Source organism: Pseudarthrobacter sp. MOO13 (genome assembly GCF_058267655.1).
The window spans coordinates 1,186,327-1,300,530 of sequence record NZ_CM177848.1; the positions used below are offsets into that span (position 1 = coordinate 1,186,327).

Below are 114,204 nucleotides of genomic sequence, written 5' to 3' on the forward strand. Positions count from 1 at the left end.
CGAACATCTGCAGGAATTTGTTTCAGAGCGCCTGGGCGGCTTCGGACCCTACGAAGACGCGATCTCAGCCGAGCATCCGTTCATCAACCACGGCCTCCTTACTCCGGTCCTGAACATCGGCCTGCTGGATCCGCGCGAAGTCCTGGACGCTGCCTTGGACGGCGCCGGCGACGCCACATCACTGGCCTCGCTTGAAGGTTTCGTGCGGCAGGTGATCGGCTGGCGCGAATACATGCGGGCCACCTACCGGGTGCGGGGCCGCCGGATGCGAACAGCCAACCTGCTCAACCACCGGAACCGGCCCGGTGCGGGCTGGTGGGATGCCAGGACAGGGCTGGCACCCGTGGACCTGGTCATATCGCGCGTGCTGGCCACCGGTTATGCCCACCACATCGAACGGCTGATGGTGCTGGGCAACGCAATGTCCCTGCTGCGGATCCACCCTGACGATGTCTATGCGTGGTTCATGGAGATGTTCATCGACGCCTACGACTGGGTGATGGTGCCCAACGTCTACGCCATGAGCCAGTTCGCCGCGGGGGCCGACATCACCACCAAACCCTACGTCTCGGGCAGCAACTACCTGCGGAAGATGTCGGACCTGCCGGCGGGGGAGTGGATGGCTGACTGGGACGGGTTGTACTGGTCGTTCATCGATGACCACCGTCCGGTCTTCGAACGGAATCCGCGATCGCGGATGGTCGTGTCCTTGTGGGACCGGATGGATCCGGCGGTCAAGGACAACCACCGGGCCCGTGCCCACGCCTTGCTGGATGACCCCGGCCGTGACCGGCTGGTCCGGAAGCCCCCGTTTACGGGAGAGGGGGACAGGATTCGATGACTGGGCAGTGGCACCGCGTATCCTGATTTCACCGGGCGTGTTCGTGGCGGCCCGTTGCCCTCCGGAGAGGGAAAAACACAAAGGAGGCGGCATGCCGGCCAGGCAGCTGATGCAACTGCTCACTGCTGCGGTGGCGGCCGCCCTGATTCTGTCCGGTTGCTCCGGCGGGGGTGCCCCTTCGGTGGTGGTGGGGGAGGCCAAGCGCGGCGGCAGCGTGACCGTCGCGGAAGTAAACGCCTTCTCCTCCTTCAACCCGTACAGCGCAAACGGCAACACCGACATCAACACGAAGATCGGCGCCATTACGCACTCCGGCTTCTTCTTCCTCGATGACAGCTCCAAGGTGGTCCGCAACGACAAGTTCGGGCACTACGAAAAGGTGTCGGACCAGCCCCTCAAGGTGAAATACACGGTCAACGAGGGAGTCAAGTGGTCCGACGGTGCTCCGGTAGGCGCCGCCGACCTGCTCCTGAGCTGGGCTGCCGGATCCGGCTACTTCGACGACGTCGACCCCGGCACCGGGAAAGGCACCAAATACTTCGCAACAGCCTCCAACGCCACCGGCCTGGCAGGGACGGTCTTTCCGGAACTCGGCTCGGACGGCAGATCCATCACCCTCGAGTACGCCGCACCGTACGCCGACTGGGAAGTGGCATTCGACGTCGGGCTCCCGGCCCATGTGGTCGCGGCCAAGAGCGGGCTAACCGACGAAGGAGACCTGGTCGACCTCCTGAAGGACACGCCGCGCGGCAATCCTGAGAAGCCTGTAACCATCGCGGCCCTCAAGAAGGTCAGCGACTTCTGGAACACCGGTTTCGACACGAAGAAAATCCCGGATGATCCGGCGTTGTACCTTTCCAACGGCCCCTACATCGTCCGGGACATCGTCCCGGAGGTTTCCATGAAACTGGTTCGGAACCGGGACTACACGTGGGGCCAGGAACCCTGGCTTGACGAGATCAACGTTCGATTCACCGGTGCCGTGCCTGCCGCCGTCGACGCCCTGCGCAACGGGCAGGCGGACATCATCTCGCCACAGCCATCCGCTGCCACCGATGCGCTGCTCACGGGCCTGTCCGGGCAGGGCATCACTGTGCAACGCTACAAGCAGGCCGGTTACGACCATCTCGACCTGAACTTCGCCGGCCCCTTCAAGGACAAGGACGTCCGCGAGGCCTTCCTCAAAACTGTTCCCCGGCAGGACATCGTGGATGCCGTGCTGGGCGGCCAGGCAGTGGACAACAAACCGCTGGATTCACAGGTCTTCCTGCCCGATCAGCCCAAATACGCGGACACCGTAAAGAAAAACGGCTCCTCGGATTACGCCGAGGTGGACATCGACGCCGCCAAGGGCCTCCTGAGGGGCGCCACGCCCACCGTGCGCATCCTCTACAACCGGGACAACCCCAACCGCGCCAAGGCCTTCGCACTGATCCGGGGTTCGGCCGAACGGGCGGGCTTCCGGGTGGAAGACGGCGGCCAGGCAAGCGCCGACTGGGCAGCATCGCTCAGCCGCGGCGGCTATGACGCGGCGTTGTCCGGATGGATCGGCACGGAAGCGGGAGTCAGCCGGGTACCGCAGATCTTCCGCACCGGAGGCGGCAGCAACTTCACGGGCTATTCCGACGCCGATGCGGACAAGGTGATGGCGCAACTGGCCGTCACCACCGACCTTGGCAAACAGGACGAACTCCTTGCCGACATCGACAGGCACGTCTGGGAGGACGCCTACGGCCTGCCGCTCTACCAGACCCTGGGCACCACTGCGTTCAACTCCCGGGTGGCCGGCGTGAAAACCAGCCCCGGTCCCGTGGGTGTCTGGTGGAACGTCTGGGACTGGCGGCTGGCGTAGGCCGGGAGCGCCCTTCGCTGCGAACGGAGGCGCCTAAACGTGAACGATCACGGCCCCGATTCGCCGTCTGGCGTACCGACGAGTAGCATGTGACGTGCGTAACTGCCCACCACTCGCGGGGTATTTGACTGCTCCGGTCACGGTTTGGCAACGGAGTACCAGTATCCGGACTTCGTGCGGTTAGGCTAACCCGTATATGTAGGTTTCGTCACAGCACTCAGCTGTGTCCAGCCTGCGGGGAAGCACAAGATTTCCCCAATATCTCTCTCCCACAACTCATAGGAGGCGGAATGCGTTTTACGCGCACTTCCAAAGCACTGGGCATCGTGGCAATCGCCGCGCTTGCCCTGACCGGGTGCGGCGGCGGCGGCAGCACTGGCGGGTCCAGCACTGCTGCCGGCGATCCGAACAAGGTCATCACCGCGTACAGCAATGAGCCACAAAACCCGTTGCTGCCGGCGAACACCAATGAGGTCTACGGCGGCCGCGTCGTAAACCTGCTTTTCGAAGGCCTTCGCAGCTACGACGCCAACGGCAAGGCCGTAAACGCACTGGCCGATTCCATTGAGTCGTCCGACGCGCAGAACTGGACCATCAAGGTCAAGCAGGGCGCGAAGTTCACCAACGGGGAAGCCATCACGGCCAAGACCTTCGTTGACTCCTGGAACTTCGCCGCGAACTCCAAGAACCTGCAGAACAACGGCTTCTTCTTCGAGTCCATCGCCGGCTACGAAGACGTCTCGGCCGTGAACTCGGTGAAGGGTGCCGACGGCAAGACCACCACCACCCCGGCTCCCAAGGCCGACACGATGTCCGGACTGCAGGCAACCGATGATTCCACCATCACGGTCAAGCTCGCCCAGCCTGAGGCCGACTGGTCCCTGCGCCTTGGCTACTCCGCCTTCTACCCGCTTCCTTCCGCCGCTCTGGCTGACCCCAAGACCTTCGGTGAAAACCCGGTAGGCAACGGTCCCTACAAGTTCGAAAAGCAGGGTTCCTGGGTCCACGACCAGTCCATCACCCTGGTGAAGAACGCCGACTACAAGGGCACCCGCGAAGCCAAGAACGGCGGCGTGACCTTCAAGTTCTACACCGATCCGGGCCCCGCATACACGGACCTGCAGTCGGACAACCTGGACATCACTGACGTCCTGCCCTCCAACGCGCTGAAGACCTACGTCAACGACTTCCCGGACCGCAACGCCACCAAGGCTGTTGCCACCGACTCCACCCTGAACATCCCGGGTTACAACCCGAACTTCCAGGGTGAAGCCGGCAAGCTGCGCCGCCAGGCTCTGTCCTACGCCATCAACCGCGAGGAAATCGCCAAGGTTGTCTTCAACGGCACCCGCACCCCGGCCAAGGCCTTCGCTCCGCCGGTCATCGATGGCTTCAAGGAAGGCCTCAAGGGCAGCGAAGTCCTGAAGTTCGATCCCGCCAAGGCCAAGGACCTGTGGGCCCAGGCCGACAAGATCCAGCCGTACGACGCTTCCAAGCCGCTCCAGATTGCCTCCAACACCGACGGTGGCAACAAGGAATGGATCGACGCTGTTGCCAACGGCTTCAAGAACAACCTCGGCATCCAGGCTGAAATCCAGCCGTTCGCGAAGTTCGCAGAGGTCCTCAACCTGCGCAAGTCCCAGCAGCTGCCGGGCCTGACCCGCGCAGGCTGGCAGGGTGACTACCCGTCGCTCTACAACTTCCTGGGACCGGTATGGGCCACGGGCGCTTCCTCCAACTACGAGAAGTACTCCAACCCGGAGTTCGACAAGCTGCTGAAGGAAGGCCTGGCAGCCAAGAGCACGGACGAGGCCAACGCCAAGTTCAACCAGGCCCAGGAGGTCCTGTTCCAGGACCTGCCCGGCCTGCCGCTCTGGGACCAGGCACGCCCGATCGTGTGGAGCAACAACATTGTGAAGGCCGAGACCGGCTGGAACGGTGAAATCCTCTACTACGGCATTACCGCCAAGTAGGCCCAGATCTAACTTGCCGAAGGCTGATGGGGGTTCCGGTTACGTCCGGGCCCCCATTGGCTTGCAAGCGGCAGGAAGGCATTCATGAACGCGTTTTCCCCCCTACCGGAAGGCAGGTGATCCTGTGATCCGGTTTATCCTGCGCCGACTCCTGCAGGTGATCCCTGTGTTCCTCGGCACGACCCTCCTGGTGTACTACATGGTGTTCGCCCTGCCCGGCGACCCCATCGCCGCACTCTTCGGCGACCGCCAGCCCCCGCAGGCAGTCATTGATACCCTGCGCAGCCAGTACAACCTGGACCAGCCCTTCTGGGTCCAGTACGGTTTGTTCCTCAAGAACCTCTTCACCTTCAACCTGGGCAACGACTTCACCGGCCAGCCCATCGCGGCCAGCCTTGCCCGGGTCTTCCCCGTGACGGCCATGCTGGCCGTCGAGGCGTTGGCAATCCAGGCAATCTTTGGCGTCGCTTTCGGCGTATTCGCGGGCCTGCGCCGCGGCGGCTGGTTCGACTCCACGGTCCTGGTAGCTTCGCTGGTGGTTATCGCCGTTCCCACGTTTGTGCTGGGCTTCGTCTTCCAGCTCGTCTTTGGCGTGCAGCTCGGCTGGGCGAAACCCACTGTGGGCGCCAACGCCGACTGGGTCACCCTGCTGCTGCCGGCCGTGGTCCTGGGGCTCGTCTCCTTTGCCTACGTCCTCCGGCTGACGCGTGCGTCCGTGAGCGAAAACATGAACGCCGACTACGTGCGGACCGCCACCGCCAAGGGGCTCTCGCGCCCCCGGGTGGTCCTGGCGCACATCCTGCGCAACTCGCTCATTCCGGTGGTGACCTACCTCGGTGCCAACCTTGGCGGCCTGATGGGCGGTGCCATCGTGACCGAGGGCATCTTCAACGTTCCCGGCGTAGGCAACAAGCTCTACCAGGCAGTCCTCCGTAGCGAAGGCCCCACCATCGTCTCCATCGTCAGCGTGCTGGTGCTGGTGTTCGTGGTGGCCAACCTGCTTGTCGATCTCCTGTACGCCTGGCTTGACCCGAGGATCCGCTATGACCAGTAAAAATGACCACTTTGTGGCCCCCATCGACGAGACCCCGCTGCAGGCAACGGATGCCGTCAAGACTGACCAGGCCCCGCTCAGCCTGTGGGCAGACGCCTGGCGCAAGCTCCGCCGTCGTCCGCTGTTCATCATCTCGGCATTGTTGATCCTTGCCTTGGTCGTGATTGCGCTGTTCCCCGGCCTGTTCACCTCCACGCCCCCCAACGACGGCTGCGAACTTGGCAACTCCGAAGGCGGCCCCACCGCGGGGCACCCGTTCGGCTTCACCTTCCAGGGCTGCGACGTCTACTCCAGGGTCATCCACGGCACGCAAGCCTCGCTTTCCGTGGGCCTGCTCTCGGTCCTTTGCGTCCTGGTCATCGGCGTGACCCTCGGCGCCCTCGCCGGCTACTACGGTGGCTGGATCGACGCCGTGCTGGCACGCCTGGGCGACATCTTCTTCGCCCTGCCGCTGGTCCTGGGTGCGCTGGTCATCACGCAGCTTCCCTTGTTCCGCGAGAACAAGAGCGTGTGGACCGTAGTGTTCGTCATATCGCTGCTCGCGTGGCCGCAGATGGCCCGTATTACCCGCGGCGCGGTGATTGAGGTACGCAACGCGGACTTCGTTACGGCGGCACGGGCGTTGGGTGTTTCCAAGTTCGGGGCACTGATCCGCCACGTCCTGCCGAACGCCCTTGCACCGATCATCGTCCTTGCAACGCTTGAACTTGGCGTGTTCATCGTGGCGGAAGCCACCTTGTCCTTCCTGGGCATCGGCCTGCCGCAGAGCATCATGTCCTGGGGCAACGACATTGCCGGTGCGCAGGCATCGATCAGGACCCGGCCGGAAATCATGCTGTACCCGGCCGCGGCGCTGTCCATCACGGTGCTGAGCTTCATCATGCTGGGTGACGCCGTGCGCGACGCCCTCGACCCGAAGAGCCGTCAGCGATGAGAGATAAAGAGATGACAACTCCAGACGTCCGCATTGACGAGGCCGGCACCACCGGGATCAGGCCGCTGCTCGAAATCCGCGACCTCGCCATCACCTTCAAAACCGGTGGCGGCGAAGTCAAGGCAGTACGGGACGCACACCTGACCATCATGCCCGGCGAAACCGTGGCCATCGTGGGGGAGTCCGGCTCCGGCAAGTCCACCACTGCGTTGGCGGCCATTGGCCTCCTGCCCAACAATGGCAAGGTATCCGGCGGCCAGATCCTGCTCGACGGCGAGGACATTGCACACGCCAGCGAGCAGCGCATGATCGAACTGCGCGGCAACACCATCGGCATGGTCCCGCAGGACCCCATGTCCAACCTGAACCCGGTCTGGAAGATCGGCTACCAGGTCCGGGAAACACTGCGCGCGAACGGACGGCCCAGCGGGCCGGACGACATCGCCAAGGTGCTTTCCCAGGCAGGGCTGCCGGACGCCAAGCGCCGGGCCAACCAGTACCCGCACGAGTTCTCCGGCGGCATGCGCCAGCGAGCCCTGATCGCCATCGGCCTGTCCTGCCAGCCGCGGCTGCTGATTGCCGATGAGCCGACGTCGGCCCTTGACGTGACGGTCCAGCGGCAGATCCTGGACCACCTGGAAACCATGACCAACGAACTGGGCACCTCCGTCCTGTTGATCACCCACGACCTCGGCCTGGCAGCCGAGCGCGCGGACAAGGTCGTCGTGATGTACCAGGGCCGCGTCGTTGAAGCCGGACCGTCGCTGGAACTGCTCCGCAACCCGCAGCACCCGTACACCAAGCGGCTTGTGGAGTCGGCCCCGTCCCTCGCCAGCCGCCGTATCCAGGTGGCGAAGGAACAGGGCGTGGAGACGACCGACCTGCTGGCGCCTGCTGCCGAAACGGCGAAGTCCGATACCTTCCTGCAGATCCAGGACCTGCGGAAGGTGTACAAGCTCCGCCAGGGGCTGGGCAAGGCTGCGGATTTCGCGGCCGTCGACGGCGTGAGCTTCGATGTGCGGCGCGGAACCACGACGGCGATCGTGGGGGAGTCGGGGTCCGGCAAGTCCACGGTGGCCAAGATGGTGCTCCAGCTTGAGAAGCCGACGGAGGGCCGGATCCTGTTCGACGGCGTCGACACCTCGGCGCTGAAACCGGCCGAACTGTTCAAGTTCCGCAGGCGGGTCCAGCCGATCTTCCAGGACCCGTACGGCTCGCTCGATCCGATGTACAACATCTACCGCACGATCGAAGAACCGTTGCGGGTCCATAAGATCGGGGACCAGGCAAGCCGGGAAAAGAAAGTCCGGACCCTGCTGGACCAGGTGGCGCTGCCCCAGTCCGCCATGCAGCGGTACCCGAACGAGCTCTCCGGCGGGCAGCGGCAACGTGTTGCCATCGCCCGCGCCCTGGCGCTCGATCCGGAGGTGATCATCTGTGATGAGGCCGTCTCCGCCCTGGACGTCCTGGTGCAGGCGCAGGTCCTGAACCTGCTCGCCGACCTCCAGGCCAACCTTGGGCTGACCTACCTGTTCATCACCCACGACCTCGCCGTGGTGCGGCAGATCGCCGACCACGTGTGCGTGATGGAAAAGGGCCGGCTGGTGGAAACCGGTTCGACGGACGATGTCTTCGAGTCGCCCCAGCAGGACTACACCAAGGCGCTGCTCAACGCCATTCCCGGTGCGAAGCTGATGCTGCCTCCTGAGGTGGCGTAGGGCGCAGCCCAAACAAGTGGAGCCGGGACGGTGGGTCCCGGCTTCACCTGTTTAGCCTTAGTCCTGCAGCCCGCTGGTGCCGCCGGGGACTGCCGCCAGCGAACCCTGGTCGGCGGCCGACGTCCGATCCAGTTTCAACTCCCTGAGCCGTCGCTCAAGGATCCCGCCCAGGGCCACGCGGCCGGCGGCGTTCATGTGGACGGAATCAGCCAGGTCCTTGGCGAGTCCGTAGCGGGTCAGCCAGTCCCCGGCTGAAACAAAAGGCAGGCCGTGGGCGGCGGCCACGGACCCCACCAGGGCGTCCACTTCGCTGCGGCGACCGCCGCCGTTGTCCGCGCCGCGTGCCAAGGTGCCGATCATTGCCATCCGAGTGCCCGGGTAGCGGGTTTTGAGATCGGCGATCAGCCGCTCGGCGTTGCGGACAATCTGGGTGTTGCTCGCGCCGCTGGCCGCGTCATTGCCGCCACCTTCGATGACGATCAGCGCCGGGGTGCCTGAAGGGAGCAACCAGTCCCCGCGCTCCAGGGCGTCAACGTAGTTGCCGGTGGCACCGTTTGCCGCGACGTAACCCGTGCCGCCCCGGCCGCAAAAATACACGTCGTACCCGGCAGCGGCGAGGCCCAGGCGCGGCCAGCCGTCCAGGGGTTCAGACTGGGAATCCCCGATCAGCAGGACAGTCCTGCTGATGTCCGGTAGCACTGCCTCAAGCCGTCCGTTCCCGGTATTGAGCAGCCGGGACGTGGCTGCAACGTTCGTCTTCATGGCGGCGGCGGGGGCCTGTCCACCGGAGGCTGCGGCCCGCGAGAGGGAGCTGACCCCGTCGCCGGCAGGCGCCCCGCACCCGGCCAGCCCCAGGACCGCTGAGGCCGCCAGGAGGCCGGACGCCACCATAGTGGCGGCGCGGGCGGCGCCGCTGGGCGTGGTGGCCGTCGCACGGGGCATCGTGGTCTCCGACTTGCTCTGAAGGTGGGCTCTGCGTCACAGCAATCATGCCACGCTCCCGGAAGTGCCAGTGAATTTCGTCACACTTTGCCGGGCCAGCCCTGCCAGGATGCACCCTGCGGGCACGTGGTCCCGCCGGATTTTAGGCCAACAAATGGCTCACCGGCTAGAATAGATGCAGGCGCCCTGTGCCAAGGGCCTTGTCCGTCGTGCGTTCCAGTTGGAAATGTCGCGATACAACAGCTGACTCCACTGAATCGAGCAATTACGCATGTCTGAAACCACCACCAACACCGCGGTGGCCACTGCATCCCGCAGTGACCTCCGCAATGTCGCGATTGTGGCCCACGTTGACCACGGCAAGACCACCCTGGTCGACGCCATGCTCAAGCAGACCAACTCCTTTGCCGAGCACAACCACCTCGAAGACCGTGTGATGGACTCCGGTGACCTGGAGCGTGAAAAGGGCATCACCATCCTGGCCAAGAACACCACGGTGGCTTACAACGGTCCGTCCTCCAACGGCGAGACCATCACCATCAATGTCATCGACACCCCGGGCCACGCCGACTTCGGTGGCGAGGTGGAGCGCGGCCTGTCCATGGTCGACGGCGTCGTGCTGCTCGTGGACGCTTCCGAAGGTCCGCTGCCGCAGACCCGCTTCGTGCTCCGCAAGGCACTCGCCGCGCACCTGCCGGTCATCCTGCTGGTCAACAAGACCGACCGCCCTGACGCGCGCATCGAAGAGGTCGTCCACGAGTCCATGGACCTGCTCCTGGGCCTCGCCTCCGACCTCGCGGACGAAGTGCCGGACCTGGACCTGGACAAGATCCTCGAAGTGCCGGTCGTCTACGCCGCAGCCAAGGTTGGCCGCGCCTCCCTCGAGCAGCCCGCCGACGGCACCGCTCCGGAGAACGAGGACCTGGAGCCGCTCTTCAAGACCATCATCGAGCACATCCCGGCCCCCACCTACAACCCGGAGGGTGTGCTGCAGGCGCACGTCACCAACCTCGACGCCTCCCCGTTCCTGGGCCGCCTCGCACTGCTGCGCATCTACAACGGCACCCTGCGCAAGGGCCAGACCGTTGCCTGGGCGCGCGCCAACGGTGAGCTCAAGAACGTCAAAATCACCGAACTGCTGGCCACCAAGGCGCTGGAGCGCGTGCCGGCCGAATCCGCCGGCCCCGGCGAAATTGTGGCCGTCGCCGGTATCGAGGAGATCACCATTGGTGAGACCCTGACGGACGCCGAGAACCCGCAGCCGCTGCCGCTGATCACGGTGGATGATCCCGCGATCTCCATGACGATCGGTATCAACACCTCGCCGCTGGCCGGCAAGGTCAAGGGTGCCAAGGTCACTGCCCGCCAGGTCAAGGACCGCCTGGATAAGGAACTGATCGGTAACGTCTCCATCAAGGTGCTCCCCACCGAGCGTCCCGACGCCTGGGAAGTCCAGGGCCGTGGCGAGCTGGCGCTGGCCATCCTGGTGGAGCAGATGCGCCGCGAAGGCTTCGAGCTGACCGTCGGCAAGCCGCAGGTTGTGACCAAGCTGGTGGACGGCAAGATCCACGAGCCGATGGAGCACATGACCATCGACGTTCCCGAGGAATACCTGGGTGCCGTGACGCAGCTCATGGCCGCCCGCAAGGGCCGGATGACCAACATGGCCAACCACGGCACCGGCTGGTGCCGCATGGAGTTCATCGTCCCGGCCCGTGGCCTGATCGGTTTCCGTACCCGGTTCCTGACCGACACCCGCGGTGCAGGCATCGCCGCTTCCATCTCCGAGGGCTACGAGCCTTGGGCCGGTCCCATCGAGTACCGTACCAACGGTTCGATGGTTGCCGACCGTGCCGGTGTTGTGACCCCGTTCGCCATGATCAACCTGCAGGAACGCGGCTCCTTCTTCGTCAAGCCCACCTCCGAGGTGTACGAGGGCATGATCGTTGGCGAGAACTCCCGCGCCGATGACATGGACGTCAACATCACCAAGGAAAAGAAGCTCACCAACATGCGTGCCGCTTCCTCCGACACCTTTGAGAACCTGACGCCGCCGCGCGACCTGACCCTCGAAGAGTCGCTTGAATTCGCTCGCGAGGACGAGTGCGTCGAGGTGACCCCGGAGGCCATCCGCATCCGCAAGGTCATCCTGGACACCAACGAGCGTGCCAAGGCCAACCGCGCCCGCGCCAAGGCATAACAACGCCTGAGCACCAAGAATGCCACCGGTACTGCACCGGTGGCATTCTGCTTTAACATCCGTTCCGCTTTAATGTCCGTGCTGCGCAGCGACCCCGAGCCTGTGATGCGAGGGGTGGCGCGGGGGCGGCCGTCACCGTGCGGGGCGCCGCCGGGGAGCGGGCGGAACCTCCTTGGCCGCCACCACGCGTTCCAGGGGGATAACGACGTCGGCCCGGCGGGTGCGGATGGTGCAGGAACCGGCGTCGCATGCCAGTAAGTGGCCCAGGGCGTCGGTCAGGCCGCCGTCGATGCGGTAACGGACCACGACGCGGGTACCCGGGGCCGCAGCGGTCAGGAACCGGGCGGGCGCGGCAGCAGGCAGACTCACCAGTTCATACTAGGGTGCCGGCTAGGTTCGCGGGAACGTGCTGGGAGATAATAGGCTCAGATGTCAAGAGTCCGGCCGTGCTGCCGGATGCAAGAACCGGCGGGTCGCCGGAACCCAACGTGGAGAGGCCAGGGACGTGACGTACGTAATCGCGCAGCCGTGTGTGGATGTTAAGGACAAGGCATGCATCGAAGAATGCCCCGTGGACTGCATCTATGAGGGCGAGCGTTCGCTGTACATCCATCCGGACGAGTGCGTCGACTGTGGCGCCTGCGAACCGGTCTGCCCGGTGGAAGCCATCTACTACGAGGATGACACTCCGGATGAGTGGGCCGACTATTACAAGGCGAACGTCGAGTTCTTCGATGACCTCGGGTCTCCGGGCGGCGCGGCCAAGATCGGCAACACGGGCAAGGACCACCCGATGATCGCCGCCCTGCCGCCGCAGAACCAAGACCACTGACCCGGACGAGCGCCGTGACAGCAGCAGTGAATTCGTTTGGCCTGGCCCTGCCCGACTACCCCTGGGAGGCTATGGCACCTTATCTGGCCAAGGCGTCCAGGCACCCCGGCGGGGCTGTCAACCTGTCGATCGGCACGCCGGTGGATCCCACCCCGGCATTGGTTCAGGACGCCTTGAAGGCTGCCGCCGATGCCCCCGGCTATCCCACCGTGCACGGCACGCCGGCGCTCCGGGACGCCATTGCCGGCTGGTTCGAACGCCGGCGCGGAGTGTCCGGCCTGGATCCCCGCAACATCATGCCCACCGTGGGTTCGAAAGAACTCGTTGCCTGGCTTCCGCTGCTGCTGGGCCTCAAGCCGGGCGACGTCGTCGTCCGTCCCAAGGTGGCGTACCCCACCTACGATATCGGCGCAACCCTTGCCGGCGTCACCTCGGTGGCGACGGATAACCTGGACGAACTCGACGACGCCACGCGCGCCCGGGTACGCCTGATCTGGGTCAATTCGCCCGGCAACCCCACCGGCAGCGTGCGGGATGCCGAGTCGCTGAGGGCGCTGGTGGTCCAGGCCCGGGAACTGGGTGCCGTGGTGGCCTCGGACGAATGCTACGCGGAGCTCGGCTGGGGGGACTGGGACGTCCAGCGCGGCGGCCGTCGCGTTCCGAGCATCCTTGATCCACGCGTGGCGGGCGGCTCGCACCAGGGCCTGCTGGCGGTCTACTCGCTGAGCAAGCAGTCCAACCTGGCCGGCTACCGGGCGGCCTTCGTGGCCGGTGACCCGGACCTGATGCCCAACCTGGTCAACAGCCGCAAGCATGCGGGCATGATCGTTCCGTACCCGGTCCAGGAGGCCATGCGGGTGGCGCTGGGCGACGACGTGCACGTTGAGGCGCAGAAGGACCTCTACCGGGGCCGGCGTGAGCGGCTGGTGCCCGCGCTGCAGGCGTTCGGCCTCGAGATCAAGGAATCCGACGCCGGACTGTACCTTTGGTCCACTGCCGGGGAGGACACCTGGGACACGGTGGACCGCCTCGCGGACCGGGGCATCGTGGTGGGACCCGGCGTCTTCTACGGTGATGCCGGCAATGGTTTTGTCCGGGTTGCCCTGACCGGCACGGACGAACGCATTGACGCAGCGGTGGCCAGGCTGTCAGGAGCAGGTTCCTAGGAGCACGTAATATTCGTGTGACTCGTCCCACATCCGGGGCATTTTAGGCTGTCTCGGCGGGCTGCGGATTAGTGACACCCGCCAAGGAGCGGTAGTTTTTAAGTGACTATCAATGGTGGCTTTCTACAAGAAGGCAGCCCGGGTGTTGGAACCTGTCTTCTCAGGATCAGTGCGCGGCTCACCTGATGTTGGATCAAGCTTTCGACAGAGGCCCAGACGCCTCATGAAGGGGACTCCATGACTGAGACCAACAATGCTGCGACCCTGCTCCATGCAGGTGGCGAGCTGAAGCTCCCGCGCATCCAGGTTGTTGAAGGGAACGAGGGTTACGACGTCTCCAAGCTGCTGAAGCAGACCGGCGCCGTGACGTTTGACCCCGGCTTCATGAACACCGCAGCAACCACCTCGGCAATCACCTACATCGATGGCGATGCGGGCATCCTGCGCTACCGCGGATACCCCATCGAGCAGCTGGCGCAGCACTCCAGCTTCCTTGAGGTGTCCTACCTGCTGATCTACGGCAACCTGCCGACGCCCACCGAGCTGGATGAGTTCGACCAGAAGATCCGGCGCCACACCCTGCTGCACGAGGAGCTCAAGGGCTTCTTCGGCGGCTTCCCGCGTGACGCGCACCCCATGCCGGTGCTTTCTTCCGCAGTATCCGCGCTGTCCACGTTCTACCAGGACTCGCTGGACCCGTTCAACGCCGAGCAGGTGGAGGTTTCCACCATCCGCCTGATGGCCAAGCTGCCGGTCATCGCCGCTTACGCGCACAAGAAGTCCATCGGCCAGCCGATGCTGTACCCGGACAACTCCATGAACCTCGTGGAGAACTTCCTGCGCCTCAGCTTCGGCCTGCCGGCAGAGCAGTACGAGCTGGACCCGGTCATCGTCAAGGCGCTGGACCTGCTCCTGATCCTGCACGCGGACCACGAGCAGAACTGCTCCACCTCCACGGTGCGCCTGGTGGGCTCATCCAACGCAAACCTTTTCGCCTCGGTTTCGGCAGGCATCAACGCCCTCTTCGGCCCCGCCCACGGTGGCGCCAACGAGGCCGTCCTGAAGATGCTCCGCCAGATCCAGGCCGAGGGCCTCAAGCCCGAGGACTACATGGAGAAGGTCAAGAACAAGGAAGACGGCGTCCGCCTGATGGGCTTCGGGCACCGGGTCTACAAGAACTACGATCCGCGCGCCAAGATCGTCAAGGCCACGGCCCACGAGATCCTCACCAAGCTCGGCGGCAACGACGAGCTGCTGGAGATCGCACTCCGCCTGGAGGAGAAGGCTCTCAACGACGACTACTTCATCCAGCGCAAGCTCTACCCGAACGTGGACTTCTACACCGGCCTGATCTACAAGGCCATGGGCTTCCCCGAGAAGATGTTCACGGTCCTCTTCGCGATCGGCCGCCTGCCCGGCTGGATCGCGCAGTGGCGTGAAATGATCAGCGACCCCAACACCAAGATCGGCCGCCCGCGCCAGCTGTACATCGGCGAGCCGGAGCGGGACTACCCGGCACGCTGAAACCGGCCATAACGACGGCGGCCGCCCACCTTTCCAAGGTGGGCGGCCGCTTCGCGTTGTGCCACATTCAAGGGGACTAGGAGGCGTAGCCCTGGGGGTTGTTCTTCTGCCACCGCCAGTGGTCCTCGCACATCTGGTCCACCGTCTTGGTGGTGGACCAGCTCAGATCCGCCAGCGCGGACGTGGCGTCGGCCCAGAACGCCGGCAGGTCTCCTGCGCGGCGGCCGGTGATCTCGTAGGGGATGGGCTTGCCGACGGCCTTTTCGAAGGACCGCAGGACCTCCAGGACGGAGGACCCCTTGCCGGAGCCCAGGTTCCAGCGGAAGACTCCGGTGCGGGCGGCAATGTGGTTCAGCGCAGCCACGTGTCCTTCGGCCAGGTCGACAACGTGGATGTAGTCCCGCAGGCAGGTTCCATCCGGGGTGTCGTAGTCGCCACCGAACACCATGAGTTTTTCGCGCCGGCCCACGGCCACTTGGGCTATGAACGGAACCAGGTTGTTGGGAATGCCCTGGGGGTCTTCGCCGATCCTGCCGGAGGGGTGCGCGCCCACCGGGTTGAAGTAGCGCAGGAGTGCTATGTGCCACCGGGTGTCCGCTGCGCCAAGGTCCGAGAGGATGTCCTCGATCTGCTCCTTGGTACGCCCGTAGGGGTTGTTGGCACCGATCTCCATCTTTTCCACGTACGGAATGGGGTTGTGCTCACCGTAGACGGTGGCGGAGGAGCTGAACACGATGGAGCGGACGTCGTGCCGGTCCATGACGCGGATCAGGTTCAGCGTGCCCACCAGGTTGTTGTAGTAGTAGTTCAGCGGCTCCCGGACCGACTCACCGACGGCCTTGAGGCCGGCGAAGTGGATCACGGCGTCGATGGCGGCGCCCGCAAACACCTTTTCGACGGCAGCTTCGTCCACCAGGTCGACGTGGTGGAACTCGGCGGCCTTGCCGCTGAGCTCGGCAACCCGCCGCAGCGACTCTTCGCTCGAGTTGACCAGGTTGTCGATGACAACGACCTCGTGGCCGGCTTCCTGCAGGGAAAGAACAGTGTGGGAACCGATGTAGCCGGTCCCACCTGTAACCAAGATTCTCATGCCCCAACGCTATCCCACGGCAGGTGCCGGCCGCCCCTGCTTTCCGGATGGCGGGCGCGATGTGACACCCGGAAAGAAGCACAAGTGTGCTAATAAGGAGGGTGCCCAAAATTGTTGATGCAGATGCCAGGCGGCAGGACGTGGTCCAGGCGGTTCTCCGGATAATCGCCGTTGACGGGCTGGAGCGCGCCTCGCTGCGTGAAGTGGCTGACGAGGCCGGCCTGGCGGTGGGCTCCGTCCGGCACTACTTTGCGGGAAGTGAAGAACTCCTCACTTTCTCGTTCGGCGCGGTGGTGGACCGCATCGTCGGACGGCTCCAGCAACTGCTGCCCGCTGTCGACGGGGCCGTCCCGGGCAGCCCGGAGCACCGCGAGGCCGTTTTAACCCTGCTGGGCGGATTGCTGCCGCTGGACCAGGAGAGCGCGGTGGAGGCCTGCGCCTGGCTGGCCTTCAAGAACGCAGCGCGGATCAGGCCGTTCCTTGCAGGCGTGGCGGACCGCAGCCACCGGGAGGTCGCCGCCGTCGTCGGGACGGTGGTTGCCGCGCTGCTGCCGGACGAACCGCAGGACAACCTGGTACTGGAGGCGGAGCGGTTGTTGGCCACCCTGGACGGCCTGTGCATGCACGCGTTGCTGCAGCCGGGTTGGATGACTGCGCAAATGTGCCGCGATGTCCTTGACCGGCACCTGGACAGCCTTGCCCGATGACCGGTACCCGGAGCATGTCCGGCACTACCGCGGATGGCCTGCGGGAATAGACTGAAAGCCGGTACGCCGGACAGCCTCATGATGTCCGGCGGAAGGCGGCCAGGGAAGGACTTTGAATGCACCACGCAAGCGGTTCAGGATGGCAAATCACCACGGACACGTCCGGACCGATGATGATTGCGCTCTACGTCCGGGATGCGGCGGCCCTCAACGGCGTGGGCCGTCCCGTGCTGTCCCACGCGGCTCCCAAGATCAGGTCCGCCGACCACACCCACCTGACCGCGGAGGTTGGTGGACTCAGCGCACTGAAGACCGAATGGGAGGCCTGGTGGGACCAACTGCTCAAGGCGCACCCGCAGACGGTGCCCGAACTCTCTCCACCGGATTTTGAGGCGTTCGGCAACTCCCCGGCCCTGCAGCGTGTCCTGCAGGCGCACTTCGGCTCAGCCCTCACCTGGGCCAGGGAACGCAGGAGCGAGTATGCCGAACTGGAGGGGGAACGGGTCGCCAGCGGCACCGACCAACTGCTTGCGGAGATGGTGGATGACAGGCTGATGGAAATCGGGCGCGATTCGCGGGACTTCCGGCTGACCATCATCGAACTGCCGCTGGACGAGCAGCGGGCGTGGTACCTGGAACCGGACAAGATCATCATGAGCCAGGAACTGATGGGCCAGCCGGAGCTGTTCCGCAGCTACGTCCAGCCGGTGCTGGAAATCCTGGTCTGACCCCGCAGGCTCAACTGCCGCCGTCGCCCTGCCGCAGCGTGATGCGCACCTGCCCGGCTGCCGTGGTGGAATCCTGCCAGTCGCCTCCTGAACGCTGCCACGTCCGCCCGGCAACATCAACGCGGGTCACCGCCAGGTCCTTGGCGTTGGCCACTGCCCACTGGGCAATGGACCACGCCATCTCCCCGTCGGCTTCCACTACCAGGGTGGCGCCGTCTGCCTGGGAATCCACGCCACCGTATGCCTGCTCCAGTTCGCCAGCCACCGCGGCCGCATCCCCTGTGGCGGTGGCCGAGCGCAGCGTGCACTTGACCCCCTCCGGTGTCTGGCCGGTCAGGCCGGAGGCAAACGCCCGGCCCATGTCCTCGTGCTGGGCGTAAGCGCCGGGATGGGCCGAGCGCTGAACCCGCTGGGCGGCATCGGTGATGTCGAGCGCCTCGTACCCTGGAATCTTCACCAAAGCGTCGTAGAAAGCGTTGACGGCGTAGTACGGGTCCATGATCTGCGCTTCGCTGCCCCAACCCTGGGAGGGCCGCTGCTGGAAGAGCCCCCGCGAATCCGGACCGGCTTGGTCCCCGTGCCCGATGTTGCGCAGCTTCGACTCCTGCATGGCGGTGGCGAGTGCGATGGTGGCAGCGCGGGCCGGCAATCCACGCCGCACCGCCACGGCGGTGATGAGGGCGGCGTTGGCCGCCTGGTCCGGTGCCAGCTCCCCGCTGCGGTTGCCCGCAGAGGCAGTGCAGCGTTCCGAAACGAGGGTTTCGGAACGCTGCACGAAGTACACAGCGGTATAAATGCCGCCCGCTGCCAGCGCGAGGGCCAGCAGGAGGACCGCCAGGCGGCGCAGGCCGCGTCTTCGTCCCACCGGCGGATCAGTTGGCGTGCAGGGCGTCGTTCAACTCGACGGTCTGGCCGGCGCGGGGGAGCGCCTCGACGGCGCCGGTGGTGGAGTTGCGGCGGAACAGCAGGTTGGGCACGCCCGAGAGTTCAGCAGCCTTGACGATCTTGGTGGTGTCTTCGCCGACCTCGTCCTTGGGACCGGGGATGCGCACCCGGGTGCCGGCCGTGACGTAGAGGCCGGCTTCGACAACGGAGTCATCGCCGATGCTGATACCCACGCCGGAGTTGGCACCGAGCAGCACACGCTCACCGATAGTGATCTTTTCCTTGCCGCCTCCGGACAAGGTACCCATGATGGATGCGCCGCCGCCGACATCGCTGCCGTCACCGGTCACGACGCCGGCCGAAATGCGGCCTTCCACCATGGAGGTCCCCAGGGTTCCGGCGTTGAAATTGACGAAGCCCTCGTGCATGACGGTGGTGCCGGCGGCCAGGTGCGCGCCAAGGCGGACCCTGTCGGCGTCGGCAATCCGCACGCCGGTGGGCACCACGTAGTCCACCATCCTCGGGAACTTGTCGATGCCGTAGACGGTGACGGCGCCGCGCCGGCGGAGCCTGGCGCGGGTCAGTTCGAAGCCTTCGACGGCGGCGGGCCCGAAGTTGGTCCACACGACGTTGGGGAGCTTGCCGAAGATGCCGTCGAGGTTGATGGTGTTGGGCTTGACCAGACGGTGCGAGAGGAGGTGCAGGCGCAGGTAGGCGTCGGCGGTGTCCGCGGGGGCTTCATCGAGGTTGATCTGGACGAACACGACCTTCTGCTCGGTACCGCGGTCCTCGTCAGCGCCGTTCTCGGCAATGCGGGTCAGGGTTTCGTCGGCGTGCTCCACCGAGCGGAGGTTCTCGGCGGCGACACCAAGCGCCGGTGCCGGGAACCAGACGTCCAGGACGCTTGCATCGCCGGTGGCGATGGTGGCGACGCCAAAGCCGTGGGCGGAACGGTCATCGGTGTCAGGGGTGAGGGTTTCGGGCACGGCAGAGGAAGCGGTCTCAGTCATGTGCTCCAGTCTATCGAGGGGCGGGCAGCCCGTTCGAACTAGACTGGCTTCGTGACTGCTGAAACCGCCTCTGACTCGTCCCTGTCCATCCTTGACCTGCGCCAGGACGTGGCGTTGCTGACTGCCGCGGTGATGGACATCAACAGCGTGTCGGGCAATGAGAAGCAGCTCGCGGACGCCGTGGAAGCCGCTTTGCGGGGGATTCCCCAGCTGACCGTGGTCCGGGACGGGGACGCCATCGTTGCCCGCACGGAACTGGGCCGCAGCGAACGCGTCATCCTCGCCGGACACCTGGACACGGTCCCGCTGCCCCTGACGGAAGGTTCCAGGGGGACGGTCCCGTCCAGCTGGGACTCCGGCGTTCCTGGCGAAGGCATCCTCTACGGCCGCGGAGCCACGGACATGAAAGGCGGCGTGGCGGTCCAGCTGGCGCTGGCAGCAGGAATGTTCGACGGCGGCGCCCAGCCCGGACGCGACGTCACCTTCGTCTTCTATGACCACGAGGAAGTGGAGGCGGTCAAGAGCGGACTGGGACGTTTGGTCCGCAACCACGGCCACCTCCTGCAGGGGGACTTCGCCATCCTGCTGGAACCCACGGACGGCACGGTGGAAGGCGGCTGCAACGGAACCAGCCGGTTCGAGGCCAGCACTTCCGGTGAAGCCGCCCATTCCGCACGCGCCTGGATGGGCAGCAACGCCATCCACGCCGCGGCCCCCATCCTGGCGCGCCTGGCCGCCTATGAACCACGTACCGTCACCGTTGACGGCCTGGATTACCGCGAAAGCCTTAACGCGGTGAAGATCAACGGCGGTACGGCCGGCAACGTCATCCCCGACCGCTGCGTGGTGGAGATCAACTACCGGTTCGCCCCGGACAAGACCCCGGACCAGGCGGAAGCCCACGTCCGTGAGCTGCTTGCCGGCTTCGACGTGGTCCGCACCGATGCCGCGGCCGGCGCCCGCCCCGGCCTGCAGCACCCTGCTGCCGCCTCTTTCGTTGCCGCCGTGGGAGCCGAGCCCAAGCCCAAGTACGGCTGGACCGACGTCGCCCGTTTCAGTGAGCTGGGCATCCCGGCGGTGAACTTCGGCCCGGGCGACCCGCTGCTGGCGCACAAGGACAACGAACACGTATCCGCCGACGCAATCCGCGCCTGCCTCCGGGCGCTGCAGGATTGGCTCGCCGGATAATACTGTTTGTATTAAAAAGAGCAGGTCCGCAACTCCCGGGAGTTGCGGACCTGCTCTTTGTTCAGGGTGTGCTAAACGGGTCCGGCGTGTCCGACCTGAAGGTCCGCCGTCGTGTTTGCAGTTGCCACGCCGCCAGCTGCCTTCCGGGAGCCGCGGCGTTCGATCCACACCGCAATCCTGGACACGGAGATGTTGATGGCAATGTAGATCGCTGCCGCCACAAAGAAGATCGGGAACAGGTACTGCGTTCCCAGGAAGTCCGCCATGACCTGCACCGCCCGCAGCAGCTCGCCGTAGGCCACGATGTAACCCAGCGAGGTGTCCTTCAGGAGGACCACCATCTGCGCTACAAGGGACGGCATCATGCGCCGGATCGCCTGCGGCAGTTCGATCAGCATCCGGGATTTGAAGCTCGTCAGGCCAATGGCCAGGCCGGCTTCGCGCTGTCCTTTGGGGAGGGACTGGATACCGGCACGGATGATTTCAGCGAACACCGCCGCGTTGTAGAGGACCAGGCCGGCAACGACAGCGATGAATGCGGACGTACCGAATCCGAGGAGGATAAAGAGCATCATCAGGACAACGGGCATACCGCGAAGGAATTCGAGGATGATGCGCATGGGTATCCGGATGACCGCCGCGTCTGAAATCCGCAGGAGGCATAGCAGCAGGCCAAGCGGAAATGCGATGACTGCTGCCAGGGCGGCTGCGGACAGGGTCGAACCAAGGCCGTTGCCGAGAAGCCGCCAAACATCGGCGCGGGTGAAAATCTGCCAGCGGCGGCCCTCGAAGATGCCTTGCTGGGCCAAGGTCATGACCACCCAGGCCAGCAGGCCAAGGATCAGGAGACCGCCGATGATTGAAGCAATGAGTGAAACCCGGCGTGCTTTGGGGCCGGGGACGTCATACAGGACGGAGCTCATCGGGCAATCGCCACCTTTCGTTCCACCGTGTTGGCGAGGATTCCCAGCGGAACGGTGAGGAGCAGATAGAAGAAAGCCGTGCCCAACAGGACTGTGATGACCGCGTCACCGTTGGCGTTGGCCAGTTGCCGGCCATAGCCGAACAGCTCCAGGACAAAGAAGGCGCCGGCAACGGATGAGTTCTTCACCAGCGCGATCAGGATGTTGATCAGCGGCGGGATCACCGTCCGCAGTGCTTGCGGAAGAATGATGAGCGAGAGTACTTGGCTGAACTTCATGCCAATGCTGCGGGCTGCTTCGGCTTGGCCCACGGGCACGCTGTTGACGCCCGACCGGACAGCTTCGGCGATGAACGCGGCCGTGTACGTACTGAGGGCGATAATTGCGGCGACCTCGAACTGCTCAAATTTGACCCCGAGGCGGGGGAGCACGACCGCCGCGAAGAAGAACGCGATGGTCAGCGGTGTGTTGCGGAGTACTTCCACGTAGACGGTGCTGAAACCGCGCAACGCCGCCACCGGGGATACCCGCGCTGCGGCCAGCAACGTTCCGAGGATCAGCGCGAAGATACCCGATACGACGGAAAGGAAAAGAGTGCGGAGAAAACCCTCCCAATACAAGGGCAGGTTTTCAATGATGACGTCCATAAGATCCTTCGGCTGTATGCGTGGACGGAGTGAAGGCGGTGGTGCCGGGGCTGCTTGGCGGCCCCGGCACCTATGGAACGCTGCTCAGTAGCGGTTGATGGCCGGCAGGCTCGGTGCAGTCTTGATGACTGAACCTGCGGTGGCTTCCCAGGCCTTCTTGTAAGAACCGTCCTTCTCGAAGGACTCAAGCTGGTCGTTGATCCAGTTACGGAACTCCGTGTCGCCCTTCTTCAGGCCGATGCCGTAAGGCTCCTTGGTAAAGGTTTCTTCTGATGCAAGCTTGAAAGCGTCCGGCTCCTTGTCAACGAACCCGGCGAGGATCACGTTGTCAGTGGTAACAGCTTCAACCTGCTTGTTGCGCAGCGGCTCCAGGCAGGCGGAGTAGGTAGCGGCAGGCACCAGTTCGGCGCCGTACTTGTCCACGATGGTCGCAGCGGGGGTGGAGCCGGTTACGGAGCAGACCTTCTTGCCCTTGACGTCCTCGGGCTTCTTGATGGAGTCGTTGTCCTTGTTCACCATCAAGGCCTGGCCTGCTTCGTAGTACGGGCCGGCGAAATCAACGACCTGCTTGCGCTTGTCGCTGATGGTGTAAGTCGCGATGACGATGTCCACCTTGCCCTGTTCGATGAAGGGCTCGCGGTTTGCGGAGACAGTTTCGGACCATTCGATCTTGTCAGCGGCGATGCCCAGCTTGGCGGCGATCAGTTTGCCGATTTCAACGTCGAAACCGACGGGCTTGCCATCCAGGCCGACCTGGCCGAACAGCGGCTGATCGAACTTGGTGCCGATCTTGATGGTGCCGGCGGAGGACAGCTTCTCCATGGTGGTACCGGCTGCGAACGACGGCTTCTCGACGGGGCTCGGGTTGCTTGAGCCTCCGGAGTCTCCGCCACCGCAAGCGCTAAGGGACAGGGCGAGGGCGGCTGTAGCCGCCACGACGAAGGACTTTCGTCGGGACATAAATGCCTTCATGACATTCCTTTCATTGATGGCCGTTGGGTTCTCGGCCTGGATGCGAACTGAGTGTGGTTGCTTGGGGATCAGTGCGTGAGGAGCTTCGAGAGGAAGTCCTTGGCACGGTCGCTCTTCGGGTTGTTGAAGAATTCCTCCGGGGTGGCGTCCTCCACGATCTGGCCGTCTGCCATGAAGACCACGCGGTCAGCAGCCTTTCGGGCGAAGCCCATCTCGTGGGTGACCACGATCATGGTCATGCCTTCCTTGGCCAGCTGGACCATGACGTCCAGGACCTCGTTGATCATTTCGGGGTCGAGCGCGGACGTGGGTTCATCGAACAACATGACCTTCGGCTTCATTGCCAAGGCGCGCGCGATGGCGACGCGCTGCTGTTGTCCGCCGGAAAGCTGGGCGGGAAGCTTGGGCGCCTGGTGCCCTACGCCTACCCGTTCCAGGAGTGCCATGGCATCTTTCTCCGCGGCCGTCTTGGAAACGCCTTTGACCTTGATGGGCCCGAGCGTCACGTTTTCAAGGATGGTCTTGTGTGCGAAAAGGTTGAAAGACTGGAAGACCATGCCAACATCGGCGCGGAGCTGGGCCAGTTCCTTGCCTTCCTCGGGCAGGACTTTCCCGTCGATGGTGATGGTTCCACCCTCAATGGTTTCCAGGCGGTTGATGGCGCGGCAGAGGGTGGACTTACCGGAGCCCGAAGGTCCGATGACCACAACAACCTCGCCCTTGCGGACCTGCAGGTTGATGTCCTTCAGAACGTGCAGCTGGCCGTAATGCTTATTAACGGCGTTCAGGGAGACGAGGGCATCGCCGGGCACATGAGTAGTCATAGGAAAGAATCTAGCGAACAACGGTGGGTTATGACGCCAATCACCCCAAGTTCATGCCGATCGTGATTCAAGAGATACCTGGAGTCGGAGGTTAGCCTAGGGGAATGAGTACCAACGCTGATCCGGCCAAGACAACCCAGCCACGCCGCAAAGGGCCCCTTGAACTGCGCCGCAAGCAGGCCGCCGTGGAAATGTCCGACCAGCATCTGCTCGATACCAAAGGCCCCGGCCAGTTCGTCCACACCGACCCCTGGCGGGTCCTGCGGATCCAGAGCGAATTCGTCGAAGGATTCGGTGCGCTGGCGGACATTGGAAAGGCCGTCAGCGTTTTTGGTTCCGCCCGCACCAAGCCCGGCAGCAAGTACTACGAAATGGGCGTCGAGGTGGGGCGCAAGCTCGCCGAGGCCGGGGTGGCGGTTATCACCGGCGGCGGCCCCGGATCCATGGAGGCGGCCAACCGGGGGACGGTGGAAGGCAACGGCGTATCCGTGGGCCTGGGCATTGAGCTGCCCTTCGAGCAGGGCCTGAACCAGTGGGTGGACCTGGGTATCAACTTCCGCTATTTCTTCGCCCGCAAGACCATGTTCGTCAAGTACGCGCAGGGCTTTATCGTGCTGCCGGGCGGCCTGGGCACCCTGGATGAGCTGTTCGAGGCCATGGTCCTGGTCCAGACACGGAAGGTGACGTCGTTCCCGATCGTGCTCCTTGGCGTCGAATTCTGGGGGCCGATGATCGAATGGATCCGGGGCACCCTGGTGGCCGAGGGAATGGTCTCGGAGAAGGACCTGGACCTGATCCAGCTCGTTGACGATCCCGCCGAAGCGGTGGACCGTGTGCTTCACGTTGCCGTGACCCCGTCCATGAATGGTGAGCAGCGGCCGGAGTAGTACAGGGGCCACGGCCTGGCCCGGTTCCGTGCCGTGGGCCGCGGACCGGCGGGATGGATCTGGCACGATGGGACAGTGAGTTTCTTTCTGGTATTCCTCGCCGTGGTCCTGGTGGCGGCGGTCCTGTGGGCCGGCCTGGGCCGGCGCTCCCGCGGTACCGGCGGTGCCGGGCTGCCTGCACTGCTGGGTGCCGGCCTCGAGGACCCGCCCGCAAACCTCCCACCGGTCTTGCTGCCGGCACACGCCGGACCTGAGGACGTGGACCAACTACGGTTCTCGCTCGGGCTGCGCGGCTACCGGATGGACCAGGTGGACCAGGTCCTGGAGGACCTGCGGGACCAACTCGCCGCCAGGAACCGGGAAGTGGCGGAGCTCCGCAGCCGGCTGGCTGCGATGGAAGGCGACGTACCGGAACCGGATTCCGACGCCGGCCCGGCCGCCCCCGCGAACCCGGCACCGGCTGACCCGGGCACCTCCGCGGACGCGGACGAGGCCGCCCGCGGGACCGCCGTGCCGGGGACGGGCGGCCCGTGAGCACGGTGGACCGCCGCAGCCCCCTGGCATCTGCCCACACTGCCGCACTCCGGGCTGCTTCCGCCGTCCGCGGCTGGCCGTGGTGGATCCAAACCACTGTCCTGTATGCCGCCGCCCGCCTGGTCTCGGCGTGCATCTTCATGGCCGCCGCGCTCCACCAGGGCGTCAACCCCTGGTTCCCGCCGAAGCCGGACTACTGGAATTTCATCAACATCTGGGATGCCCGCTGGTACGCCACGGTCATCGCCGATGGCTACCCTTCCGTGCTCCCCACGGACGCCGCCGGAAACGTGCAGGAAAACACGTGGGCCTTCTACCCGCTTTTTCCCGCGCTGGCCGGCGGGCTCAGCCGCCTCACCGGCATGAATTCCGCCGCATCGCTGACCGTGATCGCCATGCTGGCCGGCTGGGGCGCCGCGTTGCTGGCCTACGTCCTGTTCCGGCAGCGGGCGGACCATGGCCAGGCGATGTGGGGCGTCGCGTTCTTCTCGACCTTTCCCGTTTCGGCCGTGCTGCAGGTGCCGTACGCCGAACCATTGTCCCTCCTGCTGCTTGCGTGGGCCCTCCTGCTGGTGCTGCGCCGCCAATACCTGTGGGCCATGCCGGTGGTGTTCGTGCTGTGCCTGTCGCGGCCCGTGGGCGTGCCCTTCGCGGCCATGGTGGGCCTGCTGCTGGTCTGGCGCGCCGTGGACCGTCTCCGGGGCGGCGCCGCGCCGGGAACGGAAGAAGAATCCCACTCGGTGCGGGACCTCGCCGCGCTGACTGGACTCACCGCCGTCGCAGGTGTGTCCGCACTGGTCTGGCCTGCTGCCGCGTGGGCCGCCACGGGTGACCCACAGGCCTACACCAAGACCGAAACTGTGTGGCGGGGGCAGGACCTGGTGCCGTTCAAGCCCTGGTTCGATACCGGCGTCGAACTTTTCGGCCCCGTCCTTGGCCTGCTGGCGCCGTTGGTCTTTGTGGCACTGTTCGGCGTGATGCTGTTCCTTCCCCCGGTAGTGCGGCTCGGTGCCGAACTCCGGCTGTGGTGTGCCTGCTACATGGGCTACCTGCTGATGTTCCTCCACCCGCAGACCAGCACGTTCAGGATGCTGCTGCCCCTGTTTCCGCTGGCCCTGGGCGCTGCCTTCCTTTCCCGGTCCCGGGCTTACCGCGGAACCGTGGTGGCCATGTTCGTGCTGTTGCAGATCGTGTGGATCGTGTGGCTGTGGGCCTGGGCCCAGCTGCCGGGAGGCGGCGATTATCCGCCCTAGCGGGAGGGGCTTCCGTGCAGGTCAGGCCGGGAATGCCCGGCGCACGGAAATGTCCATCGATTAGCTACGTGCGGGTAAATCCGCGATAATAGTAAGTAAGCAAGGACACAAGCATCCAGAAAACGCGCAGCCTCGGCGGGGGGAGCACCACCCCGCCACAGCCGCTTGATCGACATGCGGACCCAGCCCGCCCGGGCTGATCAGTCCTGGAACAAAATGGAGGGGAATTCCTCATGGCGGCTATGAAACCACGTACCGGCGACGGCCCAATGGAAGTCACCAAGGAGGGCCGCAGCCTGATCATGCGCGTCCCGCTCGAAGGCGGCGGGCGCCTCGTGGTCGAGCTGAACGCTGCCGAAGCAGCCAACCTCAAGGAATGCCTGGTGGGCGTTACCGAATAGTCGTGCCGGACAGGGTCCGTGGCCTCGTGCCGCGGACCCTGTCCTGTTTCCGGCCTACTTCTTGACGGCGACCAGCAGGCCGTCGCCGGTGGGGAGCATCGCCGACGCCAGCCGGTCGTCGTCGCGGATGGCCCTTCCCACCTGGCGCAGCACCACCGTAGTGGCCTCGCGGCCGGCCGGGTTGGCCACCTTGTCCTTGTCCAGGGCGTCATTGATAATCAACAGGCCCGACCTCTTGAGGAGCCGGATGGCCTGCTCGACGTAGCCGGGCAGGCCGGGCTTGTCGGCGTCGATGAAGACCAGGTCATACGCGCCGTCAGTGAGGCGCGGCAGGACATCGCCGGCCCGGCCGGAAATGGTGCGCGTGCGGTTGGCCGGACTGCCGGACTCGGTGAACGCCTCGCGGGCCGCGCGCAGGTGTTCGACGTCCACGTCAATGGTGGTCAGGACAGCGTGCGGGCCAAGGCCCCGCAGCAGGCAGACGCCGGAGACACCGGCGCCGGTGCCGATCTCGACGGCGGTCTGCGCCTTCGACGCGGCAGCAAGGACCGTCAGGACCGCGCCGACACCGGGGCTGATGGCACTCACGCCCAATTCAAAGGAACGTTCCCGGGCCCGAAGCATGACCTCATCCTCAGCGGGCAGATCTTCTGCATAGGACCAGCTGCTGGACTTGTCGGCGCTCATGAATTATCGCTTTCTGGGCGTGAAGGGGGAATGTCCCCTTTAGCCTACTGTGTCCGGCCCCGCCGGCCCGGGAAGAGGCTGTTGCGCCGAAGGCTGAAGTTACCCTGCGGTCAGGAAATTCCCAGCCAAGTTTGACATGATTGGAATCCGCTCATCCAAAAGGTGACCGGCGCCGAATCAGAGATGTCAACAGTATCCGGGCGTTAGCATTCCACGAGGGGAGTGGACGATGTCATCTTCAGTTGTGGCACCTGTCCCTGCAGTCAACAATCCCGATGATGAGTGGGTCCGTCCCACCTGGGAAGAAGTGGTCACCAATCACTCCGCGAAGGTCTACCGGCTGGCCTACCGCCTGACCGGGAACAAGTTCGACGCCGAGGACCTCACCCAGGAGGTGTTCGTCCGCGTCTTCCGTTCACTGGAAAACTTCAAGCCGGGCACCCTGGACGGCTGGCTGCACCGCATCACCACCAACCTGTTCCTCGACCAGGCGCGCCGGAAGACGCGCATCCGGTTCGACGCCCTGGCGGAGGACGCCGAGTCCCGGCTGCCCGGCCGCGAACCGGGCCCCGAGCAGAGCTTCGAGCTGAACAACCTGGACCTCGATGTCCAGGCAGCGCTGGAGGAACTCCCGCCGGACTTCCGTGCCGCCGTCGTCCTCTGCGACCTCGAAGGCCTGTCCTATGACGAAGTGGCCGAGGCGCTCGGCGTCAAACTCGGCACCGTCCGTTCCCGTATCCACCGCGGCAGGACCATGCTGCGGGAAAAGCTGGCACACCGTGACCCGCGCCCGCACCAGGGACGCCGCAAGCTCTCCATGCCGCGCATAGCGGGCATCCTCTGATCGGCGCATGAGGTCCCAGTTTCCTTTCGGCGGCAAGCACCAGCGCTCCGGCAGCCACCTCGAGGCGTGCCAGGAGTGTGCCGCCACTGTCCGCCGGGAACGGCAGTACCTTGAGCGCCTCCGCCAAGCGCCGGTCCCGCCCGCCAGCGAGGACCTGACGGCACGGCTTCTGGCGCGCACCCACGAACTTGCGGCGCAGCCTGAAGCACCCGCGGGCCCCACCGGAAGCCGGATGGCCGCCCGGGCCCTGGCGTTCACCGCGGGAGGGACCATGGCCGCGGCCGGCGTGCTCGCCGTGGGGGCGTTCACCGCAGCGGGGGATCCGGTGGCGGGGGAACCGTCAGGAACGGAGGCGGCGTTTTCCCACGTTTCCTCGCAGAGCCCAACGGATGGGCGCCCGCTGGATCCCGCCCAACTGGCCTCGCTGCGTTCTGAAGGCTGGGCCTGCCCGGAACTGCAGGCCATGGGATTCCACCTCGAAGCCGCACGGGCGGTGCTGGTGGAAGGACAACCGGCGGTGGAGCTGCGCCTTACCGACGGTGCCCATCACGCCACGGTCACCGAGCAGCACCCGTCCAAACCGGGTGCCGGGACGTCGCAGGCGTGGTCCTTGACCCCGGCGTCCGCGACCTACCGGACCGCCGGCCTCACCATCACCTACCGCTCGGACCTTCCTGCGGCGCGGGCCGACGACGCCCTTCCGATCCTCAAGAACGTCGCTGATGCCGCCACCGAGGGTGTTGCGGCCTCCGTTCCAGAAGCGTCCGCAGGAAAGTCCGGGGAGCCGCTGGAGTCACGGCTGGAGCGCGGCATCAGCAAGATCGCAGCCCTGTTCACCCCGTGACGCGGACTGTTTCCACGTCAGCCGGACGGGAATCGTCACTGGCAGCCCGGAGAGGGTAATCTTCCTAAAGTGTTTGGTATCAACGGCCCGGAATTCATAATTCTGCTGATCATAGGCGTTCTCGTGATCGGCCCCCAACGGCTGCCCGAATATACCCAGAAGCTGGCAAACCTGGTCAAGGAAGTCCGCCGGATGGCCTCCGGTGCCCGTGAGCAAATCAAGGAAGAAGTAGGCATCGACATCGACGATGTCGATTGGAAGAAGTACGATCCCCGCCAGTACGACCCCCGCCGCATCATCAAGGAAGCACTTTTCGACGACGACACCAAACCCGTCAGCGCCGGAGCCCCGGCCGCGGTGGCGGCGGTTTCCGGCGCGGCTGCAGTGGCCGACGCCGCACCTTCCCGTCCTGAGCGGGTTGTGGAGCGGCTCGCCCCGGGCGAAACCGCTCCCTTCGATACCGAAGCCACCTAGGGCGCTGGTCAGCGGGGCTGGAGGCCCAGCTTCATCCCGGCAAGGCCCCGCGGTGTGGCGGCAAGCTGCGCCGCGATACCTGTCAACGCCACGCCTGCCGCGGAATCGGGCCGGCCAAGCACGATCGGAACCCCGGCGTCACCGCCCTCGCGAAGTTGGATATCCAGCGGAATCTGGCCCAGCAGCGGCACCGGAACGCCGAGCGTGGTGCTGAGCCGCCCGGTAAGGACTGTCCCGCCGCCGCTTCCGAAGAGTTCCATCCTGCCGCCGCCGGGCATGTCCAGGTACGACATGTTCTCAATGACACCGGCGATCTTCTGGCCGGTCTGGGCTGCGATCGCACCCGCGCGTTCGGCCACGTCCGCTGCCGCAGCCTGGGGCGTGGTGACCACCAGGATCTCAGCCTTGGGCAGCAACTGCGCCACCGAAATGGCGATGTCCCCGGTCCCCGGGGGAAGGTCCAGGAACAGTGCGTCCAGGTCGCCGAAGTAGACGTCCGTGAGGAATTGTTCCAGGGCCCGGTGCAGCATGGGTCCCCGCCAGGCGACAGGCTGGTTCCCGGTGACGAACATCCCGATGGAGATGACCTTCACACCGTAGGCAACCGGGGGAAGGATCATGTCATCCACCTGGGTGGGAGCCTGGGTGATGCCCATCAAGGCGGGGACGGAGAAACCGTAGACGTCCGCGTCCACGATGCCCACTCGCAGGCCCCGGGCAGCCAAGGCAGTGGCAAGGTTTACAGTCACCGAGGATTTCCCCACCCCGCCCTTGCCGCTGGCCACCGCATAGACCTTGGTCAGCGACTCGGGCTGGTTGAACGGGATGGTGCGTGCGCCGCCGGGGCCGCGCAGCTTCTCCTTGAGCGCATCCCGCTGGGCCTGGTCCATGACCTTCAGGTCGACGTCGACGGCGGTGACGCCGGGGACCGCGGACAGGGCCTTGCGGGCATCGGCTGTGATCGTGTCCCGCAGCGGGCAACCCGCAATGGTGAGCAGGACTGCGACGGTGACCCGGCCGTCGTCGGACACCTGGACGGAGTCCACCATCCCCAGTTCGGTGATGGGGCGGCGGAGCTCAGGGTCAATAACGGTTGCCAGGGCGTGGGTGACGGCCTGGAGCAGCGCGGAGTTGCTGGATGGTGCCGGATCCATGGGGGCGCTCACGTGAGGGGCCTCGGCTTTCGTGCTGGTGCGGCGAAGTGCAGCCGGATGATCCGGCCTAGCGTTCGTTGGTGGAATGGCCGGGCTTGACCCGGGGGATCTGCTGGGTCCGCGGGCCACGCTGCCGGTCCCTCTGCTCACGCAGTTTGTCCTTGACCTTGTCCCGCGGTGACTCATGGGAACCGGGGCCGGAGTCGTCGTGGGTCCGGAGTTCCTCCTGGGCTTCCAACATGTCCTCCAGGAGTGAGCGCAACTCCGCCCTGACGTAGTCACGGGTGGCTACTTCACGCAGCGCGATCCGCAGGGAGGCCAACTCCCGGGTGAGGTACTCGGTGTCGGACAGGTTGCGTTCGGCGCGCTGCCGGTCCTGCTGCAGCGAGACGCGGTCGCGGTCGTCCTGGCGGTTCTGCGCGAGCAGCAGCAGGGGTGCCGCGTAGGAAGCCTGCAGCGACAGCATCAAGGTCAGCAGGGTGAAGCCGAGGTCCCTCGAGTCGAACTGCCACTCGACGGGCGCCCAGGTGTTCCAGCCCAACCAGAAGATGCAGAACACCGTCATGTACACCAGGAACTGCGGCGTGCCCATAAACCGGGCAAAACCCTCGGTGGCGTGCCCGAATGCGTCCGGATCCGGCTTGAACTTGGGCAGGATCCGCTGACGGGCGCTTAGGGGTGTGTCGAGGCTGCCTTTTGCTTCCGCGTTGGCCAGGTTCCGCTGGTTGGGGTTCTTTGGGGCGCTGTTATCAGCCAATGCGGCCACCGAGCTTTCTTATCGGGGCTTCGCCATCGTGGGCGCGCCAGTCGTCCGGCAACAAGTGATCCAATACGTCATCAACAGTCACCGCCCCCACAAGCCGGCCGGCGTCGTTGACCACCGGGAGGGAGTTGAGGTTGTAGGTGGCCAGGGTCCGGGCCACCTCACTGATGTGGGCCTGGTCGGACAAAGGCTCGAGGTTCTTGTCCACCAGGTTGCCCAGTGCCTCGAACGGCGGGAACCGGAGCAGCTGCTGGATGTGCACCACGCCCAGGAAGCGGCCGGTGGGGGTCTCGAGCGGCGGCCGGGCGATGAAGATCGACGACGCCAGCGCAGGGGAGAGCTCCTCCCGCCGCACGTGGGCCAGGGCTTCGGCCACCGTGGCTTCCGGCGGCAGGATCACCGGCACGGGTGTCATCAGGCCGCCGGCCGTGTCCTCGTCGTATTCGAGCAGGCGGCGGACGTCCTCGGCGCCTTCGGGCTCCATCAGCTGGAGGAGTTCTTCGGCCTGGGCGGAGGGGAGTTCGCCCAGGAGGTCGGCGGCGTCGTCGGGGTCCATTTCCTCAAGGACGTCGGCGGCGCGCTGGACATCCAGCGCGGAGAGGATTTCCACCTGATCGTCCTCGGGAAGCTCCTGGAGGACGTCGGCCAGCCGCTCGTCCTGCAGTTCGCTGGCCACTTCGAAACGGCGTTTGTCGCTCATCTCCTGCAGTGCCTCGGCAAAGTCTGCGGGCTTGAGGTCTTCGTGGTTGGCCACGAACTGCGTGGCTGCCTGCGGCTCGGTGCGTGCTCCCTGCTGGGCGTCCGCCCAGTCAATGATCAGGGTTTCATTGCGGCGCAAGCGGCTCAAAGGGGACAGCGAGTGGCCGCGCCGGACAAAGAGCTTGCTGACGAACCAGTCCCGGGACCGGTGCTGGTCGATCGCGATGTCCTCGATGGTGGCGTCCCCGCTGCCGTCGCGGAGGGTGACCCGCCGGTCGAACATCTCCGCCACCACCAGGGTTTCGGCTCCACGCTGTTCGAACCGGCGCAGGTTGACCAGGCCGGTGCAGATAATCTGCGTCTGATCGATCGAGGTGATCCGCGTCATGGGCACGAAGACGCGCTTCTTCCCCGGAACTTCCACCACGATACCCACCACATGCGGCGCACCCTGGGTCCCCCTGGACAGCACAACAACATCGCGCAGCCGGCCCAGGCGGTCACCCAAGGGGTCGAAGACATCCAGGCCCAGGAGGCGTGCCACGAAGACACGGGTAGGTGTTGTGCTCACCACTACAGGCTACCGAGTCTGCTCTCTTTTAGCTGAATTTACAGGCAGCACCCATCTTGATGGGCAAGAATGGGTGTATGTCCAACATTTTTGGTGCTCCCAAGACCGGCGGCCCCACCGGACCGGATGACGCCCGGGCCGTACCCACCGGTGACACCGTCGGGTCCTACAACTCCTACCTCGACGCCCAGAAGGCGGTTGACTACCTCGCGGACCAGCAGTTCCCGGTCCAGATGGTTTCCATCGTGGGCAACGAACTGAAGATGGTGGAGCGGGTGACGGGACGCCTGAGCTACCCCCGGGTGGCCCTTTCCGGAGCACTGAGCGGCATGTGGTTCGGCCTCTTCGTAGGCGTCATGTTGTCCTTCTTTGCGCCCTCGCCCGGCTACTTCTCGATCATGACGTCGGTGCTGATGGGTGCGGCCTTCTTCATGCTCTTCGGCATCGTCACCTACGCCATGCAGCGCGGCAAGCGGGACTTCACCTCCACCAGCCAGGTAGTGGCCACGAACTATGATGTCATCGTGGCTCCCGAGGCAGCCCATGAGGCCCGGCGCCTGCTGCAGCAGCTGCCGATGTCCCGCTCCGACGCGGCGTCCGGGCACGGCCCGTACACGCAGCATGACTACTACAACCAGCCGAACCAGCAGCAGCCGGGGCAGGAACAGCAGCCTGGCCAAGGACCGGCCAGGCCCGCCGGGTGGAACGACCCCTACGGCCAGCGGCCCACTGCAGCTCCGCCGCAGGAAGGCCACGGCTCCCCGGGCGCCGGAAGCCAGCAACAGGCCGGACAACAGTATGACGACGGGCAGCCGCCGGCACAGCCGGTCCGCACCGTGCGGTACCCCGACCTGCCGGACGGCCGCCCCCAGTACGGAGTCCGGCTTCCGCAGGGCCCCACGGCTGACGCCGCGCAGCACGGCGCAGCCGCCCCGGAACACACCAACGAACCGGCCACCCAATCCGCAGCGGGCCACAACCCGGAGCACAACGCAGGGCAGTACGGCAAGGACGAGGACACGCACCGGGGCGGCAGCGGACAATAGGGCTGCCAGCTCCGCAGACACCCCTGCCTTCCTGACGGCGCGCGCAGGATGACGGCGAAACGAAAAGAGCGTGGCCACCGGACCCAGTCCGGTGGCCACGCTTTTCCCGTGTGTGCCCGTGTCAGGCCTCTTCGGTCCGGTAAATGCCGGCCATCCAGGTCTCCACGTCTTCAACCGTGCGGGGCAGGGCGGCGCTGAGGTTGACGGGGCCGTCGGCGGTCATGAGGATATCGTCCTCGATCCTGACGCCGATGCCGCGGTATTCCTCGGGAATCGCCAGGTCTTCCGCCTTGAAGTAGAGGCCAGGTTCAATCGTGAAGACCATGCCTTCGGTGAGGATGCCGTCCAGGTATAGTTCCCGCTTGGCCTGGGCGCAGTCGTGCACATCCAGGCCGAGGTGGTGGCTCGTTCCGTGCGGCATCCAGCGGCGGTGCTGCTGGCCCTCGGGGCTGACCGCTTCCTCCACGCTGACCGGCAGCAGACCCCACTCGGCGAGGCGCTCGGCCAGGACCGTGGTTGCCGCGGTGTGGATGTCGCGGAATTTCGTCCCCGGCTGCGCTGCGGCGAAGCCGGCGTCCGCGGCGTCGAGCACTGCCTCGTAGACCTTGCGCTGGACAGCGGTGAAAGTGCCATCAGCCGGAATGGTACGGGTGATGTCCGCCGTGTAGAGCGAGTCGGCCTCGACACCGGCGTCCAGGAGCAGGAGGTCGCCTGCGTGGACCCGGCCGGTGTTGCGGGTCCAGTGCAGCACGGTGGCGTTGTTGCCGGAGGCCGCGATGGTGTCGTAGCCCAGTTCGTTGCCCACCTCGCGGGCGCGGGCAAAGAACGCCCCCTCCACTACCCGTTCGCCGCGGGCATGCGTCAGCGCACGGGGGAGGGCCTTGACGACCTCCTCGAATCCCTCAACCGTTGCGGACACGGCGATCTTCATCTGCTCGATCTCCCACTCGTCCTTGAGCAGGCGCAGCTCGGAGAGTGCTTCGCTGAGCTTCTCGTCCAGGGCGTCCAGGACCTCAAGGTCCAGGTTCTCCGGGTCCTTCGCCGTGTTGTACCGGGCCGTATCCACCAGGGCGTCGATGTTTTCGTCCACCTTGCGGACCAGGCGGATGGAGATGCCGCCGATCTCGGGAGCGCCGACATCCTTGGTGATGGCCGTTTCGAGCTGGTCGATGTGGGCGGTGGGCAGCCCCAGGCGGGCCTGGAACTCTTCGAGGGTGGGGCGCGCCCCGATCCAGAACTCGCCGGAGCGGGAATCGGCGTAGAACTGTTCGGTGTCCCTGCCCGCCAACGGCCGGAAGTACAACGTGGCGCGGTGGTTGCCGCCGTCGTCGCCGGTTCCTTCCTCCACCGGGTCCAGGATCAGGACAGCGTCCGGCTCGTGGTCCAGGCCGAGGCCCGTCAGGTGGGCGAAGCCGGAGTGCGGCCGGAAGCGGTAGTCGCAGTCGTTGGAGCGGACCTTGGGCGGTCCGGCGGGGATGACCAGCCGTTCGCCCTTGAACAGGGCGGAGATTGCCTTGCGCCGGGTTGCGGCGTAGCCGGCGACGGCGTCGCGCTGGGGGAGTTCCTGGCTGGACGGCGCCCAGTTGCTGGCCATGAAGGCCTTGAAAGCGTTGGAACTGGGCCGCTGAGAGCGGTTGTTGACGCGCTCCTCCAGCGGCTGGGAGGCAGAGTTCTGGGTGTTATCGGCATGGTTCACGGCACCATCGTCTCACCAGCGTCGCGGCTATGCGAACAGGCTCCGGTGCGGCAGGGGCGGGGTCCACTAGTCTGGACAAGTGAGGATTGACCTGCATGCCCACTCCAACGTCTCCGATGGGACAGAGCCCCCCGCCGACGTCATGGCCTCTGCCGCGCGTGCGGGCCTGGACGTGGTGGCCTTGACCGACCATGATTCCACCGCGGGTTGGGCCGAGGCGGCCGCGGCCGCCGTCACGCACGGCGTGGCCCTGGTTCCCGGCATGGAAGTCTCCTGCCGGACCGCGGAAGGCATCAGCGTCCACCTCCTGAGCTACCTGCAGGACCCCACCCATCCAGGCCTGCTGGAGGAGATCACCAAAGCCAAGGACTCGCGCCTGACGCGGGCCGAACGGATGGTCACCATCCTGGCCGAGGACTACCCCCTGACATGGGACGACGTGATCCACCACGTGGCTCCGGGCGCCACCCTGGGCCGGCCGCACATCGCTGATGCCCTGGTGGCAGCGGGGGTGGTGGAAGACCGTTCCGAGGCGTTCGCTTCGATCCTCACCTCCCGGTCCCGCTACTTCATCCCGCACTATGCACCGGACCCGGCCACCGCCGTCGAACTTGTCCGTGCCGCGGGAGGCGTGCCGGTGTTTGCCCATCCGGTAGCGTCGGCCCGGGGCCGGATCGTGGGGGAGCGGACCTACCAAGAGATGATCGACGCCGGACTGGCGGGACTGGAGATCGACCACCGGGACAATCCGGAAGAGGGGCGGGCGTTTTTGCGCAAGCTCGCCGCCAAGCATGGCTTGCTGGTCACCGGCTCCTCCGACTACCACGGTACGGGCAAGCCGAATCTGCTCGGCGAGAACGTCACTGCCCCCGGAATGCTGGCGCGGATCGAAGAACTGGGTACCGGAGCCGCGGTCATCCGCCCCTGATCAAGGGGGCGCGTCAGGTGGGCTGGTACACGGCCAGGGTGGCGTGCGCACCGAGCCTTTTGGCCATGATGTCGATCGCGGGCTGGTTCTGGTCCACGCACACGAACTTCCGGCCAAGCTTGGCCGCCACGGCGCCCAGGGTGCCGGAGCCTGCGAAGAAGTCCAGGCACCAGTCGCCGGGGCGGGACGAGGCGGCCACAATCCGGCGGACCAGCCCTTCCGGCTTCTGGGTGGGGTACCCGGTCTTTTCCTTGCCGGTGGGGGAGACGATGGTGTGCCACCAGACGTCCGTAGGCAGCTTGCCCAGTTCGCGCTTGGCCGGCGTCACCAGCCCGGGGGCCATGTAGGGTTCACGATCCACCTCGGCGTTGTCGAAGTGGTACTTGGCCGGGTTCTTGACGTACACCAGGATGTTGTCGTGCTTGGTGGGCCACCGGTTCTTCGCCCGGGCGCCGTAGTCGTACGCCCAGATGATTTCGTTCAGGAAGCATGCCCGGCCGAAGATGGCGTCCAGCATCACCTTGGCGTAGTGCACCTCGCGGTAGTCCAGGTGCAGGTAAAGGGTGCCGTCATCAGCCAGCAGGCGCCACGCCTCCACCAGCCGCGGTTCCAGGAAGGACCAATAGTCGCTGAACGCGTCGTCGTAGCGGTGCAGTGCGCCCTTGATGGTGTCGTAGGAACGGCCCTTGAAACCCACCCGGTCCCCGCTGCCTTCAGCGTTGGCTACCATCCGGGTTTCCTGCCGCTGCTGCGGCCTGCCCGTGTTGAAGGGCGGATCCACATAGATCAGCGTGAAGGCGCCGTCCGGCAGTGTTGGGAGGTACTCCGCGTTGTCCGCGTGAACCACCAGGCTGCCGCCGTCCGGCGCCCAAACAGTGTCTGTCATCGACGCAGTTAGCCCTCGGAGCTGCCGGGCTGTCCGCCCTTGTCCGCGGCGGCAACCACTTCGCCGTTGCGGCGGCGGGTGCGGGTCCGGGGACGGCGGGTGCGCGAGGGCTGGTCGCCGTCGGCCGCGGGGGCGGCTGCGTCCGCGGCAGGGGCGGAGTCGGAGGTACGACGACGGCGCTCACCGGAGCGGGCGGAGTCCCGGCCGCCGGCCTTTCCGCCGTCGTCCTTTCCGCGTCCCCGGCCGTCGCGCTCGCGGGAACGGGAGGCGTCCCGGCCGCCGCGGCTGTTCTTCTTGCCGGTTTCGCCCAAGTCCTCAAGCACCTCGGCGTCAACGCCGGCCAAGGTCCGCTTGTCGCGCGGGAGACGTCCCTTGGTGCCCTCGGGGATGTCGAGGTCAGTGTAGAGGTGCGGTGAGGAGGAGTAGGTTTCCACGGGCTCGGGGACGCTCAGGCCCAAGGCCTTGTTGATCAGCGCCCAGCGCGGCATGTCATCCCAGTCGACGAATGTGACTGCAGTGCCCTTGTTGCCGGCGCGGCCGGTGCGGCCCACCCGGTGCAGGTAGATTTTTTCGTCCTCGACGCACTGGTAGTTGATCACGTGGGTGACATCGTCCACGTCGATGCCGCGGGCGGCGACGTCCGTTGCCACCAGCACATCCACTTTGTTGTTCCGGAACGCGCGGAGCGCCTGTTCGCGTGCGCCCTGGCCCAGGTCGCCGTGGATGGCTGCGGCGGCGAAACCGCGGTCCACCAGTTCCTCGGCCACCTTGGCGGCGGTGCGCTTGGTCTTGGTGAAGATGATGGTCCGGCCACGGCCCCGGGCCTGCAGGATGCGTGCCACCACCTCGGTCTTGTCCATGCTGTGCGCACGGTAGATGAGCTGGCGGATGTCGCGCTTGGTGAGGCCTTCATCATCCGGATCGGCTGCCCTGATGTGGGTGGGCTGGGTCATGTAGCGGCGCGCCATCGCGATGACGGGGCCGGGCATGGTTGCCGAGAACAGGAGCGTCTGGCGGACAGCCGGGGTTCCGGCGATCAGGGTCTCAACGTCCGGCAGGAAGCCCAGGTCCAGCATTTCGTCGGCTTCGTCGAGGACCACGAGCTTGACGTTCTTCAGGCTCAGGTGCTTCTGCTTGTACAGGTCGATCAGGCGCCCCGGGGTACCCACTACTACTTCGACGCCCTGCTGGAGTGCTTCAACCTGGGGCTCGTAGGCGCGGCCACCGTAAATGGTGGTGATCCTGGCGTTGCGCTTGCGGGAGGCCGTTTGGAGGTCGTTGGCCACCTGCACTGCCAACTCGCGGGTGGGGACGATGACCAGGGCCTGCGGGGCGCCCGGGACGGCCAATTTGGCGTAGCCGGGGTCGTCCTGTCCGATGACCCGCTGCAGCGCCGGGATGCCGAAGCCCAGGGTCTTGCCGGTACCGGTCTTGGCCTGGCCGATGATGTCGTGGCCCGCCAAGGCCACCGGCAGGGTCATGGCCTGGATGGGGAAGGGGTGCGTGATCCCGGCGTCGGCGAGGGACTCGACAATATCCGCGCGGACGTTGTAGTCGGCAAAGGACTTCTCCGCGATCTCGTGCGGGGTCTCGTCCGAGATGATGGTCTCTTCCGGCTCGATGGTCTCGGTGCCGGACGCATCGGTCAGGAGCTGGTGGGTATGCAATTCACTCACGGGGAGTTTCCTTATTCATTTGGGCAATGGCGCTGCCTGCTCAACGGGCCGGCCAGTCCTGGCCGTTCCGGAGCACGCTCGGGCGCGCAAGCTAATCCAGTGGAAGCCGATCGCGGGCTATCTAATGCTGGCACTGGTGACCAACGGGCAAATCTCAAGATCGCGTAGGGGCGGGCTTGTTGGTTTCAAATCAAGGAAATCAACGACCGGGCATCCAGTTCTACCTTCCCAGTCTAGCCGTACAGGGGCGAAATCCCCGTGTTGCCCCTTCCTGCCGCGTCCATAGGGCCCTTATGGAACCAGTTCGAAGTGGATCTGCCGGGTGGTGATGTCGGAGGACAGCAGCCGGACGCGCACCTTGGTACCGGACGTCAGCTCGCCGGCGCAGCGGGCCGTCACCGCCGGTTCGGCGATCTGGATGATCCCGGAACTGCCGTTCCCGTTGCCGTTCTTGGTGGCTCCGTTGCCGTTTCCATTGCCGTTCTTGGCGGATCCGTTGCCGTTTCCGTTCTGGGGCTTGGACCCGGAAATCACGATCGCGTCGAATTCCTGGCCGATGTGGTTCAGCAGCAATGCCGCCTCCACCGTGTCCAGCGCCATCCGCTCCATCCGCGACGCCAGCTGGTCGGAACCGGCCATGATTCCCGGCAGCAGCGGCAGCGCCTCCCGTGCCCAGCCCGGAACATCACCGCCGTTGCTGAGGGCTTCGCAGATCACCAGCACGAAGCGGTCCACCAGCCGGCGCAGCGGGGCGGTGGTGTGGGCGTAGGCGGCGCCGATGGCCGACTGGATGCCGTCGTCCGGGACCGTCCCGTCAAACGCCGTATAGGACGCGCCCCGGAACAGCATCCCGGCCGAATGCATGATGGCCAGCTGGCGGGGATCGGTGGGGTCAAGCGACCGCAGGTACTCGCCGTAGCTGACTTCGCCGTCCCACGGCCTGCCCAGCACTTCGGTCTGCAGCCGGAAATGCCTCAGCGACCGCTCATCCGGGGCCGGCATGGTGCGCAGGATGCCCACCTTGCCTTCCAGCATGAGCTGGGCGGCCGCCATCCCCGTCATCAGCGAAATCTGCGCGTTCCAGTCCTCCACGGGAAGCTGCGGGGCGGCGTCGATCCGGTAGCCGCCGTCGGGCAGCTGAACGATCTCCTGCTCCGGCATGTTGAGGCTGGCGCCCCCGCGCTCCCGCTCCAGCGCCACCCGTTTCAGCCCCACTTCCCGGAGCAGTTGCAGCACGGGGGGAGCGGTGCCGGCGTCGAGGGCTGCTTGTGCACCTTTGTAGCTGAGCTTGTCGCGGCTGCGGATCCGCGCCCGCCTGACGCCCACGGACGTCACTGCTGCGTCGGCGTCGAGCGTGAATTCCCAGACGAAAGCCGGACACTCCTGGCCCGGCAGCAGGCTCCCGGCCCCTTCGCTGATGACCTCCGGGTGCAGCGGGATCCGGCCGTCGGGAGCGTAGAACGTCTGCCCGCGGCGCCTGGTTTCAGCATCCAGCGGACCACCCGGCGCAACAAATGCAGGAACATCGGCGATCGCGTACAGCACCCGGTAGCCGCCCCCGTCCGGCTCGATGAACACGGCTTGGTCCAGATCCGTGGACGAGGCGGGGTCGATGGTCACGAATGCGACGGCGGTCAGGTCATAGGACGGCAGTTTCAGGGCCGCCACGGCGGCGCGGGCGTCGTCCACTGCCGCGGCCGGGTAAGGCCCCGGCAGTTCGAGTTCGGTCCGCAACGCGCCCAGTGCCTCTTCCAAGGCGTTCCGGTGGTCGCGGACATTGGGAGCCAACCGATGATGTGACACAAAAGTCAGCGTAACTCCAAGTCCCGGGTTTACGCAGGCCCGGGGCCGGCAGCGTCCAGCGCGTCGAGCAGGGAGGCCGCAGCGGCCGCGGGATCCGACGCCTCCGTGATGGCACGCACCACCACGATCCTCCGTGCTCCTGCCTCCGCCACCTGGTGCACGTTCCCGTGGTCTATGCCCCCGATGGCAAACCACGGCACCGGGTTGGGTACTTCCGCGGCGGCCTTGGCGGCGTACTTCACCAGGTCCAGCCCGACGGCGGTCCGGCCGGGTTTGGTGGGCGTGGCCCAGACAGGCCCCACGCAGAAGTAGTCCAGGTGGGAAGGCCCGGCAGCGGCGGAGAGGGCGGCATCCACCTGCTCCGGGCTGTGGCTGGACAGCCCGATGGCCGCATTGCCGTTGACCAGCGTCCGGGCCGCAGCCAACGGGAGGTCCTTTTGGCCGATGTGGAACACCGGTGCGCCGGACAGCACCGCGATGTCGGCCCGGTCGTTAACGGCCCAAAGCCGCCCGTGGCGAACCGCGGCCTCCTTCAAGACCGCCAGCAGGTCCAGTTCTTCGGCTGCCTCGATGCTCTTGTCGCGCAACTGGATGATGTCCACGCCCCCGGCGAACGCGGCATCCACGAACCGGGCAAAGTCGCCGCGGTCCCGGCGCGCATCCGTGCAGAGGTACAGTCGGGCCGCCCCAAGGGCAGGAAAGGAGGAGGGGGACATATTCATGCCTGCCAGCCTAGTTCCTCTAAACTGGGCTGGTACTGCGGGAGCCCGCGGCAGCTGTCACAAAGCGCCGGGCTGAGAGGGCGTCGGAGCCGACCGCTTGACCTGATCCGGCTAATACCGGCGTAGGGAAGGAACCACACCATGACCAGCACCAGGAACTGCCTGCCCGGACTTGGCGATGACGCCATCCGGGCCGACGTCGCCGTCATCGGCGCCGGAGTGGTGGGACACGGAATCGCCTGGGAGATCCAGCGCTCCGGCAGGTCCGTTGCCCTCATCGATGACGCGCCCGGCGCCGGCGCCAGCTGGGCCGCTGCCGGCATGCTGGCCCCCGTCAGCGAGCTGCACTACCAGGAAGAGGACCTCCTGGAACTCATGCTCGACGCATCATCCCGCTGGCCAGGCTTCGCTGCCGGCGTCGCCGCAGCAGCCGGAGCCGGGACCGGCTACCTGATGACACCCACCCTCGCTGTCGGTGTCGACGCTGCCGACCGGCGGGCGCTGATGGACCTGCGCGCAGTGCAGCAGGCCAGCGGCCTGGAGGTGGCACCGTTGACCGTGCGTGAAGCCCGCAGCCGCGAACCCCTGCTGAGCCCGGGGATCTCCTGTGCGCTGGACACCCCGGCCGACCACCAGGTGGACCCGAGGAGGCTGATAGCGTCCGTGCGCCTGGCGCTCGCCGCAACGGTACGGGAAACCCCGACGGTGGCGGTTGCCGGTGCAACGGAAGGTTTTGCCGTCCCGGAGCGGGCGGCCGGACTGCTGTGGAAGGACGGGACGGTGGCCGGCGTCCGCCTTGGGAGCGGCAGCACAGTCCTGGCGGGGGAAACTGTCGTGGCCAACGGCCTGCACGCGGCGTCCCTTGACGGCTTGCCCCACGGCCTTGACCTGCCGCTGCGGCCGGTGCACGGGGACATCCTCCGGCTTTCCGTGCCGCAGCACCTCCGCCCGTTGGTGACAGCCACGGTGCGTGGGCTGGTCCACGGGATCCCGGTGTACATCGTGCCCCGGGAGGATGGCACGGCAGTCATCGGCGCGTCCCAACGGGAGGACGCCCTCTCCGACGCCGTGAGCGCCGGGAGCGTCTACCAGCTTCTCCGGGACGCCCAGGCGCTGGTTCCCGCCGTCGCCGAACTTGAACTCCTGGAATGCACCGCCCGGGCGCGCCCCGGAACCCCCGACAATGCACCCTTGCTGGGCCGGGTTGCGGCGTCCTTGGGATCCGGGGGCCCAGCCGACGGGCACGTGCCGGGGCTGATCATCGCGACCGGTTTCTTCCGGCACGGGGTGCTGCTCACGCCCGCCGCCGCCGCGATCTGCACGGCACTCCTGGACGGAGCCGCCGATCCCCGCTGGGCACCGTTCACCCCGGACCGTTTTTCCGGGTCGGCCGTGGCCGTCCCCAGCCCCCATCTGAAGGAGACAGCGTGAACATCACCCTCAACGGAAACCCGCACACGGTGGCCGACGGCGCCTCCATCACCACGCTCGTCAGCCAGGTCACCGGGCGGCCGCTGGCCCCCAACGGCCAGGCGACGGACGGCAGGAAACTGGGCGTCGCCGTCGCCCACAACGCCCAGGTGGTGCCGCGCAGCCAATGGTTCGGTACCGCGCTCGCCGACGGCGACGACATCGAACTCGTCACTGCAGTACAAGGAGGCTGACCCCATGACCGAAACCGGCACCATCAACACCGCAAGCCAAGCCGCAGATGACACCCTGGTGATCGACGGCGTCGCCCTCGGATCCCGGCTCATCATGGGTACCGGCGGTGCGCCCAGCCTGGACGGCCTGGGCGCTGCGCTCCTGGCCTCCGGGACGGCACTGACCACGGTGGCCATGCGGCGCTACTCAACCGCGGAAACCGGCTCTCTGTTCCAGTTGCTGGTGGACCACGGGATCAAAGTCCTGCCCAACACCGCTGGCTGCTTCACGGCCCGGGACGCTGTCCTCACCGCGGAACTGGCCCGGGAGGCCCTCGAAACCGACTGGGTGAAGCTGGAAGTCATCGCCGACGAGCAGACCCTGCTGCCGGACGCCGTGGAACTCGTTGACGCCACCGAGCAGCTGGTCAACCGCGGCTTCAAGGTCTTTGCCTACACCAACGACGATCCCGTGCTGGCGCTGCGGCTGGAAAATCTTGGTGCCACCGCCGTGATGCCGCTCGGCGCACCGATCGGCACCGGCCTGGGCATCCTGAACCCGCACAACATCGAACTCATCGTCTCCCGGGCCTCGGTTCCCGTGGTCCTGGACGCGGGCATCGGTACGGCCTCCGACGCCGCCCTGGCCATGGAACTGGGCTGCGACGCCGTCCTGCTGGCCACAGCCGTGACGCGGGCGCAGAACCCGGCGCTGATGGGGGAAGCGTTCAAGCACGCCGTGGTTTCCGGAAGGTTGGCGAGGGCAGCCGGACGCATCCCGCGCCGGGAACACGCCCTGGCCTCATCGGCGATGGAGGGCCGGGCCGAGTTCCTCTAGCCCATAAAAAGCCTGTGGCCACCACCCGTCCGGGTGGTGGCCACAGCTTTACTCAGTCCGGTTCAGCCCCGCAGGACCGCGTTCAGCCGTTCCGTGTCATGGCGTGTCCGGGTGCGGCCCAGGTAGGCGACGGCGGCAATGGCCGCGGCGGTGCCGAGGACGATGGGCAGGACCCAGGGGAGCCACGTCAAACCCGGAAGGTAGCCGAAACCTGCCGTCATGAGGATGATCCACGCCATCGCCGCGACGCCCACGGCGATCCCGGCGGGCACGCCCGCGCCGTATCGGGAATGGCGTTTGTCATTGGCCCAGACGATAAACCCGGCGGCGAGCGTGGCAAGCACCACGATGGTCAGCGACAGCATGGATCTCCTTGGAACGTGCGGTCAGCCTAGAACTGGCCGAAACCTACGCGGCGGACCTCTTCAGCGCCAATTTCCACATAGGCAAGTGCGTTGCCGGGCACAATGATCAGGCGTCCCTTGTCATCCTTCAGGCGCAACTGGGTGCCGTCATTGATGGCTTCACCAACAGTCTTGGCCACCGTCTCAGCATCCTGGTCTGATTCGAGCACGATTTCGCGGCCAACGTTTTGAACGCCGATCTTAATTTCCAAGGGGGCCTCCCAGCCTGGTTCGTCGATGATGTCTTATTTGTAGTCTAGGACTCTTTGGGGAAGCGAGAGATTCCGCGCCAAGCTAAACGGTAGATGAGGTCGCTGGCCACGTTGAGGTCCAGGTTGCCGTCCGTTTCCAGCCAATACCGGGCGCTGACCTGCGCCATCCCGGCAAGGCCCCGGCCCAGGAGCTCCGCCTCCAGGTGGGGGAGCTTGGTGTCCTCGGCAATGACCCGGGCGATGGCGTCTGCGAAGGTCCGATTAAAGGTCTCCAGCCTGGAGCTGACATCGGGATCGTTGATCAGGTCCGATTCGAACACCAGGCGGTGTGCCTGGTCGTCGTTGGCGATGAAGTGGAAGTAGGCGCGCATGACGGCCTGAACGCGCTCGTCGTTGTCCGTGGTGGAGTTCAACGCCCCCAGCATCAGCTCGGTCAGTGACGTCAGGTGGCTTTCCAGCAGGGCCAGGTACAGCTCACGCTTGGACGGGAAGTGCTGGTACAGGACAGGCTTGCTCACGTGGGCAGTCTCTGCAATTTCGTCCATCGCGGCCCCGTGGTAGCCGTTCGCAACGAAAACTTCCTGGGCGGCGGCAAGCAACTGCGCGCGGCGTTCGTCCCGGGGCAGCCGGGCGGACCGTTGGCCTGCGGGGCGGGAGGGAGTTTGCGGTTCGGCCGCGGGCGGGCGGTCAGCCCGTGCTTCAGGGACCACAGTTGTCCTTCTTTCCATTGCAGTTACATTCACTTTACTGCGGGGTAATATGACCCGGCGGTATCCCGGGGCATACATTGAAGTATGGCTTCGACGTTCACCGCAAATGTTTCAACCCATTCGCTGGATCCGCTGGTGGAACCGGCAGCTGCCCTGACGTCTGCCGAGGTGGAACGCTACTCCCGGCACCTGATCATTCCCGAGATCGGCGCGCTGGGGCAGCGGCGGCTCAAGAACGCCAAAGTGCTGGTCATCGGAGCCGGCGGCCTCGGTTCACCAGCACTGCTGTACCTCGCCGCGGCAGGGGTGGGGACGCTGGGCATCATCGACGACGACGTGGTGGACCTGAGCAACCTGCAGCGCCAGGTCATCCATGGCGTGCAGGATGTGGGACGGCCCAAGATCGAGTCGGCCCGCGATGCCATCGCCGCCCTGAACCCGCTGGTGGATGTCCGGCTCCACAACGTGCGCCTGGATTCGGGCAATGCGCTTGAACTGTTCGCAGAGTACGACCTGATCCTGGACGGCGCTGACAACTTCGCCACCAGGTATCTGGTGAACGATGCCGCCGCGATCCTGGGCAAGCCTTATGTGTGGGGCTCCATCTTCCGCTTCGACGGACAAGTGAGTGTCTTCTGGGAGAAGCACGGCCCCACGTACCGGGACCTCTACCCCGAGGCCCCTCCCGCCGGTTCCGTGCCTTCCTGCGGCGAGGGCGGCGTCTTCGGTATGTTGTGCGCCGCCGTGGGCTCGCTGATGGTCACCGAAGCGGTGAAGCTGATTACCGGCGTCGGGCGCTCCCTGCTGGGCCGCGTGGCGCTGTTCGATGCCCTGGGCGGCAGCTGGCGGGAGATCCGGGTCGCCAAGGACCCGGCGGCGGAGCCCATCACTGAACTCACGGACTATGAGGCGTTTTGCGGGATTGCCCCGGCGTCCACCACGGACACGGAACACACCATCACCGCCACCCAGCTGGCCACCATGCTGGCATCGCGGAAAGCCGGGCTCAAGGACTTCGAACTGGTGGACGTCCGGGAGGCCGGCGAGTACGACATCGTCCGGATCGACGGAGCCAAGCTCATCCCGCAGGGACGGATCCTGGCGGGCGAGGCGTGGGGCGAACTCCCGCAGGACCGGGACATCGTGTTCCATTGCAAGGCCGGGACGCGCTCGGCGAACGTCCTCGCGGCGGCCCGCCAGGCAGGCTACCAGCGGGTCAGCCACCTCGACGGCGGGATCCTGGCCTGGGTGCGCGAGGTGGAGCCTGACAAGCCCGTCTACTGACGGAAACGCCCGCTCACCTTCGACACCAATTTCCCCAACGCCCGCTCACTTTCGACAGCTTCCAAATCAACGCCCGCTCACTTTCTTGAAGGAAGTGAGCGGGCGTTGGCTCAATGGGGGGTAGGAAGTGAGCGGGCGTTGGCTCAATTGGGGCAGGAAGTGAGCGGGCGTTGCTGCCGGGACGTCAGGCGGTTTCGCGGCCTGTGTGGTCCACCGGGCATTCGGCCTCCGCGGTTGCGGCCGGAGCGGCTCCGGGCTGCTCGACGGTGATGCCGTAGAGGGCTTCCAAAGCGGCCACGTAGTCATCCTGCTGCCCGTTGGCGGCAAGTTCGCGGGCGCGTACGGTGGGAACGTGCAGCAGCTGCTTGACCATCCGTCGGAGCGCGAATTCGACTTCTTCCGCGGCGGCGGTGCAGCCGTGGCGGGCCCGGACCTTTTCCATCTCCGCGTCCAGCACGTTCATGGTGTGGCGGCGCAGGGCAACGATGGCGGAGTCCACCGAGCGGGCTTCGCGTTCCTGTTCGAACGCCCTGGCGGCGCCGTTGACGATGCCGCTTGCGTGCGTCAGCGATTCGGCCTGCTCCTGTGGGGCAGCGAGGCGCACCGATTCCAGGGTGAGCAGCTCGACGCCGTCCAGTTCGCCGACGGCGGGGTCGAAATCGTGGGTGAGGGCAAGGTCGATGGCGATCAACGGCTGCGTGGAATCCGCACGGACCTCGGCCAGTTCATCGGCTTCCACCCGGGTGTCCGAACCGCTGCAGCCAATCATGACGTCAGCCGCAGCAACCGCCGGTCGCAGGGACTCGGCGTCCAGCGCCGTGCCGCCGCGTGTTGCCACGAATCCTTCGGCCCGCCCTGAAGACGAGTAGACACTGATGTCCGTGCAGCCGCGTTCGCGGAGGAGGGCCATGGTGGCGCCTGCGTAGGCGCCGGTTCCGAAAAGCACTACCTTCTTTGCAGACCAGTCGGGGCTTTCGGAAAGGTCGGTGGCAAGATCCAGGGCCACCGAGACAATGGAGAGGCCGCGGGAACCCAGGGCAGTCTGGGCGCCGACGTCCTTGGCGGTCTTGGACGCGGCCTGGAAGAGCCGGACCAGTCCGGCGCTGGCGGTGCCGTCGTGCTGTGCGGTAATCAGTGCCCGCCGTACCTGCCCGGCAATTTCGCGCTCACCGACGACGGCGGAGTCAAGCCCGGCGCTCACGGCGAACAGGTGCTGGGTCACCTCGGGCCCGGTACGGGTATTGAACGAACGCGAGACCAAGGGTTCAGCCAAGCCGCTGGCCTCGCTGATGCGGGCGACGAGGGCGGCGCGGGCAGCCTCGACGTCGGCAGCGTTGGGGGCTTCACCGTAGATCTCGAAGCGGTTGCAGGTGGCCAGGACCACGGCGCCGGCCACGGCGGGGGATTCGATGAGGGTGGACGCGGCAATCCCTGAGGAACCGTTGCTCAGCTGAGCGACGGTTTCAAGATCGATGTCGGCGTGTGTAGCCACCAATGAGAAAAGAACCACAGCAGACCAATCATAGCTTTTTCGTTGCCCGGTAGAACAACCGCCGGAAAGGATAGTCGCCACACCCTGCGGTGATCCCGGACACCTTCCCGTCGCGAGGGCCGCACGGCGACAGGTTGTCGTTATCTTTTGCGGCTCTTTTTGGGCACAATCAAAAGCATGACTCCTAGCCCTGCCGTCTCCGCTGCCGGCGCCCTCGCCGCAGACCATCCACTGATGGACGGCCGCACAGCGGACTCACCGCTGATCACGGCCTACCGCGGAGGCAAACCCTCCCGCCGTCCCGTCTGGTTCATGCGGCAGGCGGGCCGGTCGCTGCCGGAGTACCTCAAGGTCCGGGAGGGCATCGCCATGCTGGACTCCTGCCTCCGGCCCGAACTGGCCTCGGAGATCACGCTGCAGCCCGTACGACGCCACGACGTCGACGCCGGCATCTTCTTCTCCGACATCGTGATTCCGCTGAAGCTGGCCGGCGTCGGCGTCGACATCGTGCCGGGGGTGGGGCCCGTCCTGGACAAGCCCGTGCGCACGGCCGCCGACGTTGCCGCCCTCCCGCAGCTGACCTGGGAAGCGCTTGAGCCCATCCGCGAGGCCGTCCGCCTGACGGTGGCTGAACTGGGCAAGACGCCGCTCATCGGTTTCGCCGGCGCCCCCTTCACGCTGGCCGCGTACATGGTCGAAGGAAAGCCGTCGCGCGACCACCTTGGCCCGCGCACCATGATGCACGCCGACCCCGAAACCTGGCACGCCCTGGCAAATTGGGCCGCAGACGCCTCCGGCATGTTCCTCCAGGCGCAGCTGGAGGCGGGTGCCTCGGCGGCCCAGCTCTTCGACTCATGGGCCGGCTCGCTGGGCCTGGCCGACTACACCCGCTATGTCGCACCGGCCTCGGCCCGGGCCCTTGACCACGTCCGCCACCTCGGTGCTCCGCTCATCCACTTCGGCACCGGAACCTCCGAACTCCTGGTGGCCATGCGTGACGTTGGCGTGGACGTGGTGGGGGTGGACTACCGGCTCCCCCTTGATGAGGCGAACCGCCGGCTGGGCGGAACGGTTCCGATGCAGGGCAACATCGACCCCGCGCTGCTCCCAGCTCCTTGGAACATCCTCGAAGCCCACGTCCGGGAGGTCATCGCGGCCGGTTCCGCCGCCCCCGGCCATGTCCTGAACCTGGGGCACGGCGTGCCGCCCGAAACGGATCCGGCCGTCCTGACCCGGGTGGTGGAGCTCATCCACTCCATCCCGCCGGCGTAACCCGTGGGCAGTTCTCCGGCGAAGCCCGGCACGGCGCTGGTGGTGGGCGGCGGGATTTCCGGGCTCCTGTCCGCCCGGGAGCTCACCACAGCCGGCCTTGACGTCACCGTGCTCGAGGCCGGTGACGCTTGGGGAGGCTGCGTTGGCAGCCACACCGTGTCCGGCCTCACGCTGGACAGCGGTGCGGAATCCTTCGCCACAAGGTCCGACGCCGTAGCCCGCCTTGCCACCGAACTGGGACTGGGCGGAAGGATCGTTTCCCCACGCCCGGGCGGTGCCTGGGTCCAGCTTCCCGACGGGCCCCGCGAACTGCCCAAGACCGGCGTGCTGGGCATTCCGGCCAACCCCTGGGACCCGGAGGTCCGGCGGACCCTGGGCATCATGGGCTCGCTGCGTGCCTCGCTGGACCGGCTCCTGCCTGCCTCGGTGGGTGCCGGTACCGGCGTAACCAGCGTTGCCGCCCTCGTCCGGGCACGGATGGGCGCGCGGGTGCTGGACCGGCTGGTTTCCCCCGTCGTGGGCGGTGTCCACTCCGCGGATCCCGGGCTGCTCGACGTCGACATGGTGGCGCCGGGCCTTCGAACCGGGCTGCGGAAACACGGTTCCCTCGCTGCCGCGGTGTCTGCGCAGCGTCGACGCGCAATCGGTGCGGGAGCCACCGATCCGGGCCGTCCCGTCAAGGCCGGGTCCGCCGTCGCCGGTCTTGACGGTGGCATGCACACGCTGGTGGATGCCCTGGTGGCCGATCTGCGGTCGCGGGGGGTGACCCTGCTGGCGGGCACGGCGGCGACGGCCGTCAGCCGCACCATTACAGGGTGGCGGGTGGACGCCGCCGGCGCGCCGTTCACCGGCGACCTGCTGGTCATGGCAGTCGACGGTCCGGCCGCCGTCGGGCTCCTGGAAGCTGCGGTCCCTGCGATCGCAGGGAAGCAGCCGGCCTCCGGGCCTGACGTCAAACTTGTCACCCTGGTGCTGGACCAGCCGGACCTGGACCGGCGGCCACGCGGAACCGGGATCCTGGTGGCCCCGCAAACCCCAGGCGTCGAGGCGAAGGCACTCACCCATGCCACCGGCAAATGGGACTGGCTCGCCGCCGCTGCAGGCCCCGGCCGCCACGTGCTGCGGCTGTCTTACGGCCGGGTGGACGGCGCCTCCGCCCAGCCGGACGGCCCGGACTCCGATGAGGAGCTCTTCGCGGCGTCGCTTCGCGACGCATCAGCACTGCTGGGCGTTCCCGTCGCGGCCGGCGACATCCGGGACTGGGACGTAGTGCGGTGGCGCGGGTCCCTCCCCTTCGCCGCGGTGGGACACCGGGCGCGGGCGGCAGCCATCCGGGAGGCGTGCACGGCTGCCGGCGGCCTGGCCGTCGTCGGCGGCTGGATGGCCGGGAACGGCCTGGCTGCCGTTGTTGCCGATACCCGGGAACAAATTGGCCGGATGACCGGCGCCTGACCATCACTGCTGGTCAGTGCGTCGGGGCGCCTTGACGCCCCCGTCCAGAACCTGCGGCCGGGCAGTTCCCGGTTTTCAATCGGGCCGGCGTTCTGGTTAGGGTCGATGACTATGGTTCAACACAGGTCCGAGCTTCCAATGTCCCGGACCGGTATCCATGGGGGACTCCGGCGAGGCACCGCAGCAGCGGCCGTCGGAGCGGTACTGGTTCTTTCCACCGGCGTCCAGGCGTCCTTGGCCGAGGACGCAGTCCCGCCGCAGGATCCCACGGCGGAAGCGTCGCTGAGTGCCGGCACAACAGCGTCCGCCGCCGTTTCGGCGGGAGGCCCGCTGTCCGCGCTGCTTCCCGATCTTCCGCTCCCGACCACCTCCGGGACTCCTTTGTCCCCGGCCGCGCGGACCCCCATGCCGACAACCCCTGCGCCGTCGTCGACTCCTTCGCCATCCTCTTCGCCGTCGTCCGCCAGGCCCGCCCCCGCCACCGCCCCGGCACCTGCCGCGTCCACGGGTGCCGGCGCGGCGTCCGGCTCCGCGGCAGGGGTGTCCCCATCAGCGCCGGCGCCTGCCCCGGCGGCGGTCCCTCCCGTGCCCGGAGCTGTCGATCCGGGCACGGGATCCAGCGTCGCAGCAGCAACGCCCGGCACGGCCGCCGGTGACGCTGCAGCAGGCCAGGAGAGTACGGCGCCGGTTGCTGCCGGTCCGGAAACCGGCGGGGCTCCGTCGACTGGCTTGCCGTCCAGCACTGCCCTGCAGCCGGGCGCCCAGCCGTCCCCGGCAGCCCGCACCGCGCAGGCGGCCGGAGTCCCGGCAAGTCCGGGCCGCCCGGTTTCGTCCATCGAGGCCCTGCCGGGTGTCCCCGATGCCATGGTGTGGCTGGGAGTCGGGCTCGTCGGCGTGGGGACCGCCGCCGGCCTCGTGTTCCTGCGCATGCGCCGGTTGTAAACGCCGTGCAGCCTGACCCGCGGGGCGGGATAATGTGACATTAATCACTTCTACGAGTTGTAGAACTGTTCGGTTTCCACTTGGTGGCGGTGAAGGGGCAAACTGGTAACCATGAGCCACACTTCTGCCGAATCTGTCACTAAAACCGAAGAATCAGCCGAGCAGTTCTTCACCCTCTGGACGGTCTTCAAGCGGTCGGCGTCGGTGGTCCGCAGCGCAGACGCTGCCGCCGACTTCGAAGCCCTGCTGGAGCGGCTCGCCGAGGCGGGCGTGACGCACCGGGGCAGCTACGACGTCTCCGCCATGCGTGCCGACGCCGACGTGATGGTGTGGCTCCACGGGCCCAAGCCCGAGGCGCTGCAGCAGGCCCTCCGCGACATCCGCCGCAGCACCCTGTTTGCCGGGACCGAGATTGTCTGGTCCGCCATGGGTGTCCACCGCGAGGCCGAATTCGCCAAGAACCACACGCCCGCCTACTCGCGCGGCGTCGCGCCGGCTGAATGGCTCTGTGTCTACCCGTTCGTCCGCTCCTACGAGTGGTACATCCTGCCGGAGGAGGAGCGCGGCGCGATGCTCCGGGAGCACGGACTCCTGGGCCGGGAGTTCCCCCAGGTAATCTCCAACACCGTTTCCTCGTTCGCGCTGGGGGACTGGGAATGGATCCTTGGACTGGAAGCGCCCGAACTCGTGGACCTGGTGGACCTGATGCGCCACCTGCGCGCCACCGAGGCACGCAACCACGTCCGTGAAGAAGTGCCCTTCTACACCGGCCGCCGGATCACCGCCGATGAGGTTGCCGAGGTCCTCGCATGAGCCCGCTGGATCCGCAGGCAGCGGTCAACCCCGTCACGGAAGCCGGACGCATGGCGCCAAAGAATTACGACGCCGTCCTGCTCGCCTCGTTCGGCGGACCGGAAGGCCAGGACGATGTCATTCCGTTCCTGCGCAACGTCACCCGCGGCCGCGGAATTCCGGACGAACGGCTTGAAGAGGTCTCCCACCATTACCGGGCCAACGGCGGCATCAGCCCCATCAACCAGCAAAACCGCGAGCTCAAGGCAGCCCTGGAGGCCGAGCTGGCGTCCCGGGGGATCGACCTTCCCGTCCTGTGGGGCAACCGCAACTGGGCGCCCTACATCCCGCAGACACTCCAGGAAGCGTACGACGCCGGCCACCGCCGCGTGCTGATGCTCACCACGAGTGCCTACTCCTGCTACTCCAGCTGCCGCCAGTACCGCGAGGACATCGGCATGGCCCTGACCGAAACCGGCCTGGACGGCAGGCTGGAAGTGGACAAGGTCCGCCAGTACTTCGACCACCCCGGTTTCGTGGAGCCGTTCGTCGAGGGAACCTCCGCAGGCCTGGCGGACGTCCTGGCCAAACTGGCGGCCGCAGGCACCCCGGAGGCTCCCGTCCACGTCCTGTTCGCCACCCACTCCATCCCCACCCGCGACGCCGAGGCTGCCGGCCGTTCCGAGGGCGAGCCGCGCGAGTTCGAGGAAGGCTCGGCGTACGTGGCCCAGCACCTGGCCAACGCCGCCGCGGTCATGGACCGGGTCAAGGCGGAGTCCGGCCTGGCCGCTCCGTGGTCCCTGGTGTACCAGTCCCGTTCCGGCGCCCCGCATGTTCCGTGGCTGGAACCGGACATCAATGACGCCATCGAGGAACTGGCAGGCCAAGGGGTCAAGGGAATCGTCATCGTGCCGCTGGGCTTCGTCAGCGACCACATGGAAGTCGTTTGGGACCTGGACACCGAAGCCATGGAAACCTGCGCCAACCTCGGACTGGCCGCCACCCGCGTCCCCACTCCCGGCACGCACCGCGCGTTCGTCGACGGCCTCGTGGACCTCATCTGCGAGCGGACCGTGGCGAACAACATCAGCGACCGCCCGGCCGTGACGGATCTCGGGCCCTGGTACGACGTGTGCCGGCCCGGCTGCTGCGCCAACTTCCGTGGCGAAAAGCCCACCATCTCCGGCGCTGACACCACAGTGGGAACCGGGCACGACCCCTATCCCGCGGGGACGGCCGGGGAAACGGCACAGCAGTGACTGTCCGGATCGGAACCCGCGCCAGCAAGCTCGCGCTGACCCAGACCCGGCAGACCGCGGACCAGCTGGCCGCCGTCGGGGGTTTCCCGGTGGAACTGGTGCACATCAGGACCGACGGCGACGTCCTCACCGGATCGTTGTCGCAAATGGGCGGCACCGGAGTCTTCGTCGCAGCATTGCGTGATGCCCTGCTGCGCGATGAGTGCGACGTCGCCGTCCACTCGCTCAAGGACCTGCCCACCGGACCAGCCGTGGGGCTGAGCCTGGCCGCGACGCCCCGGCGGGTGGATGTGCGGGACGTCCTGTGCGCCCGCGACGGACTCAAGCTGGCCGACCTGCCGGCGGAAGCCAAGGTGGGCACCGGTTCGCCGCGGCGGGCAGCGCAGTTGCGTGCTGCCCGGCCCGACCTGGAGATCATCGATATCCGCGGCAATGTGGACACCCGGCTGGGCCGCGTGCCCGGACTGCCCGGCAACTCCACTGACCAGGTGGTGCCCGGAAAATCCTGTGACCTCGACGCGGTGGTCCTCGCCGCCGCCGGACTGGAACGCATCGGCAGGCTGGACAGCGTCAGCGAATACCTCGAAACGGACGTGATGCTCCCCGCCGCCGGGCAGGGCTCACTGGCCATCGAGTGCCGCACGGCCGATGCCCCGCCGAAACCGGGTGCCACCGAAGGATCCCGCGAGGTGCTGGCCCAGGCGCTTGCAGCCTTGGATGACCCGGACACCCGCCTGGCGGTCACCGCCGAACGGGCCCTGCTGGCCCGGCTCGAAGCGGGCTGCGCCGCACCGGTCGGTGCGTACGCCTACCGGAAAGGCAGCATGCTCCACCTCGAAGCAGTTGTGTGCGCCGTGGACGGCACCGCCACCGTACGGGACAAACGGGCCACGGACGGGCTGACGGAAGTCGGCGCCACGTTGCTGGGCATTGAGCTGGCTGAGGTCCTCCTCGCCGCCGGAGCCGCCGACATCGCAGACCTGCAGGCGTCCTGACCTGGCGATGACGCAGCCTTCGCCGAGCCCCGGACCGGACACGCCGCGCAGCGGTGAACCGTCCGGCGGCGGACCCCTGGCCGGTGCCAGGGTGCTGGTCACCCGGAGCCCGGAACGCGCCGCCGCCCTGGTGGACGCCCTTGAAAGGGCAGGCGCCGAGACGGTTCTGCTGCCGCTGATCGACTTCGAACGGGCACCGGACCAGCACGCGGTGGACGTCGCCTGCGATGCCCTGGCCGCCGGCGCGTTTGACTGGCTGGTGCTCAGCAGCGCGACCACCGTGCACGTCCTGCTGGAAAAAGCCGCAGACCGGGGCTTCGGCCTGGCCGGACTGGTCCCTGAAGGCACGCGCATCGCGGCCATCGGTCCGGCGACGCGCAGGCTCCTGGAATCCGGTGGCCTCACCGTTTCCCTTGTTCCGGCCGGAGAGCAGTCGGCAGCGGGCCTGCTGGGCGTCTGGCCGGGAGGCGGCAGGATCCTGTTGCCGCAGGCCGACATCGCCGCTGCCACACTGGCCGATGGCCTGCGGGCGGCAGGGGGCGATGTCACGACGGTCAATGCCTACCGCACCGTGGACTACCCGGCGGCAGCAGAGCGCCGGCTCGCCGTCCAAGCGGACGACGGCGGCGCACGCCACCAGCCGCCGTCGTACTCCCTCCTCACCCCGGAAGGCGCCGCGGCGGAGATCGCCGCGGGGCGCATCGATGCGGCGATAGCCGCCTCGCCCAGCGCTGTGCGACGCCTCTCAGCCCTCGCGGGCCGCCCGGGCTGCCGGCTGGTCGTCATCGGCCGGTCGACGGCGGAGCAGGCCGTGGGGCTCGGCCTGGACGTGGCTGCGGTGGCGGAAGAGCCCACCCCTGACGGGCTGGTTGCCGCCGTCGCGAAGGCCCTCAACCCGCCCTGACCGGCCCGCCCGCCTCCCCGCTCCCCAAAAGCCTGATGAACCACGCGAAGGACAGGACCCATGACTTTCCCCACCCAACGCCCCCGCCGCCTGCGCACCACCCCCGCCATGCGCCGGTTGACCGCCGAAACCCGGCTCGCGCCCGCCGAACTCATCCTCCCGGCCTTCATCCGGGAAGGCCTCACCGAACCCAACCCCATCACGTCCATGCCGGGCGTGGTCCAGCACACCACCCACACGCTCAAACGGGCCGCGGCGGAAGCGGTGGAACTCGGCCTGGGCGGCATCATGCTCTTCGGCATCCCGGAAACCCGCGACGCCGAAGGCTCGGCGTCCCTGGATCCGGACGGTGTGCTGAACAAGGCCATCCGGGACGTCCGCGCGGAAGTGGGCGACGACCTGGTGATCATGAGCGACGTCTGCCTGGACGAATTCACCGACCACGGACACTGCGGGGTGCTCGACGCCGACGGGTACGTAGACAACGACCGCACCGTGGAAATCTACGCCCGGATGGCCGTGGCGCAAGCTGAGGCCGGCGCCCACATGCTGGGCCCCTCCGGCATGATGGACGGCCAGATCGCCGCCATCCGCTCAGCCCTTGACGACGCCGGCCACCTCAACACGTCGGTGATCGCCTACTCCGCCAAGTACGCGTCGGCGTTCTACGGACCATTCCGGGAAGCCGTGGACTCCCAGCTCAAGGGAGACCGGCGGACCTACCAGATGGATGCAGGCAACCGCACCGAAGCCCTCCGCGAAGTGGAGTTGGACCTGGCTGAAGGCGCGGACATCATCATGGTCAAACCGGCCATGAGCTACCTCGACATCGTGGCCGACGTCGCCGCGATGAGCCCCGTGCCCGTGTCCGCCTACCAGATCTCCGGCGAGTACGCGATGATCGAGGCCGCAGCCGCCAACGGCTGGATCGACCGCCGCGCCGCCATCACCGAGTCCGTCCTCGGCATCCGCCGGGCAGGCGCCCACATGGTCCTCACGTACTGGGCCGCCGAACTGGCCGGCTGGCTCAAGGAATCCCGGTGACGGCCGCCCAGGCGGCGGGACCCACCGCGCCGGTGGGGGACGACCGCATCCTCCTGGGCCTGAACACCTTCGGCGACCTGGGTGAGGCCCCCGACGGCAGCCCGCAACCGCATGCCCAGGTCCTGCGCCAACTGCTGGAACAGGCTGAACTGGCGGACGCCGTCGGACTCCACGCCTTCGGTGTGGGGGAGCACCACCGCAAGGACTACGCCGTGTCCGCACCTGAAGTCTTCCTCGCCGCCGCTGCGGCACGCACCACCCGCATCCGCCTGGGCTCTGCCGTGACCGTCCTGAGCTCGGACGATCCCATCAGGGTGTTCCAGCGCTTCTCCACCGTGGACGCAATCTCCAACGGCCGGGCGGAAGTCATGCTGGGGCGCGGATCCTTCATCGAATCCTTCCCGCTGTTCGGGCTGGACCTGGCCGACTACGAGGTCCTGTTCGAAGAGAAACTCGAGCTGTTCGACAAGGTCCGCGAACAGAAACCTGTGCACTGGGAAGGCCGCACCCGCCCGGCCCTCGCCGGCCTGAGCGTCTACCCGCCGCTGGAACACCACCTCCTGCCCACCTGGATCGGCGTGGGCGGTACCCCCGAATCCGTCCTCCGGTGCGCCCAGTACGGCTACCCCATCATCTTCGCCATCATCGGCGGCCAGCCGCGCGGTTTCCGGCCCCTCGCCGACCTCTACCGCGAGGCCATGGCGAAGTACGGCCACCCGATGCAGCAGATGGCCACGCACTCGCCCGGCCATGTTGCCGACACCGATGAGCAGGCCCGCGAAGAGCTGTTCCCACACTGGTTGAAGCTGCGCAACAAGCTCGGTGCCGAGCGCGGCTGGGGGCCGGCCGGCCGCGGCGAGTTCGATGCCCTCTGCTCGGCTGAGGGCGCCCTCTACGTCGGCTCGCCGGAGACGGTGGCCCAAAAGATCGTGCGGCTCAAACGCAACCTGGGCGTGGACCGCTTCGACCTGAAATACAGCAACGGGCCTTTGCCGCATGCGGCCATGATGCGCTCGATCGAATTGATGGGTACGGCGGTGGCGCCCCGGGTGGCCGAGCTGCTCGCCGGCTAACCGTGCTTACGGCTAACTGAGAGAATAGGAACCATGACTTCCAGCAATCCTCGCAACGAGGCACTCTTCGACCGCGCCCGCCAGTTGATGCCGGGCGGCGTCAACTCGCCGGTCCGCGCCTTCGGCTCCGTCGGCGGCACGCCTCGGTTCATGGTCTCAGCCAAAGGCCCCTACCTGACCGACGCCGACGGCAAGGAATACGTGGACCTCGTCTGCTCGTGGGGACCGGCCCTGCTGGGCCACGCCCACCCGGCCGTGCTGGATGCCGTCCACGCCGCCGTCGACCGAGGCCTTTCCTTCGGTGCGTCCACGCCTGATGAGGCAAACCTGGCGGCCATCGTCCAGGAACGCGTGCCCGCCGTCGAACGCCTGCGGATGGTGTCCACCGGCACCGAGGCCACCATGACGGCGGTCCGGCTGGCCCGCGGCTTCACCGGCCGCAACCTGATCATCAAGTTCGCCGGCTGCTACCACGGCCACCTTGACGGACTGCTGGCCGCCGCCGGCTCCGGCGTGGCGACCCTCGCCCTGCCCGGGTCCGCCGGCGTCACGGAAGCCACCGCAGCCGAAACCCTGGTGCTGCCCTATAACGACCTCCAGGCCGTCGAGGAAGCCTTCGCCGCGCACGGACAGAACATCGCAGCTGTCATCACCGAGGCCGCGCCGGCCAACATGGGCGTTGTCACACCCGCCGAGGGCTTCAACCTGGGCCTTTCCCGGATCACCCGGGAGCACGGCGCGCTCCTCATTGTCGATGAAGTCCTGACCGGCTTCCGCACCGGCTACTCCGGCTACTGGGGCCTCACCGGCGGCGCCCCCGACGCCGAACAGCCCTGGACCCCGGACCTGCTCACCTTCGGCAAGGTCATCGGCGGCGGAATGCCGACGGCGGCCCTGGGCGGCCGTGCCGATGTCATGGACTACCTCGCGCCCACCGGCCCCGTGTACCAGGCCGGTACGCTGTCCGGAAACCCGGTGGCGATGGCCGCCGGCGTCGCTACCCTGACCCACGCCACGCGGGATGTCTACTCCTTCATCGACGTCCGCTCGCTGGAACTGTCGTCCGCGGTTTCCACCGCCCTGGATGCGGCCGGGGTGGACCACTCCATCCAGTTCGCCGGGAACCTCTTCTCGGTGGCCTTCGGAACCTCCGCCCATGGTGTCCATAACTATGCCGACGCCCAGGCGCAGGAAACGTTCCGCTACGCCCCGTTCTTCCACTCCATGCTGGAATCCGGGGTCTACCTGCCGCCCTCGGTCTTCGAGGCATGGTTCCTCTCGGCCGCGCACGACGACGACGCCATGAACCGGATCTACGATGCCCTCCCGGCCGCAGCCAAGGCGGCCGCAGCCGCCCAGGCCTAGGACCGCCGTCGGCCGTTAAACGGACAATCCCCGCCTCCCGGACTTTCCCCCCTGCGTACAAGGGGGAAAAGTCCGGGAGGCGGGGATTTTGGTCCGTGCCTGCCGGGCTGCCTACAGGACGTCGGCGAGGAACCCCTTCAGCCGGTCCGTCCGTGGCTCGGTGAAGACCTGCTCAGGAGGGCCGGACTCCACCACCACGCCGGCGTCCATGAACGTCACGGCGTCGGACACGTTGCGGGAGAAACCCATCTCGTGGGTGACAACCACCATGGTCATGCCGCCCTTGGCGAGGTCCGCCATCAGGGCCAGCACGCCCTTGACCAGCTCAGGGTCCAGCGCGGAGGTCGCCTCGTCAAAGAACATCACCTCCGGCTTCATGGCCAGCGCGCGGGCAATGGCGACGCGCTGCTGCTGCCCGCCGGACAGGTTGGCGGGCCGGGAATCAGCCTTGTGCTTCAACCCGACAAGGTCCAACTGCTCCAGGGCCTCGGCGCGCGCTTCCTCCTTGGAGAGCTTGCGCAGCTTCCGCAGGGCAAGCGAGACGTTCTCCACCACCGTCTTGTGCGGGAACAGGTTGAACTGCTGGAACACCATCCCGATCCGTCGCCGGAGTTCATCCGGGTTGTCCTTCAGGACCGAACGCCCGTCCAGCAGGATGTCCCCCTGGTCCGGTTCAATCAGCCGGTTCATGACCCGCAACAGGGTGGACTTGCCCGACCCCGAAGGGCCAATGACGGAAGCCGTGGTGCCCTGCGGAACGTGCAGGTCAATGCCCCGCAGCACGTGGTTGCTGCCGAAGGACAGGTGGATATTCTTTGCGCTCAATGTTCCGGACGTGAACTCGCTCATGCCTGGGCTCCCTTCCCGACGACCGCTGCAGCTTCGTCCGGTTCTTTCTTTTCCGGCCGTCCGGTGCGGAGGCGCCTGTCGATCCAGTTCACGAAGTGCGTCAACGGAACGGTGAGCACCAGGTAAAAGACAGCCGCAGCGACGTAGGGCGACAGGTTGCCGCTGGTGGACGCCGCGTCCTTGCCGATCTGGAAGATTTCCCGTTCGCTGGCCAGCAGCCCGAGCATGAAAACCAGGGAGGACTCCTTGATCAGCGCGATGAACTGGTTGACCAGGGCCGGAAGCACCCGCCGGACACCCTGGGGCACGACCACCAGGCGCATGGCCGGGCCGTAGCCGAACCCCAGGGCACGGGTGGCTTCGAGCTGTCCCTTGTCCACGCTCTGGATGCCGGAGCGGAAGATCTCGCCGATGTAGGCGGCCGACATCAGGGACAGCGCGGCGATTGCCATCGGGTAGGGGCTGGTGGACCCGGTCCACTGCCGGACGATCGGCCCGAAGCCCAGCCCGATCACCAGGATGGTGAGGATGGGCGGCAGCCCGCGGAGCACGTCCGTGTAGATACGCGCGACCCAGCGGGCCCCGGCGTTCCGGGAGATCCCCATCAGGGCAAGCAGCATGCCAAGCACTGTTCCGATGACGCCGGAGGAGACGGCCAAAACGAGCGTATTCGGAAGCCCGACGGCGAACATTTTGGGCAGGACGGCGCCGATGGCATTCCAGTCAAGGAAGGTATCGGAGAGTAGTTTGAGGATATCCATGGAACGCCCGGGTTACTTCGCGGGAACCTGGACGGCTTTGCTGCCCGGCTTCCAGCCTTGCGGGGTCTGCTCGGCGGCCGTGGGACGGTCCGTGTACCACTGGGCCGTGAGCTTGGTCCACGTGCCGTCAGCGATAACGGCGTCGAGTCCCGCGTTGAGGGCGTCAATCAGTGGCTTGTTGTCCTTGTTCACTGCGTACGCGGTGAAGTTCTGGGTGTTGACCACCTTCTCGGCAATCTTGGTGTTGTCGCCGTCCTTGACCTGCCCGGTGGCCTGCTGCGAGGGTGCCACCCAGGCGTCGACCTGGCCGGACTTCACATTGGCGTAGACAGTGTTGTAGTCCGGGAACCGGACCGGCTCGAGACCCAGGGTGTTCGTGACGTAGTCGTCCTGCACAGTGCCCTGGACCACGCCGATGCGCACGCCGTCCTTGAGGTCGGCGAAGCCCTTGACCGTGGAGTCGTTCTTGGTCACGACAGCCATGTAGCCGAAGTCGTAGCCGTTGGTGAAACCGACCGTCTCACGGCGCTTGTCCGTGGTGGAAATCGAGGAGGATCCGACGTCGAACTGCTTGTTGGCCACCTGGGACAACAGGGCCGAGAAATCGGTGGAGGCGAACTCCACCTTCAGGCCCAGCTTGTCACCGATGGCGCGCAGGAGTTCGTTGTCGTAGCCGGTGAACTTGCCGGAAGGGTCAATGAAGATGTTCGGCGGGGCATCGGAGAGGGTGCCGACGCGCAGGGTGCCCTCGGTGATGAGGCCGAGCTTGGTCTTGTCGATCTTGTCGATCGGCGTGACGTCCGCGGTGGTGTACTTGTCCAGCGTCTGCTGGTCGCTGCCCTTCAGGGCGTCGGTGGGGGTGCCGCTCGGCTGGGAGGAGCCACCGCACGCCGCGAGCGAAACCGCAAGGGCGAGGGCAACAGGAGCGGTTGTGAGCCACTTCATCGCTTTGATTTTCATCAGGTTGTCACTTTCATTGAGTCCTAAGTCGACCGGGCCGCAGGGCTGCGCTATGGCGCCTGGTACCTGCTCCCGGCGCTGGTCCAGCCGGGCTGGGCAGGCGGTGACCGCAAAACTTTATTGTCTCACCAGCGCGATTAGGGGCAGTGAGATGAAGAAAGTGCTGCTCCATGACTTTTTGGCCGAATAATGATCAGCCGTGGAAGGATTCATGGAGTGATCAAAGCGCCAGGCGGCCACGCGAACGAAGGATCAGCCGACCTGAGGGGGAACTTTCATTAAGCAACGTGACTGTGACATGCCTCCCAATCCGGCAGGCGGCAGGAGCGGCCTAGAAGCCTCCGGCCGTAGCATCCTGTGGCGGCAGGACAGGCCAGTCTCCCTCGATCACGGCCGCAGGCTTGGTCTTGCGGAGGTAGTTCTGGAAGTCCGCGGCCTGTGCCGTAGCCCATTCGATCTGGAGCTGGTGCAGGTTGCCCGCCGGCATCTGAAGTTTGGGGAACTTCCCGGCCATCGCATCGAGCACGCGCAGGGTGGCGAGAGCGTCGGCGGCGGAGGTGTGAGCATTGTCCAGGTTCACACCGTATTCCTCGCAGAGGGCGGTGAGCGTCCGCTTGCCCTTGCGGTACCGGTCCACCTGCTTGTTCATGATGTATGGGTCCAGGATGGGGAAGCGGTGGAGTTGCGGCACCCCGTACCGCGCCGACTCCGCAGCGAGGACCGTAAAGTCGTAGCTGGCATTGAACGCGATGACCGGGATTTCCGAGTCAAAGAGTTCCTGCAGGACGGCGGCGACCTCCCGCGTCACCTCATGGGCCGGCCGGCCGTCCCGCCTCGCCTGCTCGGTGGTGATGCCGTGGACATCACTGGCCTCCGTGGGAATCTCCACACCCGGGTCCGCCAGCCACTCGTGCTCCTTGATGACCCCGCCTTCTTGGTCCACCACGGTGATCGACGCCGTGACGATCCTGGCCGCACGCGAATTACGGCCGGTGGTTTCAAGGTCAAATGCTGCGCGGGGGAGGGTATGCCAGGAGCTCATGGTTCAACGCTAAGGGGACCCGCCGACAATTTAGTGGAACGCCACTGCCGCTACATTGGATCAATGCGGAAAGAGTATGTCCAGGCGGTCCTCGCCGTTGTCAGGCTGGTTTCGCCGGGATCCGCAGTGTCGTACGGGGATGTCGCCGAGCTCCTGGGGTCCGGTGGGCCCCGGCAGGTGGGCTCGGTGATGAGCCACTTCGGAAGCGGTGTGCCCTGGTGGCGCGTCCTGAAAGCGAGCGGGCATGCCCCCGAAGGCCACGAAGCCGAGGCTTTGTACCGCTACCTCGAGGAGGGAACCCCGCTGAAGGGAGACCATGCGGCGTACCTCCGGACAGGGGAAGGACGGTGGCGCGTGGATTTGGCTGCGGCACGTTGGGCCCCCACCGACGAGGATTTTGAGCGGATCGATGCCGCCGCCGGGGAGTTGGAGCGCAGGCTCCGGAGATTGTCGGTGGTTGATGATGGAATGAGTTTGTGACAGTAACAATCCCCTTGAACGGCCCCTTGGCCCCGCGGCAGGAAAGGCAGGAGGCCCGCGAGGGTGCATTTTCCGGTACCCCTGCTCTTCGGCTGCTCCCGCCCCGCCGGGCGCATGCGGAAGCAATCCAGCTCACGCCGGACCAGCAGGCAGCGGTGGATGTTGCGCAGGGTTCAGGGCCAGTCCTGGTACCCGGTGCACCGGGCACGGGAAAGACCACCGTCCTGGTGGAGGCAGCCGTCCAGCGCGTCTTCCGCGACGGGGTGGATCCGGAACGCATGCTGATCCTGGCGCCCACCCGCCTTGCCGCAGACTTCCTGCGGGACCGCTTCACCGCCCGCCTGGACCGTAGCCTCAGCACCACTCCCGCCAGGACCTGGGCGTCCTATGCATTCGACCTCATCCGGCGGGCCAAGGCCGAGGGCGTCATCCAGCTCTCGAGGCCACCCCGGCTCCTGTCCGGTCCGGAGCAGGACCTGATTATCAAGGAGCTCCTGGAAGGACACAGGATCCCCGGCCTTGAGCTGCCGTGGCCGGCCGATCTCGACCGGGCACTGGAAACCCGCGGTTTCCGCCAGGAGGTGCGGCTACTCTTTGACCGCGTCATTGAATCCGGCCGCACGGCCGAGGACCTCTCCCGGTTGGCGGACCAGTGCGGTCGTCCGGACTGGAAAGCGGCTGCAGCGCTCTACGCGGAGTACCGGGACGTCCTGGACCTGCGAATGCCGGAAGCGTTCGACCCCGCCGGTATCATCACAGCCGCCCGCCAGATCTTCCAGGACGCCCCCGATTTCCTCGCGGCCGAGCGTGACCGCCTGCAGGTGGTCCTGGTGGACGATATCCAGGAGGCCAACCCCGCAATCTTTGAACTGTTGGCCGATATCGGGGCCGGCAGCGACTGCTACGTGACGTCGTCTCCGGACACCGTAGTCCAGGGATTCCGTGGCGCCAGGCCGGACCTCGTTGCTGAACTGCCGCGGCTCCTGGCCGCCCAGGATCCCGTCCTGGAACGTCCGCTCCGTTACGCGCACGGCCTGGCCCCCGCCGTCGCCGAGTCGTGGCTCAGTGTTGCCGGCCGCATCTCGCAACGTGCCGGCGGCCAGTTGGCGCGGCGGCTGGAGCCAATCGGCCGGACGGCCCGGAACGATGGCCCGGCGCACGACGAAGACAACGTCCCGGCCGGCCGTGTCGAGGCCCACCTGGTCCCCACACCAGTCCATGAACTGCGCTATGTTGCCCAGAGAATCCTTGACCAGCACATCAACCACAACCGCGGACTTGGCGACATGGCGGTGATTGTCCGCAACGGCGGCCAGGTCAGCGAGCTGCAGCGGTACCTTTCCGGGCAGGGCATCCCGGTCCGGGTCCCCGTGGCTGAATCCGCGGTCCGGGACGAGGTAGCGGTCCGGCCGCTCCTGGATGCCTTCGCCATTGCCTTGGATCCGGACCTCCTGACGCCGGAAGCCGCCGTGGCCCTCCTGACGTCGCGGATCGGAGGGGCCACATCCATCGAGCTCCGCCGGCTCCGGCAATCGCTCCGCCGGGAGGAACTCCTCGGTGGCGGCGGGCGAGCCAGCGATGTCCTCCTGGTCGAGGCACTGCTCGAGCCCGGGGCGCTCGGCGCCTTGGGCCTTGAAGGCCGGGCAGCGCGGCGAACCGCGAGGATGATCCAGGCCGGCCGCGCGGCAGCCGCCCTGCCCGGCGCCAATGCCGAATCAGTGTTGTGGGCTCTGTGGAACTCCACCGGCCTCGCCCCCGCTTGGACGTCAACTGCCTTGTCGGGCGGTCCGCACGGGGCCCGGGCGGACCGCGACCTCGACGCGATGATGGCCCTCTTCCACACCGCTGAGCGGTATGTGGACCAGATGCCCGGCGCGGGCCCTGAGCAGTTCCTGGAATACCTGCTGAACCAGGAGCTTCCCATGGACACCCTCGCTGCCCGCGCCCAGCTGGATGACGCCGTTGAACTGATGACGCCGGCCAGCGCCGCGGGCCGCGAATGGCCGGTCGTCATCATTGCGGGGCTGCAGGAGGGTGTGTGGCCCAATACCAGGCTCCGCGGCGAACTGCTCGGCAGCACCCTGTACGCCGACGCCGTGGAACACGGACCGGAGTATGCGCTCCAACGGGATCCGTTGAGCCGGTTGAGGGATATCCGCTATGACGAACTGCGCAGTTTCTCCACGGCGGTATCGCGGGCACGCGAACTCCTGGTGTGCACCGCCGTCTCATCGGAAGACGACCAACCGTCATCCTTCCTGGACTTCGTCGCACCACTGGAACCGGGGCAGGAGGGGCGCGTTTTCACCCAGGTCGAGCGGCCCATGACCCTGCGTGCCCTGGTCGCCGAACTCCGGCAATATGCCCAATCGGATGCTGCGGATCCCGCGCACAGGGAGGAGGCGGCCAAAGTGCTGGCACGCCTGGCCGCCGCCGAACCTGCGGTCGCCGGTGCCCACCCGGACACCTGGTGGGGGCTGGCTCCGCTGAGCTCCGCCGAGGCCGTGGTGCCGCCGGGGTCCACCGTGTTCGTGTCCCCGTCCAAGGTGGAGACCGTGCAGAAGTCGCCCCTGGACTGGTTCGTCCAGGCGGCGGGCGGCGAGGCGGCCACCGACTTTGCCCGCAGCCTTGGCACCCTTGTGCACGCGATCGCCCAGGACATGCCGGAAGCGTCCGGCTCCGAGTACGTTGCGGAGCTGGTGCGCCGTTGGCCGGCGCTGGGGATGAAGGATAACTGGGAAGGGCGGCTGGATTTTCAGCGCGCCGAGTCCATGGTGCGGAAGTTGGCGCAGTATGTGGTGGCCATGAGGGCTGAAGGCCGCAGCCTGCTGGGCGTGGAAAAGGACTTCGATGTTGCCCTAGGGGACGTGGTGGTGGACGCAGCGGCGCCGCGCGATGCAGTGCTCCGCGGGCAGGTTGACCGGCTGGAGGTCGACGGCGAGGGCCGCCTGGTGGTGGTGGACCTCAAGACCGGCAAGAGGCAGCCCGGCAAGGGTGAGCTCTCCAGCCATCCACAGCTTGGTGCATACCAGGCAGCGGTGGTCGCCGGCGGTTTCGAGGCCGGCCCGCAGGGGAACGGCTTGTCCGGCGGTGCCATCCTGGCGCAGCTCGGCACCGGGGCCAAGAACCCGTCCATCCAGCAGCAGGAGCCTCTGGACCCGCAGGAAAACTGGGCGTTGGACATGGTCAAGGATGCGGCCGCCGTGATGGGTGGCAGCGAATTCGTCGCACGGCACGATCCGGCCAAGGGCAGCCACGGCGGCCATGGCTGCCGGCTTCCCGAAGTATGTCCGCTGTGTGCCCGTGGAAGGCAGGTTACCGAATGAGCCACCCGATGGAGGTCCTGACTGCAGGGGAGGCCGCCACATCCCGTTTCAGTCCCGAAGAGCTGTCCGTGCTGCTCGGCGAAAAGAACATCCCGACGCCGGAGCAGTCGGCCATCATCTCTTCCCCCCTGTCGCCCCGGCTGGTGATCGCGGGGGCGGGTTCGGGAAAGACCGCCACCATGGCGGACAGGGTGGTATGGCTGGTGGCCAACGGCTGGGTGACGCCCGAGGAAGTCCTGGGGGTGACGTTCACCCGGAAGGCTGCCGGCGAGCTCGCCAGCCGGATCCGGTCGAAGCTGCTGGCCCTGCAGCGGCTTGCCGCAAAGGACGCCGGCGGCGGGATGTTTCCGGAGGGCCTGCTCAGCAGCGACGCACTGGAACCCAAGGTGTCCACGTACCATTCCTTCGCCAGCGGCATCGTCTCGGACTACGGCCTCCGGCTGGGTGTGGAACGCGATGTGGTATTGCTTGGCGGCGCGCAGGCATGGCAGTTGGCGAGTGAGGTGGTTGAGGCCTACGACGGCGAATACGCCCACTTCCGGGCGGCGAAGTCCACCCTGGTGAAGGCCGTGATCCAACTGGCGGGGGAGTGCGCCGAACACCTCCAGGAACCCGAGGACGTCGAAGCCTGGTTGATGGCGCGCCTCTCGGAATTCGAGTCCCTGCCGTATCTGGCAGACAAGAAGAAGAACCCGCCGCAGGCAGCGGCGGAGCTTGCCGGAATGCTGCGGACCAGGGCGAGCGTCGCTGATATGGTGGGCCGCTACGCTGCGGCGAAACGTGCCCGCGGCGCCCTCGATTTCGGGGACCTCGTGGCTCTCGCCGCGAAAGTGGCGCAGGAGGTTCCCCTGGCGGCCGCGATGGAGCGGCAGCGGTACAAGGTTGTCCTGCTCGACGAGTTCCAGGACACGTCGTACGCGCAACTGGTACTTTTTTCCCGCCTTTTCGGCGGCGGCCATGCGGTCACGGCAGTGGGCGACCCCAACCAGTCGATTTACGGGTTCCGCGGCGCTTCCGCCGGGCAGTTGTTCCACTTCGTCCGTGAATTTCCCGTCCGGACCGCTGAAACCGGCACGGGGTCGGGCTGGGCGCCCGCCCCAACCTCTTACTTGACCACAGCCTGGCGGAACGGCCGCTCCATCCTCGCTGCCGCAAACGTCATGTCCCAGTCCCTTGGCCTGTCGGCCGCCAGGCGCGGGCCGGCAGGAGCGACGGCGGCCGTGGCCGAAGTGCCCCCGCTGCAACCCAGCCCCCACGCTGTCGATGGAGCAGTGGTGCTGGGACGCTTCGCCAGCGACGTCGAGGAGGCCGCCGCGCTGGCCGAGGACGTCCTGAGGTACAAGGTCACAGACTTCGAAGCCACGGCGGACGGAACCGCCGTTGCCCCTGCCTTGGCCGTGCTGTGCCGCAGGCGCGCCCAGATGGAAACCATCCGCCGGCAATTCGAGGCCCGTGGCATCGCCTACGAAATCGTGGGCCTTGGCGGGCTCCTGGACACCCCCGAGATCGTAGACCTCGTCGCCACCCTGCGAGTCCTTGCGGACCCGGGCCGTTCCGATGCCCTCATGCGGCTCCTGGCCGGTGCACGGTGGCGCATAGGTCCCGCGGACCTGATGGCGCTGCGGGACTGGTCCAGCCAACTGGCGCGAAACCGGGGCAAAGCCTCCGCCGGTTTTGACCCCGAGGACCCCGACACCGACAGCGACGCCGGTGAGGGGCCGGTCCTGGAAAGTGACCTCACGGACGGCGCCAGCCTCGTGGAAGCCCTGGACTTCCTGCCGCGCGACGGATGGACGTCGTCGAACGGACGGACCCTTGGTGCGCCGGCCCGCACGCGTCTTGCCCGGTTGTCGGCGGAACTGCGCCAATTGCGCGGTTACCTTGGCGATGACCTCACCACCCTCCTGGGTGAAGTGGAACGGGCCATGCTCCTGGATATCGAGGTGGCGGCACGGCCCGGGATCAGCATCCATCAGGCGCGGCGTAACCTCGACGCCTTCCAGGACGCCGCGGCGGGATTCCTCCGAACCTCCCAACGGGTGGATATCCTCGCCTTCCTGTCATGGCTGGAGGCTGCCGTCCGCTGAGGAGAACGGCCTGGAAGCACCTGCCAGCGACGTGAACCGGGAAGCAGTCCAGCTGTTGACCGTCCATGCGTCCAAGGGCCTGGAATGGGACGTTGTCTTCGTGCCCGGGCTGAACGCGGGAGCCTTCCCAAGCGACAGGGATTCCCGCTGGAGCAGCGGGTCGGCTGCCCTTCCCTGGCCTTTGCGCGGAGACCGGGCGGACCTTCCCCAGTGGGACGTGGAACAACCGGACCAAAAGGGGTGGCTGGATGCTGAGAAAGATTTCAAGGCGGCGGTGCAGGCCCACGGGGAAGAAGAAGAACGACGGCTTGCCTACGTTGCCTACACAAGGGCCAAGCATGTGCTGTGGGTATCGAGCGCCGCCTGGGTGGGTTCTCGCGCCGGCCGGGCCGAGATGTCCCCCTTCCTGGCGGAGCTTGCACCACTGACCCAGCCGGCCGGCAACGAACTTCAGGCTGCCGCTGTGATCCATCGGTTGTCCTTGGAAGAGGCTGCCCTTCCGGAAGAAAGCCCGCTGACGCTGGAGACAGAAGAAGCGGTGTGGCCCTATGACCCGCTGGAGGGTCCGACGGACCCGCGGACCGGTGCGCGGCTCCGCATGTCACGTGGCCGCAGGGCAGCCATGGAAGCTGCGGCCGGGCGGGTGTTGGGCCTGCTGGAGGCCGGCGTGGAGCTGCCGGAGGCGTCCGGGAAATCCAGCGGAGCGGGCGTGCCCCGGAACGGCGGGGGGCCGCTGCTCACGGGAGCGGCCGCCGGCTGGGCGAGGGAAGCTGCGCTGTTGCTGGAACGCAGGGCCAGAAGGTCGGGCGGCCAGGAGGTTCACCTGCCTACCCACATCTCCGCCTCCACCCTCGTGGACCTCGGGGAGGACCCTGAAGCAGTGGTAGGGCGGCTGCGCAGGCCGGTTCCCCGCGAACCGGGCATGTCGGCGCGAAAGGGCACGGCCTTCCATGCCTGGGTGGAGGAGTACTTCGGAACCGCGGGGATGCTTGACCTCGGCGAGGCGCCGGGGTCGGACGATCACATCGATGCTGCGTACGACCTTGACGACATGGTGGCCACGTTCAAGGCATCCCCATGGGCCGACAGGTCCCCGGCCTTCGTTGAGGTGCCGGTCGAAACAAGGGTGGGTGACGTAGTTGTCCGGGGACGGGTCGACGCCGTCTTCCAGGACGCCGACGGCCGCTGGGACCTGGTGGACTGGAAGACCGGCCGCCGCCCGTCAGCCGGGCAGCTGAAGACCCGTTCGATCCAGCTTGCCGTGTACCGGCTTGCCTGGGCACGCCTGAAAGGCGTTCCGCTGGAAGACGTGCGGGCTGCGTTCTTCTATGTGGCGGACAACGCCGTGGTGCGGCCGCACGACCTCGGGTCGGCCGCCGAGCTGGAAGGAATAGTGTCGCGCGCCCTCGCCCGGACGTGAGGCGCGGGTTTACTTTGCGCGCAGCCGGCGTGCGTCCCGGTGCGGCTCAGCCCTGTTTGACGTTTATGACCGAGATGGCGGCGGTGGAGGTGTCATCAGGTCCTTGGGTCGTCGACGCCCCGTCCTCGGCGTCGGGTGCCTCCTCCACCGGGATGGGAGTCACATGCACGGCGGGCTGTGCGGGCGCTGCCGGTTTTGCCGGTTCTGCCGGGACCGGAACAACCGTGACGGCGGGGGAGGACCCGGAATGTGCCGGGGTGGGCACGGCGGTCGACGCGGTACTCTCCGAGGACGCCGGTGCAGCCGCTTCCGCATTGTCCCGGCTTGCGGGGTCCGGAAGGGGTTCGACGCTGATGGGCTGCCCACCAAACTCGGCGATGTCGCCGGCCAGGCTCTCCAGCATGCCTTCTGCCTCGCTGACCATGGCCTCATCACCAGCTGCAAGCCCCTTGACCAGGTATTGTGCCAGCGCGAACTCCGCTGACAATGCAGCCCGGCGAAGGAGGTGCTGGTCCGGGGCGTCGCGGCGGCCGGAGGTGTAGGACTTCAGAACTGCATCAACGAAGTCCTGCTCATTCGAAGCCACCAGCCAGGCGAAGTCGTCCGCGGGGTCACCGATCCTCAGGTCTGTCCAGCCGGTGACCGCCGTGACCCGCCCTGACTCGATAAGCAGGTTGTCTTCGTGCAGGTCGCCGTGGACCACGCAGGGGTTGAACCGCCACAGGGACACGTCCTCCATTGCGTGTTCCCAGCGGCGCAGGAGCGCGGCCGGAATCTTACCTGTGGTCGCTGCTTGGTCCAGCTCGTTCAGCCTCCGTTGGCGGAACTCGTTGGGGGTGTAGCTGGGGAGATCGGCGTTGCTCACCAAAGACCGGGGCAGGTCGTGGATGGCAGCCAGGGCGGTACCGATTTCGCGGGCGACGCTGCCCGGACCGGACGTCAATTCCTCAACGCTGCGCGTGGTGCCCGACAGGTGCGAGTACACGAAGGTGCTTAAGGTTCCCAGCCGTACGCTGCCGGCTACCGTGGGCATGAGGAAGGGCAGTTCGGCCCGCACGGCCGGAGCGAAGGCCCGCAGCACCAGGAACTCCGTTTCCAGCCGGGCGCTGGCCTCCGCGTGCCGCGGCGACCTGACCCGCCAGCGCTTGCCTTCTGAATCCAGGAGCAGGGCCGAGTCGAAGTCCGCGGGATCATCCGGTGCAGAACTAACGGCCGTCGGCGTCAGTCCGGGGACTGCCGCGGTTGCAATGGCCGCCAGCTCAATCGGTTTTCTTCTCACCGTTCCACGGTAGATTGCCAGCTGTCCCAGACTGAGGTCTGCCGGCGGCGAGTCTTGAGATTGCTTGAATTCAGGGGGCGTTACCTACCGGCAAACCGCACCATGAAATGTGAAATGTCCGGGGCAGTCAGTACGGTGGACTCATGAGCCATACGGAGTCTGTCCTGCCCGTTCACCAGGCTGCGCCGGCAGGGTTGCCCGCGAACCACCTGGCGGACACCCTGCTCCCGGTGCGGCCGGCCCTGGTGGACCGGGGATCTGCTGCCCGCATCAGGCCCGGCATGATCGATGACCTGCTGGCCGGTCCGGATGCGCTGGCCGTCGTCCTGTCGGGCCGGCAGGGCCTGGTGCAGGAAAGCACCATGGTGCTCGCCCCCGCCAGGGAACTTTTGGCGGAGCTTGAAAGGGCCGGGGCAACCCCGCACCTCGTGGTGTACCTTGGCTCCGCACTGCCAGGTTCGGACCTCCCGGAGGGCACGGAGCTGTTGCTGTTCGTCCTGCCTGAACCGCCCGAACCCGGTACGGCCGGCATCCCCGCGGATGCGGCCTGGGCGGGGTTCAGGGACGTCGCGGCAGGCCTGACCGCCACCTCCACGGCGTTGTTTGTGGAGTCCAGCGCCATCGCCAACTGGCACGCCGGCCACACACACTGCCCGCGCTGCGGCACGCCTACAGTCGTGGAAGCCGGCGGCTGGGTCCGCCGTTGCCCGGCGGACAACTCGGAACACTATCCCCGGACCGATCCTGCGATCATCGTCACTGTCGTCGGCGCGGACGGGCGGCTGCTGCTCGGTGGCGGGGGTCCCGTGGATGCCATTAATTACTCCACCCTTGCCGGCTTTGTTGAGCCGGGCGAATCGCTGGAGCAGGCCGTCGTCCGCGAGATCCAGGAGGAAGTCGGGGTCCGGGTTTCGGCCTGCCAGTATCTGGGCTCCCAGTCGTGGCCGTTCCCTGCCTCCCTTATGCTTGGATTTACCGCCGTCACCGAAGACACCCAGGCAACGCCCGACGGCGTCGAGGTCACCAGGGCCCGCTGGTTCAGCCGCGAGGAACTCCAGGAAGCCGTGCTCAGTGGCGAAATCACCATTTCCAGCAGGCTCTCGATTGCCCGCTCACTGATTGAGCACTGGTACGGCGGCCGGATCCGGGACCTGGCCGGAGCCTAAGTAATTCCATCCACCAGACTCCAGCACGCGGTAGTCGAGAAACAAAGCAGCAGAAGTGACTACAGAGAATTTTGACGGAGCAGCCTCCCTGGAGGACCGGATCCTCGGGGGGCTGGACGCCGAACAGCGTGAAGTGGCCAGCACCCTCAACGGTCCGCTGTGCGTCCTGGCGGGAGCGGGTACGGGCAAGACCCGCGCCATCACGCACCGCATCGCCTACGGCGTCCATTCGGGGGTCTACACGCCCCAGCGACTGCTGGCGGTGACCTTCACCGCCCGGGCCGCGGCCGAGATGCGCAGCCGCCTGCGGGACCTGGGAGCGGGCAATGTCCAGGCAAGGACCTTCCACGCCGCCGCGCTGCGCCAACTGCAGTTTTTTTGGCCGCAAGCGGTGGGCGGCACCCTGCCGAACCTGCTGGATCACAAGGCCCAGATCCTCGCCGAGGCCGCCCGGCGGCTGAGGCTGAGCACCGACCGCGCGTCCATCCGCGACCTCGCCTCGGAGATTGAATGGGCCAAGGTGTCCATGCTGACGCCTGCCAATTACCTGGAGAACGCGCAGGGACGCGGTGCACCCGGGGGATTCGACCTCACGGCGGTGGCCCGCGTTTTCCAGTCCTACGAGGACGTCAAGACGGACCGCAACGTGATCGACTTCGAAGATGTGCTGCTGATTACGGTGGGCATCCTGCAGGAGGACGAGAAGGTGGCGGCCACGGTCCGGGAGCAGTACCGGCACTTCGTGGTGGACGAATACCAGGACGTTTCCCCGCTGCAGCAGCGGCTCCTCGAACTCTGGCTTGGCGGCCGCGACGAACTCTGCGTGGTGGGCGACGCCAGCCAGACCATCTACTCCTTTACCGGAGCATCCCCCCGTCACCTGCTGGACTTCAAGACCCGCTACCCGCAGGCCAACGTGGTCAAGCTCATCCGGGACTACCGTTCCACACCCCAGGTTGTGAAGCTGGCCAACGACCTGCTGGCGGGCCGGCGCAGCGGCGGCCCTGCCGCAGACGCCGCCTGGGCCACGCCCCTGCAACTCGTGGCCCAGCGTCCCGCCGGCCCCGTGCCCCAGTTCACCGAATGCACGGACGACGAAGCCGAAGCCGCCACCGTGGCGCTGAAGATCAAGGCACTGCTCGACGCCGGGACACCGGCGAGCGAGGTCGCGGTCCTTTTCCGCACCAACGGCCAGTCCGAGGCCTACGAACAGGCGCTGGCGGCTGCGGGAATCGGCTACCAGCTGCGGGGTGGCGAACGCTTCTTCGCGCGCAAGGAGGTGCGGGACGCCATTCTCCAGCTTCGCGCCGCCACCAGGGCCGTCAGCGAAGCGGATTCCCCGGAACCACTGGGCCAAGTGGTCCGGGACATTGTTTCCTCCCTCGGCTACACGGATTCCGCCCCGCACAGTGGTGGCGCCCTCCGCGAGCGGTGGGAGTCATTGGCGGCGCTGGTGGCACTGGCCGATGAACTGGCGCAGAACCGCGGTCCGGAATTCGGGCTCGGCGACTTCGTCAACGAACTCCAGGAGCGGTCCCTCGCCCAGCATGCCCCCACCGTGCAAGGCGTGACGCTCGCCTCCCTGCACGCAGCCAAGGGATTGGAATGGGATGCCGTGTTCCTGGTGGGGCTCAGCGAAGGCCTGATGCCCATTTCCTTCGCAGATTCGCCTGAATCGGTCGATGAGGAGCGCCGGTTGCTCTACGTCGGGATCACCCGCGCCCGTGAACACCTCTCGCTGTCGTGGAGCACGGCGCGGACTCCCGGCGGCCGGGCCAACCGCAAGCCGTCCCGTTTCCTCGACGGGCTGCGGCCCGACTCCGTTGCCAGCTCCAGCGCCCGCGGCAAGGGACCGGTTCCGCGCCGCAAGGCGGCCGCTCCGGCAGTCTGCCGGGTTTGTGGCAGCATGCTGTCCACCGGGGCGGAGCGCAAGGTGGGACGCTGCAACGCGTGTCCGCCCAGCTACGAGGAACAGACCTTTGACGCCCTCCGGAACTGGCGGCGCGACGTCGCCCAGTCCGCTGACGTTCCCGCGTTCGTCGTCTTCACCGACGCCACCCTCACTGCGATAGCTGAGGCGCGGCCTGCGTCCCTCGAAGAACTTGCCGGGCTTGCCGGCATCGGTCCATCCAAGCTTGAACGCTATGGGGAGGATGTCCTGAAGGTCCTTGCCGAAAGCAGCGTGCTGTGAGGCGCGGCAGCCCGCCCGGCAGCCACGGGCAGCCCGCCGCCGTCCTGACCACCACCGGTGGATCCCCCGTGGAGGTGCGGCGGTCCGCGCGCCGCACCCGGACCGTCGCGGCATTCTGGGAAGACGGTACCGCCGTGGTCGCCATTCCGGCCCGGTTCACCGCGGCCCAGGAACGTGAGTGGGTCCACCGGATGCTGGCAAAGCTGCACAAGCAGGGGGAGCGGCGCGCCGCTTCCGGCCGGCGGCGTCCCGCCACCGACGAAGCCCTGGCCGCCCATGCCGCCCAGTTGTCTGAAACATACCTTGGCGGCCGGGCAACGCCCACATCGGTACGCTGGGTCGGCAACCAAAACTCGCGGTGGGGTTCGGCGACCCCCGCCGACGGGACCATCCGCTTGTCGGACAAACTGCGCCCGATGCCCCAATGGGTGATCGACTACGTCCTGCTGCACGAATTGGCGCACCTGCTGGTGGCCTCGCACAACGCGGCGTTCTGGCGGTTGCTCGAGGCCTATCCCCACACCGGGCGCGCGAAGGCGTTCCTCGAAGGTGTCTCATACGCCACCGCACGGGGCCTGGACAAAGACGCTACCGTCCCGGACCGTGTGCCCAACACTGCCGGGAACCCCTGGCCGGGCGACGCCGACTAGGACCACCCACCGCTCAACGTCTGGCGCCAACCGCGCGCAGGCGGACTCAGCGCACTGGCCCATCACCCCGGCTTAACGGACCGGCGCGGCCGGGAAACCCCCGGCCGCGCCAACCAATCTCAGCTCTTCGGCTGGTCCGGACCGCCGTCGTCCGTGTCCTGGCCGCCGTCATTTGTGTCCGTGCCGGCGGCGGTGTCACCGTCAGCACCGGGCGCCTCGTCAAAACCGCCGCTGAGCAACTTCTGCAGGGCGTCGTCGACCTCGCTGTCGCTCGCTTCGGCGAGCTTCCGGCGGGAGCTGAAACCCTTCGGGTCATCGAGGTCTTCCGCGGTGGGCAGCAGGTCGGGGTGGTGCCAAATGGCGTCTCGGCCTTCAATGCCGCGCTCATCTTTCAGCGTTGCCCACAGCGTCGCGGCGTCGCGCAGGCGCCGGGGCCGCAGCTCCAGCCCCACCAGGGAGGCAAATGCGTGTTCGGCCGGACCGCCGGTGGCCCTGCGGCGCCGCACCGTTTCCCGGAGGGCGCCGGCGGAGGGCAGCAGGTTCTCGGTGGCGGCAGCGGTGAGTTCGTCCACCCAGCCCTCCACCAGGGCCAACGCTGTCTCGAGCTTCTCCAGTGCCTGCTCCTGGGCGGGGGTCCGCTGCGGCATGAACACGCCCTGGGAGAGGGCCTCCTGGATGCCTTCCGGGTTGCTCGGGTCGATGTCCCGGGCGAGCTCCTCGATGCGGGAGGTGTCGATATGGATGCCACGGGCGTAGGCCTCGATGGCGCCCAGCAGGTGGCCACGCAACCACGGCACCTGCACGAACAGGCGCGCGTGTGCGGCCTCCCGCACGGCAAGGAACAGCCGGATGTCGTTCTCGGGCAGCGACAGGCCTTCGCCGAATGCCGCGACGTTGGCAGGCAGGAGCGCCATTTCAAGGTCGGCGAGCGGGACGCCAATGTCGGTGGAGCTGACAACATCCTTGGACAGGGCCCCGATGGCCTGGCCCAGCTGCATGCCGAAGATGGCCCCGCCCATGTTCTGCAGCATCGAGGAGGCGCCGCCCATCATGGACTTCATCTCCTCGGGCATCTGCTCCGTCATGGCCGAGGACAGGGCATTGGCGATGCTGTTGGCCACCGGTTCGGTCAGCCGCTTCCAGGTGCCAAGGGTTGCTTCCACCCACTCGGCACGGGACCAAGCTTTGCCGATCAGCCCGGTGGCGGGCAGGTCCGTTACCGGGTCCAACCACAGTTCGGCCAGGCGGAGTGCTTCGTCGACGTCCCGGGACTGCTGCGCGGTGACGGAGGGATCTGAACTGCCGGCGGCGACGCGCCGGGCGTTGTCGTGCGCCAGAGTCCAGTTGACGGGTCCTTCGGACGGCGCACTCATCATCGCCTGCACCTGGGAGAACATCTGGGCCAGCAGGTTGGGGTCGTCAGGCAGGCCGGCAGCCTTGGCGAGCTCGGCGGGGTCGAAGTTTTCCATCCCCTTGCCGCCCATCAGGTTCTGCAGCATCTCGGTCAACGGATCCTTGGGATTGTCGTCGCCGTTGGACGGATTGAGTGGGTTGGAGGTCATGGTCCCGCCGATCGATGGTGTGACTGTTGATCAGTCTTCACGGTACCCCGGTGGGGCGTGGCTGTCTGCCGCCCGCCGCCGTCGTTCGCTCTAGGCAAAGCGCCCCGGGACATCTTCACCGCGTACTGTTGGTGGGGTGACTACAACCCGTGGCGGCCATTCCTCCGAGGACCACGTTCCCGAGCTTCGCCCCTTCTCCGGTCCGGAACCAACGGGGGGCAACGGCCCCCTTGACGGCGAGGACGGCAGCGGCTCAGCAGGGGGCATGGTTGCGGACGACGGCGGGCGGCCGGGCAGGCGCCTGTCCACCATGATGGTTGCCGGGCTGGCGGCGCTGGGGCTTGGCATCGCTGTTGGGACCCTGCCGGTGCCGTATGTCATCGAGTCCCCCGGGCCCACCTACAACACGCTGGGGGAGAGCCAAGGGCATCCGGTCATCAGTGTCAGCGGCCATGAAACGTATCCCGCGGCCGGAAGCCTCGACCTGACCACGGTGTACGTTGACGGCGGTCCCACCGGCTCCGTCAGCATCCTCAGCGCTTTCTCCGCGTGGCTGGACAGTTCCAAAGCCGTGTACCCGGAAGAATTGATCTACCCCACGGGTACCACCAAGGAAGAGGCCCAGGAGCAAAGCGCCGTGGCCATGACCACGTCGCAGGAAAACGCCGTCGCGTCGGCTCTGAATGAACTCAAGATTCCTTTCAGCCAGCAGCTCCAGGCCGCGGACCTGTCAAAGGATTCCGCTTCCGCCGGGAAGATCCAGCAAGGCGACGTCCTGAAGACCATCAACGGCAAGGACATCACGTCCCTGTCCGTCATCCAGGATGAGCTGGCGGCAGGCAAGGGTGCACCGGCCACGGTAACGGTGGAGCGCGGAGGCCAGCCCGTTACCTTGGACATCACGCCCAAGGACAACGGCCAAGGCCGCTACATTCTTGGCGTCATGCTCAAGTACCTGTTCAATTTCCCCTTCCAAGTCCAGATTTCCCTGGACAAGGTGGGCGGACCGAGCGCAGGACTCATGTTTTCGCTGGGCATTATCGATACCGTGACGCCGGGTGACCTCACGGGCGGCAAGCACATCGCGGGCACGGGCACCATCGCCCCGGACGGCACGGTGGGCCCTATCGGCGGGATCGCACAGAAGATGCGCGGTGCCCGCGCATCCGGCGCCACGCTCTTCCTGGCGCCGGCCGGAAACTGCGACGAGGTGGCCGGCCATGTTCCGGACGGACTCCAGGTGGTCCGGGTGGAAAACCTGTCCCAGGCCCGGCACGCGGTGGAAGCCGCAGGCAGCGGACAGGACACGTCCGGCCTGCCGACCTGCGCAAACAACTAGACTGGGCGCATCTAGAACCGACAGGAACTAAGCTCCACCGCCACTCGTGGCACAGATGACGGACCAAACCAGCCGTTCTTGGCCGGTAGGGTGCGTCGCTCGCACGCTTCGAATATTCTGACGACCAGCTATGAGGTACCCAGTTTGTCCCGTCCCGCCAGCACCATGCCCACAGGCAGACCCCCTTCACGTCGCGGCGCCTTAACGCCCACCCTGATCGTTGTCGCCCTGGTGGTTGTGGGCTTCATTTTCTTCGCCAACGTTTGGACCGACGTCCTCTGGTACCGGCAGCTGGGCTTCATCGAGGTCTTCATCACGGAGAACCTGGCCAAGATTGCCACGTTCGTGGCCGGCTTCGCCCTCATGTTCGCGGCTGTGTTCTTCGCGATCCGGATCGCCTATAACGCCCGGCCGGTCTACGCGCCGGATTCGGAGGTGCGGGACAACCTCAACAGGTACCAGGCCCAGCTTGAGCCGGTCCGCCGGATTGTCATGGTGGGGCTTCCCATCCTGTTCGGCCTGTTTGCGGGCAGCGCCGCGGCGAGCCAGTGGCAGAAGGTGCTGCTCTTCTTCAACCAGGTGGGCTTCGGGCAAAACGACCCGCAGTTCAACATGGACATCAGCTTCTACCTGATGACCCTGCCCTTCCTGGGGTTCGTGACCGGGTTCCACATCAGCGTGGTGGTCATTGCCGGCATCGCGGGGATCCTCACCCACTACCTGTACGGCAGCATCCGGCTCATGGAGCGCGGCGTCTTCACCAGCCGCGCAGCACAAATCCATATAGCGGTCACTGGTGCGGCCTTCCTGGTGCTCCTGGGAGTCAACTTCTGGCTGGACCGCTTCTCGTCCGTGCAGAACAACGGCGGCCGCTGGGCCGGTGCCCTGTACACCGATGTCAACGCCGTCATCCCCACCAAGGCCATCCTCGCCGTCGCGGCCGCCCTGGTGGCAGTCCTGTTCATCGTCGCTGCCGTCATCGGCCGCTGGCGACTGCCGGTGATCGGCACGGCAATGCTGATTATTACGTCCATCCTGGCCGGCGGCGTCTACCCGTGGGTGATCCAGCAGTTCCAGGTGCGTCCGTCCGAACAGACGCTGGAAAGCCAGTACATCCAGCGCAATATCGACAACACCCGCAGGGCGTACGGCCTGGACGGCATCCAGGAAACCCGCTACGACGCCACGAACACGGCCAGCACCGGTGCGCTGGCACCTGATGCGCAGACCACGGCCAATATCCGGCTCCTGGACCCCAACCTGATCTCGGACGCCTTCGCGCAGTTGGAACAGTACCGCCCGTACTACCAGTTCCCCAAGGCCCTGAACGTGGACCGCTACGAGGTGGACGGCAAGATCCAGGACACCGTGATCGCGGTGCGCGAGCTGAACCCCACCAACGTGCAGACCAACCAGCAGGGCTGGCTCAACCAGCACGTGGTGTACACGCACGGCTATGGCGTCGTGGCCGCCAAGGGCAACAAGTTCACGGTGGACGGCAAACCTGAGTTCCTGCAGTCCGGCATCCCTTCCACCGGCGTCCTCGGCAGTGATTCCACCTACGAGCCGCGGATCTACTTCGGCGAGTCCTCGCCGGAATACTCGATCGTGGGAGCTCCGGACGGCGCCACCCCGCGCGAACAGGACCGCCCGTCCGGCAAGGAAGGCGAAGGCGAAACCCAGTACACCTTCAAGGGCAACGGCGGCCCGAACGTCGGCTCTTTCTTCAACAAGATCCTGTACGCCATCAAATTCCAGTCCTCGGACCTGCTGCTCTCGGACGGGGTGAACTCCGAATCGCAAATCCTGTACGACCGGAACCCCCGCGAACGCGTCCAGAAGGTGGCCCCGTACCTGACGGTGGACGGCGGATCCTACCCCGCCCTGGTGGACGGCCGGGTCAAGTGGATCGTGGATGCCTACACCACCAGCCAGTACTACCCCTACTCGCAGCAGAAGCAGCTCTCCGATGCGACGGCTGATTCCCAGACCAGTTCCGGCCGCGCCGTGGCGCTGCCCAACAGCACGGTGAACTACATCCGGAACTCGGTCAAGGCCACGGTGGACGCCTACGACGGCTCGGTCACCCTGTACGCCTGGGACGATACCGACCCCGTCCTCAAGGCCTGGCAGAAGGTCTTCCCGTCCTCGCTGAAGCCGTACTCCGAGATGTCCGGTGCGCTCATGAGCCACGTGCGCTACCCGGAGGATCTCTTCAAGGTCCAGCGGGAGCTCCTGGGGCAGTACCACGTGACGGATCCCATCAGCTTCTACAAGAACAACGATGTGTGGAGCACTCCGGCTGATCCGACTGTGGACACGGACGTCAAGCAGCCGCCGTTCTACATGTCCTTGCAGATGCCTGACCAGCAGAAGCCGGCGTTCCAGCTGACGTCGTCGTTCATTCCGCAAATTGTCAACGGAAACGCACGGAACGTCCTGTATGGCTTCCTGGCCGCCGACTCGGACGCCGGCAACCAGGCGGGGGTGAAGGCTGACGGCTACGGCAAGCTGCGGCTGCTGCAGATTCCGCCGGAGACCCAGGTCCCCGGCCCCGGGCAGGCGCAGAATAAGTTCAACTCGGACCCCACCGTGTCGCAGGCCCTTAACCTGTTGCGGCAGGGCGCATCGGATGTGCTGAACGGCAACCTGCTCACCCTGCCCGTGGGCGGCGGCATCCTCTATGTCCAGCCCGTCTACCTCAAGTCGACGGGCGAGACCTCCTACCCGACCCTGCAGCGGGTGCTGGTGGCATTCGGTGACAAGGTGGGCTTCGCGCCCACCCTGGACGCAGCCCTGAAGCAGCTCTTCGGAGGCGATTCGGGGGCAGCAGCCGGAGACTCGGCCAATAACGGGCAAACGCCCGCCGGGCCGGCAGCGCCTTCGACGCCTGCGGCAGCCGACGCCAAGGCCCAGCTGAAGGCGGCTTTGGATGACGCCAACTCGGCCATCCAGGCCGGCCAGACAGCCCTTGCGGCGGGCGACTTCGCCGCCTACGGCGAGGCCCAGAAGAAGGTCGCGGCCGCACTGCAGAAGGCCATGGAGGCCGAAGCCAAGATTCCGGTCACGGCTCCGGAGGCGACGCCGGCACCGGCCGCCTCCGGTTCACCTTCGGCGACGCCGTCCCCGTCAGCGAGCCGCTAGTCCGACGACGGCGGCCCGGCATCCCAGCCTCCACGGGCGCGGGTGCCGGGCCGGCGTAACGGACGTCACGCCCCGCCGATTTGGCCTCCGGTTCACCTCCCGGTAAAGTAGTTCTTGCGACGCGGGGTGGAGCAGTTCGGTAGCTCGCTGGGCTCATAACCCAGAGGTCACAGGTTCAAATCCTGTCCCCGCAACTGGAAGAAGGCCCGATCATTGGGAACAATGTTCGGGCCTTCTGCTTTGCCCGCGCGACAGCGCAAAGCCTTTCGGGAGGCGTGCCCCGGTGGTGCTCAGGGTGGTCGGGACCGCCGCAAAAGTAGGGTAGTGTTGATCAAGCGACGCGGGGTGGAGCAGTTCGGTAGCTCGCTGGGCTCATAACCCAGAGGTCACAGGTTCAAATCCTGTCCCCGCAACTTATGAAGGCCCCGCCGGCAGTTACGCCGGCGGGGCCTTCTTTTTGCCTGGATGCGCATAGTTCCTAGTATTCTCTTTCGAGGACCCCACGATCCGTGGGCAGCCATACGCCATTCTTGAGAGGTATGTTGTTCGATGGCCACACCCACGAAGAAGCCCGGCGCCGCGACGGGTAAGCGGTCCCGGCTCTATTGGGCGGTTCCCGCCGTCCTCGTGGCACTGGTCCTGGCAGTGCTGGCCGCCAGGCTGCTGATGGGACTGCCGGCCGTTGCATCGTTCGTGGCCGATTACCCGGGCCAATCTGAACTGCCGGCCTCCGCCCCTGTTGGGTTCCCGGCGTGGCTCGCCTGGCAGCACTTCCTGAACGGTTTCTTCCTGCTCCTGATCATCCGCACCGGATGGCAGGTGCGGACCACCACCCGTCCCAGCGGGCATTGGACCCGCAACAACAAGGGCTTGATCCGTACCAGGAATGCGCCCACCAAGATCAGCCTGGAGCTCTGGTTCCACCTGACCCTTGATGCCCTGTGGATCCTGAACGGGCTGGTCTTCGCTGTCCTGCTGTTTGCCACCGGCCAGTGGATGCGCATTGTCCCCACGAGCTGGGATGTCGTTCCCAACGCGCTCTCTGCCGCGCTGCAATACGCGTCGCTGGACTGGCCCACGGAGGATGGCTGGATCAACTACAACGCGCTGCAGCTCCTGGCCTACTTCGTCACTGTTTTCATTGCGGCGCCGCTGGCATTCATCACCGGCCTGCGGATGTCCTCCGCGTGGCCAAAGAAGGCAGCCAGGCTCAACAAGGCCTACCCGATTGAATGGGCGCGTGCCGTCCACTTCCCTGTGATGATCTACTTCGTCGCCTTCATCGTGGTCCACGTCTTCCTGGTGCTCACCACCGGCGCGCTGCGGAACCTGAACCATATGTACGGTGTCAGCGACGACGACGGCTGGTTCGGCTTCTGGGTCTTCCTTGCCTCGGTCGCGGTCATGGCGGCCGCCTGGTTCCTGGCGCGTCCGATCTTCCTGCGCCCCATCGCGTCCCTTATGGGCAAGGTCAGCCGCTAGCCTCAGAGTCCTTGAGCTGCTGGTAAGTGTTCAGCGCCCGCTCCCGCGATTCCGGCAAGTCCACGAGCGGTTCCGGGTAGCCCTGGACCCCTGACTTCCAGGGTTCATGGATGGCTTTGCCGTCCAGCTCCGAAAGTTCGGGGATGAACTCGCGCAGGTACCTTCCGTTGGCGTCGAATTTCTTGCTCTGCGTGACGGGATTAAAGATCCGGTAGTACGGTGAGGCATCGGCGCCGGAACCCGCCACCCACTGCCAGTTGGCCGGGTTGTTCGCGGCGTCCGCGTCCACCAGGGTGTCCCAGAACCATTCCTCGCCGATCCGCCAATCTGTCAGGAGGTTCTTGACCAGGAAGGATGCGGCCGCCATCCGGACGCGGTTGTGCATCCAGCCCGTCTGCCAGAGCTGCCGCATGCCGGCGTCCACCAGGGGATAGCCCGTGTTTCCGTGCTTCCACGCCTCAAGTTCCCGTTTGCCTGGCGACCCCCACTGAAACTTGTCGAACGCCGGCCGGAAGTTTTGGGTGGCCAGGTCCGGATTGTGGTACAGCAGATGCCAGTTGAACTCGCGCCAGCCCAGTTCCGAGCGGAATGTTCCGACGTCGGCAGGGATTTTGCGGGGGTGGCGGCGGCGGATCTCGCGCCACACGCGGAACGGGCTGATCTCGCCGAACCGCAGGTATGGTGACAGCCTGCTGGTGCCATCGGTGCCGGGAAGGTTCCTGCCCGTGCCGTACTCCTCGATGGGGCCGTCCAGGAACTCCTCCAGGCGGTGTGCTGCGCCCTTTTCGCCCGGCTCCCAGGCCTCGGCCAGGCCGCCGCTCCAGTCGGGGGAAGTGGGCAGGAGGGCCCAGCTGCTGAGCGTGTCTGAGGCGGGCAGTCCGCGGCCGGACGGAGCAGGCCCCGGCAATGTCCCAGGTGCCTCCAGGGGGTCGCGGATGTCCGCCGCGGCCAGGCAGGCCCGCCAGAAGGGGGAGTAGACCTTGTACGGGCCGCCCGCGCCCGTGGTAATGGTCCAAGGCTCGAAGAGGAGGTTCGCCTGGAAGCTGGCGGCTTCGATGCCGTTGCTTCCGGCCCAGTCCTTGAGCCCGGCATCAATGGTCCGCTCGGGCTGGCCGTACCGCCGGTTCCACAAAAGATGCGTCGCCTTGGTCCGGGCAGCCAGGTCCTGGATGATGCCCGCCGCGGAACCGCGGCGCAGTACCAGCCGGGAACCTTTGCCTTCCAGGTCCGCTGCCAGGGCCACCAGGGAATGGTGCAGCCACCAGCGGGCAGCACCACCCCGCGGGCGTATTCCTTCGGACTCCTCGTCGAGGATATAGACCACCGTCATGGGACCGCCCAGGCGGGCCGCGGCGTCCAGCGCCGGGTTGTCGTCCAGGCGCAGGTCGTCGCGCAGCCATACCAGGGACGTTTGTTCAGTGGATGCCATACCACCACGCTACACACTGGAGGCAAGACAATGGCCGGGACACCGGTCCCGGCCATTGTCTTGTTCCATGCAGCGGATATCCCGCAGGTCAGAGCTTGTCGAAGTCGGCTTCGTCCACCGTGGATCCGGACGTTGACGCCTGGCTCCCAGCGCCGAGGGCAGGCTTGCCCCCGGCCTTCAGCGCTGCCAGCCTGGCTTCGATCTCCGTCTGCTCTCCCAGGTCTTCCAGCTGGTTGAACTGTGCATCGAGGCTGGACGCGGCAAGTTCCTCCTGTCCGCGGACCTTGGCCTCCTCGCGGCGGATCTTCTCTTCGAAGCGGCCGACTTCGCTGGTGGGGTCCATGATGTCGATGCTCTTAATGGCGTCGTGCACCTGCGACTGGGCAGCGGCGGTCTTGGACCTGGCGACGAGTTCGTTGCGCTTGCTGGTCAGCTGGTTGAGCTTGTTCTTCATCTGGTCCAAGCCCACCTTGAGCTTGTCCACGATTTCGCGCTGGGAGGCGATGCTCGGCTCAGCGCCCTTGGCTTCACTCTCGGCCGCCATCTGGCGCTGCAGGGCAACCTTGGCCAGGTTGTCGAATTTCTCGGCGTCGGCCACATCGCCGGCGGCGCGGAATTCGTCAGCCTTGCGGGAGGCGGCGAGGGCTTTGTTGCCCCAGTCCTGGGCGTTCTTGATGTCCTCGTTGTAGTCGTCCTCGAGCATCCGGAGGTTGCCGATGGTCTGGGCCACGGCGGATTCGGCCTCTGCGATGTTGTTCGTGTAGTCGCGGACCATCTGGTCCAGCATCTTCTGCGGATCTTCGGCGTTGTCCAGCAAAGAGTTGATATTCGCCTTTGCCAGCTGTGCGATCCGGCCGAAAATGGACTGCTTAACCATGGTGTTTGCCTTTCGTCCTGCTCTGTGTTGACCCACTGGAACCGGTGCACAGTGGTGTACTGCTGTTGTCCGCCGGCCGGATTGCTCCGGTCTGGGCCGGCGGAGGGTCTAGAAACTGCCGGAGTCGCCGCCGCCGAAGTCTCCGCCGCCGAAGCCGCCGGAGTCTCCGCCCCAGCCGCCACCTCCGCCGGAGTCCCCGCCCCAGCCGCCACCGCCGCCCCAGCCGCCGTGGCCGCCGTTCAGGATGGAGTTGATCAGGATGCCACCGAGGATGGCACCGCCCAGGCCGCCGCCACCGCCGCCGCCGAACATGCCGCCACGGCCGAAGCCCTGGTTGGCGTAGCCGTCAAAGTGGTCAACGTCTGCCTGGGCCAGTTGTGCTGCCTGCGCCGCCAGGGCGTGGGCCTGCTGTGCATAGGTCAGGGCCGTGACCGGATCTGTCCGTGCGATGGAGAGGGCGTAGTCGAGGTTGCGCTGGGATTCGGCCAGTCGGGTCCGCGCCTCGGTGCCAACGCCGCCGCGCCGCGCTGTGATGTAGTCGGAGGTTGCGCTGATTTGGGCTTGCGCGGACATGATGGTTTGCTGCAGGGATGCCTGGGCGCGCCGCGCCTGCTCCTGCTGGTCCCGGATGCCGGTCAAGGCCTGGTCCAGGGTCTGGTGCGCGCTTTCGACCCGTTGCAGGGTGGCGACAGGATCGATCTTCCCGCCCTGGATTTCGCTCTTTACCTGGGCAAGGGCCGCTTCCACCGCAGCCACGGGGCCCGCCAGCTCGGCGTGGGTTCCGGACTGGATCATGGCCTTTGCCTGCGCCAGGTCCTGCGCCGTGTCCACCACCGCCGTTTCGACGCTGTTCCGGGCTTCATCGAGGCTCGCGGACAGCTTGGAGATGGCGTCCAGCAGGACGTTGGTTTGGTGCAGGCTCTCCTCGGCTGCGCGGACTGCCACGGCGGCGAGGCTTTGCTCGCCCCCGTCCAGTTTCTGCTGCGCGGTTGCCGAGGCGTTCTGCACGAAGGCCAGCCGCTCCTTGGCTTGGACGATGTTGTCAGAAACCTGTGTCAGCGCGCTGTCCGCGTACTTGGACCGCATTTCGGCAAGCGACTGCTCGGCCGTGGAAATCTTGGCGTCCGCTTCCCGGGCTCCGGCATTGACGGCCGCGAGGGCCTGGGGCGCGTTCTTTTCCAGTTCACGCAGTGAGTCGAAGTCCGCTTTCTGCTCCTGCAGGGAGGCCAGGGCGGCCTCGGACCGGCGGATAATCTCGCCCAGCCAGGTGCGTTGCTGTTCTTCGGTGTCCGGAATGTGGTCATCAAGCTGCTGCTGCAATTTGAAGGACTCGCCCATGTGGGCTTTGGCTTCCTCCAGCGCTTTGGTGAAGTTCCCCACGGCGGAGTCGCCGTACTGCGCCTGGGCGAAGCCGAGTTCCTGTTCGCTGGACTTGATGGCGTCATCAGCTTCGATCAGGAGGGAGCCACTCTTGCGGCGGAGTTCGTCCACGCTCAGCGAAGCCAATGGGTCCAGCTCGGCACCTTGGGGGCCGTAGCTGCCCGTGGAGGCCTGGGCTGCGGCCTTCTTCCGGCGGTTGCGGTAGTACAGGTAGGCACCGCCGCCTGCCACGACGACGCCGGCTCCAACCAGAACCGCGGCGCCCGCACCGTCACCGGAAGACACACTGCCGCTGCCGCCATTGGCGGCGTCGCCGATTGCTGAGGCGGTGTCGATGGCAGCCTGCGCATAGTCCTTCTTGCCCCCGGCCAGGTTGGCGGTGACTGCGTTTTGGCTGATGTTGGCCTGCTTGGACCGGATGGGGCTGCTCGAATTCGTGACGAAGTTGAACTTGCCGTCATCAACAGCAATTGCCAGGACGGCGTCAGCCCTGCCCATGGTCCTCAGCTCAGCTACTTTCTGGGTCCACTGGGCCGGATCGGTCGGGTTGGTGAAGGTCTTCACCGTGACCACGTACAGGTTGTACTTGTGGTCTTTCAGTAGCTTCTGGATGGCGTCCTGGACTTCGCCCTTCCGGCTGCCCAGGACGTTGGCATTATCAACAATGTTCGTTCCGGAGGGAATGGTCACCGGGTCTTCGGCCCAGGCCGCGCCGGCGGGAATCGTGAGCAGCCCGGCAAGGCCGATCACGGCGAGGAAACGTTTGAACTTTGACCGCATGTGCAACCCTTCAGCACGCCTGACACCGACTCGGGACGAATCAGTCGTCGAATCCAGCAGCGCCCCCACGCTTGGTGTGAAGCCGCAGGTCGCTGTGGCAATTCATCTTGATTCTATGGTGCACCCCACAGCCAGTCCATGCGGCCGAATATGCCGCCAGCGAAACACATTGCGGGGTTCTATGGGAACGCCACGACGTTCAGGAAGCTTTCAGCAAACATCCGAGCTTGTTCCAGCGGGACGGGTCATAGTTAATGGCGGACAAGGATGAAAGGAAGTCCCATGACTGAGAATCACACGCCAGGACCGGTCCCGGAGGGCAGCGCGGGCAGCCGGAACCCCTGGCAGCAGCAGGACCCGCAGCAGCCCGGAGCCGGCCCGGCGGACACTCAGTCCGGGGGCGGGGGCAATGCCGGCCACGAGCAGGGGCAGTACGGTGCCGCTGACCAGCAGCACGACCCCACGGAACGGCTGGACCAGCCGCAGGCAGCACGCCAGGACCACACCCAGGAGCTCCCCGGCGCTCCCAGGCCCGTTTACCCGCAGCGCCAGCCTTTCTACGGCCAGTCCGGATACTACGGCCAGCAGCAGAACGGCCAGCCAGGCCAGGGCGCGGGGCCCGGTATGCAGCATTCAAGTGTCGGCCTGGCGCCCAATCCCAAGGATGCTCCGCGCCGGAAGGCGACCTTCGGCATCGGCACCCTCATCGCCAGCATCCTCGCCGCTGGGCTTGTGGGCGGCGGCGTGGCAACGGTGGGCGCAGGTGAACTGTTTGGAAACGCCGGCTCCGGCACCTCGGCGGTGGGTGGCAGCAACCAGCCGGGAACGGTCATCGTGAATAACAAGGATGACGTCAACGCCATTACAGCCGCCGCGGTGAAGGCTTCCCCCAGTGTCGTTACCATCAGTGCCACCAGCGGCAGCTCCGGTGGCACCGGTTCGGGCATCGTCCTTGACGACCAGGGACACATTCTCACCAACACCCACGTGGTCACGCTGGACGGCCAGACGGCCAACGCCACCCTTGAAATCCGCACCAGCGACGGCAAGGTCCTTCCCGCGAAGCTCGTAGGCACGGACCCCTTGTCCGACCTCGCGGTGATCAAGGTGGACGACACCTCAAGCCTCACTCCTGCAACCCTGGGGGATTCCTCCAAACTCAACGTGGGTGACACCGCCATCGCCATCGGTTCACCGCTTGGGCTGACCGGGACGGTGACGGATGGCATCGTGTCCACGCTGAACCGGACCATCAGCGTGGCATCGTCGGCAGCCCCGCAGGGCGGTGACAACAGCCAGGGCGGTGACCAGGGCTTCCAGTTTGCGCCTCCGGGCGGCGGACAAAGCCAGCAAAGCTCGAGCCAGGGATCCATCGCCATCAACGTCATCCAGACCGATGCAGCGATCAATCCCGGCAACTCCGGCGGCGCCCTCGTCAACAGCAAGGGTGAGATCATCGGCGTGAATGTGGCCATCGCGTCCGCAGGCTCCGGCACCTCGACGTCCCAGAGCGGCAACATCGGCGTCGGGTTCAGCATCCCGATCAACAACGCCAAGCGCGTGGCGCAGGAGATCATCGACAACGGCAAGGCCTCCCATGGCCAGCTCGGTGTCAGCGTCAAGGCGAAGAGTACCTCCGGTGCGTCCTCGGAATTCTCGGTAGGCGCCGACGTAGCCACGGTTGACGCCAGTTCGCCGGCAGGGAAGGCCGGGATCAAGGTCGGCGACGTCATCACCAAGTTCAACGACCTCAGCATCGGTGAACCGAACCAGCTGACCGCGGCGGTCCGCGAGCAGCCGGCAGGTTCCACGGTCAAGATCACGGTCCAGCGCGGCGGCAAGGAGCAGACGTTCGACGTCACGCTCGGCGCGGCAGCCAGCTGACACGCCCAAGCCATCACGACGGCGGCGTCCCCACCCAGGGGGCGCCGCCGTCGGCATGTCCGGCGCAACGGAAAACCTGACACAGGCGTTAACGGAAGAGGGCGCCCGGACGCGCCGATATGGTTAGCTAGGAGCTACCCGCCTGCCGGGCATTCCGCGGCCATGACCCACCCGGCTGGCTGTCCACAAGCATGGAAGGCTGCTGTAAACACAGTGGAAGAGACATTGAAGATCGTAGTCCTGGTCAAACATGTACCGGACGCCCAGTTCGACCGACACCTGGGTGGCGAGGGCAACACCGCGGACCGCGACGAGAGCATCCTGTCCGAGCTCGACGAATACGCCCTGGAAGCTGCCCTGCAGCTTGCCGAGGCCCGAGGCGGAAGCAAAGCCGGCAACCAGGTCATTGCCCTGAGCATGGGCCCTGCCGGGGCCGTCAACGCCGTAAAGAAATCGCTGCAGATGGGCGCCACCGAAGGTGTCCACCTCACGGACGACGCGCTCGCCGGCTCGGACGCGGCTGCCACCTCGCTGGCACTCGCGGCGGCGGTCCGGCACCTGGGCGGCGTGGACCTGGTCCTGACCGGGATGGCGTCCACCGATGGTGAGACCTCGCTGGTCCCGGCCCAGCTGGCGGAGCGGCTCGGGCTGCCGCAGGTGACCTTCGCATCCTCGCTGGAGGTCGACGGCGGCCGGCTCACTGCCCGGCGCGACGCCGACACGTCATCGGAGACCGTGGAAGCAGCACTGCCCGCGGTCGTGTCCGTCACGGACCAGATCAACGAACCCCGGTACCCCAACTTCAAGGGCATCATCGCGGCCAAGCGCAAGAGCATCACCACGCTCTCCCTCGCAGACATCGGCGTGGACCCTGCCCAGGTTGGCTTTGCAGGGTCGTGGACCACCGTCACCAGCGCCGAGCAGCGGCCGCCGAGGACTGCCGGCACCATCATCACCGACGAGGGCGACGCCGGCATCAAGCTGGTTGATTTCCTGGCCGCCCAGAAGCTGCTCTAAGGGGACAACGACATGGCAAAAGTACTGGTATTCATCGACAACCCCGGAGCTTCGCTCAAGAAGAGCAGCCTGGAGCTGCTGACCCTGGCTCGTTCCCTGGGGGAGAGCGCCGTCGCGGTCAACGGAGACCTTTCCGACGACGTCGCCGCCACCTTGGCGGAATACGGTGTGGGCACCGTCCTGCACCCGTCGGCCGAGGACCTGGGTGACTTCCTCGTAGCGCCCAAGGCAGCCTACCTGGCCGCAGCGGCAGAGGCAGCCGGAGCCGGGATCGTGCTGCTGGACAACTCTCCGGAAGGCAAAGAGATCGCGGCGCGGCTGGGCATCCGGCTCAACGCCGGCGTCATCACCGACGTCGTCGCCGTGGACCCGGACGGTACCGCGCACAAGTCGGTCCTGGCCGGCTCGTACAACACCTCCTGCAAGGCCACGACGGCCGTTTCCGTGCTCACGCTCAAGGCCAACAACGTGGTTCCGGAACCCGCACCCGCACCCACCACGCCCGAAACGGCAACCGTGGAGGTGCCCGCCGTCGCCAACGCTGCCCGCATCACTGCCCGCGAGCAGAAGGTGGCCAGCGGCCGCCCGGACCTCACCGACGCCCGGATCGTCGTTGCCGGCGGCCGCGGCATGGACGGCGACTTCGGTCCCGTCGAGGAGCTGGCCGATGCCCTTGGTGCCGCCGTAGGAGCTTCCCGCGCAGCCACCGACGCCGGATGGATCAGCCACGACGCACAGGTGGGGCAGACCGGCAAGACCGTTTCCCCGCAGCTGTATATCTCGGCAGGCATCTCCGGTGCCATCCAGCAAAAAGCCGGCATGCAGACGTCCAAGGTCATCGTCGCCGTGAACAAGGATGCCGAATCGCCGGTCTTCGAGATCGCCGACTTCGGCATCATCGGGGACGTCTTCGATGTCCTGCCCCAGGCCGCAGCCGAGATCAAGAAGCGCAAAGGCTGATCCGTTGACTGCTTCCAGCGAGCAGGCAGGGAGCCCGTTCAACCCGGAATTACACCGGGTTGGGCGGGTGCTCTGTTTTGCGGCCCACCCCGACGACATCGACTTCGGCGCAGCGGGCACCATCGCCGCGTGGACGGCTGCGGGGGTGGAGGTGAGCTACTGCATCATGACCGACGGCGATGCCGGCGGCTTCGATCCTGCCCACCGCGCGGACATCATCGCCATGCGGGACGCCGAACAGCGCCGGGCAGCGGAGCTGGTGGGCGTCACTGACATCCACTACCTCCATCAGCGTGACGGCTACCTTGAGGCCTCCCACGAGGTGATGAAAGGCGTGGTGCGGCTGATCCGCGAAGTCCGCCCCGACGTCGTGCTCGCCATGCACCCTGAACGGAACTGGCAGCGGATCCAGAAGAGCCACCCGGACCACCTGGCAGTGGGGGAGGCGGTGACCCGGGCCGTGTACCCGGCACTGGAGAACCCCTTCGCCTATCCCGAGCTGGCGGAGGCCGGGCTGGAAGCCTACAAGCTGCCGTGGCTCTGGCTTTATGCGGGACCGGGTGAACGGGAAAACCACTTCGTCGATGTCACCGACCAGGTTGACGCGAAACTCGCCGCCATCCATGTCCACGTCAGCCAGCACCCCGACGTGGAGGCCATGGAAGCCACCGTGCGCCAGGGCATGCGCACCAACGCCGCGCGGGCAGGAATGCCGCGCGGGCGCAGTGCCGAGGCCTTCCACGTGGTGGCGGTCAACGGGCCGGACACCATCGCCGGCTTCTAGGAAGCAAGAAGCCCCCCGTTCCGATCATGGGAACGGGGGGCTTTTGGCGTTGGTCGCCGGTGCCGGGTCAGGCGCCGAGCGGTGCCGCCGCAACCGTCGGCAGCGTGGGCGCCTTCGAACCGCCGGACGGTTCAACGGTGATGCCCAGCGAAGCGGCCGAATGGATACCTTGGACCACGGCAGGTTTGGAGAGTGCCTGTTCGTCCATCAGGCCCTGCGACACCGGGGCGGAGCCGTCCTTGGGAATGAGCCACATCTGGTAGACCTTGCCCGCCGGTGGAGCGGGCACGCCGCTCATTTTCACCACGGCGGCATCCTCTGACGCGGAGATCAGCACCGTCGCCTTGCCGCCGCCTTGAACGTTGACGGACGCCTCGCGCAGGTCCCCGGCACGCACGACCTGGTTGACGGGATCATTCTGGTCGGCCAGGTAGGCGCCCACTCCCACGCCGCCCAGCGCAATCGCTGCCGCGGCTGCCACGCCCACCAGCCAGCGCCTGGTGCCGGACGGACGGCGCTCCGCCCTGCGCTTGCGGGCCTCGGCGAGTTCGTCGGTTGGTTCTGGCGGTTTTACCGCGCCTACGGCCGGGGGCGCGGCGTCAGCACTGGTACGGCCGCTGCCCGCGGGAAGCTGGGCCACAATCCGTTCGAACAGGTCCGACGGCGGCTCCTCCTCCGCGCGGAAGGTGCGGGCCAGCGTCTCCCGGGACTGGCGGACACGCTCCAGGAAGACGAGGCGCTCCGTTTCCGGTGCGGTGGACATGTAGTGGTCAATCGCGTCGCGTTCGTGCTCCGTGACCGCGTCAAGGGCGTAGAGTTCGGCGAGGTCGATGGCACGGCCTGCGGCAAGGTCCATGGCGACGGTGTCGCCAAAGGCACGCGAACGGTCGTTGCGGCTGTTGTCCATTTCGTTCAATTCAACTCACCCCCAGACAGGTCTTCAATCGGATCAGTCCATCGCGGATGCGGGACTTGATGGTGGGAACAGCGGCATTCAGCCGTTCGGCGACTTCCCGATAGGTCAGGCCGCCGTAGTAGGCCAGGCGCACGGATTCCTGTTGTGTTTCGGTCAGCGTCTCCAGGCAGCGGACCACCGCCTCGGCCTCAAGCCGGCTTCCGACTTCGTCGGAGACGCTGTCGTGGTCGATGTCCTGGGTGCTGGCGCCGTATTTCGCTTCACGGTCCGTGGAGGATTGCGAGGACCGGACCTTGTCCACCGCCCGCCGGTGGGAGATGGTCATGAGCCACGACAGCGGGCTCCCGGCCTGCGGATCGAACTTGGCCGCGTTCTGCCAGACCTGCAGGAAGACTTCCTGCGTTGTGTCTTCACTGAGTTCGGGGTCGATCAGGACCCGGCGTGCCATGCCAAAAACCCGGCGGGACGTGAGTTGGTAGAACTCGGCAAACGCGGCCTGGTCCCCGCGGGCGACAGCGGCAAGCAGCGTCGACAGCCGCTGGCTGATGTCGGCTGGGGGATCGGTCACCGCGGCGGAGCCTTCGGGATTCGGCGCGTTGGGAGTTTCCATCACTTCCAAGCATAAGTCTCCGGCGGGAGATTCCCGGGCAGTGCCGCGGCTGTTGCGGTGTTCGCGCCTGGAATGCGCCTCGAGTAATGTCACCTGCCGCTCCTTGCTCCGCTTGAATGTGTTTCAAAAGGCATTCGGAGCCGTGCGGCAGCCGGATGGGATCGACGAAAAAAGAGTTCAGTCCCGGTTGTCCCCGCCGGGCGGGGTGCTAGAGCTTGGCCCCGGCGAAGCCCTGCTGGCGCCACGCTTCGTAGACGGCAATGGAGGCGGCGTTGGCGAGGTTGAGGGAGCGGAGCGCCGGGAGCATGGGCAGGCGCACTGTTGCGGTCACGTGGGGGTCGGTCTTCAGCTCCGCAGGCAGGCCCACGGATTCGCGGCCGAACATCAGGACGTCCCCTGGCTGGTACGGGATGTCGGTGTAACTGGTTGTACCGTCCGAGGTGAAGGCGTAGACCCGCTCCGGCTTGAGCTGTTCCCAGGCGTCTTCGATGCTCCGGTGGACTGTCACCACCGCGAGGTCGTGGTAGTCCAGGCCTGCACGGCGCAGTTTGGCATCGGAGAAGTCGAAGCCCAGGGGTTCCACGAGGTGCAGTTCGGCGCCGGTGATGGCGGCAAGGCGGATGGCATTGCCGGTATTTCCGGGTATTTCTGGGGCATGGAAGAGGATGCGGAACACGTCCCCATCCTAGCCAACCGCCGTCAGTGCATGCCGCGCAGCAGCCGGGCCAGGACCGGCACGTTCACGGTGTTGGGTGCCGGTCCTGCGGCAAGGAACTCCTTCAGGCCGCGCACCAGGCCGGCCGCGTTGACGATTTGGACCGTTTCCATGGGCCCTGCCGGGCGGCGGTGATGGTCGATCACCGGCTCATGGAGGTTGCCATCCGGGCTGAACACCACGGTCCACCCCGTGACGTTCAGTTCCGGAAAGATGTCCTGCATCGCCCACACCACCCGGGCAAGCTGCGGGGGCGCCACGGCACGCCCCCCGTGATTGAGGGTGCGGCCGTCCCAGGCATAGGCGCCCTTGGGCAGGAGCATCGAGTTGACCAAGGCGAGGCGGTAGCCGGACAGGACGGCGTGGTCGATGTGGCTGTTGTCCGCCGGCGACTGCAGGCCGTTGATGAGCCGGGCCGCGGGGATGGCCGTCAGCACCTGGCGGGAGAGGAGCTGCACCGTGCGCATTTCACGCTGGATCCGGGCCTCGGCGCCGAAGATTCCCCTCTTCCGGGGCATCCCGTGGACCTGCTGGCCGGCCTGCTCCAACGGAATCAGCGGGATCTCGCCGCTCCCTTCGTAAGGCGGAACGTAAACCGGAGGGTCCCCGGCCGTGTTCCGCCCGCCGCCCGGTCTGCGGACTGTGGCGGACGCCCGGCTGCCTGCCGCGGGGGCATCGAAGTGGGCGCCGGCGTCGGCCGGCGCGGCGCCCGCCCCGTAGGACCGGTCGTAGGCCTTGCGGCGCTGCGGATCGATCAGCGTCTCGTACGCAGCGGTGACCCGGCGGAACGTTGCGGCATCACCCCCGTGGTCCGGGTGGGCAGACCTGGCTGCGCGCCGGTACGCCACTTTGATCTCTTTTTCAGTGGCTGTGACGGCCACACGGAGGACCTGGTAGTGGGAGCTGCTGCTCTCGGTCAAGCAATCGTCCTGTTCTTCAAGCGCCACGGGGAAAGCGAAGTGCCCGCCCAGTCTAGCCAGCCCGGATGGTCGGCCTGCGTTGTCAACGAGCGCCCGGGGTGCCGGGGTTCCCCGCGGCCGGAGTTTAGACTCGTGGATGCACAGCCGAACACCGGCTGCAGGGGATGCGGGGTGGAAATGGGTTTTCCGACGACGGCCGTGCCGGCGGGCCGGGGATGGCGTCTGGGGGTGCCGCTGGCAATGGCAGCGCTCGGGGCAGCGCTGCTGGCCGGCTGCAGCGTGGGTGTCCGCGACCCTGCTGCCCCGGAAACGCCGCCAAGCACGCCGGCCCTGTCCACCCCAACGATCACCCCCGGCCACGACGCCGCGGCAGTGGCAGCCCGGGACCTGCCCTTTGCGGCCGGGGGCACCCTGGCGCCGGGCGTTCCGGTGGGCATCTCTGACGAGCTGCAGCGTGCACCGGGGTGGAAGCCGGTCACGAAGGACGTATCCGGTGCAAGCCAATACGCCAAGGCTGACGGTTGCGTGGTCGCGGCCCGGGTCAGCACGGGGCAGGGCCCGCTGGTCCGTGGGGACGACCGGGAGTCCACCGTGGCCCTGTTCCAGTACCTGGACGCCACCATCCAGCCCTCGTATTTGACGACGGAAACGTTGCAGTGGGGCGGCAGCGTCGAAGAGCCCGGCAAGAGCGTCGAGGTCCTCGTGCTGGAACCTGCCGCGCACGGCGGAAAGCCGACCGCGGTTCTTGCCAGGGTCTTCGGCACTGCTGGCTCGTCGGCCTACATCTCCGTTTCCTGCCCGGATCCGGGGTCACTCGCCGCCGCCCGCAAGGATGTGGCGCGCTACCTGCCCCTGGTGCCGCCGTCGGCCTGAGCCGAAGCGGGGGCGGACCGAGACTATGACCTGGCCGGTGAGCTGACGGCTGCCGCCATCGGGGCGTCCGAGGTTGGTGCCCGGGGCTGCCGCGGCCGCGAGCGCTAGAATTGGACAGTGCCCGCCTACCTCGACCACGCCGCCACCACGCCGCTCAACGGTGCGGCCCTCACCGCACTGACGCGTGAGCTGGCACGTACCGGAAACCCGTCATCGCTGCACGGTTCCGGCCGCAGGGCCCGCCGCGCCGTGGAAGACGCGCGCGAGACCATTGCCGCGGCCGTCGGGGCACACCCGTCAGAAGTGATCTTCACCTCCGGCGGCACCGAATCGGACAACCTCGCGGTGAAGGGCTTGTACTGGTCCCGCGTGGCAGAAGACCCCAGGCGGCGCCGCATCCTCTGCTCCGCCGTCGAGCATCACGCGGTGCTGGACACCGTCGAATGGCTTGAGCGCCACGAGGGCGCGGCTGTTACCTGGCTGCCCGTGGACCGCGAGGGTGTGGTGGATCTGGTTACCTTGGAGGCGGAGCTGGCACGCGACCCCGGCAGTGTTGCCCTGGTGACCGTGATGTGGGCCAACAACGAAGTAGGCACCATCCAGCCCGTCCGCCGCATCGTGGAGCTGGCCCACGCGGCCGGCGTGCCCGTCCACTCCGACGCCGTCCAGGCATTCGGTTCCCTGTCCGTGGATTTCAAGGAATCCGGCCTCGACGCAATGTCAGTTTCCGGCCACAAGATCGGCGGCCCTGTCGGAGTGGGTGCGCTCCTGCTGGGCCGCTCGGTCACATTGACGCCGGTGCAGCACGGCGGCGGCCAGGAACGCGACGTCCGCTCCGGGACGCTGGACACTGCGTCCATCGCGGCCTTCGCCGCCGCTGCGGAATCCGTTGCAGCTGCGTTGCCCGCCGAGGCGGCGCGGATCGCTGCCCTGCGTGACCGCCTTGTGGACGGCATCCGCGAACGGGTTCCCGAAGCCGTACTCCGTGGTGCGCCCGGTGACGGCCGGCTGCCCGGCAACGCGCATTTCACTTTCCCTGGCTGCGAAGGGGATTCGCTGCTGTTCCTCCTGGACCTGGCGGGCATCGAATCGTCCACCGGCTCTGCCTGCACCGCGGGCGTCCCGCGGCCCTCCCACGTGCTGCTGGCCATGGGCCTGGACGAGGACACCGCGCGGGGAGCCCAGCGGTTCAGCCTGGGACACACCTCCACCGAGGCCGACGTCGATGCCCTGCTTGCGGCACTGCCCGAGGCTTATGCACGTGCACGCCAGGCCGGAATGGCCGGCCACGAGTCCACCATCCAAACCGCAGGTACCGTGGCACGGCAGGCACTGCACGGCAGCTGATTCCGCAGGGCGCTGGTGCCCTTGGCGGGTTTGCCGGGTCAGGTCCCGGCGGCCAGGGGCGATTTGCGCGGGTCCGTAGAATGGATAGGCGAAGATCGTTTCGCCCGCCCGGCCTTGCCGCCCGGGCCCCGGTGAGCAAGCGTCCCCCAACAGAAAGCCAGCATGCGAGTACTAGCAGCCATGAGCGGCGGAGTTGATTCCGCCGTTGCCGCCGCCCGCGCGGTCGAGGCCGGGCACGACGTCGTCGGCGTCCACCTTGCCCTGTCCCGCATGCCCGGAACCCTCCGCACCGGCAGCCGGGGCTGTTGCACCATCGAAGACTCCCGGGACGCTTGGCGTGCCTGCGACGTCCTCGGCATTCCCTACTACGTCTGGGATTTCTCCGAGCGCTTCAAGGAAGACGTCGTCCAGGACTTTATCGACGAATACGCCGCCGGCCGCACCCCCAACCCGTGCATGCGGTGCAACGAACGGATCAAGTTCGCCGCCCTGCTGGAGAAAGCCATTGCCCTGGGCTTCGACGCCGTATGCACCGGCCACTACGCCAAAGTGATCGAGGACGCCGACGGCAACCGGGAACTCCACCGCGCAGCCGACTGGGCGAAGGACCAGAGCTACGTCCTCGGGGTCCTGACCCACGAACAGCTCAAGCACTCGATGTTCCCCCTGGCCGACACCCCGTCCAAAGCCGAGGTCCGTGCCGAAGCGGAACGGCGGGGCCTCTCCGTCGCCAACAAGCCGGACAGCCACGACATCTGCTTCATTCCGGACGGCGACACCGCCGGCTGGCTCGCCGAGAAAATCGAGATGACCACAGGCGACATCGTGGACGAGTCCGGCGCCAAGGTGGGGGAGCACCCGGGAGCCAACGCCTTTACGGTGGGCCAGCGGCGCGGACTCAAACTGGGTACCCCCGCCGCCGACGGCAAGCCCCGCTTCGTCCTGGAAATCCGGCCCAAGGAGAACAAAGTGGTCGTGGGTCCCGAAGCCCTGCTGGCCATCGACGAGATCCGCGGCATCAAGGTCTCCTGGGCGGGCCTTCCCATTTCCGAGGTGGACTCGGGGGCGGAATTCAACTGCCACGCCCAGGTCCGTGCGCACGGGGATCCCGTACCCGCCACAGCCTGGATGGAGCCGGCCCGGGACGGCGCTGCCGGCAGCCAGCTGATGGTCCGGCTGGAGGCTCCGTTGCGCGGTGTGGCCCCGGGCCAAACCGTGGTGCTGTACCAGGGCAGCCGCGTGCTGGGCCAGGCCACCATCGACGCCGCACGGTCCCTCCAGCGGGCCGCGCTGTAACCCTGCCGTTCCCTGGACCGCCGCGGTTCCACCGTGGCGGTCCTTTGCTGTGCCCAGGGCCGGCCGCCTGCACGATTCCGCATCGCACTGCCGGGTAACTATTGAGAAAATATTGTGTTTCAACTCACAGAAATGGCCGTCTCGAGGGCTGACTCTCTGATTGAATCAAGGGATCAGCACTGCACGCCGGCGTCTGGGGCTATCAACCTGTGACCGCGGGCGTGCGCGTACTCATCGGAAAGAAGTTCACAGATGATCAAGAGCACAACGGCCCTGCACCGCGCCATCGCGCTGGCAGGCATCTCCGCCCTGGCCCTGACAGCATGCACGGGGCCCTCTGGCGGCGGGGGAACGTCCACCGGCAGTGCCGGCGGCGGTGCCATTACCTTTGGAACCACGGACAAGGTCGTAACCCTCGATCCCGCCGGTTCCTACGACGCAGGCTCATTCCTGGTGATGAACCAGGTCTACCCCTTCCTGATGAACTCGAAGCCCGGTTCGGCCGAGGTCAGCCCGGACATCGCGGAGTCCGCGTCCTTCACGTCACCCACCGAGTTCACCGTGAAGCTCAAGCCCAACCTGAAGTTCGCCAACGGCCACGCGCTGACGGCCTCGGACGTGAAGTTCTCCTACGACCGCGTCCTCAAGATCAACGATCCCAACGGCCCGGCGTCACTGCTGTCCAACCTCAAGTCCGTCGACGTCAAGGACGACACCACTGTTGTGTTCACCCTGAACGCCGCCAACGACCAAGTCTTCCCGAGCGTCCTTGGCACCAACACCGGTCCGATCGTGGATGAGGAAGTTTTCCCCGCCGATAAGGTGATGAGCGACGAAGACATCGTGGCGGCCAAGCCGTTCGCCGGCCAGTACACCATCGATTCCTACAAGAAGAACGAACTCGTCAGCCTCGAGAGCAACCCCGACTACAACGGACTGCTCGGCAAGCCGGCCAACGACAGCGCCGTGATCAAGTACTACGCCGACTCCAACAACCTGAAGCTGGACGTCCAGGGCGGCAACATCGACGTTGCCGGCCGAAGCCTCACCGCCACGGACGCCGCCGACCTCGGCAAGGACTCCAAGGTCAAGGTCTACAAGGGCCCGGGTGGCGAGCTGCGCTACATCGTCTTCAACTTCGACACCATGCCGTTCGGCGCCAAGACGCCTGAAGCCAACCTTGCCAAGGCACTGGCCGTGCGCCAGGCCATGGCGGACATTGTTGACCGGCAAGCCATCTCGGACCAGGTGTACAAGGGAACCTACGTTCCCGCCTACTCCGTGGTGGCGGATGGGCTGCCCGGCGCAATCCAGCCCATGAAGGACCTGTACGGGGACGGCAGCGGCAAGCCGAGCCTGGACAAAGCCAAGAAGGTCCTCAGCGACGCAGGGATCACCGGTCCGGTGACCGTGAAGCTGCAGTACAACCCGGACCACTACGGCAAGTCTTCGGGCGATGAATACGCCATGGTCAAGGAACAGTTGGAGAAGTCCGGCCTCTTCACCGTGGACCTGCAGTCCACCGAATGGGTGACGTACTCCAAGGCACGCACCTCTGACGCGTACCCCGTGTACCAGCTCGGCTGGTTCCCGGACTACTCGGATGCGGACAACTACCTCACGCCCTTCTTCATCCCGGGCAACTTCCTCAAGAACCACTACGAGAACCCGACTGTCACGGACCTGATCCAGAAGCAGCTGGTCACTCCGGACAAGACCGAACGCCAGAAGCTGATCGGCGATGCCCAGACGGCAGTGGCGAAGGACCTCTCCACCCTGCCGCTCCTGCAGGGCTCGCAGCTCCTGGTGGCGGGAGCTGACGTCAAGGGTGTCGAGAAGACCCTCGACCCCTCGTTCAAGACACGCCTTGGCGTGCTGTCCAAGTAAGCAGTCAACCCCCATCGGGCTCTGACGGGCCGGAGGCGGGACGCCGCAATGGTGTCCCGCCTTTTGCCGGTCATCAGTCAGCAACGAGGGGAATGCTGGCTCCCGGTCACCACGAATCCAGGTACCGATGACATCTTTGATTGACGCGCCGCCAAGTGATGCGGACGCGCTCCTTCCGACCAAGAAAAAAGCGGCAGGGGGAGGGCTCGCCCAGTACATCCTGGTCCGCTTCCTGCTGATCTTCCCTACCATCCTCATCCTCGTCACGTTGGTGTTCTTCCTCATGCGGATCACCGGCGACCCCATTACCGCCGCCATGGGCGGCCGGCTCCCGCCGGAACAGCTGCAAGAACGCATCCACACCGCCGGCTACGACCGGCCACTGCTTCTGCAGTACTTCGAATACCTGGGGCAGCTGGTCACGGGCAACTTCGGCACCACCCTCTCGGACAACCGCAAGGTCACCGAGATGCTGACCACTTATGGCTCCGCCACCCTGGAGCTCGCCATCAACGCCATCATCGTCGCGCTGGTGGTGGGCATACCGCTCGGGATGATCGCCGCGCACCGTCGTGATCACCTGCCGGACGCCGTGCTCCGGATCCTGGCCATCCTGTTCTACGCAACCCCGGTGTTCTTCGCCGGCATGCTGCTCAAGTTGGTGTTCTCCGTGTGGCTGGGCTGGCTGCCGGTCGCCGGCCGCGCCGGGACGAGGACCGAACTGTCCCTCACAGCCCTGGAAGCCCCCACCGGCATCTACTGGCTGGATGCCCTGCGCAGCGGAAACATGGCTGCGCTCAGCGACGTGATGTCCCACGCCGTCCTTCCGGCTCTGGCCCTTGGCCTCCTGACGGCCGGGGTCTTCCTGCGCCTGGTTCGGACCAATGTCATCGGCACGCTCGGCAAGGACTACATTGAGGCGGGCCGCTCACGTGGCGTCAGCGAATACCGGCTGGTCACCAAACACGCCTACAAGCCGGCGCTGATCCCCATCATCACGGTCATGGGCCTGCAGATCGCAGTGCTGCTCGGCGGGGCCGTGCTCACCGAAACAACCTTTGAGTGGAAAGGCCTCGGATTCCAGCTGGCCAACTACCTCACGGCGCGCGACTTCGTCGCCGTCCAGGGCATCGTGGTGCTGCTGGCCGTCATCGTCGCCGTCACCAACTTCATCGTGGACATCATCGCCGCGCTGATCGACCCCCGCGTGAGGTACTGACATGACTGCCGAGACCACCCTGGAACCCGTGGCCAACCCGCGGGCATCCTTCTTCCGGCGGCTGCCGGTTGTTTCCCACTTCAACAAGAGCGTCGGGCTGCAACGCTTCATGCTGGTCGTGGGGCTCGTCCTCACAGGCATCTTCCTGCTCACAGCCTTGGCAGCTCCGCTGCTGGCGCCCTACGGCTTCGCGCAGCTTTCGGATGCCGACGGCAACTTCCCCACCCAGCAGGCCCCCGGCGGCAAGCACCTCCTGGGCACCACCGTTGGCGGTTATGACGTCCTGTCACGGGTGATCTGGGGCACCCAGACCGCCCTGCTGGTCATCATCGTCGCCGTCATCCTCTCCATCTTCGCCGGCGTCATCCTCGGCCTGGTGAGCGGCTACATCGGCGGCTGGCTGGACCGCATCCTGGTGGTCGTCGCCGATGCCATCTACGCCTTTCCGTCCCTGCTGGTCGCGATCGTCATGGCCATTGTCATCAGCGGGGGCCAGTCCAGCCTGCTGGGCGGAATCCTGGCTGCCGCCATCTCCATCACAGTCGTGTTCATCCCGCAGTACTTCAGGGTGATCCGGGCCGAAACGATCAGGCTCAAGGCAGAGCCTTTCGTCGAATCGGCCAAGGTGGTGGGCGCCTCGAACATCCGGATCATGACCCGGCACATCTACCGCAACGCCACCCGCACCCTGCCGCTGATCTTCACCCTCAACGCCTCCGAATCAATCCTGACCCTCGCAGGGTTGGGCTTCCTGGGCTTTGGCATCGAACCGAGCTCAGCCGCGGAATGGGGCTTCGACCTGAACAAGGCGCTCGCCGACACCACGTCCGGCATTTGGTGGACGGGGCTGTTCCCCGGCCTGGCCATCGTCTGGACCGTGCTGGGGCTGACGCTCGTGGGCGAAAGCATCAACGACCTCAACGATCCGCGCCTGCGCGGGCGGAAGCGGATCAGCCGCAAAGCACCTGCCGCATCAGCTGGACCCGGCACCGAAACAGAATTGAGCAACCCGTGAGCGAAAACCTTGGGTCCGTTTCGGACCACACGGAACAGGACCGTAAAACGGTGCTGGAGATCGACCACTTGCAGGTCACCTTCGCCACCGACGGCGGCGACGTCCATGCCGTCAAGGACGTCAACCTTGAAGTCAGGGCCGGAGAAGTGCTGGCCATCGTGGGCGAATCCGGCTCCGGCAAGACCGTCACCGCCAAAACCATCCTGGGGCTGCTGCCTGAAACAGCGATGAGTTCCGGCGCCGTGCTGATCAACGGCACCAATGTCATCAGCCTGAGCCCCGGCCGGCTCCGCCAGATCCGTGGACGCGACGTGGCCATGGTGTTCCAGGAACCCTCCACCGCCCTCAACCCGGTATTCACGGTGGGATGGCAGATCGCCGAAGGGATCCGGGCCCATGCCGGGGCAGACGGCAGCGGGCGCGTATCAGCGAAGGAAGCCAAGGAACGGGCCATCGAAGCCCTGCGCAAAGTGGGAATCCCGGACCCCGAGCACCGCGTCAGCTACTACCCGCACCAATTCTCCGGCGGCCAGAAACAGCGTGTGGTGATCGCGGCAGCACTGGCCCTGAATCCCGGCCTCATTGTCGCCGACGAACCCACCACGGCCCTGGATGTCACGGTACAGGCGGAAATCCTCGAACTTCTCCGGGACCTGAGGGACAAGTACGGCACCTCGATCGTCCTGATCACCCACAACATGGGAGTGGTGGCCGACCTCGCCGACCGGGTAGTGGTGATGTACCGGGGCGACATCGTCGAGGAGGCCACCTCGAAGACGTTGTTCGCTGAACCCCGCCAGGACTACACCCGCAAGCTCCTCGCTGCCGTGCCGCACCTGGGCCGCAACTCGGCGTCGGCCGGCCTCACCGAACGTCCGCACCAGGACGGGGAAGTGCTGGTGTCCGCCGACAACCTGGTGATCGAATACCCGGGACGACTGGGGACACCCGCCTTCAAGGCAGTGGACGGCGTCAGCTTCACCTTGTCCAGGGGCGAGGTGTTCGGCCTCGTGGGGGAATCTGGATCCGGCAAGACGACCATCGGACGGGCCATCGCCGGGCTGAACCGGACCACCGGAGGCAGCCTGAAGGTCCTGGGCTACGAAATGCTGAACTTGCGCGAACGCACGTTCAAACCACTCCGCAAGGACATCGGCTTCGTCTTCCAGGATCCGGCCGCCTCGTTCAACCCGCAGCTCACCATCGGTGATTGCATCGCGGAGCCCATGCTGATCCATACCCGGCCAAGCGAGGCCCAGGCGCGCAAGCGCGTCGGCGAGCTGTTGGAATCGGTGCAGCTGCCGGCGTCGTATGCGGGCAGGTACCCGCACGAGCTCTCCGGCGGCCAGCGGCAGCGGGCATCGCTGGCGCGGGCACTTAGCCTGAATCCGCGGCTGCTGATTGCGGATGAGCCGACGTCGGCCCTGGACGTTTCGGTCCAGGCGAAGGTCCTGGAACTGTTCAAGGACATCCAGGAGGAGTTTGGCTTCGGCTGCCTGTTCATCAGCCATGACCTTGCCGTTGTGGACATCCTGTCCTCCTGGGTGGGCGTGCTGTACAAGGGCAAGCTGGTGGAGCAGGGGATCGGCAGCCAGGTCATGGGCAACCCGCGCCATGACTACACACGCCGCCTGATCGCCTCGCTGCCAGTGCCGGACCCGGCCGAACAGGCTAAACGCCGGGAGGAACACCGGGCACTCCTGGGCATCTGAGCCTGGCTGTGGCTCCCGCAGGCAGGAGCCAGTGGCGCCGGTGCCCGCCGTCAGCCGGCACCGGCGCTTCATACCCGCGTCGATTTCATCGGCTCCCATAGACTGGAACCATGACGCAGCACAACCCGGGCCCAGACGATTTTGATCCATCCGCCAGTTCACTGGCAGGCCACGTGGATAATTCGGTGATGGCTGAACTGCTGTCCATCCGTTCCAGCATCGACAATATCGACGCCACACTGGTGTACCTGCTCGCCGAGCGTTTCAAGGCCACGCAAAAGGTGGGCTTCCTGAAGGCCGCACACCGGTTGCCCGCCGGCGACCCCGGGCGCGAAGCTGCCCAGATCGCTCGGCTGCGGCGACTCGCCGAGGACGCCCACCTCGATCCCGCGTTCGCGGAAAAGTTCCTGAACTTCATCATCGGCGAGGTTATCCGCCACCATGAGGCCATCGCCGAGGACCATCAGGCGTCCGCCGAAGCCAACCCCCACAGCTCAGCACTGGCGTGAGCCGGGAACAGCACCAACCCGGACCCGGCCAGCAGCCGGCCGTTATTGCTGCGCAGGAAGTGACGGCCACTGGCCTGGGCCCGTGGCCCGGTGAGGATCCGCTCGAAGCCGCCCGGATCATCCGCGGTGAACTTGGCAGCCCGCATTTACCTTTCCTCGCCGAACTGCCGGAACGTGGCGTTGGATCCGATGCCTTGGGCCGCACCGCATCGTTCCTTGAGGAACTGGCCGTTGATGTCCAGCCCCACGGGTGGCGGCTTGTTGACCGCCCGGGCAAGGACATGCGGCGGGCAGCTTCGGCCCTGTCCACCGACCTGAATGTCCTCGCGGACGTCGCCGGCGCCGAGGACGTCTCAGCCCGGGAACTGAAGGTCCAGCTGGTGGGGCCGCTCACCCTCGCTGCCGGCCTGTACCTGCACAACGGTGAACGCGCCTTGCTGGACCACGGCGCCCGCCGGGACCTCGCAGCCTCCCTGGCCGCCGGGGTGGGCGGCTACCTTGGCCGGGTTGCCGCAGCAGTACCAGGGACCCGCCTGGTGGTCCAGGTGGACGAGCCGGCCATCACAGCAGTGCTGGCAGGCACCATACCCACGGCCAGCGGGTATCGGACCCTGCGGGCGATCGCCGTCTCCGAAGCGCGGGAGGCCTGGCGCCTGGTCCTGGACGCCCTCCGCGCAGCCGGAGCCGCCGAGGTGGTCGTGTCCCTCCCGGACATCGAAGCGCCGATCGAGCTGGCCCTGTCCGCGGGGGCCGACGGCGTTGCGTTGCCGTTGAAGGCCCTGACCAACCGGCAATGGGAACAGCTCGCCGGGGCAGTCGAGGCAGGCAAGCATTTCTGGGCCGGTGCATTGGAAGTCTCCGGGGGGACACTCCCGCAGGTGGCCGAGGGCGTGGAATCGCTATGGCGTCCTTGGCGGCAGCTGGGCCTGCCCGCCCAACTGCTCAGCGCGGTGCGGGTGACGCCCTCCGCAGGACTGGCGGGACTCACTCCTGCACAGGCCACGGCGGTCCTCGGCAGGCTGACCCAGGTGGCGGACGGGCTCAACCAGCGGGTGCTGGGATAAGACTCAAACCCTGTTCTCCCAGCGGTCCGGCTGGGCGTAACGGGGGAGGTAGCTCTGGGCGGAGCTGCCGCCGGAGTAGGGGCGGAGCCGGTAGTCGAAGGCCCCCGCGTACACCAGGACCAGGCCAATCTGGGGCTGGATCACTTTCACCTGGATACGGTGCCGCCCGTGAGGGCCTTCGGAGGGGTCCCACCACTGTTCCGCGTAGGCTTTCGCATCCAGTGCCCGAGGGAGGGGCAACCGGAGCGGTCCGAGGAAAAGCCGCGAAACTTCGGATACGCCGCGCAGCCTTCCTTCCGGGGTGACGCCCAGGTTCAGGTCCGTGACGAGGCGCCGGTACCGGCCGACGTAGTCCACCAGCTGCGTGCCGCCGCCGCGCGTGGTGGCGCTGGTGGTGTCCTGGAAAAGCCGGGTGCGCCCGGGGAAGCGGATTTCCCGGCGTGCGGTCAGGCTGGATCGGCCAAACGGATCCTGATGCGCATGGTTCTCGATCCGGAACGGGACGTTTTCGCCGTACTCCGGGAAAAATGCTTCTTCGCCGCTGGTGAGCCGCAGTAATGGGCGCAGCCACCGCTGGCGGCAGCCCACGACGTCGAACGTTCCTTCACCCACGCCGTACTGCCCTGATCCAGGGGCGAGTGAGAAGTACTCCTGCAATTCGGGCTGCAGGCGGGAAAACTCTGCGCCCAAGGCCTGCTGGTAGATCGGGACGCTCATGGTGACCTCCTGTTGCCGGTGACGGACAGCTGCCGCCGGTTTTACAATCTACCGGCAGCCTTGAGCCGGATGTACATGTCCGCGAGCCGGGGCGGCAACTCATGGGGTTCGGCGTCCACCACTTCCACACCATAGCGCCGCAACTCCGCGGTCAGGGCTGCCCGCTGCAGAAGGGCGCGTTCCGCGGCTGCCGCCCGGAACACTCCGGTGGCATCGCTGCGATCGCGGAGCATCGTGCCCAGTTGCGGGTCGCGGACGGCGGCCACCACCACGACGTGCTGGCTGGCCAAGCGTTCGGCGGCCGGGAGCAGGCCTTCTTCCGGTGCACCACCGTCCAGCGACGTCAGCAGGACCACCAGGGAACGATGCGCGGAGAGGGCCCTGACCTGCGCCGGGACCGCCGGCCAGTCCATCTCGATCAGCTCCGCCTCCAGCGGGGCCATGGCCTGCACCAGCCTCCCCAGGATGTTTCCCTGCCCGGCGGACGCGGCACGGGCCCTGGTCCGCCGGTCAAACGCAACGAAGTCCACCCGGTCGCCGCCGCGCTCCGCCAATACGCCCAACAGGAGCGCCGCCTCCATTCCGGTGTCCAGGCGGGTTTCGTCGCCGATCCTTGCGGCGGAGGTCCGGGAAGTATCAAGGACCATCACCACGCGCCGGTCCCGCTCCGGGCGCCACGTGCGGACCACCACCGCGGAACGGCGGGCGGTGGCGCGCCAGTCGATCGAGCGCACGTCATCGCCCCTGACGTAATCGCGCAGGGAGTCGAATTCTGTGCCGGCACCACGGATCTGCACGGCAGCCTTGCCGTCGAGTTCGCGCAGCTTCCTCAACTTTGAGGGCAAGTGCCGCCGGGAATGGAAGGGCGGCAGGACCCGCACCGAGCCCGGGCACCCGATGGTGCGCTGGCGGGCGGCGAGGCGAAGCGGGCCGAAGGAACGGATGGTCACATGCTGCGTTGTGAGGTCCCCGCGCCGGACCGGTTGAAGCCGTACGGTGTAGCGGCGGCTTTCGCCCGCCGGCACGTCGATGTCCTGCACCGGGTTCCGGGCGCCGGCCGAAGGTTGCCAACCGTCCCTGGCCGTGCCCCGCAGCGCCCGGTTGCCGTCGTTGCGGACCGTGAACACCGCGTCCGTTTGGCCGTTCAGCGTCACATTTTCCGGCGCCGGGCGCACCACGCTGATCTGCCGCAGCGACCCGGCGAACACCAGTTCGGCACACGCCAGGGCCGTCAGCACTGACACGGTGGCCAGGACGGTCAGCCAGCCGGGGAGGAGCAGTACCGGGACAACGCCAAGCAGCACCAGTGCAACGAAGCGACCCGAGATGGCCATCAGCGGGGAACGGGAACGGACGCCAGGATGCTGCCCAGGACATCGTCCACCCGTACGCCGTCCATCTGCGCCTCAGGTTGCAGGGCCACGCGGTGGCGCAGGCAGGGCAGCGCCAGCGCCTTGACGTCGTCAGGGGTGACGAAGGGGCGGCCGGAGAGCCAGGCCCAGGACCGTGAGGTGTTGAGGAGGGCGGTGGCACCGCGCGGGGAGACCCCGAGCTGGAATGAGGGGGCGCTCCGTGTGGCCCTAACCAGGTCCACGATGTAGCCGATGATTTCCGGTTCGACAGCCACCCTTGTTACTGCCTCACGCGCCCGTTCCAGATCCGCCGCACCGGCTACTGCCTGCACTCCCGCGGCAGCAAGGTCGCGGGGATCAAACCCGGCGGCATGGCGCCGGATGACCTCGATTTCCTCCTGGCGCTGCGGCAGCGGCATGCTGAGCTTGAGCAGGAACCGGTCCAGCTGTGCCTCGGGAAGCGGGTAGGTCCCCTCGTACTCCACCGGATTCTGCGTGGCGGCCACCAGGAACGGTGAAGGCAGCCTCCGGGCCCGGCCGTCCACGGACACCTGCCGCTCCTCCATTGCCTCCAGGAGTGAGGCCTGCGTCTTCGGCGGGGTCCTGTTGATCTCGTCTGCGAGCAGGAGGTTGGTGAACACCGGTCCCTCCCGGAAGCTGAACTCGGAGGTATGGGCGTCGTAGACCAGCGAGCCGGTGACGTCGCCCGGCATCAGGTCCGGGGTGAACTGCACCCGCTTGGTGTCCAGGCTCAAGGCCGAGGACAGCGCCCTGACCAGCAGGGTCTTGGCCACGCCCGGGACGCCCTCCAGCAGCACATGCCCCTGCGCAAGCAGGGCGATCAGGAGGCCCGTAACCGTTGCGTCCTGGCCCACCACCGCTTTTGCCACTTCGCGGCGGACGGCAAGGAGCGACTGCCTCGCAGCGTCGTCGTCTGCTGTATTGCCGCCGCCCACCGAATTAAGGACCTGCGGGCCGCTGCTGTGTTCGCTCATTGGGTCATGACCTCTTTCTCGAGTTTGTCCATGGCCTGTGACCAGGCCACCAGGCGGGCTTCGGTTGCCGGTCGTTCATTCACCAGCACGCGCACGGCAGCCGGATCCCTGCCCAGGAGCCGGGCCGCTGCGGCAATGATGTCCTCGGCCCCCGCGCCGGGGCCAAGCCGGACCTTCCCTGAAATGCGCGCCAGCATGCCGGCCCGCAGGTTGTCCCGGGCCTGGTCCAGGGCACGTGAGTCCTGGTACAGCCTGGCGCGTCCTTCCGCGGTTTCAACCGCCTTGACCACCACGGGCAGGGGCTCGAAGACCAAGGGCCCGTGCCGCCGGCCCCGCCACACGATTGCCGCCACCGCCACCAGGAGCAGCCAAGGCCCCAGGAAGCGTGCCCAACCCGGTGCCAGGTCATCGAGGGTCTTCCCGTGGCCGGTCACCGTCACGTCTTCCAGCGAGGGCAGGTACCAGACAAGGTCAGGCGATGCTCCGAGCAGCCTGACCGCCAGGGCTGCGTTGCCCAGGTCGTCGAGCTTGTCGTTCCCCAGGACGGCCGTGCTTCCCAGCACTGCCGTGCGCCGGTCGCCGCTGGTGGCGAGCATCCCGGCGGTTCCCGCCGTCCGGTAACAGGTGGTGCCGCCGTCGTACACGAATCCTCCCTGGCCCGTGACCTGGCCTGCGGCGTTGGCGTCCGCCTGGCTGCACCTCGGGTCCAGGACCGGGACGGTGTCAGGCACGACGCCGGCCTGGTGGATGCCGACGTCGAGGGCGGTGAGGGTGTCCAGCCTGGGGGAGATGACCACCACGCGGTCCGCCGCCGCGGCCAGGGCCGCAAGCTGGGGTTTGCCAAGGATGCCGTTCCGGTCGTAGAGCAGCAGCGTGGGTGAGGAGCTGGACCGGAGGTCGGCCAGCGCTGCATCGAAGCGGTTCGGGGTGTGGACGTCCACGCCGTGGCGGCCGAGGATCTGCGCAAGCGCCCTGGCGCCGTTGGGTCCGGCATTGTGGACGGACAGGGGAACGGTGTCGCCCTTGGGGGCCAATTGCGTTCCGATGACGAGTGCCAGCGCCGCACCGGCAAGCACAACCGAGGCCGCCAGGCCACGGTGGTTGCGGATCCACCCGATCGGCCCGCGGCCTCGCGGCGCCTGCCCGGCGGCCGCCCCGGAGCTTGGTGTGTTGCTGTAGCCGGTGTTCGCTGGTGGAAGCCCGGTCATGGCACCGGCACCGTGCCTGCGGAGCCGGCGGATGCGGGCTTCATGGCCTCCAGCCTGGTATCGAGTCCCACCATTTCACGGTATTGCCCGCTGCCCGCAGGCCTGTTTCCGTAGCGGATTCCATCAAAGGTTTCCGCCGCCCACCGCAAAGGCTCGGCTTCGGCAGCGAACTGGACGGACAACGCTTGTGCCACTTCGTCTGCGGTCCTGCCGGGCTGCGGGTCCAGTATCGTCCGGTGTTCGGCGGTGCGGACCATGGCGCGGAAGCGGTCGACGACGGCGTCCCCCCAGTTCTCTGCCGCGGCGGCGGCTTCCGCGCGGGCGCGGTAGTCCGCGGCCGCCAGGGAGTTGCCGAGCTCAAAAACGTCCTTGGGCTGCCGGGTTCGGGCATTGAGGCGGGGCCGCGCCAGGATGACGGCGGCCGCGATGATCCCGGCAATGACAAGGGCGATGGCAACGCCGGGGACCGATGGCGCATCCCCCCGGGAGCCGTCCAGGGATTGCAGCCAATCCAGGAAGTTCCGCCACAGGGTGTCAAGCCAGGATGGGGCGGCCTCCCGGTACTCCGGTTTGGCCAGTTCCTCCGCCGCCCAGCGCCGTGCCTCTTCGGCGCCCGGAAGCACCGGAGGCTCAGCGGCCATAGGGCCAGGCTCCCGGCGCCGCACCCTGCCCTGGGTACGGAGTGTTGGTGCCCGGGCGGGGGCCCCGGCCCGGGATGCCGTCCGGATCCGCCCCGGTCTCCGCCTGGCGCAGCAAGGTGATGTCAAGGCCGTCCTTGCGCATCCGCAAGTCCATGTAGAGCAGGGCCATGACGGAGGTCTGAAAGGCGAACCCCACCCCGCCGACCAAGGCGCCGACCAGGGCGGTGACGATGCCCAGGACCACTGCCAGGGTGGCGTCCTGTCCGCTGCCGCCGTGCGGCGAGACGACGCCGGCCAGGACCACGGGCAGGAAGCTCACCGGGATCAGGACCACCTGGCTGATCACGCCCACCAGGATGGATACCACCAACGTGATGCCCAGGATCCGCCACCAGTTGGCCCGGGTCAGCTCCCACGACCGCCGAAGCCCGGCGAAGGCCCCAAGTTCTTCGATAACGACGGCGGCCGGCGCCACCATGAGCTTGATGCCCACCCAGGCGAAGAGGGCAACGACGCCCAGGACCAGGGGGAAAGCGAAGAGGGACGCGGTGCCCCGGACGTTGGTGAAGAAGAGCGCCAGGATGACGGCGAGCAGCCCCATGGCCGCAATTCCCGCCGCGACCAGCAGCGCAGCCAATCCGACGAGGGCGCCGATCCGGGGCCGCGCCAGGGACATCATCCGCCGGAAGCCGGTGGGGCGGTTGAGGACCGACCGGGCCACGGGCACCACCATGGCGCCCTGGAGGACGGCGGAGAGGAACACGGACAGGACAGTCACCGCGGCGGCGCCTGCCATCAGTCCGATGGCCATGGACGCCATATCGCCCCGGGTGGCAGTGCGCGCCCACCCTTCGAGCGATACAGCCGAGGATGCACTCACGGCCGTGACTACCGCGGTGATGACGGCGGCCAGGGCCTGGGTCAGCAGGCCCGCGCCCACCATGGCCTTTGCGTTGCGGCGCATCGCTTGGAAAGAACCATCCAGGATCTCGCCGAACATCAGCGGCCGCAAGGGAATGATGCCGGGTTTGGGGGGCGCGACGTAGCGCGGCTGACCGTAGGGCGGGGTGCCGTAGGGCATGCCGGGGTAGGGGGACCCGTTATTCGGCTGGCCGCCGTATCCGGGGGGCCCATACGGTTGGCCGGCGTACGGTGGTTGGCCCGGGTAAGGGCTGCTGGGGTTCGGCGGTCCCGGCTGTTGCCACTGGGGTTGCTGCCACTGGGGCGGCTGGTGCCATGACGGCTCTTGCTCCCAGCCGGGCGGCTGTTGCCCTGCTGGCGGTTGCGCGCCCGCAGGTGATTCCCACGGCTGCTGCCAACCCGGCGGTACGGGGCCGCTGGCGCTCCCGGCGCCCGATCCGCCGTCGTCTGCTCCGTTGCCCGGCCGCCCCTGCCGGGGCTCGCCGGGTTCCGACTCCTGTGGTGACACTGATTTCCTCCCCCAATACCACTGCGCCTGATACCGCGCGCTGCCCTCTCCAAAGGTGCCCGCCGGCAGCGCAGGGCTTGACCCCAAGACTATAGTTCCGGCGTCGGACCGCCTAGTGTCCCGCCATGCCGGAAGGCGCTGAACAGGACAAAGCCATCCCGATAAGGGAATATATAACTATGAAGGCACGCATTCTGGTTGTAGATGATGACGAAGCGCTGGCCGAGATGATTGGAATTGTCCTCCGTAATGACGGCTTCGAACCCGTCTTTTGCGCCGACGGCGCCCAGGCGCTGGACGTCTTCCGGTCTTCGCGGCCGGATCTGGTCCTGCTTGACCTCATGCTTCCCGGCATGGACGGTATTGAAGTCTGCCGCCAGGTCCGTGCCGAATCGGATGTGCCCATCGTCATGCTGACCGCCAAGTCTGATACCTCCGACGTCGTCCGAGGGCTCGAATCCGGTGCTGACGACTATGTGCCCAAACCCTTCAAACCGGCCGAACTGGTGGCACGCGTGCGCGCCCGGCTCCGCCCCGGAGACCAAAAGGCGCCCGAGACGCTCCGGATCGCGGACATCACCATCGACGTCGCGGGCCACACTGTCAGCAGGGGCAGCGACCGGATCTCCCTGACGCCGCTGGAATTCGACCTCCTCGTGGCACTGGCCCGCAAGCCGTGGCAGGTCTTCACCCGGGAACTCCTCCTGGAGCAGGTTTGGGGCTACCGGCACGCCGCCGATACCCGCCTGGTCAACGTCCATGTCCAGCGGCTGCGGTCCAAGATCGAGCAGGACCCGGAAGCCCCGGAAGTTGTATTGACGGTGCGTGGTGTCGGCTACAAAGCAGGGGTCTGACCCCGCCGCGCAGGACGGGGGACCTGATCGGAGCCTTGCGGCTTCCGGGGAGGCGCCGGAAGCCGGCGCCCCGCTGAACGGCAGCGACGAAGAGCGCGGGCCGGGGCTTGCCGAGTCCACACCCCCGGGCATGCCGCGCATGGTGTTCCGCGCAAGGATCTGGCAGCGGCGCGCCCTTATCGTCGCCTTGCGCGTCGTCCGGTTGGTGCGGACGGGTGTGGTGCGGTTCCTGCCCGGCCTGCGTTACCTCGGCAGGGCCCTGCAAAAACGTTGGCGCCGCTCCTTGCAGTTCCGGACGGTCCTGACCACACTGATGCTGGCCATGACCTCCTTTGCGGTGGTTGGCGCCTACCTGTCCAACCAGATTGCCAACAACCTCTTCCAGGAGCGGTTGACCCAGGCGGAGTCGGAGACCCGCTACAACGTCAAGCAGGTTCAGGACACGTTCGACGGCGCCCAGGTCACCGACCAGTCCAGCGTCATCACCTTGGTTTCGGACACGCTCAGCGCGGTCGAG

100 protein-coding genes, 2 tRNA genes, 1 pseudogene and 1 riboswitch (2 of these 104 cut by a window edge) are annotated in these 114,204 nt (G+C 66.7%); of the genes and pseudogenes, 62 read left to right on the plus strand and 41 right to left on the minus strand.

Going from position 1 to position 114,204, the window contains the following annotated elements; all coding sequences use genetic code 11:
- The 6 genes from AC4EEO_RS05620 to AC4EEO_RS05645 all read left to right on the plus strand — a co-directional run.
- Positions 1-841, plus strand: partial view of a cryptochrome/photolyase family protein gene (locus AC4EEO_RS05620; protein WP_491340079.1) — the 3' portion only. It extends 791 nt beyond the left edge of the window; 841 of the gene's 1,632 nt are visible here — the last part of the coding sequence; its start codon lies beyond the left edge, outside the window; it ends in the stop codon at positions 839-841.
- 91 nt (positions 842-932) lie between these two features.
- On the plus strand, positions 933-2,693 hold the full coding sequence (locus AC4EEO_RS05625; protein WP_491330225.1) for an ABC transporter family substrate-binding protein: 1,761 nt from the start codon (positions 933-935) through the stop codon (positions 2,691-2,693).
- A 290-nt stretch (positions 2,694-2,983) separates the two neighbouring features.
- Positions 2,984-4,666, plus strand: coding sequence for a peptide ABC transporter substrate-binding protein (locus AC4EEO_RS05630; protein ID WP_109863720.1), 1,683 nt, complete (start codon positions 2,984-2,986; stop codon positions 4,664-4,666).
- Positions 4,667-4,790: 124 nt separating this feature from the next.
- On the plus strand, positions 4,791-5,720 hold the full coding sequence (locus tag AC4EEO_RS05635; RefSeq protein WP_109863721.1) for an ABC transporter permease: 930 nt from the start codon (positions 4,791-4,793) through the stop codon (positions 5,718-5,720).
- Complete coding sequence (locus tag AC4EEO_RS05640; RefSeq protein ID WP_109863722.1) at positions 5,710-6,654, plus strand: ABC transporter permease; 945 nt, start codon at positions 5,710-5,712, stop codon at positions 6,652-6,654. The genes AC4EEO_RS05635 and AC4EEO_RS05640 overlap by 11 nt, the downstream gene beginning before the upstream one ends.
- Before the next feature lie 11 nt (positions 6,655-6,665).
- On the plus strand, positions 6,666-8,372 hold the full coding sequence (locus tag AC4EEO_RS05645; RefSeq protein WP_109863723.1) for a dipeptide ABC transporter ATP-binding protein: 1,707 nt from the start codon (positions 6,666-6,668) through the stop codon (positions 8,370-8,372).
- 57 nt (positions 8,373-8,429) lie between these two features.
- On the opposite strand, the gene AC4EEO_RS05650 is transcribed toward AC4EEO_RS05645, so the two are convergent.
- Positions 8,430-9,314, minus strand: a complete 885-nt coding sequence (locus AC4EEO_RS05650) for an SGNH/GDSL hydrolase family protein (RefSeq protein WP_491340080.1) — start codon at positions 9,312-9,314, stop codon at positions 8,430-8,432.
- A 271-nt stretch (positions 9,315-9,585) separates the two neighbouring features.
- Here AC4EEO_RS05650 and typA point away from each other — a divergent pair, with 271 nt between their 5' ends.
- Positions 9,586-11,514, plus strand: a complete 1,929-nt coding sequence (gene typA / locus AC4EEO_RS05655) for a translational GTPase TypA (protein ID WP_109863725.1) — start codon at positions 9,586-9,588, stop codon at positions 11,512-11,514.
- A gap of 132 nt (positions 11,515-11,646) precedes the next feature.
- Here the strand turns inward: typA and AC4EEO_RS05660 are convergent, their stop codons facing one another.
- On the minus strand, positions 11,647-11,883 hold the full coding sequence (locus tag AC4EEO_RS05660; protein WP_133831020.1) for a putative acetyltransferase: 237 nt from the start codon (positions 11,881-11,883) through the stop codon (positions 11,647-11,649).
- A gap of 136 nt (positions 11,884-12,019) precedes the next feature.
- On the opposite strand from AC4EEO_RS05660, the gene fdxA reads away from it, so the two are divergent.
- From fdxA to AC4EEO_RS05675, 3 genes are all read left to right on the plus strand, one after another.
- Entirely contained in the window at positions 12,020-12,346 is a 327-nt protein-coding gene (gene fdxA / locus AC4EEO_RS05665; protein WP_009356972.1) for a ferredoxin, read from the plus strand.
- Between the two features lie 14 nt (positions 12,347-12,360).
- Entirely contained in the window at positions 12,361-13,512 is a 1,152-nt protein-coding gene (dapC, locus tag AC4EEO_RS05670) for a succinyldiaminopimelate transaminase (RefSeq protein ID WP_133831019.1), read from the plus strand.
- Positions 13,513-13,749: 237 nt separating this feature from the next.
- Positions 13,750-15,036, plus strand: coding sequence for a citrate synthase (locus tag AC4EEO_RS05675; RefSeq protein ID WP_018760317.1), 1,287 nt, complete (start codon positions 13,750-13,752; stop codon positions 15,034-15,036).
- Positions 15,037-15,112: 76 nt separating this feature from the next.
- Here AC4EEO_RS05675 and galE read toward each other — a convergent pair whose 3' ends face one another.
- Positions 15,113-16,126, minus strand: a complete 1,014-nt coding sequence (gene galE, locus AC4EEO_RS05680; RefSeq protein ID WP_109863728.1) for a UDP-glucose 4-epimerase GalE — start codon at positions 16,124-16,126, stop codon at positions 15,113-15,115.
- A gap of 101 nt (positions 16,127-16,227) precedes the next feature.
- Between galE and AC4EEO_RS05685 the strand changes: the two genes are divergently transcribed.
- Together AC4EEO_RS05685 and AC4EEO_RS05690 are read left to right on the plus strand one after the other, a co-directional pair.
- Positions 16,228-16,833: a TetR/AcrR family transcriptional regulator gene (locus AC4EEO_RS05685; RefSeq protein WP_491330222.1), complete on the plus strand. Its 606-nt coding sequence runs from the start codon at positions 16,228-16,230 to the stop codon at positions 16,831-16,833.
- Positions 16,834-16,949: 116 nt separating this feature from the next.
- Positions 16,950-17,561: a hypothetical protein gene (locus AC4EEO_RS05690; RefSeq protein WP_109863730.1), complete on the plus strand. Its 612-nt coding sequence runs from the start codon at positions 16,950-16,952 to the stop codon at positions 17,559-17,561.
- 10 nt (positions 17,562-17,571) lie between these two features.
- On the opposite strand, the gene AC4EEO_RS05695 is transcribed toward AC4EEO_RS05690, so the two are convergent.
- Positions 17,572-18,426: a transglycosylase SLT domain-containing protein gene (locus AC4EEO_RS05695; RefSeq protein ID WP_133831016.1), complete on the minus strand. Its 855-nt coding sequence runs from the start codon at positions 18,424-18,426 to the stop codon at positions 17,572-17,574.
- A gap of 7 nt (positions 18,427-18,433) precedes the next feature.
- The gene (dapD, locus tag AC4EEO_RS05700) at positions 18,434-19,456 is read right to left on the minus strand and encodes a 2,3,4,5-tetrahydropyridine-2,6-dicarboxylate N-succinyltransferase (RefSeq protein WP_109863732.1); all 1,023 of its coding nucleotides are present in this window, start codon (positions 19,454-19,456) and stop codon (positions 18,434-18,436) included.
- A 51-nt stretch (positions 19,457-19,507) separates the two neighbouring features.
- Between dapD and dapE the strand changes: the two genes are divergently transcribed.
- Positions 19,508-20,644, plus strand: coding sequence for a succinyl-diaminopimelate desuccinylase (gene dapE, locus AC4EEO_RS05705; RefSeq protein WP_491340081.1), 1,137 nt, complete (start codon positions 19,508-19,510; stop codon positions 20,642-20,644).
- 71 nt (positions 20,645-20,715) lie between these two features.
- Here dapE and AC4EEO_RS05710 read toward each other — a convergent pair whose 3' ends face one another.
- The 4 genes from AC4EEO_RS05710 to AC4EEO_RS05725 all read right to left on the minus strand — a co-directional run bounded on the left by AC4EEO_RS05710 (position 20,716) and on the right by AC4EEO_RS05725 (position 24,010).
- Positions 20,716-21,567, minus strand: coding sequence for an amino acid ABC transporter permease (locus AC4EEO_RS05710; RefSeq protein WP_018760310.1), 852 nt, complete (start codon positions 21,565-21,567; stop codon positions 20,716-20,718).
- Complete coding sequence (locus tag AC4EEO_RS05715) at positions 21,564-22,214, minus strand: amino acid ABC transporter permease (RefSeq protein ID WP_018760309.1); 651 nt, start codon at positions 22,212-22,214, stop codon at positions 21,564-21,566. The genes AC4EEO_RS05710 and AC4EEO_RS05715 overlap by 4 nt, the downstream gene beginning before the upstream one ends.
- An 84-nt stretch (positions 22,215-22,298) precedes the next feature.
- Positions 22,299-23,186 (minus strand): glutamate ABC transporter substrate-binding protein, encoded by an 888-nt coding sequence (locus AC4EEO_RS05720; RefSeq protein WP_018760308.1) that lies wholly within the window; start codon positions 23,184-23,186, stop codon positions 22,299-22,301.
- 68 nt (positions 23,187-23,254) lie between these two features.
- Entirely contained in the window at positions 23,255-24,010 is a 756-nt protein-coding gene (locus AC4EEO_RS05725; protein WP_026264268.1) for an amino acid ABC transporter ATP-binding protein, read from the minus strand.
- A gap of 104 nt (positions 24,011-24,114) precedes the next feature.
- Between AC4EEO_RS05725 and AC4EEO_RS05730 the strand changes: the two genes are divergently transcribed.
- The 4 genes from AC4EEO_RS05730 to AC4EEO_RS05745 all read left to right on the plus strand — a co-directional run bounded on the left by AC4EEO_RS05730 (position 24,115) and on the right by AC4EEO_RS05745 (position 27,085).
- Positions 24,115-24,897 carry an LOG family protein gene (locus AC4EEO_RS05730; RefSeq protein WP_018760306.1) on the plus strand — a complete coding sequence of 261 codons (783 nt, stop codon included), beginning with the start codon at positions 24,115-24,117 and terminating at the stop codon, positions 24,895-24,897.
- A 75-nt stretch (positions 24,898-24,972) separates the two neighbouring features.
- Positions 24,973-25,431 carry a DivIVA domain-containing protein gene (locus AC4EEO_RS05735; RefSeq protein WP_018760305.1) on the plus strand — a complete coding sequence of 153 codons (459 nt, stop codon included), beginning with the start codon at positions 24,973-24,975 and terminating at the stop codon, positions 25,429-25,431.
- Complete coding sequence (locus AC4EEO_RS05740; RefSeq protein ID WP_018760304.1) at positions 25,428-26,684, plus strand: hypothetical protein; 1,257 nt, start codon at positions 25,428-25,430, stop codon at positions 26,682-26,684. Before AC4EEO_RS05735 ends, AC4EEO_RS05740 begins: the two co-directional genes overlap by 4 nt.
- A gap of 233 nt (positions 26,685-26,917) precedes the next feature.
- Positions 26,918-27,085 (plus strand): DUF3117 domain-containing protein, encoded by a 168-nt coding sequence (locus tag AC4EEO_RS05745; RefSeq protein WP_009357720.1) that lies wholly within the window; start codon positions 26,918-26,920, stop codon positions 27,083-27,085.
- 54 nt (positions 27,086-27,139) lie between these two features.
- On the opposite strand, the gene AC4EEO_RS05750 is transcribed toward AC4EEO_RS05745, so the two are convergent.
- Positions 27,140-27,772 (minus strand): O-methyltransferase, encoded by a 633-nt coding sequence (locus tag AC4EEO_RS05750; protein WP_018760302.1) that lies wholly within the window; start codon positions 27,770-27,772, stop codon positions 27,140-27,142.
- Between the two features lie 229 nt (positions 27,773-28,001).
- On the opposite strand from AC4EEO_RS05750, the gene sigE reads away from it, so the two are divergent.
- From sigE to AC4EEO_RS05765, 3 genes are all read left to right on the plus strand, one after another.
- Positions 28,002-28,616, plus strand: coding sequence for an RNA polymerase sigma factor SigE (sigE, locus tag AC4EEO_RS05755; RefSeq protein WP_109863734.1), 615 nt, complete (start codon positions 28,002-28,004; stop codon positions 28,614-28,616).
- Between the two features lie 7 nt (positions 28,617-28,623).
- Positions 28,624-29,460 (plus strand): hypothetical protein, encoded by an 837-nt coding sequence (locus AC4EEO_RS05760; RefSeq protein ID WP_018760300.1) that lies wholly within the window; start codon positions 28,624-28,626, stop codon positions 29,458-29,460.
- A gap of 69 nt (positions 29,461-29,529) precedes the next feature.
- The gene (locus AC4EEO_RS05765) at positions 29,530-29,934 is read left to right on the plus strand and encodes a twin-arginine translocase TatA/TatE family subunit (RefSeq protein ID WP_018760299.1); all 405 of its coding nucleotides are present in this window, start codon (positions 29,530-29,532) and stop codon (positions 29,932-29,934) included.
- A gap of 8 nt (positions 29,935-29,942) precedes the next feature.
- Here the strand turns inward: AC4EEO_RS05765 and AC4EEO_RS05770 are convergent, their stop codons facing one another.
- From AC4EEO_RS05770 to AC4EEO_RS05780, 3 genes are all read right to left on the minus strand, one after another.
- On the minus strand, positions 29,943-31,088 hold the full coding sequence (locus AC4EEO_RS05770) for an Mrp/NBP35 family ATP-binding protein (RefSeq protein ID WP_491340399.1): 1,146 nt from the start codon (positions 31,086-31,088) through the stop codon (positions 29,943-29,945).
- Positions 31,089-31,155: 67 nt separating this feature from the next.
- Positions 31,156-31,854, minus strand: a complete 699-nt coding sequence (locus AC4EEO_RS05775; protein WP_491340082.1) for a DUF1003 domain-containing protein — start codon at positions 31,852-31,854, stop codon at positions 31,156-31,158.
- Positions 31,838-33,121, minus strand: a complete 1,284-nt coding sequence (locus tag AC4EEO_RS05780; protein ID WP_026264267.1) for a magnesium transporter MgtE N-terminal domain-containing protein — start codon at positions 33,119-33,121, stop codon at positions 31,838-31,840. The genes AC4EEO_RS05775 and AC4EEO_RS05780 overlap by 17 nt, the downstream gene beginning before the upstream one ends.
- Positions 33,122-33,198: 77 nt before the next feature.
- Between AC4EEO_RS05780 and AC4EEO_RS05785 the strand changes: the two genes are divergently transcribed.
- Entirely contained in the window at positions 33,199-34,167 is a 969-nt protein-coding gene (locus AC4EEO_RS05785; protein WP_491340083.1) for a YflT domain-containing protein, read from the plus strand.
- A gap of 121 nt (positions 34,168-34,288) precedes the next feature.
- Here the strand turns inward: AC4EEO_RS05785 and AC4EEO_RS05790 are convergent, their stop codons facing one another.
- Entirely contained in the window at positions 34,289-35,863 is a 1,575-nt protein-coding gene (locus AC4EEO_RS05790) for an aminopeptidase P family protein (RefSeq protein WP_491340084.1), read from the minus strand.
- A gap of 79 nt (positions 35,864-35,942) precedes the next feature.
- On the opposite strand from AC4EEO_RS05790, the gene AC4EEO_RS05795 reads away from it, so the two are divergent.
- Positions 35,943-36,791 (plus strand): PHP domain-containing protein, encoded by an 849-nt coding sequence (locus tag AC4EEO_RS05795; protein ID WP_491340085.1) that lies wholly within the window; start codon positions 35,943-35,945, stop codon positions 36,789-36,791.
- A gap of 13 nt (positions 36,792-36,804) precedes the next feature.
- Here AC4EEO_RS05795 and AC4EEO_RS05800 read toward each other — a convergent pair whose 3' ends face one another.
- The 4 genes from AC4EEO_RS05800 to thiE form a co-directional block, all read right to left on the minus strand.
- Entirely contained in the window at positions 36,805-37,677 is an 873-nt protein-coding gene (locus tag AC4EEO_RS05800; RefSeq protein ID WP_018760292.1) for a DNA-methyltransferase, read from the minus strand.
- 8 nt (positions 37,678-37,685) lie between these two features.
- Positions 37,686-39,353 (minus strand): DEAD/DEAH box helicase, encoded by a 1,668-nt coding sequence (locus AC4EEO_RS05805; RefSeq protein WP_491340086.1) that lies wholly within the window; start codon positions 39,351-39,353, stop codon positions 37,686-37,688.
- 291 nt (positions 39,354-39,644) lie between these two features.
- Entirely contained in the window at positions 39,645-41,156 is a 1,512-nt protein-coding gene (locus AC4EEO_RS05810) for an RNB domain-containing ribonuclease (RefSeq protein ID WP_491340087.1), read from the minus strand.
- 29 nt (positions 41,157-41,185) lie between these two features.
- A complete protein-coding gene (gene thiE / locus AC4EEO_RS05815; protein ID WP_491340088.1) occupies positions 41,186-41,878 on the minus strand; it encodes a thiamine phosphate synthase in 693 nt (230 codons plus the stop codon).
- A gap of 27 nt (positions 41,879-41,905) precedes the next feature.
- Positions 41,906-42,024: riboswitch (TPP riboswitch) on the plus strand.
- Between thiE and thiO the strand changes: the two genes are divergently transcribed.
- From thiO to AC4EEO_RS05830, 3 genes are all read left to right on the plus strand, one after another.
- Positions 42,020-43,309 carry a glycine oxidase ThiO gene (thiO, locus tag AC4EEO_RS05820; RefSeq protein WP_133831005.1) on the plus strand — a complete coding sequence of 430 codons (1,290 nt, stop codon included), beginning with the start codon at positions 42,020-42,022 and terminating at the stop codon, positions 43,307-43,309. (Overlaps the previous riboswitch by 5 nt.)
- Positions 43,306-43,542 (plus strand): sulfur carrier protein ThiS, encoded by a 237-nt coding sequence (gene thiS, locus AC4EEO_RS05825; protein ID WP_018760287.1) that lies wholly within the window; start codon positions 43,306-43,308, stop codon positions 43,540-43,542. The genes thiO and thiS overlap by 4 nt, the downstream gene beginning before the upstream one ends.
- 4 nt (positions 43,543-43,546) lie before the next feature.
- On the plus strand, positions 43,547-44,359 hold the full coding sequence (locus AC4EEO_RS05830) for a thiazole synthase (RefSeq protein WP_018760286.1): 813 nt from the start codon (positions 43,547-43,549) through the stop codon (positions 44,357-44,359).
- A gap of 62 nt (positions 44,360-44,421) precedes the next feature.
- Here AC4EEO_RS05830 and AC4EEO_RS05835 read toward each other — a convergent pair whose 3' ends face one another.
- The 3 genes from AC4EEO_RS05835 to AC4EEO_RS05845 are packed head-to-tail and all read right to left on the minus strand — an operon-like array spanning position 44,422 to position 45,685.
- Positions 44,422-44,724 carry a hypothetical protein gene (locus AC4EEO_RS05835; protein ID WP_018760285.1) on the minus strand — a complete coding sequence of 101 codons (303 nt, stop codon included), beginning with the start codon at positions 44,722-44,724 and terminating at the stop codon, positions 44,422-44,424.
- Positions 44,725-44,750: 26 nt separating this feature from the next.
- Positions 44,751-44,975 carry a DUF3107 domain-containing protein gene (locus AC4EEO_RS05840; protein ID WP_018760284.1) on the minus strand — a complete coding sequence of 75 codons (225 nt, stop codon included), beginning with the start codon at positions 44,973-44,975 and terminating at the stop codon, positions 44,751-44,753.
- 44 nt (positions 44,976-45,019) lie between these two features.
- Positions 45,020-45,685, minus strand: coding sequence for a TetR/AcrR family transcriptional regulator (locus tag AC4EEO_RS05845; RefSeq protein WP_018760283.1), 666 nt, complete (start codon positions 45,683-45,685; stop codon positions 45,020-45,022).
- Positions 45,686-45,769: 84 nt separating this feature from the next.
- Here AC4EEO_RS05845 and moeB point away from each other — a divergent pair, with 84 nt between their 5' ends.
- Complete coding sequence (gene moeB / locus AC4EEO_RS05850) at positions 45,770-46,969, plus strand: molybdopterin-synthase adenylyltransferase MoeB (RefSeq protein WP_018760282.1); 1,200 nt, start codon at positions 45,770-45,772, stop codon at positions 46,967-46,969.
- A gap of 184 nt (positions 46,970-47,153) precedes the next feature.
- On the opposite strand, the gene AC4EEO_RS05855 is transcribed toward moeB, so the two are convergent.
- The gene (locus tag AC4EEO_RS05855) at positions 47,154-48,479 is read right to left on the minus strand and encodes a glutamyl-tRNA reductase (RefSeq protein WP_109863744.1); all 1,326 of its coding nucleotides are present in this window, start codon (positions 48,477-48,479) and stop codon (positions 47,154-47,156) included.
- A 159-nt stretch (positions 48,480-48,638) separates the two neighbouring features.
- Here AC4EEO_RS05855 and hemE point away from each other — a divergent pair, with 159 nt between their 5' ends.
- The 10 genes from hemE to hemL all read left to right on the plus strand — a co-directional run bounded on the left by hemE (position 48,639) and on the right by hemL (position 59,559).
- On the plus strand, positions 48,639-49,733 hold the full coding sequence (gene hemE / locus AC4EEO_RS05860) for a uroporphyrinogen decarboxylase (RefSeq protein ID WP_491340089.1): 1,095 nt from the start codon (positions 48,639-48,641) through the stop codon (positions 49,731-49,733).
- Between the two features lie 3 nt (positions 49,734-49,736).
- Positions 49,737-51,185, plus strand: coding sequence for a protoporphyrinogen oxidase (gene hemG / locus AC4EEO_RS05865; RefSeq protein WP_491340090.1), 1,449 nt, complete (start codon positions 49,737-49,739; stop codon positions 51,183-51,185).
- Positions 51,186-51,323: 138 nt separating this feature from the next.
- Positions 51,324-52,127, plus strand: a complete 804-nt coding sequence (locus AC4EEO_RS05870) for a hypothetical protein (protein WP_133247102.1) — start codon at positions 51,324-51,326, stop codon at positions 52,125-52,127.
- A gap of 111 nt (positions 52,128-52,238) precedes the next feature.
- A complete protein-coding gene (gene hemQ, locus AC4EEO_RS05875) occupies positions 52,239-52,940 on the plus strand; it encodes a hydrogen peroxide-dependent heme synthase (protein ID WP_491340091.1) in 702 nt (233 codons plus the stop codon).
- Entirely contained in the window at positions 52,937-54,178 is a 1,242-nt protein-coding gene (locus AC4EEO_RS05880) for a ferrochelatase (protein WP_109863749.1), read from the plus strand. Before hemQ ends, AC4EEO_RS05880 begins: the two co-directional genes overlap by 4 nt.
- Positions 54,175-55,173, plus strand: coding sequence for a hydroxymethylbilane synthase (hemC, locus tag AC4EEO_RS05885; RefSeq protein WP_109863750.1), 999 nt, complete (start codon positions 54,175-54,177; stop codon positions 55,171-55,173). The genes AC4EEO_RS05880 and hemC overlap by 4 nt, the downstream gene beginning before the upstream one ends.
- A gap of 7 nt (positions 55,174-55,180) precedes the next feature.
- Complete coding sequence (locus AC4EEO_RS05890; protein ID WP_491340092.1) at positions 55,181-56,077, plus strand: uroporphyrinogen-III synthase; 897 nt, start codon at positions 55,181-55,183, stop codon at positions 56,075-56,077.
- Between the two features lie 60 nt (positions 56,078-56,137).
- A complete protein-coding gene (hemB, locus tag AC4EEO_RS05895; protein ID WP_491340093.1) occupies positions 56,138-57,121 on the plus strand; it encodes a porphobilinogen synthase in 984 nt (327 codons plus the stop codon).
- Positions 57,118-58,194, plus strand: coding sequence for an LLM class flavin-dependent oxidoreductase (locus AC4EEO_RS05900; RefSeq protein WP_491340094.1), 1,077 nt, complete (start codon positions 57,118-57,120; stop codon positions 58,192-58,194). Before hemB ends, AC4EEO_RS05900 begins: the two co-directional genes overlap by 4 nt.
- A gap of 33 nt (positions 58,195-58,227) precedes the next feature.
- Positions 58,228-59,559: a glutamate-1-semialdehyde 2,1-aminomutase gene (gene hemL, locus AC4EEO_RS05905; protein ID WP_109863752.1), complete on the plus strand. Its 1,332-nt coding sequence runs from the start codon at positions 58,228-58,230 to the stop codon at positions 59,557-59,559.
- Between the two features lie 111 nt (positions 59,560-59,670).
- On the opposite strand, the gene AC4EEO_RS05910 is transcribed toward hemL, so the two are convergent.
- The 4 genes from AC4EEO_RS05910 to AC4EEO_RS05925 all read right to left on the minus strand — a co-directional run bounded on the left by AC4EEO_RS05910 (position 59,671) and on the right by AC4EEO_RS05925 (position 63,171).
- Positions 59,671-60,408, minus strand: coding sequence for an amino acid ABC transporter ATP-binding protein (locus tag AC4EEO_RS05910; protein ID WP_018760271.1), 738 nt, complete (start codon positions 60,406-60,408; stop codon positions 59,671-59,673).
- Complete coding sequence (locus tag AC4EEO_RS05915) at positions 60,405-61,169, minus strand: amino acid ABC transporter permease (protein WP_018760270.1); 765 nt, start codon at positions 61,167-61,169, stop codon at positions 60,405-60,407. The genes AC4EEO_RS05910 and AC4EEO_RS05915 overlap by 4 nt, the downstream gene beginning before the upstream one ends.
- 12 nt (positions 61,170-61,181) lie before the next feature.
- Positions 61,182-62,129, minus strand: a complete 948-nt coding sequence (locus tag AC4EEO_RS05920; RefSeq protein WP_018760269.1) for an ABC transporter substrate-binding protein — start codon at positions 62,127-62,129, stop codon at positions 61,182-61,184.
- Positions 62,130-62,460: 331 nt separating this feature from the next.
- Positions 62,461-63,171, minus strand: coding sequence for a 3'-5' exonuclease (locus AC4EEO_RS05925; protein ID WP_109863755.1), 711 nt, complete (start codon positions 63,169-63,171; stop codon positions 62,461-62,463).
- 63 nt (positions 63,172-63,234) lie between these two features.
- Here AC4EEO_RS05925 and AC4EEO_RS05930 point away from each other — a divergent pair, with 63 nt between their 5' ends.
- From AC4EEO_RS05930 to AC4EEO_RS05940, 3 genes and pseudogenes are all read left to right on the plus strand, one after another.
- Positions 63,235-63,651, plus strand: a complete 417-nt coding sequence (locus tag AC4EEO_RS05930; RefSeq protein ID WP_491340095.1) for an MGMT family protein — start codon at positions 63,235-63,237, stop codon at positions 63,649-63,651.
- Positions 63,652-63,677: 26 nt separating this feature from the next.
- On the plus strand, positions 63,678-66,977 hold the full coding sequence (locus AC4EEO_RS05935) for an ATP-dependent helicase (protein ID WP_491340400.1): 3,300 nt from the start codon (positions 63,678-63,680) through the stop codon (positions 66,975-66,977).
- An 8-nt stretch (positions 66,978-66,985) separates the two neighbouring features.
- A pseudogene (locus tag AC4EEO_RS05940) lies at positions 66,986-70,484 on the plus strand (ATP-dependent helicase).
- Positions 70,485-70,530: 46 nt separating this feature from the next.
- Here AC4EEO_RS05940 and AC4EEO_RS05945 read toward each other — a convergent pair.
- Positions 70,531-71,763: a macrolide 2'-phosphotransferase gene (locus AC4EEO_RS05945; protein ID WP_491330208.1), complete on the minus strand. Its 1,233-nt coding sequence runs from the start codon at positions 71,761-71,763 to the stop codon at positions 70,531-70,533.
- Between the two features lie 143 nt (positions 71,764-71,906).
- On the opposite strand from AC4EEO_RS05945, the gene nudC reads away from it, so the two are divergent.
- Genes nudC through AC4EEO_RS05960 form a run of 3 tightly spaced genes read left to right on the plus strand, consistent with a single transcriptional unit; the run spans position 71,907 to position 75,770 of the window.
- Positions 71,907-72,929 (plus strand): NAD(+) diphosphatase, encoded by a 1,023-nt coding sequence (gene nudC, locus AC4EEO_RS05950; RefSeq protein ID WP_491340096.1) that lies wholly within the window; start codon positions 71,907-71,909, stop codon positions 72,927-72,929.
- 55 nt (positions 72,930-72,984) lie between these two features.
- Positions 72,985-75,120 (plus strand): ATP-dependent helicase, encoded by a 2,136-nt coding sequence (locus AC4EEO_RS05955; protein WP_018760262.1) that lies wholly within the window; start codon positions 72,985-72,987, stop codon positions 75,118-75,120.
- Positions 75,117-75,770, plus strand: coding sequence for a M48 family metallopeptidase (locus tag AC4EEO_RS05960; RefSeq protein ID WP_491340097.1), 654 nt, complete (start codon positions 75,117-75,119; stop codon positions 75,768-75,770). The genes AC4EEO_RS05955 and AC4EEO_RS05960 overlap by 4 nt, the downstream gene beginning before the upstream one ends.
- Before the next feature lie 119 nt (positions 75,771-75,889).
- Here AC4EEO_RS05960 and AC4EEO_RS05965 read toward each other — a convergent pair whose 3' ends face one another.
- Positions 75,890-77,332 (minus strand): zinc-dependent metalloprotease, encoded by a 1,443-nt coding sequence (locus tag AC4EEO_RS05965; RefSeq protein ID WP_491340098.1) that lies wholly within the window; start codon positions 77,330-77,332, stop codon positions 75,890-75,892.
- Between the two features lie 136 nt (positions 77,333-77,468).
- On the opposite strand from AC4EEO_RS05965, the gene AC4EEO_RS05970 reads away from it, so the two are divergent.
- The 5 genes from AC4EEO_RS05970 to AC4EEO_RS05990 all read left to right on the plus strand — a co-directional run bounded on the left by AC4EEO_RS05970 (position 77,469) and on the right by AC4EEO_RS05990 (position 83,297).
- Complete coding sequence (locus AC4EEO_RS05970; RefSeq protein WP_442852921.1) at positions 77,469-78,671, plus strand: YlbL family protein; 1,203 nt, start codon at positions 77,469-77,471, stop codon at positions 78,669-78,671.
- 165 nt (positions 78,672-78,836) lie between these two features.
- Entirely contained in the window at positions 78,837-81,815 is a 2,979-nt protein-coding gene (locus tag AC4EEO_RS05975; RefSeq protein ID WP_491340099.1) for a UPF0182 family membrane protein, read from the plus strand.
- A gap of 120 nt (positions 81,816-81,935) precedes the next feature.
- Positions 81,936-82,009 (plus strand) — tRNA-Met (locus AC4EEO_RS05980).
- A 145-nt stretch (positions 82,010-82,154) separates the two neighbouring features.
- Positions 82,155-82,228: transfer RNA gene (locus tag AC4EEO_RS05985), tRNA-Met, on the plus strand.
- A 136-nt stretch (positions 82,229-82,364) separates the two neighbouring features.
- The gene (locus AC4EEO_RS05990) at positions 82,365-83,297 is read left to right on the plus strand and encodes a cytochrome b/b6 domain-containing protein (protein ID WP_018760257.1); all 933 of its coding nucleotides are present in this window, start codon (positions 82,365-82,367) and stop codon (positions 83,295-83,297) included.
- On the opposite strand, the gene AC4EEO_RS05995 is transcribed toward AC4EEO_RS05990, so the two are convergent.
- The 3 genes from AC4EEO_RS05995 to AC4EEO_RS06005 form a co-directional block, all read right to left on the minus strand.
- Positions 83,287-84,726, minus strand: a complete 1,440-nt coding sequence (locus AC4EEO_RS05995; RefSeq protein ID WP_491340100.1) for a cryptochrome/photolyase family protein — start codon at positions 84,724-84,726, stop codon at positions 83,287-83,289. The two genes, AC4EEO_RS05990 and AC4EEO_RS05995, sit on opposite strands and share 11 nt — an antisense overlap.
- Positions 84,727-84,814: 88 nt before the next feature.
- Positions 84,815-85,603: a PspA/IM30 family protein gene (locus AC4EEO_RS06000; protein ID WP_018760255.1), complete on the minus strand. Its 789-nt coding sequence runs from the start codon at positions 85,601-85,603 to the stop codon at positions 84,815-84,817.
- 108 nt (positions 85,604-85,711) lie between these two features.
- Complete coding sequence (locus AC4EEO_RS06005; RefSeq protein WP_491340101.1) at positions 85,712-87,763, minus strand: TPM domain-containing protein; 2,052 nt, start codon at positions 87,761-87,763, stop codon at positions 85,712-85,714.
- A 282-nt stretch (positions 87,764-88,045) separates the two neighbouring features.
- On the opposite strand from AC4EEO_RS06005, the gene AC4EEO_RS06010 reads away from it, so the two are divergent.
- The 4 genes from AC4EEO_RS06010 to AC4EEO_RS06025 all read left to right on the plus strand — a co-directional run bounded on the left by AC4EEO_RS06010 (position 88,046) and on the right by AC4EEO_RS06025 (position 92,408).
- Positions 88,046-89,647: a S1C family serine protease gene (locus AC4EEO_RS06010; RefSeq protein WP_109863767.1), complete on the plus strand. Its 1,602-nt coding sequence runs from the start codon at positions 88,046-88,048 to the stop codon at positions 89,645-89,647.
- A gap of 225 nt (positions 89,648-89,872) precedes the next feature.
- Entirely contained in the window at positions 89,873-90,664 is a 792-nt protein-coding gene (locus tag AC4EEO_RS06015; protein WP_018760252.1) for an electron transfer flavoprotein subunit beta/FixA family protein, read from the plus strand.
- A gap of 12 nt (positions 90,665-90,676) precedes the next feature.
- A complete protein-coding gene (locus AC4EEO_RS06020; RefSeq protein ID WP_491330200.1) occupies positions 90,677-91,624 on the plus strand; it encodes an electron transfer flavoprotein subunit alpha/FixB family protein in 948 nt (315 codons plus the stop codon).
- A gap of 4 nt (positions 91,625-91,628) precedes the next feature.
- Positions 91,629-92,408, plus strand: coding sequence for a PIG-L deacetylase family protein (locus tag AC4EEO_RS06025; RefSeq protein ID WP_026264262.1), 780 nt, complete (start codon positions 91,629-91,631; stop codon positions 92,406-92,408).
- 67 nt (positions 92,409-92,475) lie between these two features.
- Here AC4EEO_RS06025 and AC4EEO_RS06030 read toward each other — a convergent pair whose 3' ends face one another.
- The 4 genes from AC4EEO_RS06030 to AC4EEO_RS06045 form a co-directional block, all read right to left on the minus strand.
- A complete protein-coding gene (locus AC4EEO_RS06030; RefSeq protein ID WP_018760249.1) occupies positions 92,476-93,315 on the minus strand; it encodes an anti-sigma factor in 840 nt (279 codons plus the stop codon).
- A 10-nt stretch (positions 93,316-93,325) separates the two neighbouring features.
- Entirely contained in the window at positions 93,326-93,934 is a 609-nt protein-coding gene (locus AC4EEO_RS06035; protein ID WP_109863770.1) for a sigma-70 family RNA polymerase sigma factor, read from the minus strand.
- 208 nt (positions 93,935-94,142) lie between these two features.
- Positions 94,143-94,610, minus strand: a complete 468-nt coding sequence (locus AC4EEO_RS06040; protein ID WP_018760247.1) for a tRNA (cytidine(34)-2'-O)-methyltransferase — start codon at positions 94,608-94,610, stop codon at positions 94,143-94,145.
- Between the two features lie 23 nt (positions 94,611-94,633).
- Entirely contained in the window at positions 94,634-95,569 is a 936-nt protein-coding gene (locus AC4EEO_RS06045) for a J domain-containing protein (RefSeq protein WP_491330199.1), read from the minus strand.
- A gap of 177 nt (positions 95,570-95,746) precedes the next feature.
- Here AC4EEO_RS06045 and AC4EEO_RS06050 point away from each other — a divergent pair, with 177 nt between their 5' ends.
- The 9 genes from AC4EEO_RS06050 (at position 95,747) to AC4EEO_RS06090 (ending at position 106,491) form a co-directional block, all read left to right on the plus strand.
- Positions 95,747-96,442, plus strand: coding sequence for a hypothetical protein (locus AC4EEO_RS06050; protein ID WP_491340401.1), 696 nt, complete (start codon positions 95,747-95,749; stop codon positions 96,440-96,442).
- Between the two features lie 117 nt (positions 96,443-96,559).
- Entirely contained in the window at positions 96,560-97,789 is a 1,230-nt protein-coding gene (locus AC4EEO_RS06055) for a cysteine desulfurase family protein (RefSeq protein ID WP_285319983.1), read from the plus strand.
- 162 nt (positions 97,790-97,951) lie between these two features.
- Positions 97,952-99,085, plus strand: coding sequence for a tRNA 2-thiouridine(34) synthase MnmA (gene mnmA / locus AC4EEO_RS06060; protein WP_133830982.1), 1,134 nt, complete (start codon positions 97,952-97,954; stop codon positions 99,083-99,085).
- Between the two features lie 252 nt (positions 99,086-99,337).
- Entirely contained in the window at positions 99,338-100,972 is a 1,635-nt protein-coding gene (locus AC4EEO_RS06065; protein WP_491340102.1) for an ABC transporter substrate-binding protein, read from the plus strand.
- Positions 100,973-101,099: 127 nt separating this feature from the next.
- On the plus strand, positions 101,100-102,191 hold the full coding sequence (locus tag AC4EEO_RS06070) for an ABC transporter permease (RefSeq protein ID WP_026264261.1): 1,092 nt from the start codon (positions 101,100-101,102) through the stop codon (positions 102,189-102,191).
- A 1-nt stretch (position 102,192) separates the two neighbouring features.
- Entirely contained in the window at positions 102,193-103,206 is a 1,014-nt protein-coding gene (locus AC4EEO_RS06075) for an ABC transporter permease (RefSeq protein ID WP_018760240.1), read from the plus strand.
- Entirely contained in the window at positions 103,203-104,918 is a 1,716-nt protein-coding gene (locus AC4EEO_RS06080) for an ABC transporter ATP-binding protein (RefSeq protein ID WP_491330196.1), read from the plus strand. Before AC4EEO_RS06075 ends, AC4EEO_RS06080 begins: the two co-directional genes overlap by 4 nt.
- A gap of 110 nt (positions 104,919-105,028) precedes the next feature.
- Positions 105,029-105,427, plus strand: coding sequence for a chorismate mutase (locus AC4EEO_RS06085; protein ID WP_018760238.1), 399 nt, complete (start codon positions 105,029-105,031; stop codon positions 105,425-105,427).
- 44 nt (positions 105,428-105,471) lie between these two features.
- Positions 105,472-106,491, plus strand: a complete 1,020-nt coding sequence (locus AC4EEO_RS06090; RefSeq protein ID WP_043423675.1) for a uroporphyrinogen decarboxylase/cobalamine-independent methonine synthase family protein — start codon at positions 105,472-105,474, stop codon at positions 106,489-106,491.
- 3 nt (positions 106,492-106,494) lie between these two features.
- On the opposite strand, the gene AC4EEO_RS06095 is transcribed toward AC4EEO_RS06090, so the two are convergent.
- Genes AC4EEO_RS06095 through AC4EEO_RS06120 form a run of 6 tightly spaced genes read right to left on the minus strand, consistent with a single transcriptional unit; the run spans position 106,495 to position 112,485 of the window.
- The gene (locus AC4EEO_RS06095; RefSeq protein ID WP_018760236.1) at positions 106,495-107,208 is read right to left on the minus strand and encodes a DUF4166 domain-containing protein; all 714 of its coding nucleotides are present in this window, start codon (positions 107,206-107,208) and stop codon (positions 106,495-106,497) included.
- A gap of 41 nt (positions 107,209-107,249) precedes the next feature.
- Positions 107,250-108,542, minus strand: coding sequence for a DUF58 domain-containing protein (locus AC4EEO_RS06100; RefSeq protein WP_018760235.1), 1,293 nt, complete (start codon positions 108,540-108,542; stop codon positions 107,250-107,252).
- Positions 108,542-109,555 (minus strand): AAA family ATPase, encoded by a 1,014-nt coding sequence (locus tag AC4EEO_RS06105; protein ID WP_285319977.1) that lies wholly within the window; start codon positions 109,553-109,555, stop codon positions 108,542-108,544. Before AC4EEO_RS06105 ends, AC4EEO_RS06100 begins: the two co-directional genes overlap by 1 nt.
- A complete protein-coding gene (locus AC4EEO_RS06110) occupies positions 109,552-110,763 on the minus strand; it encodes a DUF4350 domain-containing protein (protein ID WP_491340103.1) in 1,212 nt (403 codons plus the stop codon). The genes AC4EEO_RS06105 and AC4EEO_RS06110 overlap by 4 nt, the downstream gene beginning before the upstream one ends.
- Positions 110,760-111,404, minus strand: coding sequence for a DUF4129 domain-containing protein (locus AC4EEO_RS06115; protein ID WP_491340104.1), 645 nt, complete (start codon positions 111,402-111,404; stop codon positions 110,760-110,762). The genes AC4EEO_RS06110 and AC4EEO_RS06115 overlap by 4 nt, the downstream gene beginning before the upstream one ends.
- A complete protein-coding gene (locus tag AC4EEO_RS06120; RefSeq protein WP_491330193.1) occupies positions 111,394-112,485 on the minus strand; it encodes a DUF7847 domain-containing protein in 1,092 nt (363 codons plus the stop codon). The genes AC4EEO_RS06115 and AC4EEO_RS06120 overlap by 11 nt, the downstream gene beginning before the upstream one ends.
- Before the next feature lie 527 nt (positions 112,486-113,012).
- Here AC4EEO_RS06120 and mtrA point away from each other — a divergent pair.
- Entirely contained in the window at positions 113,013-113,687 is a 675-nt protein-coding gene (gene mtrA, locus AC4EEO_RS06125) for an MtrAB system response regulator MtrA (protein ID WP_018760230.1), read from the plus strand.
- Positions 113,688-113,826: 139 nt separating this feature from the next.
- Positions 113,827-114,204, plus strand: the beginning of a protein-coding gene (gene mtrB / locus AC4EEO_RS06130) for an MtrAB system histidine kinase MtrB (protein ID WP_196803307.1). The gene runs 1,395 nt beyond the window's last position; the window shows 378 of its 1,773 coding nt (coding positions 1-378); the start codon lies at positions 113,827-113,829; its stop codon lies beyond the right edge, outside the window.

Excerpts from the sequence above, each read along its gene's own strand:
- hemL (WP_109863752.1), top strand. The coding sequence starts at position 58,228 with ATGACTTCCAGCAATCCTCGCAACGAGGCACTCTTCGACCGCGCCCGC.
- AC4EEO_RS05880 (WP_109863749.1), top strand. The coding sequence starts at position 52,937 with ATGAGCCCGCTGGATCCGCAGGCAGCGGTCAACCCCGTCACGGAAGCC.
- AC4EEO_RS05915 (WP_018760270.1), bottom strand. The coding sequence starts at position 61,169 with ATGGATATCCTCAAACTACTCTCCGATACCTTCCTTGACTGGAATGCC.
- AC4EEO_RS06120 (WP_491330193.1), bottom strand. The coding sequence starts at position 112,485 with ATGCCCTACGGCACCCCGCCCTACGGTCAGCCGCGCTACGTCGCGCCC.
- dapD (WP_109863732.1), bottom strand. The coding sequence starts at position 19,456 with ATGACTGAGACCGCTTCCTCTGCCGTGCCCGAAACCCTCACCCCTGAC.
- typA (WP_109863725.1), top strand. The coding sequence starts at position 9,586 with ATGTCTGAAACCACCACCAACACCGCGGTGGCCACTGCATCCCGCAGT.
- AC4EEO_RS05725 (WP_026264268.1), bottom strand. The coding sequence starts at position 24,010 with ATGACTACTCATGTGCCCGGCGATGCCCTCGTCTCCCTGAACGCCGTT.
- AC4EEO_RS05625 (WP_491330225.1), top strand. The coding sequence starts at position 933 with ATGCCGGCCAGGCAGCTGATGCAACTGCTCACTGCTGCGGTGGCGGCC.
- sigE (WP_109863734.1), top strand. The coding sequence starts at position 28,002 with ATGTCATCTTCAGTTGTGGCACCTGTCCCTGCAGTCAACAATCCCGAT.
- AC4EEO_RS05965 (WP_491340098.1), bottom strand. The coding sequence starts at position 77,332 with ATGACCTCCAACCCACTCAATCCGTCCAACGGCGACGACAATCCCAAG.
- AC4EEO_RS05720 (WP_018760308.1), bottom strand. The coding sequence starts at position 23,186 with ATGAAGGCATTTATGTCCCGACGAAAGTCCTTCGTCGTGGCGGCTACA.
- nudC (WP_491340096.1), top strand. The coding sequence starts at position 71,907 with ATGAGCCATACGGAGTCTGTCCTGCCCGTTCACCAGGCTGCGCCGGCA.
- AC4EEO_RS05990 (WP_018760257.1), top strand. The coding sequence starts at position 82,365 with ATGGCCACACCCACGAAGAAGCCCGGCGCCGCGACGGGTAAGCGGTCC.
- AC4EEO_RS05995 (WP_491340100.1), bottom strand. The coding sequence starts at position 84,726 with ATGGCATCCACTGAACAAACGTCCCTGGTATGGCTGCGCGACGACCTG.
- AC4EEO_RS06110 (WP_491340103.1), bottom strand. The coding sequence starts at position 110,763 with ATGACCGGGCTTCCACCAGCGAACACCGGCTACAGCAACACACCAAGC.
- moeB (WP_018760282.1), top strand. The coding sequence starts at position 45,770 with ATGGCTTCGACGTTCACCGCAAATGTTTCAACCCATTCGCTGGATCCG.
- AC4EEO_RS06035 (WP_109863770.1), bottom strand. The coding sequence starts at position 93,934 with ATGGAAACTCCCAACGCGCCGAATCCCGAAGGCTCCGCCGCGGTGACC.
- AC4EEO_RS05770 (WP_491340399.1), bottom strand. The coding sequence starts at position 31,088 with ATGGATCCGGCACCATCCAGCAACTCCGCGCTGCTCCAGGCCGTCACC.
- AC4EEO_RS05715 (WP_018760309.1), bottom strand. The coding sequence starts at position 22,214 with ATGGACGTCATCATTGAAAACCTGCCCTTGTATTGGGAGGGTTTTCTC.
- AC4EEO_RS06010 (WP_109863767.1), top strand. The coding sequence starts at position 88,046 with ATGACTGAGAATCACACGCCAGGACCGGTCCCGGAGGGCAGCGCGGGC.
- thiO (WP_133831005.1), top strand. The coding sequence starts at position 42,020 with ATGACCAGCACCAGGAACTGCCTGCCCGGACTTGGCGATGACGCCATC.
- AC4EEO_RS05690 (WP_109863730.1), top strand. The coding sequence starts at position 16,950 with ATGCACCACGCAAGCGGTTCAGGATGGCAAATCACCACGGACACGTCC.
- AC4EEO_RS06085 (WP_018760238.1), top strand. The coding sequence starts at position 105,029 with ATGACGCAGCACAACCCGGGCCCAGACGATTTTGATCCATCCGCCAGT.
- AC4EEO_RS06065 (WP_491340102.1), top strand. The coding sequence starts at position 99,338 with ATGATCAAGAGCACAACGGCCCTGCACCGCGCCATCGCGCTGGCAGGC.
- AC4EEO_RS05925 (WP_109863755.1), bottom strand. The coding sequence starts at position 63,171 with ATGAGCTCCTGGCATACCCTCCCCCGCGCAGCATTTGACCTTGAAACC.
- AC4EEO_RS05975 (WP_491340099.1), top strand. The coding sequence starts at position 78,837 with ATGCCCACAGGCAGACCCCCTTCACGTCGCGGCGCCTTAACGCCCACC.
- AC4EEO_RS06095 (WP_018760236.1), bottom strand. The coding sequence starts at position 107,208 with ATGAGCGTCCCGATCTACCAGCAGGCCTTGGGCGCAGAGTTTTCCCGC.
- AC4EEO_RS06105 (WP_285319977.1), bottom strand. The coding sequence starts at position 109,555 with ATGAGCGAACACAGCAGCGGCCCGCAGGTCCTTAATTCGGTGGGCGGC.
- AC4EEO_RS05930 (WP_491340095.1), top strand. The coding sequence starts at position 63,235 with ATGCGGAAAGAGTATGTCCAGGCGGTCCTCGCCGTTGTCAGGCTGGTT.
- AC4EEO_RS05830 (WP_018760286.1), top strand. The coding sequence starts at position 43,547 with ATGACCGAAACCGGCACCATCAACACCGCAAGCCAAGCCGCAGATGAC.
- AC4EEO_RS06000 (WP_018760255.1), bottom strand. The coding sequence starts at position 85,603 with ATGGTTAAGCAGTCCATTTTCGGCCGGATCGCACAGCTGGCAAAGGCG.
- AC4EEO_RS05730 (WP_018760306.1), top strand. The coding sequence starts at position 24,115 with ATGAGTACCAACGCTGATCCGGCCAAGACAACCCAGCCACGCCGCAAA.
- thiE (WP_491340088.1), bottom strand. The coding sequence starts at position 41,878 with ATGAATATGTCCCCCTCCTCCTTTCCTGCCCTTGGGGCGGCCCGACTG.
- AC4EEO_RS05745 (WP_009357720.1), top strand. The coding sequence starts at position 26,918 with ATGGCGGCTATGAAACCACGTACCGGCGACGGCCCAATGGAAGTCACC.
- AC4EEO_RS06050 (WP_491340401.1), top strand. The coding sequence starts at position 95,747 with ATGGGTTTTCCGACGACGGCCGTGCCGGCGGGCCGGGGATGGCGTCTG.
- AC4EEO_RS05675 (WP_018760317.1), top strand. The coding sequence starts at position 13,750 with ATGACTGAGACCAACAATGCTGCGACCCTGCTCCATGCAGGTGGCGAG.
- hemQ (WP_491340091.1), top strand. The coding sequence starts at position 52,239 with ATGAGCCACACTTCTGCCGAATCTGTCACTAAAACCGAAGAATCAGCC.
- galE (WP_109863728.1), bottom strand. The coding sequence starts at position 16,126 with ATGAGAATCTTGGTTACAGGTGGGACCGGCTACATCGGTTCCCACACT.
- AC4EEO_RS05710 (WP_018760310.1), bottom strand. The coding sequence starts at position 21,567 with ATGAGCTCCGTCCTGTATGACGTCCCCGGCCCCAAAGCACGCCGGGTT.
- AC4EEO_RS06075 (WP_018760240.1), top strand. The coding sequence starts at position 102,193 with ATGACTGCCGAGACCACCCTGGAACCCGTGGCCAACCCGCGGGCATCC.
- AC4EEO_RS05750 (WP_018760302.1), bottom strand. The coding sequence starts at position 27,772 with ATGAGCGCCGACAAGTCCAGCAGCTGGTCCTATGCAGAAGATCTGCCC.
- AC4EEO_RS06020 (WP_491330200.1), top strand. The coding sequence starts at position 90,677 with ATGGCAAAAGTACTGGTATTCATCGACAACCCCGGAGCTTCGCTCAAG.
- AC4EEO_RS06100 (WP_018760235.1), bottom strand. The coding sequence starts at position 108,542 with ATGGCCATCTCGGGTCGCTTCGTTGCACTGGTGCTGCTTGGCGTTGTC.
- mtrA (WP_018760230.1), top strand. The coding sequence starts at position 113,013 with ATGAAGGCACGCATTCTGGTTGTAGATGATGACGAAGCGCTGGCCGAG.
- AC4EEO_RS05785 (WP_491340083.1), top strand. The coding sequence starts at position 33,199 with ATGTCCAACATTTTTGGTGCTCCCAAGACCGGCGGCCCCACCGGACCG.
- hemB (WP_491340093.1), top strand. The coding sequence starts at position 56,138 with ATGACTTTCCCCACCCAACGCCCCCGCCGCCTGCGCACCACCCCCGCC.
- AC4EEO_RS05630 (WP_109863720.1), top strand. The coding sequence starts at position 2,984 with ATGCGTTTTACGCGCACTTCCAAAGCACTGGGCATCGTGGCAATCGCC.
- AC4EEO_RS05835 (WP_018760285.1), bottom strand. The coding sequence starts at position 44,724 with ATGCTGTCGCTGACCATCGTGGTGCTTGCCACGCTCGCCGCCGGGTTT.
- AC4EEO_RS05920 (WP_018760269.1), bottom strand. The coding sequence starts at position 62,129 with ATGAAAATCAAAGCGATGAAGTGGCTCACAACCGCTCCTGTTGCCCTC.
- AC4EEO_RS06005 (WP_491340101.1), bottom strand. The coding sequence starts at position 87,763 with ATGCGGTCAAAGTTCAAACGTTTCCTCGCCGTGATCGGCCTTGCCGGG.
- hemE (WP_491340089.1), top strand. The coding sequence starts at position 48,639 with ATGACTCCTAGCCCTGCCGTCTCCGCTGCCGGCGCCCTCGCCGCAGAC.
- AC4EEO_RS05645 (WP_109863723.1), top strand. The coding sequence starts at position 6,666 with ATGACAACTCCAGACGTCCGCATTGACGAGGCCGGCACCACCGGGATC.
- AC4EEO_RS05890 (WP_491340092.1), top strand. The coding sequence starts at position 55,181 with ATGACGCAGCCTTCGCCGAGCCCCGGACCGGACACGCCGCGCAGCGGT.
- AC4EEO_RS05870 (WP_133247102.1), top strand. The coding sequence starts at position 51,324 with ATGTCCCGGACCGGTATCCATGGGGGACTCCGGCGAGGCACCGCAGCA.
- mnmA (WP_133830982.1), top strand. The coding sequence starts at position 97,952 with ATGCGAGTACTAGCAGCCATGAGCGGCGGAGTTGATTCCGCCGTTGCC.
- AC4EEO_RS05640 (WP_109863722.1), top strand. The coding sequence starts at position 5,710 with ATGACCAGTAAAAATGACCACTTTGTGGCCCCCATCGACGAGACCCCG.
- AC4EEO_RS05650 (WP_491340080.1), bottom strand. The coding sequence starts at position 9,314 with ATGCCCCGTGCGACGGCCACCACGCCCAGCGGCGCCGCCCGCGCCGCC.
- AC4EEO_RS06115 (WP_491340104.1), bottom strand. The coding sequence starts at position 111,404 with ATGGCCGCTGAGCCTCCGGTGCTTCCGGGCGCCGAAGAGGCACGGCGC.
- AC4EEO_RS05760 (WP_018760300.1), top strand. The coding sequence starts at position 28,624 with ATGAGGTCCCAGTTTCCTTTCGGCGGCAAGCACCAGCGCTCCGGCAGC.
- AC4EEO_RS06030 (WP_018760249.1), bottom strand. The coding sequence starts at position 93,315 with ATGGACAACAGCCGCAACGACCGTTCGCGTGCCTTTGGCGACACCGTC.
- AC4EEO_RS05800 (WP_018760292.1), bottom strand. The coding sequence starts at position 37,677 with ATGACAGACACTGTTTGGGCGCCGGACGGCGGCAGCCTGGTGGTTCAC.
- AC4EEO_RS05910 (WP_018760271.1), bottom strand. The coding sequence starts at position 60,408 with ATGAGCGAGTTCACGTCCGGAACATTGAGCGCAAAGAATATCCACCTG.
- AC4EEO_RS06070 (WP_026264261.1), top strand. The coding sequence starts at position 101,100 with ATGACATCTTTGATTGACGCGCCGCCAAGTGATGCGGACGCGCTCCTT.